General features: G+C 73.4%; 111 protein-coding genes, 1 tRNA gene, 2 rRNA genes and 3 pseudogenes (2 of these 117 only partly in view). 49 read left to right on the top strand and 68 right to left on the bottom strand.

Annotated features, from left to right (window positions below):
- Window positions 1–341, bottom strand: the 5' portion of a protein-coding gene (gene arfB / locus EMA09_RS16675; RefSeq protein ID WP_129841818.1) for an alternative ribosome rescue aminoacyl-tRNA hydrolase ArfB. The gene continues 100 nt to the left of window position 1, outside the view; the window shows 341 of its 441 coding nt (coding positions 1–341); the start codon lies at window positions 339–341; the stop codon falls past the left edge of the window.
- A 150-nt stretch (window positions 342–491) separates the two neighbouring features.
- Here arfB and EMA09_RS16670 point away from each other — a divergent pair, with 150 nt between their 5' ends.
- Window positions 492–1067, top strand: coding sequence for a TerD family protein (locus EMA09_RS16670; RefSeq protein WP_129841817.1), 576 nt, complete (start codon window positions 492–494; stop codon window positions 1065–1067).
- Between the two features lie 95 nt (window positions 1068–1162).
- On the opposite strand, the gene EMA09_RS16665 is transcribed toward EMA09_RS16670, so the two are convergent.
- Entirely contained in the window at window positions 1163–1849 is a 687-nt protein-coding gene (locus EMA09_RS16665) for a pentapeptide repeat-containing protein (RefSeq protein WP_129841816.1), read from the bottom strand.
- A gap of 118 nt (window positions 1850–1967) precedes the next feature.
- Here EMA09_RS16665 and EMA09_RS16660 point away from each other — a divergent pair, with 118 nt between their 5' ends.
- Window positions 1968–2990 carry a zinc-binding dehydrogenase gene (locus EMA09_RS16660; RefSeq protein WP_129841815.1) on the top strand — a complete coding sequence of 341 codons (1023 nt, stop codon included), beginning with the start codon at window positions 1968–1970 and terminating at the stop codon, window positions 2988–2990.
- A gap of 21 nt (window positions 2991–3011) precedes the next feature.
- Here the strand turns inward: EMA09_RS16660 and EMA09_RS16655 are convergent, their stop codons facing one another.
- Window positions 3012–5153, bottom strand: a complete 2142-nt coding sequence (locus EMA09_RS16655; RefSeq protein ID WP_129841814.1) for an alpha-galactosidase — start codon at window positions 5151–5153, stop codon at window positions 3012–3014.
- Window positions 5154–5352: 199 nt separating this feature from the next.
- On the opposite strand from EMA09_RS16655, the gene EMA09_RS16650 reads away from it, so the two are divergent.
- Window positions 5353–5559, top strand: a complete 207-nt coding sequence (locus tag EMA09_RS16650) for a hypothetical protein (protein WP_129841813.1) — start codon at window positions 5353–5355, stop codon at window positions 5557–5559.
- A 73-nt stretch (window positions 5560–5632) separates the two neighbouring features.
- On the opposite strand, the gene EMA09_RS16645 is transcribed toward EMA09_RS16650, so the two are convergent.
- Window positions 5633–5706: transfer RNA gene (locus EMA09_RS16645), tRNA-Thr, on the bottom strand.
- Between the two features lie 254 nt (window positions 5707–5960).
- Here EMA09_RS16645 and ugpC point away from each other — a divergent pair.
- From ugpC to EMA09_RS16630, 3 genes are all read left to right on the top strand, one after another.
- Window positions 5961–7091, top strand: coding sequence for a sn-glycerol-3-phosphate ABC transporter ATP-binding protein UgpC (ugpC, locus tag EMA09_RS16640; RefSeq protein WP_129841812.1), 1131 nt, complete (start codon window positions 5961–5963; stop codon window positions 7089–7091).
- A gap of 201 nt (window positions 7092–7292) precedes the next feature.
- Window positions 7293–7694 carry a hypothetical protein gene (locus EMA09_RS16635; protein WP_129841811.1) on the top strand — a complete coding sequence of 134 codons (402 nt, stop codon included), beginning with the start codon at window positions 7293–7295 and terminating at the stop codon, window positions 7692–7694.
- A 17-nt stretch (window positions 7695–7711) separates the two neighbouring features.
- Window positions 7712–8440 (top strand): nucleotidyltransferase family protein, encoded by a 729-nt coding sequence (locus EMA09_RS16630; protein ID WP_129841810.1) that lies wholly within the window; start codon window positions 7712–7714, stop codon window positions 8438–8440.
- An 86-nt stretch (window positions 8441–8526) separates the two neighbouring features.
- On the opposite strand, the gene EMA09_RS16625 is transcribed toward EMA09_RS16630, so the two are convergent.
- The 7 genes from EMA09_RS16625 to EMA09_RS16595 all read right to left on the bottom strand — a co-directional run bounded on the left by EMA09_RS16625 (window position 8527) and on the right by EMA09_RS16595 (window position 15241).
- Window positions 8527–8970, bottom strand: coding sequence for a hypothetical protein (locus tag EMA09_RS16625; RefSeq protein WP_129841809.1), 444 nt, complete (start codon window positions 8968–8970; stop codon window positions 8527–8529).
- A 176-nt stretch (window positions 8971–9146) separates the two neighbouring features.
- Complete coding sequence (locus EMA09_RS16620; protein WP_240796432.1) at window positions 9147–10697, bottom strand: DoxX family membrane protein; 1551 nt, start codon at window positions 10695–10697, stop codon at window positions 9147–9149.
- Between the two features lie 142 nt (window positions 10698–10839).
- Window positions 10840–11793, bottom strand: coding sequence for a 23S rRNA (guanosine(2251)-2'-O)-methyltransferase RlmB (gene rlmB, locus EMA09_RS16615; RefSeq protein ID WP_129841807.1), 954 nt, complete (start codon window positions 11791–11793; stop codon window positions 10840–10842).
- A gap of 14 nt (window positions 11794–11807) precedes the next feature.
- Window positions 11808–13202, bottom strand: a complete 1395-nt coding sequence (cysS, locus tag EMA09_RS16610; RefSeq protein ID WP_129841806.1) for a cysteine--tRNA ligase — start codon at window positions 13200–13202, stop codon at window positions 11808–11810.
- 48 nt (window positions 13203–13250) lie between these two features.
- Window positions 13251–13754, bottom strand: coding sequence for a 2-C-methyl-D-erythritol 2,4-cyclodiphosphate synthase (gene ispF, locus EMA09_RS16605; RefSeq protein ID WP_129841805.1), 504 nt, complete (start codon window positions 13752–13754; stop codon window positions 13251–13253).
- A complete protein-coding gene (gene ispD / locus EMA09_RS16600) occupies window positions 13744–14511 on the bottom strand; it encodes a 2-C-methyl-D-erythritol 4-phosphate cytidylyltransferase (protein ID WP_129841804.1) in 768 nt (255 codons plus the stop codon). Before ispD ends, ispF begins: the two co-directional genes overlap by 11 nt.
- A 247-nt stretch (window positions 14512–14758) precedes the next feature.
- The gene (locus EMA09_RS16595; protein ID WP_129841803.1) at window positions 14759–15241 is read right to left on the bottom strand and encodes a CarD family transcriptional regulator; all 483 of its coding nucleotides are present in this window, start codon (window positions 15239–15241) and stop codon (window positions 14759–14761) included.
- Window positions 15242–15714: 473 nt separating this feature from the next.
- Here EMA09_RS16595 and EMA09_RS16585 point away from each other — a divergent pair, with 473 nt between their 5' ends.
- Complete coding sequence (locus EMA09_RS16585) at window positions 15715–16521, top strand: DUF461 domain-containing protein (protein WP_129841802.1); 807 nt, start codon at window positions 15715–15717, stop codon at window positions 16519–16521.
- A 68-nt stretch (window positions 16522–16589) separates the two neighbouring features.
- Here the strand turns inward: EMA09_RS16585 and EMA09_RS16580 are convergent.
- Together EMA09_RS16580 and EMA09_RS16575 are read right to left on the bottom strand one after the other, a co-directional pair.
- A pseudogene (locus EMA09_RS16580) lies at window positions 16590–17269 on the bottom strand (response regulator transcription factor).
- Window positions 17266–18585 (bottom strand): ATP-binding protein, encoded by a 1320-nt coding sequence (locus tag EMA09_RS16575; protein ID WP_129841801.1) that lies wholly within the window; start codon window positions 18583–18585, stop codon window positions 17266–17268. The pseudogene EMA09_RS16580 and the gene EMA09_RS16575 overlap by 4 nt, the downstream one beginning before the upstream one ends.
- 181 nt (window positions 18586–18766) lie before the next feature.
- On the opposite strand from EMA09_RS16575, the gene phoU reads away from it, so the two are divergent.
- Both phoU and EMA09_RS28410 read left to right on the top strand, forming a co-directional pair.
- The gene (phoU, locus tag EMA09_RS16570; RefSeq protein WP_129841800.1) at window positions 18767–19441 is read left to right on the top strand and encodes a phosphate signaling complex protein PhoU; all 675 of its coding nucleotides are present in this window, start codon (window positions 18767–18769) and stop codon (window positions 19439–19441) included.
- 124 nt (window positions 19442–19565) lie between these two features.
- A complete protein-coding gene (locus EMA09_RS28410; RefSeq protein ID WP_168220744.1) occupies window positions 19566–19730 on the top strand; it encodes a hypothetical protein in 165 nt (54 codons plus the stop codon).
- Here the strand turns inward: EMA09_RS28410 and EMA09_RS16565 are convergent.
- The 4 genes from EMA09_RS16565 to mshA all read right to left on the bottom strand — a co-directional run bounded on the left by EMA09_RS16565 (window position 19706) and on the right by mshA (window position 23732).
- The gene (locus EMA09_RS16565) at window positions 19706–21052 is read right to left on the bottom strand and encodes a histidine kinase (RefSeq protein WP_129841799.1); all 1347 of its coding nucleotides are present in this window, start codon (window positions 21050–21052) and stop codon (window positions 19706–19708) included. The genes EMA09_RS28410 and EMA09_RS16565 overlap by 25 nt on opposite strands.
- A gap of 82 nt (window positions 21053–21134) precedes the next feature.
- Window positions 21135–21896 (bottom strand): phosphoglyceromutase, encoded by a 762-nt coding sequence (locus EMA09_RS16560; RefSeq protein ID WP_129841798.1) that lies wholly within the window; start codon window positions 21894–21896, stop codon window positions 21135–21137.
- 46 nt (window positions 21897–21942) lie between these two features.
- The gene (locus tag EMA09_RS16555) at window positions 21943–22443 is read right to left on the bottom strand and encodes a YbjN domain-containing protein (protein ID WP_129841797.1); all 501 of its coding nucleotides are present in this window, start codon (window positions 22441–22443) and stop codon (window positions 21943–21945) included.
- Window positions 22444–22484: 41 nt separating this feature from the next.
- The gene (gene mshA, locus EMA09_RS16550; protein ID WP_240796675.1) at window positions 22485–23732 is read right to left on the bottom strand and encodes a D-inositol-3-phosphate glycosyltransferase; all 1248 of its coding nucleotides are present in this window, start codon (window positions 23730–23732) and stop codon (window positions 22485–22487) included.
- Between the two features lie 147 nt (window positions 23733–23879).
- Here mshA and EMA09_RS16545 point away from each other — a divergent pair, with 147 nt between their 5' ends.
- The gene (locus EMA09_RS16545; protein WP_129841795.1) at window positions 23880–24668 is read left to right on the top strand and encodes a class I SAM-dependent methyltransferase; all 789 of its coding nucleotides are present in this window, start codon (window positions 23880–23882) and stop codon (window positions 24666–24668) included.
- Here EMA09_RS16545 and EMA09_RS16540 read toward each other — a convergent pair.
- The 3 genes and pseudogenes from EMA09_RS16540 to mshD all read right to left on the bottom strand — a co-directional run bounded on the left by EMA09_RS16540 (window position 24625) and on the right by mshD (window position 28270).
- On the bottom strand, window positions 24625–25092 hold the full coding sequence (locus EMA09_RS16540) for an NUDIX hydrolase (RefSeq protein WP_206305955.1): 468 nt from the start codon (window positions 25090–25092) through the stop codon (window positions 24625–24627). The genes EMA09_RS16545 and EMA09_RS16540 overlap by 44 nt on opposite strands.
- Window positions 25076–27145: pseudogene (locus EMA09_RS16535) on the bottom strand (RNA degradosome polyphosphate kinase); the annotation flags it as partial. The pseudogene EMA09_RS16535 and the gene EMA09_RS16540, both read right to left, overlap by 17 nt.
- 216 nt (window positions 27146–27361) lie before the next feature.
- The gene (gene mshD / locus EMA09_RS16530; RefSeq protein WP_129841793.1) at window positions 27362–28270 is read right to left on the bottom strand and encodes a mycothiol synthase; all 909 of its coding nucleotides are present in this window, start codon (window positions 28268–28270) and stop codon (window positions 27362–27364) included.
- Window positions 28271–28511: 241 nt separating this feature from the next.
- On the opposite strand from mshD, the gene EMA09_RS16525 reads away from it, so the two are divergent.
- Window positions 28512–30317: a bifunctional metallophosphatase/5'-nucleotidase gene (locus EMA09_RS16525; RefSeq protein ID WP_129841792.1), complete on the top strand. Its 1806-nt coding sequence runs from the start codon at window positions 28512–28514 to the stop codon at window positions 30315–30317.
- A gap of 10 nt (window positions 30318–30327) precedes the next feature.
- Here EMA09_RS16525 and EMA09_RS16520 read toward each other — a convergent pair whose 3' ends face one another.
- The gene (locus tag EMA09_RS16520; protein WP_240796430.1) at window positions 30328–30984 is read right to left on the bottom strand and encodes a 4'-phosphopantetheinyl transferase superfamily protein; all 657 of its coding nucleotides are present in this window, start codon (window positions 30982–30984) and stop codon (window positions 30328–30330) included.
- Window positions 30985–31538: 554 nt separating this feature from the next.
- Here EMA09_RS16520 and soxR point away from each other — a divergent pair.
- Window positions 31539–32072, top strand: a complete 534-nt coding sequence (gene soxR, locus EMA09_RS16515; RefSeq protein WP_129841790.1) for a redox-sensitive transcriptional activator SoxR — start codon at window positions 31539–31541, stop codon at window positions 32070–32072.
- A 13-nt stretch (window positions 32073–32085) separates the two neighbouring features.
- On the opposite strand, the gene EMA09_RS16510 is transcribed toward soxR, so the two are convergent.
- From EMA09_RS16510 to EMA09_RS16490, 5 genes are all read right to left on the bottom strand, one after another.
- Window positions 32086–33516: a HAMP domain-containing sensor histidine kinase gene (locus tag EMA09_RS16510; RefSeq protein WP_346655837.1), complete on the bottom strand. Its 1431-nt coding sequence runs from the start codon at window positions 33514–33516 to the stop codon at window positions 32086–32088.
- A 35-nt stretch (window positions 33517–33551) separates the two neighbouring features.
- Complete coding sequence (locus EMA09_RS16505; protein WP_129841788.1) at window positions 33552–34268, bottom strand: response regulator transcription factor; 717 nt, start codon at window positions 34266–34268, stop codon at window positions 33552–33554.
- A gap of 30 nt (window positions 34269–34298) precedes the next feature.
- Complete coding sequence (locus EMA09_RS16500) at window positions 34299–35414, bottom strand: trypsin-like peptidase domain-containing protein (RefSeq protein WP_129841787.1); 1116 nt, start codon at window positions 35412–35414, stop codon at window positions 34299–34301.
- An 81-nt stretch (window positions 35415–35495) separates the two neighbouring features.
- Window positions 35496–36512, bottom strand: coding sequence for a LacI family DNA-binding transcriptional regulator (locus EMA09_RS16495; RefSeq protein ID WP_129841786.1), 1017 nt, complete (start codon window positions 36510–36512; stop codon window positions 35496–35498).
- Window positions 36513–36572: 60 nt separating this feature from the next.
- The gene (locus EMA09_RS16490; protein WP_129841785.1) at window positions 36573–37331 is read right to left on the bottom strand and encodes a response regulator transcription factor; all 759 of its coding nucleotides are present in this window, start codon (window positions 37329–37331) and stop codon (window positions 36573–36575) included.
- Between the two features lie 266 nt (window positions 37332–37597).
- On the opposite strand from EMA09_RS16490, the gene EMA09_RS16485 reads away from it, so the two are divergent.
- From EMA09_RS16485 to EMA09_RS16465, 6 genes are all read left to right on the top strand, one after another.
- Window positions 37598–37864: a MoaD/ThiS family protein gene (locus EMA09_RS16485; RefSeq protein WP_129841784.1), complete on the top strand. Its 267-nt coding sequence runs from the start codon at window positions 37598–37600 to the stop codon at window positions 37862–37864.
- Window positions 37865–37878: 14 nt separating this feature from the next.
- A complete protein-coding gene (locus tag EMA09_RS16480; protein WP_129841783.1) occupies window positions 37879–38646 on the top strand; it encodes a hypothetical protein in 768 nt (255 codons plus the stop codon).
- 131 nt (window positions 38647–38777) lie between these two features.
- Complete coding sequence (locus tag EMA09_RS16475; RefSeq protein WP_129841782.1) at window positions 38778–39500, top strand: DUF2993 domain-containing protein; 723 nt, start codon at window positions 38778–38780, stop codon at window positions 39498–39500.
- Between the two features lie 95 nt (window positions 39501–39595).
- Window positions 39596–39697, top strand: coding sequence for a putative leader peptide (locus tag EMA09_RS29470; protein WP_346655836.1), 102 nt, complete (start codon window positions 39596–39598; stop codon window positions 39695–39697).
- Window positions 39698–39809: 112 nt separating this feature from the next.
- Complete coding sequence (locus EMA09_RS16470; protein WP_129841781.1) at window positions 39810–40649, top strand: sulfurtransferase; 840 nt, start codon at window positions 39810–39812, stop codon at window positions 40647–40649.
- Window positions 40650–40713: 64 nt separating this feature from the next.
- A complete protein-coding gene (locus EMA09_RS16465; RefSeq protein ID WP_129841780.1) occupies window positions 40714–41001 on the top strand; it encodes a DUF1416 domain-containing protein in 288 nt (95 codons plus the stop codon).
- A gap of 142 nt (window positions 41002–41143) precedes the next feature.
- Here the strand turns inward: EMA09_RS16465 and EMA09_RS16460 are convergent, their stop codons facing one another.
- Entirely contained in the window at window positions 41144–41506 is a 363-nt protein-coding gene (locus tag EMA09_RS16460; protein WP_129841779.1) for a DsrE family protein, read from the bottom strand.
- A gap of 434 nt (window positions 41507–41940) precedes the next feature.
- Between EMA09_RS16460 and EMA09_RS16455 the strand changes: the two genes are divergently transcribed.
- Entirely contained in the window at window positions 41941–42519 is a 579-nt protein-coding gene (locus tag EMA09_RS16455; protein ID WP_129841778.1) for an FABP family protein, read from the top strand.
- A gap of 21 nt (window positions 42520–42540) precedes the next feature.
- Here EMA09_RS16455 and EMA09_RS16450 read toward each other — a convergent pair whose 3' ends face one another.
- Window positions 42541–43296, bottom strand: coding sequence for an SDR family oxidoreductase (locus tag EMA09_RS16450; RefSeq protein WP_129841777.1), 756 nt, complete (start codon window positions 43294–43296; stop codon window positions 42541–42543).
- 259 nt (window positions 43297–43555) lie between these two features.
- On the opposite strand from EMA09_RS16450, the gene EMA09_RS16445 reads away from it, so the two are divergent.
- Together EMA09_RS16445 and EMA09_RS16440 are read left to right on the top strand one after the other, a co-directional pair.
- A complete protein-coding gene (locus EMA09_RS16445) occupies window positions 43556–44008 on the top strand; it encodes a transcriptional repressor (protein WP_129841776.1) in 453 nt (150 codons plus the stop codon).
- 38 nt (window positions 44009–44046) lie between these two features.
- On the top strand, window positions 44047–45021 hold the full coding sequence (locus EMA09_RS16440) for a glycine cleavage T C-terminal barrel domain-containing protein (RefSeq protein ID WP_129841775.1): 975 nt from the start codon (window positions 44047–44049) through the stop codon (window positions 45019–45021).
- A gap of 29 nt (window positions 45022–45050) precedes the next feature.
- Here EMA09_RS16440 and dtd read toward each other — a convergent pair whose 3' ends face one another.
- Window positions 45051–45476 carry a D-aminoacyl-tRNA deacylase gene (dtd, locus tag EMA09_RS16435; protein WP_129841774.1) on the bottom strand — a complete coding sequence of 142 codons (426 nt, stop codon included), beginning with the start codon at window positions 45474–45476 and terminating at the stop codon, window positions 45051–45053.
- A gap of 145 nt (window positions 45477–45621) precedes the next feature.
- Here dtd and EMA09_RS16430 point away from each other — a divergent pair, with 145 nt between their 5' ends.
- From EMA09_RS16430 to EMA09_RS16420, 3 genes are read left to right on the top strand one after another with little or no spacing between them, the layout of a single operon-like run.
- Entirely contained in the window at window positions 45622–46137 is a 516-nt protein-coding gene (locus EMA09_RS16430; RefSeq protein WP_240796429.1) for an ABC transporter substrate-binding protein, read from the top strand.
- 33 nt (window positions 46138–46170) lie between these two features.
- Window positions 46171–47073, top strand: coding sequence for an asparaginase (locus EMA09_RS16425; RefSeq protein WP_129841772.1), 903 nt, complete (start codon window positions 46171–46173; stop codon window positions 47071–47073).
- Between the two features lie 54 nt (window positions 47074–47127).
- Window positions 47128–48375: a GNAT family N-acetyltransferase gene (locus EMA09_RS16420; protein ID WP_129841771.1), complete on the top strand. Its 1248-nt coding sequence runs from the start codon at window positions 47128–47130 to the stop codon at window positions 48373–48375.
- Window positions 48376–48468: 93 nt separating this feature from the next.
- Here the strand turns inward: EMA09_RS16420 and EMA09_RS16415 are convergent, their stop codons facing one another.
- On the bottom strand, window positions 48469–48654 hold the full coding sequence (locus EMA09_RS16415; protein ID WP_129841770.1) for a hypothetical protein: 186 nt from the start codon (window positions 48652–48654) through the stop codon (window positions 48469–48471).
- A gap of 157 nt (window positions 48655–48811) precedes the next feature.
- Between EMA09_RS16415 and EMA09_RS16410 the strand changes: the two genes are divergently transcribed.
- From EMA09_RS16410 to EMA09_RS16375, 8 genes are all read left to right on the top strand, one after another.
- Complete coding sequence (locus tag EMA09_RS16410; protein ID WP_168220743.1) at window positions 48812–49678, top strand: winged helix-turn-helix domain-containing protein; 867 nt, start codon at window positions 48812–48814, stop codon at window positions 49676–49678.
- On the top strand, window positions 49679–50371 hold the full coding sequence (locus EMA09_RS16405; RefSeq protein WP_129841768.1) for an HAD-IA family hydrolase: 693 nt from the start codon (window positions 49679–49681) through the stop codon (window positions 50369–50371).
- 105 nt (window positions 50372–50476) lie between these two features.
- Entirely contained in the window at window positions 50477–51541 is a 1065-nt protein-coding gene (locus EMA09_RS16400; protein ID WP_129841767.1) for an aminoglycoside phosphotransferase family protein, read from the top strand.
- A 120-nt stretch (window positions 51542–51661) separates the two neighbouring features.
- Window positions 51662–53053: a hypothetical protein gene (locus EMA09_RS16395; RefSeq protein ID WP_240796428.1), complete on the top strand. Its 1392-nt coding sequence runs from the start codon at window positions 51662–51664 to the stop codon at window positions 53051–53053.
- Between the two features lie 102 nt (window positions 53054–53155).
- A complete protein-coding gene (locus EMA09_RS16390; protein WP_129841766.1) occupies window positions 53156–53572 on the top strand; it encodes an ankyrin repeat domain-containing protein in 417 nt (138 codons plus the stop codon).
- An 85-nt stretch (window positions 53573–53657) separates the two neighbouring features.
- Window positions 53658–54008: a helix-turn-helix domain-containing protein gene (locus tag EMA09_RS16385; protein ID WP_129841765.1), complete on the top strand. Its 351-nt coding sequence runs from the start codon at window positions 53658–53660 to the stop codon at window positions 54006–54008.
- 252 nt (window positions 54009–54260) lie between these two features.
- A complete protein-coding gene (locus EMA09_RS16380) occupies window positions 54261–54818 on the top strand; it encodes a TetR/AcrR family transcriptional regulator (protein WP_168220742.1) in 558 nt (185 codons plus the stop codon).
- Window positions 54819–54833: 15 nt separating this feature from the next.
- Window positions 54834–56330: an MFS transporter gene (locus EMA09_RS16375; RefSeq protein ID WP_129841763.1), complete on the top strand. Its 1497-nt coding sequence runs from the start codon at window positions 54834–54836 to the stop codon at window positions 56328–56330.
- Window positions 56331–56363: 33 nt separating this feature from the next.
- Here the strand turns inward: EMA09_RS16375 and EMA09_RS16370 are convergent, their stop codons facing one another.
- From EMA09_RS16370 to EMA09_RS16355, 4 genes are all read right to left on the bottom strand, one after another.
- Window positions 56364–56858: a hypothetical protein gene (locus EMA09_RS16370; protein ID WP_129841762.1), complete on the bottom strand. Its 495-nt coding sequence runs from the start codon at window positions 56856–56858 to the stop codon at window positions 56364–56366.
- Window positions 56855–59329: a nitrate reductase gene (locus tag EMA09_RS16365; RefSeq protein WP_129841761.1), complete on the bottom strand. Its 2475-nt coding sequence runs from the start codon at window positions 59327–59329 to the stop codon at window positions 56855–56857. Before EMA09_RS16365 ends, EMA09_RS16370 begins: the two co-directional genes overlap by 4 nt.
- Before the next feature lie 133 nt (window positions 59330–59462).
- On the bottom strand, window positions 59463–60404 hold the full coding sequence (locus tag EMA09_RS16360) for a DUF2092 domain-containing protein (protein WP_129841760.1): 942 nt from the start codon (window positions 60402–60404) through the stop codon (window positions 59463–59465).
- A 172-nt stretch (window positions 60405–60576) separates the two neighbouring features.
- Window positions 60577–61587, bottom strand: a complete 1011-nt coding sequence (locus tag EMA09_RS16355; protein WP_129841759.1) for a polyprenyl synthetase family protein — start codon at window positions 61585–61587, stop codon at window positions 60577–60579.
- A 217-nt stretch (window positions 61588–61804) separates the two neighbouring features.
- On the opposite strand from EMA09_RS16355, the gene EMA09_RS16350 reads away from it, so the two are divergent.
- Window positions 61805–62356 carry a hypothetical protein gene (locus EMA09_RS16350; RefSeq protein ID WP_129841758.1) on the top strand — a complete coding sequence of 184 codons (552 nt, stop codon included), beginning with the start codon at window positions 61805–61807 and terminating at the stop codon, window positions 62354–62356.
- A 97-nt stretch (window positions 62357–62453) separates the two neighbouring features.
- Here the strand turns inward: EMA09_RS16350 and nuoN are convergent, their stop codons facing one another.
- The 14 genes from nuoN to EMA09_RS16285 all read right to left on the bottom strand — a co-directional run bounded on the left by nuoN (window position 62454) and on the right by EMA09_RS16285 (window position 78789).
- A complete protein-coding gene (gene nuoN, locus EMA09_RS16345) occupies window positions 62454–64061 on the bottom strand; it encodes an NADH-quinone oxidoreductase subunit NuoN (protein WP_129841757.1) in 1608 nt (535 codons plus the stop codon).
- 43 nt (window positions 64062–64104) lie between these two features.
- A complete protein-coding gene (locus EMA09_RS16340) occupies window positions 64105–65742 on the bottom strand; it encodes an NADH-quinone oxidoreductase subunit M (protein ID WP_129841756.1) in 1638 nt (545 codons plus the stop codon).
- Between the two features lie 3 nt (window positions 65743–65745).
- Window positions 65746–67641: an NADH-quinone oxidoreductase subunit L gene (gene nuoL, locus EMA09_RS16335; RefSeq protein WP_129841755.1), complete on the bottom strand. Its 1896-nt coding sequence runs from the start codon at window positions 67639–67641 to the stop codon at window positions 65746–65748.
- Window positions 67642–67669: 28 nt separating this feature from the next.
- Entirely contained in the window at window positions 67670–67969 is a 300-nt protein-coding gene (nuoK, locus tag EMA09_RS16330) for an NADH-quinone oxidoreductase subunit NuoK (RefSeq protein WP_129841754.1), read from the bottom strand.
- Window positions 67966–68889, bottom strand: coding sequence for an NADH-quinone oxidoreductase subunit J (locus EMA09_RS16325; protein ID WP_129841753.1), 924 nt, complete (start codon window positions 68887–68889; stop codon window positions 67966–67968). The genes nuoK and EMA09_RS16325 overlap by 4 nt, the downstream gene beginning before the upstream one ends.
- Window positions 68886–69521, bottom strand: coding sequence for an NADH-quinone oxidoreductase subunit NuoI (gene nuoI, locus EMA09_RS16320; RefSeq protein WP_129841752.1), 636 nt, complete (start codon window positions 69519–69521; stop codon window positions 68886–68888). The genes EMA09_RS16325 and nuoI overlap by 4 nt, the downstream gene beginning before the upstream one ends.
- Window positions 69514–70896: an NADH-quinone oxidoreductase subunit NuoH gene (gene nuoH / locus EMA09_RS16315; protein WP_129841751.1), complete on the bottom strand. Its 1383-nt coding sequence runs from the start codon at window positions 70894–70896 to the stop codon at window positions 69514–69516. Before nuoH ends, nuoI begins: the two co-directional genes overlap by 8 nt.
- On the bottom strand, window positions 70896–73487 hold the full coding sequence (locus EMA09_RS16310; protein ID WP_206305954.1) for an NADH-quinone oxidoreductase subunit G: 2592 nt from the start codon (window positions 73485–73487) through the stop codon (window positions 70896–70898). The genes nuoH and EMA09_RS16310 overlap by 1 nt, the downstream gene beginning before the upstream one ends.
- The gene (nuoF, locus tag EMA09_RS28645; RefSeq protein ID WP_206305953.1) at window positions 73484–74857 is read right to left on the bottom strand and encodes an NADH-quinone oxidoreductase subunit NuoF; all 1374 of its coding nucleotides are present in this window, start codon (window positions 74855–74857) and stop codon (window positions 73484–73486) included. The genes EMA09_RS16310 and nuoF overlap by 4 nt, the downstream gene beginning before the upstream one ends.
- Complete coding sequence (gene nuoE, locus EMA09_RS16305; RefSeq protein WP_129841749.1) at window positions 74854–75726, bottom strand: NADH-quinone oxidoreductase subunit NuoE; 873 nt, start codon at window positions 75724–75726, stop codon at window positions 74854–74856. The genes nuoF and nuoE overlap by 4 nt, the downstream gene beginning before the upstream one ends.
- A complete protein-coding gene (locus tag EMA09_RS16300; protein WP_168220741.1) occupies window positions 75723–77057 on the bottom strand; it encodes an NADH-quinone oxidoreductase subunit D in 1335 nt (444 codons plus the stop codon). The genes nuoE and EMA09_RS16300 overlap by 4 nt, the downstream gene beginning before the upstream one ends.
- Window positions 77057–77737 carry an NADH-quinone oxidoreductase subunit C gene (locus EMA09_RS16295; RefSeq protein WP_240796673.1) on the bottom strand — a complete coding sequence of 227 codons (681 nt, stop codon included), beginning with the start codon at window positions 77735–77737 and terminating at the stop codon, window positions 77057–77059. The genes EMA09_RS16300 and EMA09_RS16295 overlap by 1 nt, the downstream gene beginning before the upstream one ends.
- A gap of 121 nt (window positions 77738–77858) precedes the next feature.
- On the bottom strand, window positions 77859–78413 hold the full coding sequence (locus EMA09_RS16290; protein ID WP_129841747.1) for an NADH-quinone oxidoreductase subunit B: 555 nt from the start codon (window positions 78411–78413) through the stop codon (window positions 77859–77861).
- A gap of 16 nt (window positions 78414–78429) precedes the next feature.
- Complete coding sequence (locus EMA09_RS16285) at window positions 78430–78789, bottom strand: NADH-quinone oxidoreductase subunit A (RefSeq protein WP_129841746.1); 360 nt, start codon at window positions 78787–78789, stop codon at window positions 78430–78432.
- Window positions 78790–79170: 381 nt separating this feature from the next.
- Here EMA09_RS16285 and EMA09_RS16280 point away from each other — a divergent pair, with 381 nt between their 5' ends.
- Both EMA09_RS16280 and EMA09_RS16275 read left to right on the top strand, forming a co-directional pair.
- A complete protein-coding gene (locus EMA09_RS16280) occupies window positions 79171–79950 on the top strand; it encodes a TSUP family transporter (RefSeq protein ID WP_129841745.1) in 780 nt (259 codons plus the stop codon).
- A gap of 270 nt (window positions 79951–80220) precedes the next feature.
- The gene (locus EMA09_RS16275; RefSeq protein ID WP_129841744.1) at window positions 80221–81072 is read left to right on the top strand and encodes a C40 family peptidase; all 852 of its coding nucleotides are present in this window, start codon (window positions 80221–80223) and stop codon (window positions 81070–81072) included.
- Between the two features lie 81 nt (window positions 81073–81153).
- On the opposite strand, the gene EMA09_RS16270 is transcribed toward EMA09_RS16275, so the two are convergent.
- Window positions 81154–82449 carry a geranylgeranyl reductase family protein gene (locus tag EMA09_RS16270; protein ID WP_129841743.1) on the bottom strand — a complete coding sequence of 432 codons (1296 nt, stop codon included), beginning with the start codon at window positions 82447–82449 and terminating at the stop codon, window positions 81154–81156.
- Between the two features lie 92 nt (window positions 82450–82541).
- Entirely contained in the window at window positions 82542–83252 is a 711-nt protein-coding gene (locus tag EMA09_RS16265; RefSeq protein WP_129841742.1) for a demethylmenaquinone methyltransferase, read from the bottom strand.
- Between the two features lie 94 nt (window positions 83253–83346).
- Here EMA09_RS16265 and EMA09_RS16260 point away from each other — a divergent pair, with 94 nt between their 5' ends.
- Window positions 83347–83736, top strand: a complete 390-nt coding sequence (locus EMA09_RS16260; RefSeq protein ID WP_129841741.1) for a hypothetical protein — start codon at window positions 83347–83349, stop codon at window positions 83734–83736.
- A gap of 69 nt (window positions 83737–83805) precedes the next feature.
- Here EMA09_RS16260 and EMA09_RS28405 read toward each other — a convergent pair whose 3' ends face one another.
- The gene (locus tag EMA09_RS28405; protein ID WP_168220740.1) at window positions 83806–83991 is read right to left on the bottom strand and encodes a hypothetical protein; all 186 of its coding nucleotides are present in this window, start codon (window positions 83989–83991) and stop codon (window positions 83806–83808) included.
- Between the two features lie 61 nt (window positions 83992–84052).
- On the opposite strand from EMA09_RS28405, the gene EMA09_RS16255 reads away from it, so the two are divergent.
- Window positions 84053–84430, top strand: a complete 378-nt coding sequence (locus tag EMA09_RS16255; RefSeq protein ID WP_168220739.1) for a DUF4180 domain-containing protein — start codon at window positions 84053–84055, stop codon at window positions 84428–84430.
- A gap of 143 nt (window positions 84431–84573) precedes the next feature.
- Here the strand turns inward: EMA09_RS16255 and EMA09_RS16250 are convergent, their stop codons facing one another.
- Window positions 84574–84777, bottom strand: a complete 204-nt coding sequence (locus tag EMA09_RS16250; protein WP_129841739.1) for a cold-shock protein — start codon at window positions 84775–84777, stop codon at window positions 84574–84576.
- 244 nt (window positions 84778–85021) lie between these two features.
- On the opposite strand from EMA09_RS16250, the pseudogene EMA09_RS16245 reads away from it, so the two are divergent.
- Together EMA09_RS16245 and mqnC are read left to right on the top strand one after the other, a co-directional pair.
- Window positions 85022–85866: pseudogene (locus EMA09_RS16245) on the top strand (menaquinone biosynthesis protein).
- Window positions 85867–85964: 98 nt separating this feature from the next.
- Window positions 85965–87155, top strand: coding sequence for a cyclic dehypoxanthinyl futalosine synthase (gene mqnC / locus EMA09_RS16240; RefSeq protein WP_129841738.1), 1191 nt, complete (start codon window positions 85965–85967; stop codon window positions 87153–87155).
- A gap of 17 nt (window positions 87156–87172) precedes the next feature.
- On the opposite strand, the gene EMA09_RS16235 is transcribed toward mqnC, so the two are convergent.
- From EMA09_RS16235 to EMA09_RS16200, 8 genes are all read right to left on the bottom strand, one after another.
- On the bottom strand, window positions 87173–87403 hold the full coding sequence (locus EMA09_RS16235) for a hypothetical protein (RefSeq protein WP_129841737.1): 231 nt from the start codon (window positions 87401–87403) through the stop codon (window positions 87173–87175).
- Window positions 87403–87930, bottom strand: coding sequence for an ATP-binding protein (locus EMA09_RS16230; protein WP_129841736.1), 528 nt, complete (start codon window positions 87928–87930; stop codon window positions 87403–87405). The genes EMA09_RS16235 and EMA09_RS16230 overlap by 1 nt, the downstream gene beginning before the upstream one ends.
- 367 nt (window positions 87931–88297) lie before the next feature.
- Window positions 88298–89665, bottom strand: a complete 1368-nt coding sequence (locus tag EMA09_RS16225; protein WP_129841735.1) for a dicarboxylate/amino acid:cation symporter — start codon at window positions 89663–89665, stop codon at window positions 88298–88300.
- Window positions 89666–89973: 308 nt separating this feature from the next.
- Window positions 89974–90297 carry a DUF4229 domain-containing protein gene (locus EMA09_RS16220; protein ID WP_129841734.1) on the bottom strand — a complete coding sequence of 108 codons (324 nt, stop codon included), beginning with the start codon at window positions 90295–90297 and terminating at the stop codon, window positions 89974–89976.
- 91 nt (window positions 90298–90388) lie between these two features.
- The gene (locus EMA09_RS16215) at window positions 90389–90910 is read right to left on the bottom strand and encodes a GNAT family N-acetyltransferase (RefSeq protein WP_129844077.1); all 522 of its coding nucleotides are present in this window, start codon (window positions 90908–90910) and stop codon (window positions 90389–90391) included.
- Window positions 90911–90972: 62 nt separating this feature from the next.
- Entirely contained in the window at window positions 90973–92139 is a 1167-nt protein-coding gene (mqnE, locus tag EMA09_RS16210) for an aminofutalosine synthase MqnE (RefSeq protein WP_129841733.1), read from the bottom strand.
- A gap of 42 nt (window positions 92140–92181) precedes the next feature.
- The gene (locus tag EMA09_RS16205; RefSeq protein WP_129841732.1) at window positions 92182–92643 is read right to left on the bottom strand and encodes an Lrp/AsnC family transcriptional regulator; all 462 of its coding nucleotides are present in this window, start codon (window positions 92641–92643) and stop codon (window positions 92182–92184) included.
- Window positions 92644–92792: 149 nt separating this feature from the next.
- Complete coding sequence (locus tag EMA09_RS16200; RefSeq protein WP_129841731.1) at window positions 92793–93494, bottom strand: UbiX family flavin prenyltransferase; 702 nt, start codon at window positions 93492–93494, stop codon at window positions 92793–92795.
- A gap of 156 nt (window positions 93495–93650) precedes the next feature.
- On the opposite strand from EMA09_RS16200, the gene EMA09_RS16195 reads away from it, so the two are divergent.
- The 3 genes from EMA09_RS16195 (at window position 93651) to EMA09_RS16185 (ending at window position 95877) form a co-directional block, all read left to right on the top strand.
- Complete coding sequence (locus tag EMA09_RS16195) at window positions 93651–94562, top strand: hypothetical protein (RefSeq protein WP_129841730.1); 912 nt, start codon at window positions 93651–93653, stop codon at window positions 94560–94562.
- Window positions 94563–94567: 5 nt separating this feature from the next.
- A complete protein-coding gene (locus tag EMA09_RS16190) occupies window positions 94568–94900 on the top strand; it encodes a hypothetical protein (protein WP_129841729.1) in 333 nt (110 codons plus the stop codon).
- A gap of 77 nt (window positions 94901–94977) precedes the next feature.
- Window positions 94978–95877, top strand: coding sequence for a DNA-formamidopyrimidine glycosylase family protein (locus EMA09_RS16185; protein ID WP_129841728.1), 900 nt, complete (start codon window positions 94978–94980; stop codon window positions 95875–95877).
- A gap of 33 nt (window positions 95878–95910) precedes the next feature.
- On the opposite strand, the gene EMA09_RS16180 is transcribed toward EMA09_RS16185, so the two are convergent.
- The gene (locus EMA09_RS16180; RefSeq protein ID WP_129841727.1) at window positions 95911–97431 is read right to left on the bottom strand and encodes a TerD family protein; all 1521 of its coding nucleotides are present in this window, start codon (window positions 97429–97431) and stop codon (window positions 95911–95913) included.
- 98 nt (window positions 97432–97529) lie between these two features.
- Between EMA09_RS16180 and EMA09_RS16175 the strand changes: the two genes are divergently transcribed.
- The gene (locus tag EMA09_RS16175; RefSeq protein ID WP_129841726.1) at window positions 97530–98192 is read left to right on the top strand and encodes a hypothetical protein; all 663 of its coding nucleotides are present in this window, start codon (window positions 97530–97532) and stop codon (window positions 98190–98192) included.
- A gap of 96 nt (window positions 98193–98288) precedes the next feature.
- Entirely contained in the window at window positions 98289–99335 is a 1047-nt protein-coding gene (locus EMA09_RS16170; protein WP_129841725.1) for a sigma-70 family RNA polymerase sigma factor, read from the top strand.
- 16 nt (window positions 99336–99351) lie between these two features.
- Here EMA09_RS16170 and EMA09_RS16165 read toward each other — a convergent pair whose 3' ends face one another.
- The 4 genes from EMA09_RS16165 to EMA09_RS16155 all read right to left on the bottom strand — a co-directional run bounded on the left by EMA09_RS16165 (window position 99352) and on the right by EMA09_RS16155 (window position 100827).
- Entirely contained in the window at window positions 99352–99636 is a 285-nt protein-coding gene (locus tag EMA09_RS16165; protein WP_168220738.1) for an STAS domain-containing protein, read from the bottom strand.
- A gap of 87 nt (window positions 99637–99723) precedes the next feature.
- The gene (locus EMA09_RS28400; protein ID WP_168220737.1) at window positions 99724–99879 is read right to left on the bottom strand and encodes a hypothetical protein; all 156 of its coding nucleotides are present in this window, start codon (window positions 99877–99879) and stop codon (window positions 99724–99726) included.
- Entirely contained in the window at window positions 99858–100310 is a 453-nt protein-coding gene (locus tag EMA09_RS16160; RefSeq protein ID WP_129841723.1) for a GNAT family N-acetyltransferase, read from the bottom strand. Before EMA09_RS16160 ends, EMA09_RS28400 begins: the two co-directional genes overlap by 22 nt.
- Window positions 100291–100827, bottom strand: coding sequence for an ATP-binding protein (locus EMA09_RS16155; protein ID WP_129841722.1), 537 nt, complete (start codon window positions 100825–100827; stop codon window positions 100291–100293). Before EMA09_RS16155 ends, EMA09_RS16160 begins: the two co-directional genes overlap by 20 nt.
- Window positions 100828–101134: 307 nt before the next feature.
- Here EMA09_RS16155 and EMA09_RS16150 point away from each other — a divergent pair, with 307 nt between their 5' ends.
- Genes EMA09_RS16150 through EMA09_RS16130 form a run of 5 tightly spaced genes read left to right on the top strand, consistent with a single transcriptional unit; the run spans window position 101135 to window position 107573 of the window.
- Window positions 101135–101983: a hypothetical protein gene (locus EMA09_RS16150; protein ID WP_129841721.1), complete on the top strand. Its 849-nt coding sequence runs from the start codon at window positions 101135–101137 to the stop codon at window positions 101981–101983.
- Window positions 101973–103343: a hypothetical protein gene (locus EMA09_RS16145; RefSeq protein WP_240796427.1), complete on the top strand. Its 1371-nt coding sequence runs from the start codon at window positions 101973–101975 to the stop codon at window positions 103341–103343. The genes EMA09_RS16150 and EMA09_RS16145 overlap by 11 nt, the downstream gene beginning before the upstream one ends.
- Window positions 103340–104902 (top strand): SCO6880 family protein, encoded by a 1563-nt coding sequence (locus EMA09_RS16140; RefSeq protein WP_129841720.1) that lies wholly within the window; start codon window positions 103340–103342, stop codon window positions 104900–104902. Before EMA09_RS16145 ends, EMA09_RS16140 begins: the two co-directional genes overlap by 4 nt.
- A gap of 46 nt (window positions 104903–104948) precedes the next feature.
- Window positions 104949–106361 (top strand): ATP-binding protein, encoded by a 1413-nt coding sequence (locus EMA09_RS16135; protein ID WP_129841719.1) that lies wholly within the window; start codon window positions 104949–104951, stop codon window positions 106359–106361.
- Window positions 106362–106373: 12 nt separating this feature from the next.
- The gene (locus tag EMA09_RS16130) at window positions 106374–107573 is read left to right on the top strand and encodes a type VI secretion protein (RefSeq protein WP_129841718.1); all 1200 of its coding nucleotides are present in this window, start codon (window positions 106374–106376) and stop codon (window positions 107571–107573) included.
- Here the strand turns inward: EMA09_RS16130 and EMA09_RS16125 are convergent.
- From EMA09_RS16125 to EMA09_RS16115, 3 genes are all read right to left on the bottom strand, one after another.
- Complete coding sequence (locus EMA09_RS16125) at window positions 107554–108042, bottom strand: GNAT family N-acetyltransferase (RefSeq protein WP_129841717.1); 489 nt, start codon at window positions 108040–108042, stop codon at window positions 107554–107556. The genes EMA09_RS16130 and EMA09_RS16125 overlap by 20 nt on opposite strands.
- An 86-nt stretch (window positions 108043–108128) precedes the next feature.
- A 5S ribosomal RNA gene (gene rrf, locus EMA09_RS16120) occupies window positions 108129–108245 on the bottom strand.
- Between the two features lie 58 nt (window positions 108246–108303).
- Window positions 108304–110003, bottom strand: a 23S ribosomal RNA gene (locus EMA09_RS16115) (it continues 1398 nt past the right edge of the window).

Raw genomic sequence — 110003 nt, 5'->3', positions numbered from 1 at the left:
TCACGGCGCGGGGGCGCGGGCGGCGCGGACGCCTCGGCCAGCAGCGCCGCCATGCGCCGGGCCGCCGCGTCGCGGTTGAGCCACTGCGAGCGGTGCTCGCTCGCGCGGACGACGAGCACGCCGTCCCGCAGACGGCCCGCGAGGCGTTCGAGGGCGCGCTCCTTCCACACCTGGGGGAGGGCGCGGGTCGCCGCCAGGTCGAACCGCAGCTCGACCTGGCTGTCGCTGGTGTTCACGTGCTGGCCGCCGGGTCCCGAGGAGCGCGAGAACCGCCACCGCAGTTCGGACTCGGGAAGACCGACCGCGCCACGGATGGGGTAGGGACCGGACATGCCCTCCATGGTCCCCCGCTCCCCCGGACGGCGCATCCCTCTTTCGGCGGCGTCCCGGCACGCCGGTGGAACCCTCACACCCACTGCCTGCGTTGTGAGGGGTGAGAGTACCGTCATCGCACTAGCGATCCTGAGCGAACCGGATAAAGGGGATCAACCATGGGTGTCAGCCTGTCCAAGGGCGGCAATGTCTCGCTGACCAAGGCAGCTCCCGGCCTGACGGCCGTCACTGTCGGCCTCGGGTGGGACGTGCGCACCACCACCGGCGTGGACTTCGACCTCGACGCGAGCGCCCTCGGCGTGAACGCGGCGGGCAAGATCGTCTCCGACCAGCACTTCATCTTCTACAACAACCTGCGCACGCCGGACGGCACCATCGAGCACACCGGTGACAACCTGACCGGCCAGGGCGAGGGCGACGACGAGCAGATCAAGGTCAACCTGGCCGGTCTGCCCGCCGACGTCGACAAGGTGGTCTTCCCCGTCTCCATCCACCAGGCGGACACGCGGAACCAGAACTTCGGCCAGGTCCGCAACGCGTTCATCCGCGTCATGAACCAGAGCGACGGCGTCGAGATCGCCCGCTACGACCTCACCGAGGACGCCTCCACCGAGACCGCGATGGTCTTCGGCGAGCTGTACCGGAACGGCGCGGAGTGGAAGTTCCGCGCGGTCGGCCAGGGCTACGCCTCGGGCCTCGCGGGCATCGCCCAGGACTTCGGCGTCAACGTCTGACGCCCCGGGCGGGCAGCGGCTCCCCGGACCCCCGTGCCCCCGTCACCGGCGGCCACGGGGGGTCCGGCGCGTCCCGGCCGGGGCCGCGCGCCGGGTCAGCGTTCCCCCTCGGCCAGCACGCGGATGCCGAGCTGGGCGGCCAGGTGCGGCGCGAGGTCGATGAGCTGCTCCGGGCTGATCACCGCGCCCCGCAGCCGGTCCAGGCCGCGCGCGAGCGTCAGGGACGCGGTGCCGCGCAGGTCCACGTCCCGCAGGGCCTCGGCGCCGAGATCCGCGTCCCGCACCGCGCAGTCGGTGAACGAGACCCGCTCCAGGCGCGCGCCGGCGAAGTCCGGCTCGACCAGGACGCAGTTCTCGAACGCCACGTCGGTCAGCACGGCCTGCCGCAGGTTCAGGAACTCGATCTTCCCGCCGCGCACCAGGACGCGGGTCAGGACGGCCCCGGAGAGCTGCACGCCCCCGAGCCGCGCCTCCCGCACCTCCACGTCCCGCAGCGTGGCCTCCCCCAGGTCGGTGCCGACGCCGCGCACCTCCTCCAGGACGCCGTCCACGAACCGCGCCCGCTTGAGCCGCGCCCGGTCCAGCACGCAGCGGCGCACCGCGCAGTCGAGGAACGCCGCGCCGCGCGCCCGCGCGTCGCTCAGGTCGAGATCGGCGAATTCGAGCCCGTCGTAGTCGCCGTCCTCCTCCAGCCCGGCCCCGTCGAACGGCCGGGGCTCCGGCAGGGAGAACTGCGGCGCCCTGGGCCGCCGCACCGTCGGAGCACCCCGTCCACGCGTCATGGGGTCATCCTGGCGCACGCCACTGACAACCGGCCCGGCTCCCCCTTGATCTCAAGCGCCCTTGAACTCCTAGCGTGGCTCCCCTGCCCCACCGCCACGAGAAGGAGTGAGCCCGCCCATGCGCGCCATCCGCCTGCACGCCTTCGGCCCCGCCGAGAATCTGCGCATCGACGACGTCCCCGACCCCGTGCCGGGACCGGGCGAGGTGCGGATCGCCGTCGAGGCCGCAGGGGTCCACCTCATCGACACGATGCTGCGCCGCGGCCCCGGAGCCGCCGGCACGGCGCCCCTGCCGTTCCCCCGCAGCCTCCCCACCGTCCCCGGCCGCGAGGTCGCCGGCACGGTGGACGCGCTCGGCCCGGACACGGACCCCGCCTGGCTCGGCCGCCGCGTCGCCGCCCACCTCGGCCCCGTCCCCGGCGGCTACGCGGAACGCGCCGTCACCGCCGCGGCGAACCTCCACGCCCTGCCGGACGGGCTCGCGGCCGACCACGCCGTGGCCCTGCTCGGCACCGGCCGCATGACGATGGGCATCCTGCGGTTCGCCGACCTCACGCCGGACGACACGGTCCTCGTCCTGGCCGCCGCCGGCGGCATCGGCACCCTCCTGACGCAGTACGCGAAGCACCGCGGCGCCCGCGTCGTCGGCGCGGCCGGCGGTCCCGCGAAAGCCGGCGCCGTCGCCCGCCTCGGCGCCGATCTCGCCCTCGACTACCTCGCACCCGACTGGACGGACCGGGCACGCGCCGCGCTCGGCGACGCCCGGCCCGTCACCCTGCTGTGCGAGGGCGTCGGCGGCGATACGGCCCGCGCCGCCGTCGGGCTGGTCGCGCGCGGCGGCCGGCACCTGTCCTACGGCGCGGCCGCCGGGAGCGGCCCGCTCGTCCTCACGCCCGCCGAACAGGCCGACGGCGGCATCACGTCCCACGTCGTGGTCGGCCCCCCGCTGCTGGAGCGGATCGGCGGCCCGGGGAACCTCCGCCTCCTGGAGGAGGAGGCCCTGGCCCACGCGGCCGCCGGCACGTTCGTCCCGCTCGTCACCCGCTACCCGCTCGCCGAAGCGGCCCGCGCGCACCGCGACCTGGAGGACCGGGCCACCACCGGCAAGGTCGTCCTCACGACCGGCCCGTCCGGTACCTGACCCGGTCCTCCCGCGCCGCCGTCAGACCCGGACGGCCTCGATCAGCACCAGGCGCTCCGGGTGCTGCACGGGCGCCCGCACGCCGACCGCGTCGAGGACACGCCCCGGCAGCGTCACACCGCCGTCGGCCCACCACCCCGGCACACCGGCCGCCGGGCCGCGCACCTCGTCGCCGGGCGCGAGCGGCGTGACGCGGTAGTCGGCGTCCGGGTCGAGGCCGGGCAGCGCCACCCGCTCGGGCGGCGCCTGCACGGTGGTGGCGACCTGCGCGATCGCGTACACCGCGCGCGACGCGTCCTGCGCGACGACACCGTGCACCCACACCGCCGGGTCCGGGTGGTCACCGCGCACGACCGTGCCGCTGTGCAGCAGCCCGCGCAGCCGCTTGTGCAGCCGGATCCACTCCGCGAGCGCCGCGCGGTCCGCCGCGTCCGCCTTCGTCAGGTCCCACTCGATCCCGAAGTGCCCGAACAGCGCGGTGCCGGCCCGGAAGGCCAGGGTGTGCCTGCGGCCCGTCGTGTGGGCCTCGGGCGAGCCGACGTGCGAGCCGAGCAGTTCGGGGGGCAGCAGCAGCCCGGTGTACCGCTGGATGCGCTGCCGCTCCAGGGCGTCGATGCAGTCGCTGGTCCACACGCGGTCGGTGCGCTCCAGGATGCCGAGGTCGACGCGGCCGCCGCCGGACGAGCACGCCTCGATCTCCAGGCCGGGGTGGCGGGCGCGCAGCGTGTCGAGGAGCCGGTAGACGGCCTCCGTCTGGGCGTGCACGCCGGCCCGCCCGGTGGGCTGGTGCCCGGCCTCGACGAGGTCGCGGTTGTGGTCCCACTTGAGGTAGGTGAGCCGGTACTCCGTCACCAGGGCGTCGAGGCGCTCCAGGAGGTAGTCGAAGCACTCGGTCCTGCCGAGGTCGAGGACGTGCTGGTTGCGCGACTCGGGCGGCAGCCGGTCGCCGGTGGCCAGGACCCAGTCGGGGTGGGCGCGGAACAGGTCCGAGTTCGGGTTGACCATCTCCGGCTCGACCCACAGGCCGAACTCGAGGCCGAGGCCCCGCACGTAGTCGGCCAGCGGGTGCAGCCCGTCCGGCCACACCGTCTCGTCCACGTACCAGTCGCCGAGCCCCGCCTGGTCGTCGCGCCGGCCGCGGAACCAGCCGTCGTCCAGCACGAAGCGCTCGGCGCCCACCTCGGCGGCGGCGTCGGCGAGCTGCTTCAGCCGGTCGAGGTCGTGGTCGAAGTACACGGCCTCCCACACGTTGAGCGTGACGGGCCGCGGCGAGCGCGGGTGCCCGGGGCGCCCGCGCAGGTGGCCGTGGAACCGGCCGGCCAGTTCGTCGAGCCCGGTGCGGCCGTAGGCGCCGTAGACCCAGGGCGTGGTGTACGACTCGTCGCTGCCGAGCGCGATCTCGCCGGGCAGCAGCAGCTCGCCGCCGGCCAGCAGCGAGACGCCGTTGTTCGTGCGCTCGGCGAGGGACCTGCCGTTGCCGCTCCACGCCACGTGCAGGCCCCAGACCTCGCCGTGGCGGAAGCCGAAGTCCCGCTCGCCCGCCGCGTGGACGGTGACCGCGTCGGTGCCGGTGCGGCCCCTGCGGTTCTCGCGCAGGTGCGACCCGATGGTGAACGCGTGCCGCTGCGGGCTGCGTTCCCGCAGGTGGCGGCCGGTCATGTCGAGGAGTTCCACGGCGCGGTCGGGGATCGGGAGGGCGAGGAGCACCCCGTCCACGGTGAACGGCGGCGCGCCGGCGCCGGCCCGGCTGGTGACGGTGGCGCGCTGCCGGACGAGGCCGGACGCGGTCAGCTCGATCTCCAGGCGCAGCCGGAGTTCGGCGATCGGGTCCTCGGCGTCCACGACGGCCCGCCGGTCCTCGGCGCGCAGGGCGGTGACGGTGAAGGCGGTGGAGAAGTCGGCGCCGGCGCGGTGTCCCGTCAGGCCCGGCGTCCCCTGCCAGCCGGCGGAGTGCTCGGGCAGGGTGCTGACCGGGACGACGACGTCGACCGCGTTCCAGACGACCTGCGGGACGCCGGCCCGCACCAGTGCGGCGAGCGCGTCCTGCGACAGCTCGCCGAGATCGGCCCCCCAGTGCGCGACACGGGGCAGCCCGGTCCCGCCGCAGTCCAGCACCAGGCTGGTCCCCGCCGACCGGAAGTGAAGGTAGGTCCCGTCGCGCATCGACAATCCTCTGATCGAACCTGTTGACTCGTGCGCGATATTTTCCGCATCCGCCACCCCGCACCGTCAAGGCGGCCCCCGCCCCCACCACGCGGGGCGGCGTCCGGGATTACACGGCGCCACGCCGGGCCAGCATTCCGTACGGGACGACGGCGGCCCGCCGTCACCCTCTGTCCACGGAACGCGGGAGGACCGCCGCATGGACCAGCCAGGAACCGGCGACTGCCCCGGACCGCACCGGCAGTGCCAGGCGTGCGCCGGGCAGTGCGTCGAGTTCAGGGAGACGCTGTACGTGCCCGCGTCGGGCCGTGGTCAGGGTCTCGCGGCACCGCACCGCTGCCGCCACTGCCGGGGCGGCGGTCACACCTGCCGGGCGCCCGTCCCCTGCACGCCCCGGCACGAGTGAGGCGGCCCGGCGGCCGGTACGAGGACGGCCCCCGCCGGGGATCGCACCGCCCGGCGGGGGCCGTCGTCACGGGAGCCGCCTGTCGGATTCGAACCGACGACCTGCTGTTTACAAGACAGCTGCTCTGGCCGGCTGAGCTAAGGCGGCGACGTGAAGCCGCTCCAGCGTACACGGCGGGCGGCCACCGCGCCGGGGCCTTGTCCGAAAATCACCCCCTGCGCATCACGCTCCGTGTTCACCGGGCCGTTCTCGCTGCTTAACACGTGCGTCTTTTCCCCCGCCTACTGACAGAACGCCGTGTTTCGCGTTAGGTTGCGGGTGCCGTCCATACATATGGACGTCACACCTTCCTACTCGGATCGTCCGGCACGTTCCTGCCGGTAGAAGGAGACAACTGCACCATGGCAACCGTCACGTACGACAAGGCCACCCGCATCTACCCCGGCGGCGACAAGCCCGCCGTGGACCAGCTCGACATCGAGATCGCCGATGGCGAGTTCCTGGTGCTGGTCGGCCCGTCCGGCTGCGGCAAGTCCACCTCCCTGCGCATGCTCGCGGGCCTGGAGGACGTGAACGCCGGCGCCATCCGCATCGGTGACCGCGACGTCACCCACCTGCCGCCGAAGGACCGGGACATCGCCATGGTGTTCCAGAACTACGCGCTCTACCCGCACATGACCGTCGCCCAGAACATGGGCTTCGCCCTCAAGATCGCGGGCGTCAACAAGACGGACATCCGGACCAAGGTCGAGGAAGCCGCGAAGATCCTCGACCTCACCGAGTACCTCGACCGCAAGCCGAAGGCGCTCTCCGGCGGTCAGCGCCAGCGTGTCGCCATGGGCCGCGCCATCGTCCGCGAGCCGCAGGTCTTCCTCATGGACGAGCCGCTGTCGAACCTCGACGCCAAGCTCCGCGTCCAGACCCGTACGCAGATCGCCGGCCTCCAGCGCCGCCTCGGCGTCACCACGGTGTACGTCACGCACGACCAGGTCGAGGCCATGACCATGGGCGACCGCGTCGCGGTGCTGAAGGACGGTGTCCTGCAGCAGATCGACTCCCCGCGGAACATGTACGACAAGCCCGCCAACCTGTTCGTCGCCGGCTTCATCGGCTCCCCCGCCATGAACCTGATCGAGGTCCCGATCACCGACGGCGGCGTCAAGTTCGGCAACAGCGTCGTCCCGGTCGAGCGCACCGCGCTGACCGAGGCCCAGTCCAAGGGCGACACCCACGTCGTCGTCGGCTGCCGCCCCGAGCACTTCGCCGTGGTCACCGCCGGCGGCGAGGCCGCCTCCCTGGAGAAGGCCGACGAGAAGGAGGCCGCCGGCCTCGCCGTCACCGTCAACGTCGTCGAGGAGACCGGCGCCGACGGCTACATCTTCGGCACCGCGAAGATCGGCGGGGAGGACAAGGACCTCGTCATCCGCGTCGACAGCCGTGACGTCCCCGAGCGCGGCGCCACGCTGAACGTCGTCCCGCGGCCGGGCGAGACCCACGTGTTCGCCGCCGGCACCGGCGAGCGCCTGAGCTGACGCGAGCCCGCCGGGCGACCCGTACGACACCGGGGCCGCCGTTCCGCCACCCGCGGAGCGGCGGCCCCGTGCCGTTCCCGCGTCAACCCGGAGGCCGCTTCCTCCCCTTCTTCATCACTCGTCAGAGTGACCGAGTGTCACTGAAACGCTCCGCCTCGCTACCATCGTCGGGCCAGTGTCCCTTCGCGAGGAAGACCACCAGTGAATCAGGCACTCCGACACATCGGCCGCACGCTCGCCATCGCCCTCCCGGTCGTCCTGGTGCTGTCCGGGACCCTGGCCGTCTCCCGCGTCCCGTGGGTCGGCGGCCCCGCCGACGACACCGTCCTCACCGCCTCCACCGGCGAGGAGGAGCTGACCCCCGAGGCCGCCCTCCAGGAGCGTCTGCTCACCACCCTCCGCCAGGAGGACCCGAGCGTGGCCCTCACCGCCCTCCAGGAGGCCGTGGACAGCGACCCGTCGCTCGCCCCCCACTGCGCCGACATCGCGCAGGCCCTCGGCGAGGCGGCCGTCGAGAAGTACGGCAGCACCCGCCGTGCCCAGCAGCACGCCCGCCCGGTCTGTGACACCTCCTACGCCTCGGGCGTGGCCGCCGCCGAGTGACCCCGTAGGCTGCGGGCATGACGCAGGCCCCGCACGACGCCCCGCAGCCGACGCAGGCCGTGATCCTGGCCGGCGGTCAGGGTTCACGGCTCCGCCCCTACACGGACGACCGGCCCAAGCCCATGGTGGAGATCCCCGGCACGGGCGTCCCCATCATCGGGCACCAGCTCTCCTGGCTCGCCCGCGAGGGCGTGACGGACGCGGTGGTCTCCTGCGGCCACCTCGCCGACGTCCTGAGCGACTGGCTCGACCACGCCGACCTGCCCCTGCGCGTCAGCACCGTCGTGGAGTCCGAGCCCCTGGGGCGCGGCGGCGGCCTCAAGCACGCCGCCGCGGCCCTTCCCCGCCCCGGCGAACCCTGGTTCGCGACCAACGGCGACATCTGGACCCGCTTCTCCCTCCGGGAGATGGCCGCGTTCCACGCCGAGCGGGACGCCACGGCCACCCTGGCCCTCGCCCGCCCCCGCATCCCCTGGGGCGCGGTGGACACCGACGAGTTCGGCCATGTCCTCGACTTCATCGAGGCCCCGCCGTCGCCGTACCTCATCAACGCGGGCGTCTACGTGTTCGCCGCCTCGTTCACCCCCCTGCTGCCGGACCGGGGCGACCACGAGCGCACCACGTTCCCCCGTCTCGCCAGGGAACGCCGCCTCGCCGGCTTCCCCCTCCCCCAGGGCGCGTACTGGCGGGCGATCGACACCGCGAAGGACCTCACGGAAGCGGCCCGGGAGCTGGCGGGCGGCTGACACCGCACGCCGCGCCGCGGGGGAGAGTGCAACGCCGGCCGTCCCGGATGCTCGGCACGGCGCTGGCGCGATGATGGTCCCACTCGCTACCGGTTCGCCCAGGCGGCGAGACTGCGCCTCGCGGTCTCCACCGTGTCACCCGGGCTGGTGTTGAAGCAGATGGCGGCCCGAGGAGCATGCCGATGGACAACGTTGATGACACGTTCGAACAACAGGACGTTCTCCGGCACCACCCGAACCCCGGCGCCGATCATCACGCAATCGAAGTCGCCGCTCGACAATGCCTCCTTCAGCACCGCCTCCGCCGTCGCACCGAGGTCGATGACGCACGTCTCCACGGTGAAGCCAAGCGCCGTGAGCCCTGCGTGGTTCGCCGCGCTGGCGGCGCGAACCCGGGCAGCGTCCAGATCCGGCATCGTCCGGAAGTCGACCAGCGTCGGATCGACACCGACGAGCAGAATCCTTCGTTGTGCCGTCGGCAGAACGCCGGCGTTGCTGCGTGAGATGGCAGGTTCCTCGTTCGTCACCATGGCAGCGACTCTAGAAGTTCATGCGGGCTTGAGGTCAAGACACTGAGGCACCGACGGGGCCACTCCCTCACTCGGGCATTCCGTGGAGCGGGTTGCCTGGACGCCCGCGGCGCGCCGGCGGGCCGGTGACTCGTGTCACCGGCCCGCCGGACTCGTCACCTACCCCAGGACCTCACCTAACCGAGCAGCCCGCCGATGGGGCCGAGGCTGCTCTGCTCACCCCCGTCCTCAGCGGGCGCGTCCTGCTCGCCGGCGTCACCGGCGCCGTCGGGCTCCTGGCTGCCGGCGGGCTCCTCCGGCGTGCCGGTGTCCGCGGGCGGCGCGGTCTGCTCCGGCGCGGGAACGGTCTGCTCGACCGGCGGCGCCTGCTGACCCGCGTCCTCGGCGGCCTCCTCCGAGGCACCGGCACCGGCGGTCGGGCCGGTCGAGACGGACGCCTCGGAGCCCTCCGCCTCACCGGTCTCCCCGGCCGCCTCCTCCTCGGTCCCGTCCTCGGCGCCCGCGCCCGCGGACGGACCGCTGGACGCGCCGTCACGCCCGCCGGTCTCCTCCTCGGTGCCCGGCAGCGGCTGCCCCGGCAGGTGGTTGCGCGGCGGGCTGCCCGGCTCGGGCACCTCGGGGAACGCCGCCGACCGCACCGCGCTGCCCAGCATCGAGCCGATGAGCAGCGCGAGACCGATGAGCAGGGTGGCCAGCAGCGTGCCGCGCCGCAGGACCCGGCGCCGCAGGTCGCCGAGGGGGGCGCGCGGACCGAGCGTGCGCCATGCCTCGGTGGCCAGGCGGGAGTCGAGCGAGTAGACGGGGGCGCCGGCGATGATCAGCGGGCTCCAGGCGGCGCACAGGATGATGTCCGGGGTGTCGTACGCCGGCCCGTTGCGCCAGCTCACGGTGACCAGCAGGGCGAGGGACAGCGCCGCCCCGAGGGCGGCGGCGAACCGCTGCCACAGCCCGAAGACCGTGAGGACGCCCACGATGATCTGGAGGAACGCCACCGAAAGACCCGCGCCGATCGGGTGCGCGAGCGCCCACGCGTGCAGCGGCTCGGCGACGGTCCACGGCTGGAGCGAGTCGAGCCAGGTGTAGAGCGAGCCGCGCGCGCCGCCGTCGAAGTAGACGGGGTCGGTGAGCTTGCCCATGCCGGCGTAGATGGCGATGAAACCGAGCAGGACGCGCAGCGGCAGCAGGACGACGCCGAGGCTCATCCGGCTGGTGCGGCGGCCCGGCGCGTACGCGGTGCGGCGGCTGTCGGCGGCGCGGCGCGGCGCGGCCGCGGGAACGGCGTCGAGCGAGGCGGTGTCCGCCGGGTCGCCGCCGGTCGCGCCGGCCGGGGCGGGCACGGCGCCGTCCGACGCGCCGCGCGCCGGCGGCACGGCGGGCAGCGGGCGCGTCAGCTCGGGGGCGATCGGGGCGCGCGGCGCGACGATCGGCCGGACGCGCGGGAGCACCTGCGTGGCCGTCGCGATGTCGGCGCGGTCGGCTCCCGCGCCGCGGACGGCCTGGACCAGCGCGCCGGCGCCCGGGTCCCCGGGGGCGCTGCGGCCCGTCCACACGACGGGACGGCGGCGCCCCGCCGCCGCGACCGGCACCCGGCCGACACGGGCGAACGCGCCGACCGCTCCGCTCACCGGGGACGGGCCGGGGAGCTGCACCCGGAAACTGACATGGTTCACGACGACCTGGGCGGGGTCGCACGGCACCTTGACCATGCTCAGCACCGGTTCGTCCACCGCGGGCCCGCGAGGTGTTCTGGTGTCCACACTCATCTAACTGAGTGACAGGACTTAAGACACTGCCTCGGCCCCGGAAATCCTGTCCGCGACCCGTCAAACACCCGGTGCCGCCGGGAAGTCCCGGGCGGCACCGGGGCGTTCAGCCGCGGCGGCGGGCCGCCTCGTAGAGCACCACACCGGCGGCGACACCCGCGTTCAGCGACTCGGCGCCACCCGGCATCGGGATGCGGACGAGCACGTCGCAGGTCTCCCCGACGAGCCGGGAGAGCCCCTTGCCCTCGCTGCCGATGACGACGACGACCGGTCCGTCGAGCGCCGGCGTCTCCGCGACACCGGCCGCGCCGTCCGCGGCGAGACCGACGACCGTGAGCCCGGCCTTCTGGTAGTTCTGCAGCGTGCGGGTCAGGTTGGTGGCGCGCGCGACGGGCGTACGGGCCGCGGTGCCGGCCGACGTCTTCCACGCGGTGGCCGTCATCCCGGCGGCGCGGCGCTCGGGCACCACGACGCCGTGCCCGCCGAACGCGGCGGCCGACCGCACGATGGCGCCGAGGTTGCGCGGATCGGTGACCCCGTCGAGCGCGACGATGAGCGCGTCCTGCCCCGCGTCGGCGGCGGCGTCGAGCAGGTCGTCCGGGTGGGCGTACTCGTACGGCGGGACCTGGAGCGCGATGCCCTGGTGCGCGAGACCGCCGGTGATGCGGTCCAGCTCGGCCCGCGGGGCCTCCAGCAGGTTGATGCCGCCGCGGTCCATCGCGAGCTTGACGGCCTCGGTCACCCGGTCGTCCGTGTCGAGGAACTGCTGCACGTACAGCGTGGTCGCGGGGACGCCGCCGCGCAGCGCCTCCACCACGGGGTTGCGGCCGACGACCAGCTCGGACGAGGAACGGCCGCCGCCCCTCCCGTTCTTCGGGCGCCGCGCGGCCGCCTTCTCGCGCGCCTGCGCCGCCCGCTGCTTGGGGTGGCCCGTGCGCATCTCGGCGGCCGGCGTCGGCCCCTTGCCCTTCAGGCCCTTCCGGCGCTGCCCGCCGCTCCCGATCTGCGGCCCCTTCTTGTTGCTGGTGCGGCGGTTGGGGCGCGAGCTGTTGCCTGGCATGTCTCTTCGGTGTCCTAACTGAGTTCCCAGCGGGGACCACTGGGGGTGTCCTCGATGACCAGGCCGGCGGACTGGAGTTCATCACGGATGGCGTCGGCGGTCCCGTAGTCCCGCCGCTCGCGGGCGGCCTGCCGCTGCGCGAGCACGAGCCCGACCAGCGTGTCCACGACGCCGGTCAGCTCCGCTCCGCGCCCGGCGGACGGGCCGGCCCACACGGGGTCGAACGGGTCGAGGCCGAGCACGCCGAGCATGGCGCGCACCTGCGCGGCCAGCGACACGACGGACTCCTTGTCGCCCTCGGCCAGCGCGGCGTTGCCCTGCCGCACGGTGGTGTGCACGACGGCCAGGGCCTGCGGGACGCCCAGGTCCTCGTCCATGGCGGCGGCGAAGTCCGCCGGCACGGCGGCGGCGGGCGCGACCGGCCCCGCCTGCTCGACCGCGCGCGTCAGGAAGCCCTCGATCCGGGAGAACGCGGCGTCCGCCTCGGCGAGCGCGGCCTCGCTGTACTCGACGGTGGAACGGTAGTGCGGCGTCCCGAGGTAGTAGCGCAGCACGATCGGCCGCCACCTCGCGGCCATGTCGAGGACGAGGACCGAGTTCCCGAGGGACTTGCTCATCTTCTCGCCGGCCATGGTGACCCAGGCGTTGTGCACCCAGTAGCGGGCGAACGCGTCACCGAAGGCGCGGGACTGGGCGATCTCGTTCTCGTGGTGCGGGAAGACCAGGTCGATGCCGCCGCCGTGCACGTCGAACGTCTCGCCGAGGTAGGCGTGCGCCATGGCCGAGCACTCCAGGTGCCAGCCGGGGCGGCCGGGTCCCCACGGGGTCTCCCAGCTCGGCTCGCCGGGCTTGGCCGCCTTCCACAGCGCGAAGTCGCGCGGGTCGCGCTTGCCCGTCTCCCCCTCGCCCGCGGGCTGCAGGAGCTGGTCGAGGTCCTGGTTGGACAGCGAGAGGTAGCCCGGGAACGAGCGCACGTCGAAGTAGACGTTCCCGTCGGCCGGGTAGGCGTGGCCCCGGTCGATGAGGACGCGCATCATCGCGACCATCTCCGGGACGTGCCCGGTGGCACGGGGCTGGTGCGTGGGCGGGAGGCAGCCGAGGACGGCGTACGCGGCGTCGAAGGCGCGCTCGTTCTCGAAGGCGATGGCCCACCACGGCCGGTCCTGCTCGGCGCTCTTGGCGAGGATCTTGTCGTCGATGTCCGTGACGTTGCGGACGAACGTCACGTCGTAGCCGCGGTGGGCGAACCAGCGGCGCATGATGTCGAAGCTCACGCCCGACCGCACGTGCCCGATGTGCGGTGCCGCCTGGACGGTCGCGCCGCACAGGTAGATCGAGACACAGCCCGGCACGGCCGGGACGAAGTCACGGATCTGCCGGGCGCTGGTGTCATACAGGCGAAGGGTCACGTCTCAAGAGTAGTGGGCGGCCGGGCACGCCCCGCCCGCCCGAGTTCGTCAGGCCCGCGGGGGCAGCAGCAGCGCCGTCGCGATCGCGGCGAGGCCGTCGCCCCGGCCCGTCAGGCCGAGGCCGTCCGTCGTGGTGCCCGAGACGGACACCGGCGCGCCGGCGGCGGCCGACAGCGCCCGCTGGGCCTCGGCCCGCCGGGTGCCGATCTTGGGGCGGACGCCGATCACCTGGATCGCGACATTGCCGATGGTGAAGCCCTCCGCCACGACGATACGGGCGGCCTCGGAGAGCAGCGCCGTCCCCGCGGCGCCGGCCCACTCGGGCCGGTCGGTGCCGAAGTGGGCGCCGAGGTCGCCGAGGCCGGCGGCGGAGAAGAGGGCGTCGCACGCGGCGTGCGCGGCGACGTCGCCGTCCGAGTGGCCCGCGAGGCCGTACGCGGCGTCCGGCCAGTGCAGCCCGGCGCACCACAGCGGGCGCCCCTCCTCGAAGGCGTGCACGTCGGTCCCGACCCCGACGCGGGGCAGCGGCGCTCCGGCCGGCTCAGTGGGCATCGTCGGTCCTCCTGCGGGCGAGCACGGCCTCGGCGAGCACGAGGTCGAGCGGACGGGTGACCTTGAACGCCTCCTCGTGCCCGGGGACGAGGACGACCGGCAGGCCGAGCCGCTCGACGAGCCCGGCGCAGTCGGTGGCGTCGTCCTCGGCGTGCCGTGCGTGGGCGGCGGCCAGGGTGGCGCGGTCGAAGCCCTGCGGGGTCTGCACGGCGCGCAGCAGGGCGCGGTCGGGCGTCGCCACGACGGGCTCGGGAGCGCCGGGGACGGCGGCGGGCGCCGCGACGCGCTTCACGGTGTCGGTGACCGGGAGGGCGGGGACCACGGCGGGGGCGCCGGCCGCCACGGCGGCGACGACGGCGTCCACGGTCGCGGCCGGCACCAGGGGGCGGGCGGCGTCGTGGACGAGGACGACCGCCACGTCGTCGGGGAGCGCGGCGAGGCCGAGGCGCACGGACTCCTGGCGGGTGGCGCCGCCGGGGACCACGGCCAGCTCCGCCCCGGACGCGGGCGGGTGCTCGGCCAGGAGCGCGCGGACCTTCGCGAGCCCCTCCTCGTCACCGGGCGGGGCGACGACGACCACGAGGGAGACGGCGGCGGAGCTCGCCATGGCGTGCACGGCGTGGACGAGCATGGGTACGCCGCCCAGGGGACGCATCGCCTTGGGGATGCCGGGGCCGAGCCGGACCCCGCGCCCCGCGGCCGGAATGACGGCGGCCGTTCGGGGGAACCCGGCGTGCGACGGCGTGATGTGTGCCATGAATCGGTCCACAGGTTTGTTCGCGGGGCGGTCGTGGGTATGGCCTCAGCGTGCCGGGCACGCCCGACCGGAACCCTTCCGTGCTGTCCGGTCGAGCCGGCCCACGCGGCCGGGTCCCGGCACGCGCTCCGCGGAGCGGCGGAGCGGGGGGTTCACATGCCGCAGCGCCCTGTGGCACTGGCATGCCAGTCGGGCGCTGCGACAGTTCGGTGGCACACGGCTCCGGTGCGCGCACCGGGCGGCCGGGTCAGGAAGCGAGCACCTCGTCCAGGAGGGACTCGGCCTTGTCCTCGTTGGTGGCCTCGGCGAGCGCGAGCTCGCTGACCAGGATCTGGCGGGCCTTGGCGAGCATGCGCTTCTCACCCGCGGACAGGCCGCGCTCACGCTCGCGGCGCCACAGGTCGCGGACGACCTCGGCGACCTTGATGACGTCGCCCGAGGCCAGCTTCTCGAGATTCGCCTTGTAACGACGGGACCAGTTGGTCGGCTCCTCGGCGTACGGCGCGCGCAGCACCTCGAAGACCCGGTCCAGACCGTCCTGTCCGACTACATCGCGCACACCGACGAGTTCGGCGTTTTCCGCCGGCACGCGCACTTCCAGGTCACCCTGCGCGACCTTCAACACCAAGTAGATCTTGTCCACGCCCTTGATCGGGCGGGTTTCGATGGCCTCGATCGTCGCGGCCCCGTGATGGGGATAGACCACGGTGTCGCCAACCTTGAACGTCATGTGACAGGTACCCCTTCCGTGGCTCTCCATCCTAACACGGGAGGACCGTCCTCCGTATGACGTTTTCGCAGGTCAGACCCTATCTCGGGGGTTGACAACGGCCCCCGGGGCGTGCTTCGGGGCGACGGCTTCGGCGGGTATGCGCAGGTGGGAGCGGGGGTCCGGCGGTCCGGCTGGTTCGCGCCGCTATGCGCCGGGGCGCCGGAAAGAGTTCCGCCGACCACGGGAAACTGTCCGTTTTGTCCGGAGTTTGTCCAAAAATTGATCGCCATCGGACCGGTTTCGGGGGCCGCTCGCGCGAACGATGCGTGCGTTTGTCCCGTCATCGAAGAATTGATCATGACGCGGACGGCGGAATGCAGCCAATTACCGCACACCACTCCCGGGTGGGCCGGATGCGGATGGTGCGGGAGTGGTCGGTACTCTGAAGCCCCGAGAGATCATCCTGACCGTACCGAGGAGATGCCGCCGCCGTGAGCAGCAGCCTTCGACGCGGCGTGGCCGCCGCCTTCTTCGCGTTCCCGCTCGCCGGGCTGACGGCCTGCGGCGCCGGGCACGACGCCGACACGAGCCAGATCCGCCCCGACCAGGCGAACGCTCACGTGGACACCATCAAGGTCCAGAACGTGAACGTCGTCTACCCCGACGGCGGCGACCGGGCGGCCGTCGTCGCGCGGCTGTTCAACGACGGCGACGAGGACCAGACCCTGCAGGCCGTGCGGCTCCCCGGCGGCGACGGGGAAGCCCGGCTGATCCCGGCGGACGGATCGGGCGGCGTCGTCGTCCCGGCCCACGGCTCCGTCTCCCTCGGCGGCGAGGACCACGCGGCCGCCGTCATCGACGACCCGGAGAGCGCCGACATCTCGCTGGGCGAGGCGCAGGAGCTGGTCTTCGTGCTGAGCGAGACCGGCGACATCGAGCTGCGGGCGCGCGTCGTCCCGGACGACGGCGCCTTCGACTACTACGGGGGCTGGGGTCCCTCGCCGTCGGCCGGCGGCGAGGAGTCGCAGGCGCCGGGCCGTGAGCCCGCCGATGGCGCCGAGGCCGGGGACGAGGCGGGCGAGACCGGGGAGACCGGCGAGCCCAACGAGCAGGACCCGGACCAGGGCTCCGGCTCCGAGGAGGACGAGGCCGGCGGCGACAGCGCGGACGGCACGGAGCAGTCCGGGGACACCGGGCAGACCGACGGGACCGAGACCGACGGGACCGGGACCGACGGCACCGGGCAGACGGACGGCATCGAGCAGGACGGCGGGTCCGAGGACGGCACGCTCGGCTGAGACCGCACATGAGGAGGGCGGGTCCGTGGTCGCGGACCCGCCCTCCTCATGTCATGCCGTCACCGCTGTCACGGCTCGAACTTGTATCCGAGCCCCCGGACGGTGACCAGGTAGCGGGGTGCCCCCGGGTCGGGCTCGATCTTGGCCCGCAGCCGCTTGACGTGCACGTCGAGCGTCTTCGTGTCGCCCACGTAGTCGGCGCCCCAGACGCGGTCGATCAGCTGCATGCGGGTGAGGACGCGGCCCGCGTTGCGCAGGAGCATGGCCAGCAGGTCGAACTCCTTCAGCGGCAGGTCGACCTTGCGCCCGGCGACGGTGACGACGTGCCGGTCCACGTCCATGCGGACGGGTCCGGCCTCCAGGGCGGCCGGGCTCTCCTCCTCCGACTCCCCCTGCGGCGCAGGACGGCGCGGATGCGGGCGACCAGTTCCCGTGAGGAGAACGGTTTGGTGACGTAGTCGTCGGCGCCTATCTCGAGACCGACGACCTTGTCGATCTCGCTGTCCTTGGCGGTCACCATGATCACCGGGACATTGGAGCGGCCGCGCAGCTGGCGGCAGACCTCGGTGCCCGGCAGGCCGGGCAGCATCAGGTCGAGCAGGACGAGATCGGCGCCGTTGCGCTCGAACTCGTCCAGGCCATCGGGTCCGGTCGCCGCCACGGCGACCTCGAAGCCCTCCTTGCGGAGCATGTACGACAGGGCGTCGCTGAAGGATTCCTCATCCTCGACGACGAGAACTCGGGTCACGGGAGGACCTCCCGGGGAGAATCGTTGGTGCGGGTGGGATGCGGCTCCGGTCCCGTCTCCGCGGCGACGACCGTGTCGGCGCTGTCGGGGAACTCCGCCGGTTCGTGGAGGGCGCCGCCCAGCGCGTCCCGCTCACGGCGGGCCGCGTGCCGGCGCTCCTGTGCGCTGCCGGGGTCCGGCAGGCGCAGTGTGAAGGTGGAGCCCTGCCCCTCGGCGCTCCACACCATGACCTCCCCGCCGTGCGAGGCGGCCACGTGCTTGACGATGGCGAGCCCGAGACCGGTGCCGCCGGTGGCGCGGGACCTGGCCGGGTCGACGCGGTAGAAGCGCTCGAAGATGCGCTCGCGGTCCGTCTCGGGGATGCCGATGCCCTGGTCGGTGACGGCGATCTCGATGAGTTCGCCGCGCCGGCCCGGGGCGCGGGAGGCCGCGATGGCGACACGGGTGTGGGGCGGGCTGTAGTTGACCGCGTTCTCGACGAGGTTGCCGAGCGCGGCGGCGAGCTGGCCGCGGTTGCCCCAGACGGTGAGGCCCGCGGTACCGCCCGACGCGATGGTGATGGACTTGGTGCCGGCCTGCTGGCGGCAGCGGTCGATGGCCTCGGTGACCAGCTCCTCGACGGCGACCGGCTCGGCCGAGGCCAGCATGTCGTTGTCCTGGACGCGTGAGAGGTCGATCAGCTCCTGGATGAGGTTGGTGAGGCGGGTGGCCTCGTTCTGCATGCGGCCGGCGAAGCGGACGACGGCCTCGGGGTCGTCGGCGGCGTCGATCACGGCCTCGGACAGCAGGGACAGGGCGCCGGCCGGCGTCTTCAGCTCGTGGCTGACGTTGGCCACGAAGTCGCGGCGGACGGCCTCGATGCGGCGGGCCTCCGTCAGGTCCTCGACCAGGAGCAGGACGAGGCGCGCGCCGAGCGGCGCGGAGCGGGCGGAGACGGCGAGCACGTCGGGGCGGCCCACCCGGCCCTGGCGGGGCAGGTCCAGCTCCACCTGGCGGATCTCGCCGTCGCGGCGGGTGTCGCGGGCCATCTTGAGCATCGGTTCGACGGCCAGCCGCCCGCCGCGGACCAGCCCGAGGGCGTAGGCGGCCGAGCTGGCCTTCACCACGCCGTCGCGCTCGTCCAGCACGACCGCGGACGACCGCAGGACGGACAGGACGGTGTCGACGCCGGGTGGCAGCGTGGGCTCGACCGGCTGGACCGGGCGGGGCGGGCGCGTTCGCTCGCGCTCGCTCAGCCGGAATGCCAGCATGGCGATGACGCCGGTGCACAGACCGGCGATCGCCGCCACTGCGGCGACCGCCGCGTTCACGTCCATGGGCTCAGGGTATGCGCGTGACGGACGTCGGCCACAGGGACGAACGGAGATGCTCGTCCGGAGGCCGACGAGAGTTCACCTTGGTGACAGTGATGGTTCACTTGGCGGGTCGGCGGTGTCCGCTTTCCCGACCGAGGTTGGGACGCGACAGCAGCCCGGTGGTGAGGAAGGACGAACGGTCATGCGTGACGCGTATCACGAGGAGCTCGACGCGGTCAGCGACAGCCTGGTGGAGATGGCCAGGTTCGTCGGCTCGGCCATCGGCCGGGCGACGACCGCGATGCTGGACGCGGACCTGAAGCTGGCGGAGAGCGTGATCGCCGCCGACGATCGGGTGGACGAGATGCACCGCGACCTGGAGAACGCGGCGATAGCCCTCCTGGCGCGCCAGCAGCCGGTCGCGACGGACCTGCGGATCGTGGTGACGAGCCTGCGGATGAGCGCCGACCTGGAGCGCTGCGGCGACCTGGCGCAGCATGTCGCCAAGGTGGCGCGGCTGCGCTTCCCCGATTCGGCGGTGCCGCGCGACCTCTCGGCGACGATCCTCGAGATGGGGCAGCTGGCGCAGCGGCTGATGGCGAAGGCCACCGAGGTGCTGATCACGAAGGACGTCGACCTGGCGATGCAGCTCGAACAGGACGACGACGAGATGGACTCGCTGCACCGCACCCTGTTCAGCCACCTGCTGGACGAGCGCTGGAAGCACGGCATCGAGACCGCTGTGGACGTCACCCTGCTGGGCCGCTACTACGAGCGGTTCGCCGACCACGCGGTGTCGATCGCGCGGCGCATGGTGTTCCTGGTGACGGGTGAGCACGCCGACGAGTTCTCGCCGGAGCCGGAGCCCACGGTCTGAGCCGACGGTGCGCCCGCGCGCCCGTCGCGCGCGGTTGACCGGCGGGGGCGGGGCGCGCGTCCAATGGGGCGGGAGGCCGTCCGAGCCGGGCGGTCGCCGTTCCGCTGTCCGAGGAGAGGGTTCCATGGCTGCTTCACCGGCCTCACCTGCCCCGATCACGAAGGCCGAGCCCGTCACGCCGAAGGACCGCCGTCCGCTGCCGCTGCTGAGCGGCTGCGGCTGCTCGTCCGGCTGCAGCTGCGGCTGCCAGTCGGGCTCGGGCTGTCAGTGCGGGGGCAACTGCGGCTGACCCGTGGCGCCGCCCGTCCGCTCCGGCGCCCCGGTCACCGTCCGCCGGTCGGTGACCGGGGCGCTCGTGGTCCAGGGGAGGGCGGCGACCAGTTCGAACGCGCCGCCGGCCGGGCCGTGGGTGAGGGTGCCGCCGTCGAGGGCGGCGCGCTCCTCCAGCCCGGTGAGCCCGGCCCCGGCGCCGGGGATCGGCGTGGCATCCGCCGGGAAGCCCGCCAGAGGATTGCGCACGGTGACGGTCAGGCCCTGCCCCGGGCCGCCGGTGACCGTGACGGTGACGGGCGCGCCGGGCGCGTGCTTGCGGGCGTTCGTCAGACCCTCCTGGACGACGCGGTACGCCGTGCGCTGCACGGAGCCGCGCGGGGACGAGGCGTCCGTCGCGCCGTGGGAGCGGGTCAGGGTGACGCGCTGGCCGGCGCGCACGGCGTCCGTGACCAGGTCCTCCAGGCCGGCCATGCCGGCGCGGCCCCCGGCCGGCCCGCCGGACGCGTGGCCGCGCAGCACGGTGAGGACCTCGCGCAGCTCCTCCAGGGCCTGGTGGGCGGTGTCCCTGATGAGTTCGGCGCTGTCGTGGATCTCGGCGTCGGTCAGCGGCGGCGCGGTGTGCCCGTCTGTGCGGGGGCCGGTGCGGTGGGCGAGGGCACCCGCGTGGACGGACAGCAGGGAGATGCGGTGGGCGAGGACGTCGTGCATCTCGCGGGCGATGGCCTCGCGCTCGGCGTGCCGGGCGTCCGCCAGGCGGCGAGCGTGCTCGGCGCGCTCCCTGCGGGCGTCGTCGCGGTACCGGACGACGAGCTGCCGGCGGGCGCGGAGCGCCGCGCCCCAGGCATAGAAGAACAGGTAGTACGTGACCAGGAACGCGGCGGCCGCCCAGGGCGAGGTGTGCGATCCCGGGTCCTTGAAGACGAAGACGTACGGCAGGGACAGCGCGACGTGCGCGGCGAGGACGCCCCACGCGGTACGGCGGGGGACGCGCAGGCCGAGGCCGAGGATCGTGACGGTGAGGGCGCCGAAGACGGTGACCGAGACGGCGCCCACGGGTATCAGCGCGACCGCGAGAGCGAGGGGATGACGGCGGCGCCACCAGACGGCGGCGCACGCGAGGGCACCGAGGACGGGGTCGGCGACGAGGAGCCAGTGCGGCAGGTTCTCGCGCTCGGGCAGCCCGGCGGCCAGGACGGCCCACACGGCGGCGGACCAGACGAACAGGACGGTGTCGACGCACCAGTCGCGCGGGGTGCGGGGACCCGCGCCGTCGCCGTCGGCGAGCAGCGCTCCCGGCAGCAGCCAGGAACGCTGCCACGGGGCACGGGTCTCGTCCATGCCTTCGAGCGTAAGCGCCCACCCCGCGGACCGGCCCGGCCCGCCGCCGGCACCGGCCGGCGGCCGGCGGACCGGGGTGGGTCTACTTCTTCTTGCCCTGGTTCTTCACGGCCTCGATGGAGGCGCGGGCGGCCTCGGGGTCGAGGTAGGTGCCGCCGGGGGTGACCGGGCGGTAGTCGGCGTCCAGTTCGTACAGCAGCGGGATGCCGGTCGGGATGTTCAGGCCGACGATGTCGTCGTCCGAGACGCCGTCGAGGTGCTTCACGAGGGCGCGCAGGCTGTTGCCGTGGGCGGTGACCAGGACGGTGCGGCCGGTGTTCAGGTCGGGCACGATGCCGTCGTACCAGTACGGCAGCATGCGGACGACGACGTCCTTCAGGCACTCGGTGCGCGGGCGCAGCTCGCTCGGGATGGCCGCGTAGCGCGGGTCGTCGCTCTGGGACCACTCGGCGCCGTCCGCCAGCACCGGCGGCGGGGTGTCGTAGGAGCGGCGCCACTTCATGAACTGCTCCTCGCCGAACTCGGCGAGCGTCGCCGCCTTGTCCTTGCCCTGGAGCGCGCCGTAGTGGCGCTCGTTGAGGCGCCAGGAGCGGCGGACCGGGATCCACGCGCGGTCGGCCGCGTCGAGGGCGAGGGTGGCGGTGCGGATGGCGCGCTTCAGCACGGAGGTGTGCAGCACGTCGGGGAGGAGCCCGGCCTCCCTCAGCAGCTCACCGCCGCGGACCGCCTCCTTCTCGCCCTTGTCGTTGAGGTTGACATCCACCCAGCCGGTGAACAGGTTCTTGGCGTTCCACTCGCTCTCGCCGTGGCGGAGGAGGATCAGCTTGTACGGTGCGTCGGCCATGAGGCGAGCGTAAACGGCGCAGGTGGCGGGGCGAGGAGTGACCCCCTCAGCCGGACGGGCGGGTGAGGTGCGCGAACGCGTCCAGGTTGCGGGTGGACTCGCCGCGTGCGGTGCGCCAGGCGTACTCCTTCCTGATCGCGGTCGCGAAGCCGAGTTCGAGGAGCGTGTTGAACGAGTCGTCGGCCGCGGCGAGGACGCTGCCGAGGAGGCGGTCGATCTCGCCCGGACCGGTGGCGGCCAGGGGGAGGCGGCCCGCGAGGTAGATGTCCCCGAGGTGGTCGATCGCGAACGCGACGCCGAACAGGCGCGTGTTGCGCTGCAGGAGCCAGCGGTGGACGGCCTCGTGGTTCTCGTCCGGGCGGCGGATGACGAAGGCGTTGACGGACAGGGCGTGCCGGCCGACGACGAGGGAGCACGTGGTGGACAGCTTGCGGGTGCCGGGGAGGGAGACGACGTAGTGGCCGGGCCCCGGACTCTCCCAGTCGGCGCCGCTCGCGCGGAGCGCGTCCTCGACGGCGCGGCGGGGATCGGTGGACGGTGTCGGCATGGCCCCGATCGTAGGCCGGGCGGTGCCTGCCGCGGCGGCCGTCAGCCGGTGGCCCGGTGGCGGAAGCGGTGGGCCTCGCGCGCCGTCCGGTAGACGGTGAGGGTGTCGGCGGCCGACCGGTCCCAGCCGAAGCCGCGGGCGTGCCGTGCCGCCGCCGCGCCCAGGCGGTCGGCGAGGGTCGCGTCGTCGGCGAACCGGCGGAGCGCGCGGGCGTAGTCGGCGGGGTCGTGGCCGGGGATCAGGAAGCCGGTCGCACCGTCCTTGACGACGACCGGCAGGCCGCCGACCGCCGCGGCGACGACCGGGGTGCCGCACGCCTGCGCCTCCGCCGCAGCCAGGCCGAACGACTCGCTGTACGAGGGCATCACGAGGACGCTCGCCGCCCGATACCAGTCGGCGAGCACCGGCTGCGCCACGGGCGGCCGGAACCGCACCACGTCCGACAGGCCGAGGCGCGCGGCGAGCTTCTGGAGGCGTTCGGGACGGGCCAGGCCCGTGCCCGACGGGCCGCCGACGACCGGTACGACGAGCCGGCCGCGCAGCGCGGGGTCGTCGTCGATGAGCTGCCGGACGGCGTACAGCAGGATGTCGGGCGCCTTCAGCGGCTGGATGCGGCCCGCGAACAGCGGCACGACGGCGTCCGCCGGCAGGCCGAGGCGCGCGCGGGCGGCGCGGCGGCCGTCGGCGGGGTGGAAGCGGCCGAGGTTCACGCCGGGGTGGACGACGGTGGTGCGCAGGGGGTCGGCGTCGTAGTGGCGGACGAGGTCGGCGGCCTCCTCCGCGGTGTTGGCGATGAGCCGGTCGGCGGCGCGGACGAGCTGGGTCTCGCCGATGACGCGGGCGGCGGGCTCGGGGGTGTCGCCGGTGGCGAGGGCGGCGTTCTTCACCTTCGCCATGGTGTGCATCTGGTGGACGAGGGGGACGCCCCAGCGTTCCGCCGCGAGCCAGCCGACCTGGCCGGACAGCCAGTAGTGCGAGTGGACGAGGTCGAACCAGCCGGGCGTGCGGTCCGCCCAGATCCGCATCAGACCGTGGGTGAACGCGCAGAGCTGGGCCGGCAGCTCCTCCTTCGTCAGCCCCTCGTACGGGCCGGCGTCGACATGCCGTACGAGGACGCCGGGCGCCAGCTCGACGGCGGGGGGCAGGCCGCCGGAGGTGGCGCGGGTGAAGATCTCGACCTCGGTGCCGAGCCGGGCGAGCTGCCGTGACAGCTCGACGATGTAGACGTTCATGCCGCCCGCGTCGCCCGTCCCCGGCTGGTGCAGCGGTGACGTGTGCACGCTCAGCATGGCGACGCGGCGGACCTGGGGCACGGTTCTTCCCTTCCTCGGCGGGTGCGACCTGTCAGCCGGGGCACCGCCCTCCATTGTGCCCACCCGGTGTGGCCCGGTACTCCCGACCGGGTGCCCGCGGACCGCGTTCGTTACGCTCGCGCCATGCCGGAGGGGAACGCGACCAGGGGGACGACCCACCCCAACCGGCTGCGCCGCATGGACCGCTGGATCGCCGCCGTCCACGGCCCCGCCCTCCGCCGGGCCGCCGCCGCGCCGCTCGCCGTGGACCTGGGGTACGGGGCCGCGCCGTGGACGGCCGTCGAACTCCTCGGCCGGCTCCGCCGCGTCCGCCCCGACGCGCGGGTGACCGGCGTCGAGATCGACCCGGAGCGCGTGGCGGCGGCGCGGGCGTACGCACGGGAGGGGCTCACGTTCCTGCGCGGCGGGTTCGAGCTGCCGCTGCCCGGCGGTGAGCGGCCCGCCCTGGTCCGCGCGGCGAACGTGCTGCGCCAGTACGCGGAGGACGACGTGCCGGCGGCGTGGGAGCGGCTGTGCGGGCGGCTCGCGCCGGACGGGCTGCTGGTCGAGGGCACGTGCGACGAGCTGGGGCGGCGGCACGTGTGGGTGGCGCTCGGCCCGCGGGGGCCGCTGACGGTGACGTTCGCGGCGCGCCTCGCGGGCCTCGGCACACCGTCCGACCTGGCGGAACGCCTCCCGAAGGCGCTGATCCACCGCAATGTGCCGGGCGAGGCGGTGCACGCGTTCCTGCGGGACATGGACCGGGCGTGGGCGGCCGCCGCGCCGTACGCCGCGTTCGGTGCGCGTCAGCGCTGGCTGCGGACGGTGCGGGCGGTCGCGGGCGACTGGCCGGTGGCGGACGGACCCGGCCGGTGGCGGCAGGGCGAGATCACGGTCGCGTGGGCGGCTGTCGCCCCGCGCGGCGCAGCGTGACGACCGCCTCGTCCAGCAGCTCCCGGTCGGACGCGGCGCTCAGCCGCGCCCGGGCGTCGGGCGGGCGGAGCCACAGCAGGACGTCCACCTCGTCGTTGGGCGCGAACCGGCCGCGCACCGCCTCGGCCACCCAGTAGCGGACCTCCTTGGGGCGGCCGTCCACCAGGTAGGTGACGGTGGGCAGGGGGACGCCGAGGGCGCACGCCATGCCGGTCTCCTCGCGCACCTCGCGCACCGCGGCGTCCTCGGGGCTCTCGCCCGGGTCGAGCTTGCCCTTGGGGTGGGACCAGTCGTCGTAGCGGGGCCGGTGGATGACGGCCAGCTCGACGCCCGTCCGCCCGGCCGCCGGGCGCCACAGAACGCAGCCGGCGGCACGGATCGGCTCCCCGCTCCCGGCGGGGCGCGCCTCAGTCGCCGGAGGCACGGCGCATCCGGCGGCGGACGTCTATCAGGGCCTCCTGCACGTTGGTCAGCGGCCGGCCGGCGGCGTCCTCGGCGTGCCGGGTCCAGCCGCCGTCGGCGTCGAGGTGCCAGGACTCGGAGCCGTCCGACATGCCGGTGGCCAGCAGCCGCCCGAGGGTGGCGCGGTGGCCCGGGTCGGTGACGCGGACGAGGACCTCGATGCGGCGGTCGAGGTTGCGGTGCATGAGGTCGGCGCTGCCGATCCAGACCTCGTTCTCCCCGCCGGCGGTGAACGCGTACACGCGGGAGTGTTCGAGGAAGCGGCCGAGGACGCTGCGGACGCGGATCTGCTCGGAGAGGCCGGGCACGCCGGGCCGCAGCGCGCAGATGCCGCGCACCCACACGTCCACCGGTACGCCGGCCTGCGAGGCGCGGTACAGGGCGTCGATGATGGCCTCGTCCACGAGGGAGTTGACCTTGATGCGGATGGCCGCCGGGTGGCCCGCCCTGTGGTGGTCGATCTCGCGGCGGATGCGGGAGATCAGGCCGTCGCGCAGGGAGCGGGGGGCGACGAGGAGCCGGCGGTAGTTGTCGCGGCGGGAGTAGCCGGAGAGGCGGTTGAACAGGTCGGAGAGGTCGGCGCCCACCTCGGGGTCGCCCGTCAGCAGCCCGAGGTCCTCGTAGGTGCGGGCGGTCTTCGGGTGGTAGTTGCCGGTGCCGACGTGCGCGTAGCGCCGCAGCTCGTCGCCCTCCTGCCGGACGACGAGGGACAGCTTGCAGTGCGTCTTCAGGCCGACGAGGCCGTACACGACGTGGCAGCCGGCCTCCTCCAGCTTGCGTGCCCACTTGATGTTGGCGTGTTCGTCGAAGCGCGCCTTGATCTCGACGAGGACCAGCACCTGCTTGCCGGACTCCGCCGCGTCGATGAGGGCGTCGACGATCGGGGAGTCGCCGGACGTGCGGTACAGCGTCTGCTTGATCGCGAGGACGTCGGGGTCGGCGGCGGCCTGTTCGAGGAATGCCTGCACGGACGTCGAGAACGAGTCGTACGGGTGGTGCAGGAGGACGTCGCGCTCGCGGAGGGCGGCGAAGATGTCCGGCGCGGACGCCGACTCGACCTCGGCGAGGTCCCGGTGGGTGCGTGCGACGAACTTCGGATACTTGAGGTCGGGCCGGTCCTGGGCGGCGATGGCCCGCAGCCCGGTGAGGTCGAGCGGTCCCGGCACCGCGAAGACCTCCTCGCGGCCGATCTTCAGTTCGCGGATCAGGACGTCGAGGACCTCGGGGTCGATCGACTCCTCCACCTCCAGGCGCACCGGCGGGCCGAAGCGGCGGCGCAGCAGCTCCTTCTCCAGGGCCTGCAGGAGGTTCTCGGCGTCGTCCTCCTCGACCTCAAGGTCCTCGTTGCGCGTGACGCGGAAGACATGGTGGGCGAGGACCTCCATGCCGGGGAACAGCTCCTCCAGGTGCGCGGCGATCACGTCCTCGACGGGGACGTGGCGCTGCGGCGACGCCTCCATGAACCGCGTCAGCAGCGGCGGGACCTTGACGCGGGCGAAGTGCTTGTGGCCGGTCGCCGGGTTGCGGACCATGACGGCGAGGTTGAGCGAGAGCCCGGATATGTACGGGAAGGGGTGCGCCGGGTCGAGGGCCAGCGGGGTGAGCACCGGGAAGATCATCCGGCGGAAGAAGGAGAACAGCCGGGTCTGCTCACCCTCCGTCAGGTCCGGCCAGCGCAGGATGTGGATGCCCTCGGCGGCCAGCTCGGGGCCGACGACGTCCCGGAAGGCGGTGGCGTGCCGCGTCATCTGCTCGCGGGCCATCGACCAGATGCTGCCGAGCACCTCGCGCGGCGGCTGCCCGGTGAGGGAGCGGGTCGCGACGCCCGTGGCGATGCGCCGCTTGAGGCCCGCGACGCGGACCATGAAGAACTCGTCGAGGTTGCTCGCGAAGATGGACAGGAAGTTGGCGCGTTCCAGGAGGGGTGTACGGGGGTCCTCGGCCAGTTCGAGAACGCGCTCGTTGAACGCGAGCCAGCTCCGCTCCCGGTCGAGGAAGCGGTCGGCGGGCAGGTCGCCGCCGCCGGCGGGCGCCGAGCGCGCGGCGGGCGGCGCCGGCTTGGGCGGGGCGGGGGTGTCCGTCCGGACCTGGGCTCCTCGGGTCATGTCCCCCATTCTCGCGCCGTCCGGGCCAACGGGGCACGTCGGCGAGGTGAACAGAATGAACCGCGCCCCGCGGCCGCGCCGCGCGCCGGACGCCCGCGCCCCGCGCGCCCGGCCGGCGCGCGGGGGTCAGTGTTCGGTGCGGTACATCAGGTCGGTCTCGAACGTCCGGAAACCGAGGGTCTCGTAGACGCGGACGGCGGCCGCGTTGTCGGCGTCGACGTAGAGCATGGCGGTGGGCAGCGACCGGTCGGCCGCGAGGTGGCGGAGCCCGGCCATGGTGAGCGCGCGCCCGAGGCCCTTGCCCTGGGCGTCGGGCGCCACCCCGACGACGTACACCTCGCCGAGGCGTTCGGCCTCGTGGACCTTGGTCCAGTGGAAGCCGATGATGCGGTGCTCGTCGTCCTCGGGGACGGCGAGGAAGAAGCCCTCCGGGTCGAACCACGGCTCGGCCGTCCGCGCCTCCAGGTCGGTGCGCGTGAGGGAGCCCTGCTCGGGGTGGTGCGCGAACGCCGCCGCGTTGACGGCGAGCCAGGCGTCCTCGTCCTCGCCGGGCCGGAACGTCCGCAGCCGTACGCCCGGGGGCATCGACGCGTCGGCCGAGCCGAGGCCGCCGAGGGGGCGGCGGAGCTGCCGCAGTTCGCGGAACGGCGTGAGGCGCAGCGACTGGGCGAGGTGGCGGGCCGCGGCGTGGCCGCCGTGCGCCCACAGGCGGAGCCGGTTGCCGGACTCGGCGAGCAGCGCGGAGCCGAGGGCGCGGCCGTGGCGCCGGCCCCGGTGCCCGGGGTGGATGACGAGTTCGCCGGTGGGGGGTTCGACGACGTCGCGGCCGTCGAGCTGGGCGTAGCCCACGAGGGTGCCGTCGTCGTCGCGCAGCAGGAGGTGGCGTACGCCGGGGCGGGCGTCGCCGCGCAGGAGGAGGCGGCCCTGTTCGGAGACGGCGGACTGCCCGTCCCGCTCCGCCGCCGCGTCGATCAGCGCAAGGGTCTCGTCGCGTTCGCCGTCCGTCAGCCGGTCCCGTACCACGAGGTCGCTCATGGCTCCCGACTCTAAAGCCTGTCCGGCGGGGTCCGCCGCCCCGGCGCGGGCCCGCCGCGTCGGGGCGGGGACCGGGAGGACGCCGGGTCCGTCCGGTGGGCGCCGTGTGTTCCGGGGTTCCCGCACCCGTCATGGCGCGGTCACGCGCGCGCCCTGTGCCGCCGGGCGCACGGCCACTAGGGTGCGGCCGTCGGCACGTCAGACGCTCGATTCCCCCGATCCGGGAGGGACGCACCCCCACATGCAGCAGTCACGACACACACGACACCGACGACGCGCCCTCGGCCTGACCGCGGGCGCGTCCCTGCTCGCCGTCCTCGGGTCGCTCGCCGCCGCGCCGCCCGGCGCGCACGGCGAGGGCGGTCACGGGAACGGCGGCGGGCGGACCGTCGACCTCCAGCTCCTCGCCCTCAACGACCTGCACGGCGCCCTGGAACCGCCCACGGGGTCGAACGGCCAGGTGGTCCGGGAGAACGCGGACGGCACCACGCAGACCGTCACCGCCGGCGGCGCCGCGTACCTGGCGAGCGCCCTGCGCGACGCGCGGCGCGGCGAGTCCAGGTCCCTGACGGTGGCGGCCGGCGACCTGATCGGCGCCTCGCCGCTGCTGTCCGGGCTCTTCCACGACGAGCCGACGGTCGAGGCGCTGAACGCGCTCGACCTGGACGTCACGAGCGTCGGGAACCACGAGTTCGACGAGGGCTGGACGGAGCTGACGCGCCTCCAGGACGGCGGCTGCCACCCGGTCGACGGCTGCTACACGGAGGGCCGCACGTTCGACGGCGCGGACTTCCCGTACCTCGCGGCCAACGTCGTGGACGGGGACACGGGCGAGCCGATCCTCGCGCCGTACTCGATCCAGCGGGTGAACGGGGTCGCCGTCGGCTTCATCGGCGTGACGCTGGAGGGCACCGCCGACATCGTGACGCAGGCCGGCATCGAGGGCCTGGAGTTCCGCGACGAGGTGGAGACGATCGACCGCTACGCGGCGGAGCTGGAGCGGCGTGGCGTGCACGCGATCGTCGCGCTGGTCCACGAGGGCGGCTACCCCGCCGCCGAGGCGTACAACCACGACTGCGACGGCGCGGACGGCGGCCTCTCCGGCCCGGTCACGGACATCGCCGGGCGGGCCGACCCGGCGGTCGACGTGCTGATCACCGGCCACACGCACCAGCCGTACGTGTGCACGATCCCGGACCCCGCCGGGACCGACCGGCTGGTGACCTCGGCGGCGTCGAACGGACGGCTGTTCACCGAGCTGACGATGGACTACGACCGGCGCACCCGGGACATCGTGCGGGCCTCGGTGGCCGGCAGCAACCGCGTCGTGGACCGGGAGCGGACGCCCGCGTCCGACCTGACCGCGCTGATCGAGGAGTGGAACGCGCTGGCCGCGCCGGTCGCGGACGCGCCGATCGGCTGGATCTCCGAGGACATCGCGGGCCGCGGCTCGGGGCTCCCCGAGTTCCCGCTCGGCGACCTGATCGCGGACGCCCAGCTCGCGCACGCCCGGGGGATCGATCCGGACACGGACCTGGCGCTGATGAACCCGGGCGGCGTCCGGGCCGATCTCGTGCACGCGGCGTCGGGTGCCGAGGGCGACGGCGTCGTGACGTACGGGGAGGGCTTCGCGGTGCAGCCGTTCGCGAACACCGTGAACCTCATCGACCTCACCGGCGACCAGCTCCTGCGGGTGCTGCGCGAGCAGGTGAGCGGCGGGAACGAGGCGGTGCCGAAGATCCTCCAGCCGTCCGACGGCCTCGCCTACACGCTGGACCCGACGGCGTCGGGCGCGGACCGGATCGTGGCCGGTTCGGTGCGGGTGGCGGGCGAGCCGCTGGATCCGGGCGCGACGTACCGGGTCGCGGTCAACTCGTTCCTCGCGGGCGGCGGCGACGGCTTCGCGACGCTCGCCGAGGGCACGGACCCGGTGGTCGGGGAGGACGACATGACGGCGCTCGCCGACTATCTGACGGCGCACTCGTCGCCCGGAGCGCCGCTGGCAGCGCCGGCGGCGGACCGGATCACGGTCGTCGGACAGCCGTGACAGGGACGGATCAGGCCGGCAGGACGACGGCGGTGAGCAGCAGCCCGCCGCCGGCCGTCCACCGGCCGGGGAACGTCCGCAGCGGCGCGTCCTCGGGCAGCAGCCGCGCCGTGAACGTCCCGGTGTCCGGGTCGATCGTGATGCCGGCCTCGCCGAAGTCGAGCCAGCGGCGGGTGAGGGGGAACCACGCCTTGTAGACGCTCTCCTTGGCCGAGAAGAGCAGGCGGTCCCACGCGACGCCGGGCCGCCGGGCGGCCAGCTCGGTGAGCATCGCGCGCTCCTCGGGGAGGGAGATCAGCGGCAGGATGCCCGGGTCGGGGAGGGGGTCGGCCGGTTCGGCGTCGATGCCGATCCCCGCGAGGTCGGCGGCGCGGGCGACGGCGGCGCCGCGGTAGCCGGCGCAGTGGGTCATGCTGCCGACGAAGCCGGGGGGCCAGCCGGGCGCGCCGCGTTCGCCGGGGAGCAGGGGGACGCGTGGTGCGCCGAGCCGTGCGAGGGCCGTACGGGCGCAGGCGCGCACCGTGGCGTACTCCGCGCGCCGTTTCGGGACAGCGCGTGCGACGGCCGCCGCCTCGGCGGGGAACAGGTCCGGCTCGCCCGGCGGGTCGCCGAACGTCTCGGCCGTCTCGGCCGGCGCCCCGACCAGGCGCGCGAGCGGCCCGCTCACGCGGCCACCGCCGGCGGACCGGGCAGCGGCCGTGCCCGCCGGGCGGTCCGGGCGACCGGGGTCACACGCTCCCGCCCGGCCGCACACCCGCCACCCGAGGGTCCGGGACCGGACGGAGCGGCGAGCGGTGACACCCGTGGCGACGTCCGGCATCCGGCACCGGCGCGGCCCGGCCCGGACCGAGGTGCCGGCGCCGCGCTCCGTCCGCCGGGCACCGGTCCGCGCGGGCGGGCGCACCGCACCCCGTACGTCACCGGTGGCGCCGCCTCCCCGGCGGCCGGTCGTCGGCCCATCCGCTGCTCCCCCTCCACGACTGCCGCCGCCCACGCCAGGGTCTGTCCGGCGGATCCTGCCTGTCCCGCGACGCCGGCCACGGCACCTCGCCGCGTTGCCGCATCGCGCGGACACGACGGGCATGAGCTGCGATCCGGCGCCTCGCGACACACCGCATCCGACGCCGCGAGCCCGCGCCGGGACCCGCCGGACAGACCCTAGCGCCAGGACAGGTCCCGGCGCCCCGGGGCGGCCGCCGGGTTCGCGGCTAGGCTGGCCGTATGACGAGCGTGATCGCGAAGGAGCTGACGATCGGGCAGCTCGCGCAGCGCAGCGGTGTCGCCCCGTCCGCCCTGCGGTTCTACGAGGAGCAGGGGCTGATCAGCAGCCGCCGCACCTCGGGCAACCAGCGCCGGTACCCGCGCGACATGCTGCGCCGCGTGGCGTTCATCCGCGTCTCGCAGAACGTGGGGATGCCGCTGGGCGTGATCCGGGAGGCGCTGGAGCGGCTGCCCGAGGGCCGCACCCCGACCCGCGACGACTGGGCGCGCGTCTCGGCGGGCTGGCGGGCCGACCTGGACGCCCGCATCCGGCGGATGGTCCGGCTGCGGGACGGCCTGACCGACTGCATCGGCTGCGGCTGCCTGTCGCTGGAGAGCTGCATGCTCGCCAACCCGTACGACGTGCTCGCCGAGTCGGGCGGCTGCGGCCCGATCCGGCTCCAGGAGGACGGGACGTGCGCGCCCTGCGACGGCGACCACGCGGAGAAGTGCGCGGACCCCGGCGCCACCGTCCGCGAGACCGTCCGGCCCTGACCCGTCCGCCGGCTCAGCCCGCCGGGGGGCCGGGCAGTGCCGGGGGCTGTCCCGTCTCCGGTGGTGGCACGGCCGCGCCGGGGAGCGCCAGGACGGCCTCCGTGCCCCCGCCGTCGGCCGGCCGCAGGGTGATGTCGCCGCCGCACTCGCGCACGGTCCTCGCCACGATCGACAGGCCGAGCCCGGAACCGGGCAGGCTCCGCGCCCCCGGCGACCGCCAGAAGCGTTCGAACACGTGCGGCAGGTCGTCGGCGGCGATGCCCGGACCGTGGTCCCGGATGCGCAGGACTCCCCCCGCGAGAGTGATCTCGACCGAGCGGTCCCGCTCGTCCTCCGTCGTGGCACCGAATTTGACCGCGTTGTCGAGGAGGTTGACCACCGCGCGTTCGAGTCCGGCCGGTTCCGCACGGACGTACCAGGGGTCGAGCGCCGCCGTCAGCGTCATGCCGTGCGCCCGCAGCCGTGCCCGCGCGACGGCGCGCTGCGCGACATCGTGCAGGCCGACGACCTCCAGCCGGCCGCTGCCCGCCGCCCGCTCGGGCCGGGACAGCTCCTGCAGGTCGCCGATCAGCACACCCAGCTCGCCGAGCTGCGCCGTCACCGACGCGAGGAGCTGCCGCCGGTCGGCCTCCGGGAGCGGTCGGCCCGTCTCCTCGCTCCGCGCGAGCAGCTCGATGTTGGTGCGCAGCGACGTCAGCGGGGTCCGCAGCTCGTGGCCCGCGTCGGCGATCAGCCGCTGCTGGAGCGCGCGGGACGACGCCAGGGCCGCCGTCATCGCGTTGAACGAGCGCGACAGCCGCGCGATCTCGTCGTCGCCCTCGACGGGGATGCGGACGTTCAGGTCCTCGGTGCGCGCGATGTGCTCGACGGCGCCGGTCAGCCGGTCCACCGGGCGCAGCCCGGCACGGGCGAGCGCGACGCCCACCCCGGTCGCGCCGACCACCCCGGCGCCCGCCACGAGCGTGAGGATGAGGGCGAGGGACCGCAGCGGCCCGTTCACGTCGTCCAGCGGGCGGGCGACCATCACCGCGGCCGGCGGGCTCGCCCCCTGCACCGGGTAGGTGAGGACGCGGTACGTCCGGCCGTCCTCGCCCTCCGCGTCGTGCAGCGCCTGCGGCTGCCGCCGCTGCGCCACCGCCACGTCGTCCCCCGACACCTCGACGGTCGTCTCGCCGTTCAGGATGCAGCTCTCGCCGGACGCCATGACGATCTGCAGCACGCTCCCGAAGGACGGCAGCCGGCGGTCCTCCGGGACGTCCGGCGCCTCCGACCAGCACTGCCCCTGCAGCCCGGGGATCGGCGCGTCGCGGTTCTCCATGAGGGTGTCGTCGAGCGACGCGCGCAACTGGTCCCGCACGATGAACCACGCCGCCGCCGCGCAGACCGCGACCGCCACCGCGACCGCGACCGACGTCAGCAGCGCGAGCCGCGACCGCAGCGGCATCTGCCGGAACCGCCACCGCGTCCGCGCGCCGCCCCTCATGTGCGCAGGACGTAGCCGACGCCCCGGACGGTGTGCAGGATGCGCGGCTCGTGGCCGGCCTCGGTCTTGCGGCGCAGGTACATGATGTAGACGTCGAGGGAGTTGGACGACGGTTCGTAGTCGAAGCCCCACACGGCGTGCAGGATCTGCTCGCGCGTGAGGACCTGGCGCGGGTGCGTGAGGAACAGTTCGAGCAGGGTGAACTCCGTCCGCGTCAGTTCCATGCGCCGCTCGCCCCGCACGACCTCGCGCGTCGCCGGGTCCATCCGCAGGTCGGCGAAGGTGAGCTGCTGCGGCGCTCCGGCGTCCGCGCCCGCCTCCGCGCCGCCGGGCACGGCGTACGCGCTGCGCCGCAGCAGGGCGCGGAGGCGGGCCAGCAGCTCGTCCAGCTCGAACGGCTTCACCAGGTAATCGTCGGCGCCCGCGTCCAGGCCGCTCACCCGGTCGCCGACGGTGTCGCGCGCGGTCAGCATGAGGATCGGCACCCGGTCGTGCGCGGAACGCAGCCGGCGGGCCGTGGTCAGCCCGTCCATCCGGGGCATCAGCACGTCGAGGACGATCGCCTCGGGATCGAACAGGTCGCGCTTCGCGAGCGCGTCCATCCCGTCGACGGCCGTCTCGACGGCGTACCCCTCGAAGGCGAGGCTGCGCCGCAGGGCCTCCCGTACGGCGGGCTCGTCATCCACGATCAGCACGCGGGCACCGTCACTCATGCACCAAGTCTCGCACCGGGCACTGCCGCGTCACGAGCCCGAGCCGGCGGAGAAGCCCAGGTCGGACAGGACGTCGATGACCGTGTTGGACGGGATCGCGAAGCCGAGGCCGGCGCTGCCCGAGTCCTCCGACGTCGAGTACATGGCGGAGTTGATGCCGACGACCTCGCCCGCCGCGTTGACGAGCGCGCCGCCCGAGTTGCCCGGGTTCAGCGAGGCGTCGGTCTGGATCGCGCGGTAGGTCGTGGTGGACGAGCCGACGTCGCCGTTGTACTGGCCGCCGCCGAACTCGAACGGCCACTCCTGGCCGCCGCTCTGGCCGCCCTGGCCCCCGAACCCGCCGCTGCCGCTGCTGCTGCTGCCGCTGTCCTCCTTGGCCACGGTCACCTCGCGGTCGAGCGCCGAGACGATACCGCTGGTCACCGTGCCGGTCAGGCCCTCGGGCGAGCCGATCGCCACGACCTCGTCGCCCACCGCCACGCTGTCGGAGTCGCCCAGCGTCGCGGCCTGGAGACCGCTCACGTCCTCGGCCTGGATGAGCGCCAGATCGCTGTCCGGGTCCGTGCCGGTCACCGTGGCGCTCGCCGTCGAACCGTCGCTGAACGTGATCTCGATCCCGGAGCCGCCCGCGTCGGCGATCACATGGTTGTTGGTGACGATCTGCCCGTCCGAGGACAGGATGACGCCGGACCCGGTGGCGCTGCCCGTCGAGATCTCCACGACGCTCGGGCTCACGGCCGCGGCGACGGAGGCGATCGTGCCGTCCACCTGCTCGGACACCGAGGTGCCCGTGACCGACCCGGACGCCGAGGTGCCGCCGTCCGAACCGTCGAGCAGCGTCGCCGTGCCGCCGCCGACCGCCGCCGCGACGATCGCCACCGCCGCCAGCAGCGCCGCCGGCCTGCCCGCCCGCCCGCGCCGCTTCCCGCGGTGCTCGGGCGCCTCCCCGATCGGGGCGTACTCCGGCACCGGGGGCACGGGCGGCGGCGGGGGGACCGGCGGGTACGCGCCGTACGCGCCGTACGTCTCCTGGTGGCCGTACTGCTGGTACGGCTCCTGGTACGGCTCGGACGTGTACCGCTCCGAGCGGTCGGTGTCCTGCCGGGGGTGCAGGGGAATCGGCTTGTACACGTGTTCGTCGCTCATGCCACCGACTCTGCGGCCGCAACATGAGAGGAATCTGAGCCGTGCCTCAGAATCCCCTGCGGATCCGCCGGCGCCCCGCCGTCACGGGCAGCCGCACGACCTGCGCAGCCGCAGCGCCACCGGGAACTGCCGCAGCCGCTCCCCCACCGGCTCGTCCTGGTCGCCGATGGCCAGGTCGAGCGCCGCGCGCGCCATCGCCTCGCGGTCGGACCCGACCGTGGTGAGCGGCGGATCGGTGAGCGCCGCCTCCTTCACGTCGTCGAACCCGGCGACGGCCAGCTCGCCCGGCACGTCGATCCGCAGCTCGCGCGCCGCCCGCAGGACGCCGATCGCCTGGTCGTCCGTGGCGCAGAAGATCGCCGGCGGCCGGTCGGGGCCGGCCAGCAGGTCGAGGGCGACGCGGTAGGAGTCGTACCGGTTGTACGGGGACAGGACGAGCCGGCCCTCCGTGTGGACGCCGGCCTCCGCCATCGCGCGGCGCCACCCCGTCACGTGGTCGGTGACCGGGTCGCCCGACTCGGGCGTGGAGTCGAGGCCGCCCATGCAGGCGACGTACCGGCAGCCGTGGTCGACCAGCAGGTGCCGCACGAGCTGCTGCGCGCCGCCGATGTCGTCCAGGACGACGGCCACGTCGTCGATGGCGTCGGGCCGGCGGTGCAGCAGCACCACGCGGGCGTCCCACGCGTCGATCTCGACGGCGGCGCCCTCGCTCGGCCCCGAGCTGATCAGCACGAGGCCCGACACCCGCATCCCGAGGAACGCCCGCAGGTAGTGGACCTCGCGCTCCTCGCGGTAGTCGGAGTTCCCGACGAGGACCATCTTCCCGCGCTCGGCCGCGGCCTGCTCGACCGCGTGCGCCATCTCCGCGAAGAACGGCTGCCGCGCGTCCGGGACGATGAGACCGATGAGGTCGGTGCGCTGCGAGGCCATCGCCTGCGCGACCCGGTCGGGGCGGTACCCCAGCTCCTTGATCGCGGCGAGCACCCGCTCGCGCGTGGCCGCCGCCACAGGGCGCGGCCCGTTGTTGATGACATAGCTGACGACGGCGGTCGACGTCCCCGCCAGCCTCGCCACATCGTCCCGTGTCACCTTGGCCACAGGCGGAGTCTACGCGCGCAGCAGGCGGCCCGGTACCGGGTTCCGCCCACTGGACGCCGGTCAACTCCGCCGGGCCGCTGCCTCCTTGACGAGCTGCTCCGCCTCGCGCGTGACGGCGCGCGCGTGGCTGTCCTCGGCCGGCTTCTCCTTCTCGGGAACGACGAAGCGGTAGCCGACGTTGCGCACGGTGCCGATCAGCGCCTCGTGCTCGGGGCCGAGCTTCGCCCGCAGCCGCCGTACGTGCACGTCGACCGTGCGGGTGCCGCCGAAGTAGTCGTAGCCCCAGACCTCCTGGAGGAGCTGCGCGCGCGTGAAGACACGGCCCGGGTGCTGCGCCAGGTACTTCAGCAGCTCGAACTCCTTGAACGTCAGGTCGAGGACCCGGCCCTTCAGCTTCGCGCTGTACGTCGCCTCGTCCACGGACAGGTCGCCGTTGCGGATCTCCATCGGGCTGTCGTCAGCCGAGAGCTGCCGGCGCCCCGTCGCGAGCCGCAGCCGCGCCTCGACCTCCGCGGGTCCCGCCGTGTCCAGCACCACGTCGTCCACGCCCCAGTCGGCGGTGACGGCGGCGAGGCCGCCCTCGGTGACGATGAGCAGCAGCGGGCAGCCGGGTCCCGTGGAGCGCAGGAGCTGGCACAGGGAACGCACCTGCGGCAGGTCCTTGCGGCCGTCGATCAGGATCACGTCGGAGCTGGGGGCGTCCACGAGGGCGGGCCCCTCGGCGGGGGCGACCCGGACGTTGTGCAGGAGCAGCTCGAGTGCGGGCAGGACGTGGGAGGAGGGCTGGAGGGCGTTGGTCAGGAGAAGCAGCGAGCTCATGTCGGGGGCGTTCCTTCCTCAGTCCTTGCGAGGGACGATCGAGCGGCTCTGCCCGTAAAGCACGAAAGGACCCTCGACGGCATCGATGCCCGGGTCCTGCTTGCCGAGCAGCATAACCGAAACATTTCGCCGGGCGCACGGGCGCATGTCACTCCCCGTTCGCGCAGCGGGTGCCACGGCGCCCCCGCGCGGGGGGCCATCATGGTGCGGCGGCCCGATACGGCGGCAGGCAGCAGACGGAAGACCGAGAAGGAAGCGGAGGCCCGATGGCCAGCGGCACGATCCGGTACTGGGCGGCGGCGAAGGCCGCGGCCGGTACGGCCGAGGAGGGGTACGAGGCCACGACGCTCGCCGGCGCCCTGGACGCGGCCCGGCGGCGGCACGCCGACCGGCCCGAGTTCGAGCGGGTGCTGCTGCGCTGCTCCTTCCTGGTGGACGGCGAGCAGGTCGGCCGCGGAACGCACGACAGCGTGCGGCTGCCGGACGGCGCGACCGTCGAGGTCCTCCCGCCGTTCGCCGGCGGTGCGCGGTGACGGCGCAGGCGGGGGTGGCTCCCCCGGCACCGCCGCGCCGGCACCGGGCGCGGTCCCCGATCATCGCGCCGGGCGCGGCCCCCGCGGCGCTGACGGCGGTCCTCGCGGCCGCGCTGGCGGCGACGGCGCCGCTCGGGCAGGCCGCGGCGCTGCCCGCCGTCGTCCTGCTCCAGGCGGTGACGGCCGCCGGCTGGTTCCGGCTGAACGGCATGTGGCCGGCGCGCCAGGGGATCGCGCTGGCGTTCGCCGGCGGTCTCGCGGCGGACGCGGCGCTGCTGCTCGCCCCCGACGACCGGCTGCCGGAGGCGCTGACGGGGGTGCTCGGCGCCTGGTTCGCGCTGATCCTGATCCTGCAGCTGCGGCACCGCGGGTCGGCGGACGAGCGGCTCGACTCGCTGACGGCGACCGCCGCGTCCACCGTGCTGACGGTCGTGGCGGGCGGGCACCTGGCGGCGGCCGGGCTCTCGGGCGGCGCCGTGGCCGCGACGGCCGCGGGCGTGGCGGCGGCGACGCTGCTGCGGGCCGTGCCGGTGCCGGTCCTGTCGTTCGTGGCGGCGCTCGCCGCGGCGGCCGGCGCGGGCGTGGCGGCCGACCGCGTGTCGGACCTCGGGCAGGAGGCGGTCGCGTTCGCGGCCGCGGGCGGCGTCGCGGCGCTGATCGGGCTGCGTGTGGCGAGTTACGACTTCCCGTCCCGCTTCGTGCACTTCACGGCCGGGGTGGCGCTGCCGCTCACGGCCGCGGCGCCCGCGGTGTACCCGCTGGTCAGGTGGTTGCTGGAGTGACCGAGCCGTGCCGGGCGGCCCGGCGGCGCGTGTAACGTCCGTGCTGCAAGCGCGCCCGGCGGACCGTCCGGTCCGTCGCAGCCGCTACGCTCACCATCGTTCGCACCACAGACCATCCCGGGGGCCGGCCCATGCGCGCACTGCGAATAAGTCTGATCATCGTCGGTGTGCTGGTGGTCCTGGGCATCGTGGCCGACCGCGTGGCCGTCTCGTACGCGGAGGGCGAGGTCGGCTCCCAGGTGCGCGACACGTACGGGCTGACGGAGGACCCGAGCGTGAAGATCCAGGGGTTCCCGTTCCTCACCCAGGCGCTGAGCCGTGAGCTGCCGCACGTGGACCTCGGCATGGACTCCTACGAGGCGACCGTCGACGGCAATGTGCTGACGGTGACCGACCTGGAGGTCGAGCTGCGGGACATCGAGGTGGAGAGCGACTTCAGCGGCGCCGTCGCCGACCGCGCCACCGGCCACGGGGTCGTCAGCTACGAGGAGCTGACGCGCGTCTACGGCGAGACGCTCGGCGCCGAGTCGAACGGCTTCGGGGTCGAGGTCGCCTACGGCGGCGAGGAGGGCAAGGTCACCCTCGTCGTGACGACCACCGTGCTGGGCCAGAAGCTGGACATCGGCGACATCCCCGGTGAGATCACCGTGGCCGACGGCCAGGTCACCCTCGACGTGGACGAGAACGACATCCCGGAGGTCGCCGGGGTGGACACGCGTGCCCTGGCCGAGGAGCAGCTCGGCACCCCCCGCTCCGTCGACGACCTGCCCCAGGGCCTTGAGCTGACCGGCCTGGTGCCCACCGAGGAGGGCCTCGTCGCGGAGATCTCGGGCAGCCATCTGACCCTCGGCTGACGGGCCCCACCGTCCGTCCCACATGGCGGACGAGCACATCTCAGCATCCGGAAGCACCGTGACAGGGGCGGGACCCCCTCCGATACGATCGCCGCATGACGCGACAGGCTGCGGGCACCCCGGCCGGGGGACTGACGAAGCGACGGGCGGTGGATCTGTGCCGCGTCGCCGCCATGCTCTGTCGCCGCGACGGCTAGATCCGGCCACGCCACCGTCCCCCACGCCCTGCCGTACCGCGGCCCCGCTCCCGGCGCCGCGCGTGCGCACGGCCACGCCATGTCCCCCGCCAGAGCGCCGAAGGAGAAAACCATGAGCCGCAGTGACGTCCTCGTTGACGCCGACTGGGTCCAGGAGCACATCGACGACCCGAAGGTCGTCCTCGTCGAGGTCGACGAGGACACCTCCGCGTACGACAAGAACCACATCCGCGGCGCGGTCCGCATCGACTGGAAGACGGAGCTGCAGGACGCCGTCCGCCGCGACTTCGTCGACCAGGCCGGCTTCGAGAAACTGCTGTCCGCCAAGGGCATCGCGAACGACGACACCGTCGTCCTGTACGGCGGCAACAACAACTGGTTCGCCGCGTACGCCTACTGGTACTTCAAGCTGTACGGCCACGCGGACGTCCGGCTGCTCGACGGCGGCCGCAAGAAGTGGGAGCTCGACGCCCGCGAGCTGGTCGAGGAGGTGCCCGAGCGCGCCGCCACCGAGTACCGCGCGCAGCCGCAGGACACCTCGATCCGCGCGTTCCGCGACGAGGTCGTCGCCGCCATCGGCACCAAGAACCTGGTCGACGTCCGCTCCCCCGACGAGTTCACCGGCAAGCTGCTCGCCCCCGCGCACCTGCCGCAGGAGCAGTCCCAGGTCGCCGGCCACATCCCGTCGGCGCGGAACATCCCGTGGTCCAAGGCGGCCAACGACGACGGCACCTTCCGTTCCGACGAGGAGCTGAAGGAGCTGTACGAGGCCGAGGGCGTGGACCTGTCGAAGGACACGATCGCCTACTGCCGCATCGGCGAGCGCTCCTCGCACACCTGGTTCGTCCTGCGCGAGCTGCTCGGCGCGCCGAACGTCAAGAACTACGACGGCTCGTGGACCGAGTACGGCTCCCTGGTGGGCGTGCCGGTCGAGACCGGTCCGGCGAAGTAGTGACGCGGCCGCCCGCGGCCGCCCCCAGCCCACGCGACCGACGCGACAGGAGAAGAAGCGCGCCATGTGCGGAGCGAAGCCAGGCGGCCCCGACGCCGCCTCCATCAAGCCCGGTGAGACCACCATCCAGGGGTCCGTCACGCGGGACGGCGAGCCGGTGAACGGCTATGTCCGGCTGCTGGACAGCACCGGCGAGTTCACGGCCGAGGTGCCGACGTCGGCGACCGGCCAGTTCCGGTTCTTCGCCGCCGAGGGGACCTGGACGCTGCGCGCGCTGGTGCCCGGCGCGACGGTGGACCGGAAGGTCGTCGCCCAGCGCGGCGGCCTCACGGAGGTCACCATCGCCGTGTGAGGCGGCGCGTCACCACGTGCGCGAAGGCCGTGCCCGGTCCGGGCGCGGCCTTCGTCGTATCCCCCGATGCGATCCCGTCGGTCCCGGTGGCGGGCCGGCCCGGTGATCGGCTCGATGACTGATCGGCAGTGATCGGCAGTGGTCAGTAGACGAGCGCCCGTACGCCATCGGGCATGATCTCGCTCACGAAGACCTGTGCCCCGGCGATGCGTACGCCGTCCATCACATCCTCCTCCTCGATGCCCCTGCGGGCGGCGCACTGGGTGCACACCGTGATCCGGCCGCCCGCCATGACGCCGGCGATCAGGTCGGGCAGCGGCGCCGCGTGCGGCAGGGTGAACTCCGCCGCACGGCCGGGCAGCGCGAACCACGCGGACTCCCCCGTGAGCCAGAGCGAGACCTCCACTCCGGACGCGGCGGCGACCGCCGCCACGGTGAAGCCCTGCGAGCACCGCTCGGGGGCGTCGGCCCCCGCCGTCAGTTTGATCACCAGTTTCTCGGCCATGGCGGCACCGTAACCCCGGCTACACCGCTATCGCGTCGTGCCGCAGATGGCGCAGACCCAGTCGCCGGCCGGCCCCTGGTGCATCATTCCGCCACAGTTCGGACAATTCATGATCACATCCTTTCCACGCGCTTAGACGCGCGTCGAGCCAAACGCGTTCAGCCGCAGTGATCACGGAACGGTCAAGGCCGCGCCCGTCGCCGCGTAGGCCCCGGGCGGCCCACCCTCAGTGAGCTTCCCCGAAAGCCGGGGACTAGACTCACCGCGAGACCGTAAATTGTCGTGGCGTACCGCAGGCGTACGTCGCCACGCGTCGCAAGGAGCTCCCGTGCTGGAGGCATTCTTCATCACCCTCATGTGCCTGGTCATCGTCGGCACCGCCGCGTTCACCGGCCTCGTCGTGATGAAGCTCTACCAGGGCCAGCGCTGATCCGATGATCGAGATCCCGTCCGACCTGCACCCCGGCCTGGTCCCGCTCGCGTTCCTGCTCGGCACCTGGCAGGGCGCCGGCGTCGCCGCGCTGAACGCCGAGCGCACCGGTCCCGGCGAGGAGTCCTGCAACTTCGGGCAGGAGGTCACCTTCGCGCACGACGGCCGCCCCTTCCTCGAGTACGCCTCGCGGACCTGGCAGCTCGACGACGAGGGCAACCGCACCGAGCCCCTGGAGTCCGAGCACGGCTACTGGCGCGTGACCGACCGGCAGGTCGAGGTCGTCATGGTCCGCGACCAGGGTGTCGTCGAGATCTGGTACGGCGAACTGGCCGAGGGCAAGCCGCAGATCGACCTCGTGACGGACGCCGTCGCCCGGACGGCCGCGGCGCCCCCGTACAGCGGCGGCAAGCGCCTCTACGGCTATGTGAACGGCGACCTCCTGTGGGTCGGCGAGAAGTCCACGCCGGACACCCCGCTGCGCCCGTACATGTCGGCACAGCTCAAGAAGACGGTGAACCCGCGGGAGTGGGTCGCGGACCTGAAGGACCTGCCGGACGACGGCATCGCGTTCTTCCGCTGACCGGCACCCCCGCGGGCACGCTCACAGCGCCCGGGAGGCGCCCCCGTCCACGGCGACCAGCGAGCCGGTCACGTAGCTCGCCGCCGGTGACAGCAGGAACGCCGCCGTCCGCCCGAACTCGTCGGGCTCCCCGTAGCGGCCCAGCGGGATGCCGGCGACCGCGCGCTCGCGCGCGCCGGGGCCGCCCGCCTCGTCCAGTTGCACCATCCGGTCGGTGGCGATGCGGCCCGGCAGCAGCCCGACGACCCGGACCCCGCGCGGCCCGAACTCGTCCGCCATGTCCTTGGCGACCATCGCGAGCCCGGGGCGCAGCCCGTTGGAGATCCCGAGCCCGGTGATGGGCGAGCGCGCCGATCCGGACAGCACGAGCCCGATCGCGCCGCCCTCCGTCAGCCGGGCCGCGACCGTCCTGGCGGTCCGCACGGCGCCGAGGAACACGCTCTCGAACGCCGCGCGCCACTGCTCGTCGCTCGCCCCGGCCGCCGTCGCCGGGGGCGGGCCGCCGACCGAGACGAGCGCCCCGTCGAGGCGGCCGAACGTCTCCAGGGCGAGGTCCACGAGCCGTCCCGGCGCCGCCGGGTCGGCGAGGTCGGCGACCGTGCCCACGGCGCGGCCGGAGCCCCCGAGCGCCGCCACGGCCTCCTGCACGCGTTCCGCGTCGCGCGCGGAGGTGACGACCCGGGCGCCCTCGGCGACCAGCGCCGCGGCCGTCGCGCGGCCGAGGCCCCTGCTGCCGCCGGTGACGACGTAGACCTGTCCGGACAGACCGAGATCCATACCGCTGCGCTCCTGTTCCTGTCGCACGTCCTGCTGCCGGTGGCGGGCGCGCCGGCCCGCCACCGGCAGCATCTCCCGGCCGGGCCGCCCGGGACAACGCGCAAACGTTCGTGGCGTCCTTACGGCGGTTTGACACGCTCCGGAGCAGGATGGGCACCGCCTCCTCGCACGGACCCCGCTCCATCCCCTCGGACGGGGTCCGTGCCCTCCCGCCGTCCGGCGGCGCCGGCACCCCCGGCGTCCTCCTACACTGGGTTTTGTGGTGACCACCGACTGGCAGACCGATCTGCGCGCCCGCGGGTACCGGCTGACGCCGCAGCGCCAGCTCGTGCTGGAGGCCGTCGACACCCTGGAGCACTCCACCCCCGAGGACATCCTGACCGAGGTCCGCAAGTCGGCGGCCGGCGTCAACATCTCCACCGTCTACCGCACGCTGGAGCTGCTGGAGGAGCTGGGGCTCGTCTCCCACGCCCACCTGGGCCACGGCGCGCCCACGTACCACCTGGCCGAGCGGCACGACCACCTGCACCTGATGTGCCGCGACTGCGGCGAGGTGCTGGAGGCCGACCTCGACGTGGCCGGCCCGTTCGCGGAGCGGCTGCGGGAGCGCTTCGGGTTCGAGACGGACCTGCGGCACTTCGCGATCTTCGGGCGGTGCGCGAAGTGCACAGCCGCTCCCGGTGACGGGGACGGCGGCGGGGCCGCGGAGTGACGGGCGGGCGCCGCCGGGGCGCGGCGTAGGCTGGCCGCATGCCGTCGTACACGAGTCCGCTGCTGTCCCTGCCCGGAGCCGTGGCCGCCGAGAGCCCGGACACCGGGGTCGCCGCCCACTACGGCGACCTGTTCAAGGAGCAGCGCGCCCTCGACCGCGGCGAGGGATTCGTCGACCTGTCGCACCGCGCGGTCGTCACCGTCTCGGGGCCCGACCGGCTGAGCTGGCTGCACCTGCTGCTGACCCAGCACGTCGCCGACCTGGCGCCGGGCCACGCGACCGAGGCGCTGATCCTCTCCCCGAAGGGCCACATCGAGCACGCGCTGTACCTCGTGGACGACGGGGAGACGGTGTGGGCGCACACCGAGCCCGGCGCGGCGGACGCGCTGCTCGCCTACCTGCGGTCCATGGTCTTCTTCTACCGCGTGGAACTCGCCGACCGGACGGACGCGTTCGCCGTGGTCCACCTGCCGGCGGGGTCGATCGCGACCGTGCCGGACGGCGCCGTGGTGCGCGAGACGGCATGGGGACGCGACGTGTTCCTGCCGCGCGCCGCACTCGGTGACTTCGCCGCGGCGAACGGGCCGGCCGCCGGCGTCCTCGCGTACGAGGCGCTGCGCGTCGCGGGCCACCGGCCGCGCCTCGGCCGGGAGACGGACCACCGGACCATCCCGCACGAACTGGGCTGGCTCGACAGCGCCGTGCACCTGGACAAGGGCTGCTACCGGGGGCAGGAGACCGTCGCCCGGGTCCAGAACCTGGGCCGTCCGCCGCGACGGCTCGTCTTCCTCCACCTGGACGGCAGCGAGGTGAGCCTCCCGGAGCACGGCGACCCGGTGCGGCTGGCGTCGGACGGCCCCGAGGGGCGGGCCCTGGGCACCGTCACGTCGTCGGCGCGCCACCACGAGCTGGGGCCGATCGCGCTGGCCGTGATCAAGCGGAACGTGCCCGCCGACGCGGTGCTGCTCGCCGGGACGACGCCGGCGGCGCAGGAGACGATCGTCGAGCCCTGAGCCGCCGTACCGGTGGCCGCCGCGCCCGGTCAGATCTCCAGGAGCACGGTGAACGGGCCGTCGTTCGTCAGGGTCAGGCGCATGTCGGCGCCGAACCGCCCGGTGGCCACCTCGGCGCCCAGTGCGCGGAGTTCGCCGCACACGGCGTCCACGAGCGGCTCGGCCGTCCCGCCCGGCGCCGCGGCCTGCCAGGTCGGGCGGCGGCCCTTCCGGGCGTCACCGTAGAGGGTGAACTGCGAGACGACGAGCAGGGGCGCCCCGGTGTCCGAACACGACCGCTCGTCCGCGAGGACGCGGAGGGTCCACAGCTTGCGGGCGAGGCGCGCCGCGGTCTCCGGCGTGTCGTCGTGCGTGGCGCCCACCAGCACACAGAGACCTTGGCCCACGATCTCACCGACCGTCTCGCCCGCCACCTCGACCCGCGCGCCGTCCACACGCTGCACCACCGCTCGCATGCGCCCCATGATGCCGGACGGCCGGTACGCGTCGGTGTGCCAGCCGGATGGGTGCCACGACGCTGCACGCGGTGGGTACGGAGTGACACGATGCGTATCACGGAGGTACGCACCGCACCGCATGGGGACGAGGGGACACAACCGAATGATCACACCAGGCCCGGATCTCTGCCCGCCCGTGGAGCAGCCGGATCTGCGGACGCTGCGCCTGTCCGAACTGCGGGACGTGCGGCGTTCGGCCCAGCGGGAGGAGGCGGATCTGAGCTTCGTGCGGCGTCTGCTCCAGGGGCGCATCGACATCCTGGAGGCGGAGCGGCGGCGGCGGATCGCGCAGGACCGCGAGGTGCTCGACCAGTTGCCGAGGATCCTGGCCGACGGACCGGCGCGGCAGCGGTCGTCCGCGCGGCACGTGACGCTGCGGCCGCCCGCGGACGGCGTGTACCTGCGGCTCGCGGAGGAGATCCTCGGTCCCGTGCAGTGGTCGGATCTCGGCGCGCTGGACGACGAGGAGCTGCGGGCGGCGCTGGAGCGGCTCGCGGGGTACGAGGCGCAGGTGTCGCGGCGGCGGCAGTCGCTGCACCGTACGGCGGACGGCTGCGGCGCGGAGATCGCCCGCAGGTACCGTGAGGGGGAGGCGCAGGTCGAGGATCTGCTGACCTGACCCCGTTCCTCCGAGACCACCGAGGGTGCGCGCATGTCCGGTTCCGCCGCTGTTCTGGCCGAGGTCGTGAGGTCCGGTTTCGTGGAGGGGCGGCACCGGGGGGCGCTGGTGGTGCTGGGGGCCGACGGCTCGGTGGTCCGCGTGGTGGGCGACCCGGAGCTGCCCGTCTTCCCCCGGTCGAGCAACAAGCCGATGCAGGCGGCGGGCGTGCTGCGGGCGGGGCTCCCGCTGTCGGGGGAACGGCTCGCGCTCGCGGCGGCGAGCCACGCGGGCGAGGACTTCCACCGTGAGCTGGCGGCGCGCATGCTCGCCGAGCACGGGCTCACGGAGGCGGCCCTGCGCTGCCCGCCCGAGGGCGGCAGCCGGCTGGCCATGAACTGCTCGGGCAAGCACGCGGCCATGCTCGCCGCCTGCGCGGTGAACGGCTGGCCCACCGAGTCGTACACCGACCCGGGCCACCCCCTCCAGGTGCTGATCCGCGAGACCGCCGAGGCGGCCACGGGCGAGCCGGTCGCGCACACCGGGGTGGACGGCTGCGGGGCGCCGCTGTTCGCGTTCTCGCTGACGGGGCTGGCGCGGGCGTTCCGTGCGTTCGTCCTGGCCGCGCCGGACACGCCGGAGCGGCGCGTGGCGGACGCGATGCGCGCGCACCCGGAGTACGTCGGCGGCACCGCGCGGGCCGACTCGCTGCTGATGCGGGCGGTGCCCGGGGTGCTGTCGAAGGCGGGCGCCGAGGGCGTGCAGGCGGTGGCGCTGCCGGACGGGCGGGCGCTGGCCTTCAAGGTGGAGGACGGCGCGGCGCGGGCGCGGGGCCCGGTGCTGGCGTCCGTGCTGCGGTCGCTCGACGTGCCGGTCCCCGGGCCGGCGGCCGGGGCGCTCGTCTCCGCGGTGGAGGGCGGGGGCCGCGTGGTGGGCGAGGTGCGGGCCGTCGTCTGAGGCGCCGGGGAATTCCGTGGCCCGGCCGCGGGGGTGCGTCGTAGGCTGCCCGGCATGCCGCTGCTCAGCCGTTCCGTCGCCGACGATCCCGCCGCCATCGACGCCTGGCTGCGCGCCAAGCACACCGGGTTCCTCGTGTCCGCGCCGCTGTCGGACGAGGAGCTGGCCGAGCGGCGCGAGCGGACGGACTTCTCGCGGGGGCGCGGCGTCTTCGACGGCGACCGCTGCGTCGCGACGTTCCGCAGCTTCGACCAGGAGCTGACGGTGCCGGGGGGCGGCGTCGTCCGGTCGAACGCGGTGTCCGGCGTGACGGTGACCGGCACGCACCGCAGGCGCGGCCTGCTGACCGGCATGATGACCGAGGACCTCGCGGCGGCCCGGGAGCGGGGCGACACCGTGGCGACGCTGATCGCGGCGGAGTGGCGCATCTACGGGCGGTTCGGCTTCGGCCCCGCGGCCGGCTTCACCCAGTGGCGGGTGGACGTGCCCCTCGCCGGTCTCGGGGGCCGCCGCGCGGACACCGGCGCCGGGGGGAGCGTCGCCCTGGTGGACGGCGCCGCGGTGCGGGAGCTGGGGCCGGGTGTGTACGAGCGGCTGCGGCCGCAGCGGCCCGGTACGGTCACGCGGCCACCGCTGTACTGGGAGCGCCTGACGGGCGCCGTCCGTTTCCAGCCCGGCCCGTGGGTGGAGCCGTTCCACGCCGTCCACCGGGACGCGGACGGCGTCGCGCAGGGGCTCGTCACCTTCCGCGTCGACGACGTGTGGACGGACGACATGCCCGCGAACGTCGCGCGCGTCGAGCAGCTCGTCGCCGCCACGCCGGAGGCCGAGCGCGCCCTGTGGGGTTTCCTGCTGGGCCTCGACTGGGTGCGGACCGTGAAGTCGGGCGAGGCGCCGCACGACTCCCTCCTGCCCCTGCTGCTGCCGAACGCGCGCGCCGCGGTCATCGACCGGCGGAGCGACCTGCTGTGGCTGCGACCGCTGGACACGGCCGGGATGCTTGCGGCCAGGACGTACGGTGCCGAGGGCGAGCTGGTGCTTGACGTGCGCGATCCGCTCGGCCTGGCCGGCGGGCGGTTCCTGCTGTCGGCCTCCCCGGAGGGCGTGACGGCGGCGCCGACGGACCGGGACGCCGATCTGACGCTGGACACGGGCGCCCTCGCGCGTTTGTACCTGGGGGACGAGTCGGCGGTGCGGCTCGCGGCCGCCGGGCTGATCGAGGCGGGACGCGCGGAGGCGCCGGCCCGTGCGGATCAGCTCTTCCGCACGGACCGGCGCCCGTGGTGCCCCGACGACTTCTGACGCGTCCCGACCCGTCCCTGGCGTCCTCGGACCCCTTTCGGCGGTCCGGCGCGCGCCGCTGTCATATGGCTGTCACTCTCGGCCCGTCCCCGGTCACAGGCTGGTGAGGACCAGCGTCGCCAGCACGGATGTGCCGACGCAGGTGCAGGTGAAGTTCCGCCTGCCGAGACCGGTCCGCAGAATCAGCAGACCGATCAGCCCCGCGAACCCGAGGTGCCCCTCGATCGCCCTCTCCAGCGCGATGCCGAGGGCGGCCACGACGATCGTCGACACGAGCATTGCGTCCCTCCTTACATCACGACAACATGAAAGAAGTCCTTCGAAGTTGGTGAAGTTGTCCACCAACTACATGCTTGTTTTCCCCAGTTGGCGCGCGCTTGGAAACGTCTCGGTATCAACCTTCCTGATCTGTCCGAAAGTTGTAGGGTGTTGTGCCGTGAGCCAGCGGATCGCACCGGACGACGAGGCCGGCCGGGCCGCCGGTGGGCCCCCCTCTCCCGGCCACGTGGCGGGGGTGCTGCGCGAACGGATACGGGTGGGCAAGCTGCCGGAGCACACCCGGCTGCCCACCCAGCGGGCCCTCGTCGAGGAGTTCGGCACCAACCGGACCACCATCCGCCAGGCCCTCGCGATCCTGGAACGCGAGGGCTGGCTCAGCGCCCGCGGGCGCGGCGCGCCGGCCGTCGTCCGGGTCCCCGGGCAGGCCGGGCCGCGCCCGGCCGGGGTCGAGGTGGTGGACAGGATCGGCGTCGCCTTCCGCGCCGAGGACGTCTCGATCGACGCGTTCTGCCTGACCGCCGAGACGCTGAACGCCGCGCTCGCCGCGCCCCTGATGGCCATCTCGACCGGCCGCCTCGCGCCCCGCTCCATCTCCATCCGCGCCCTGCTGTCGGACCCGGACGGCCCCCTCGCGTACCCGAGGCTGGTCGCCGACCCGGCCGACCCGCGGCCCCTCGCGCGGCTGCGGCAGATCACCAGGACGTTCTCCGCGTCCCTGCGGCACCAGCTCACCTCGCTCGCCGAGATGGGGCTCGTGCCGAAGGTGAACGTCGAGATCCGGAGCGTCCCGATCACCCCCGTGCAGAAGGTCTACCTGCTGAACGGTGCCGAAGTGCTCACGGCCTACTACGAAGTGGTGCCGCGCGTGGTCGAGTACGAACAGGAACAGCTGGAGATCTATGACGTCCTCGGCCTGAGCTCCAAGATCTTCCGCTCCTCCTCCGACCCCGCGTTCGTCGAGGAGTCACAACGCTGGTTCGAGTCCCTCTGGTCAACGCTGGCAGAACCGCTCACACTCGGTTAGATGAGGGAACTCATCAGTAACGCCCGCTGTGTTCTCTTCGACTTCGACGGCCCGGTCTGCCGCCTCTTCGCCGTCCGCAGCGCCGAGTCGATCGCGCACCGGCTGCGCGCGCTCGCCGTGGAACTGTCCGCGGCCGGCCTCCTGACCGACGACCTGCTCGTCTCCCCCGACCCCCACGCGGTGCTGCGCGGCATCGCCCGCCGCCGGCCCGGCGGACCACTGGTGCGGCGGCTGGAGGCGGCGCTGACGGCCGAGGAGGTCTCCGCCGCCGACAGCGCGCACCCGACGCCGTACGCCGCGGCGCTCATCGCCGCCCTCGCGACGCGCGGCCGTCAGGTCGCCATCGCCACCAACAACTCGCCGCGCGCCGCCGAACACTACCTGCGCCGGCACGGACTGACGGGCTACCTCGGCGGCCGCGTGCACGGGCGCACGGACGACATGACGCGTCTGAAGCCGCACCCCGACTCGCTCCTGCGCGCCCTCGCCTCGACGGGCACGCGCCCCGGCCTCGCGCTGATGATCGGCGACAGCACGGCGGACCTCGGCGCGGCCCGCGCGGCGGGGGTCCCGTTCCTCGGCTACGCCCCGACACGGCCGCCCGCCGAGGCGTTCAGGGCCGCCGGCGCCGACCACGTCGTGGCCTCCCTGGAGGAGGTACTGGCGGCGCTGGTCGCTTCTCCGTTCGGATGAGTACCACTCTTTTGAGCCATCGGCATACGCCTCCGCCGGGCGTACCGTGCAGCTACCCGCGCACACCGGTGCGGCGGGCAGCGCGACCGCCGGGGGACGTACGCCATGAGCCAGCCGCCGACGCCGTCAACCGTCCTCCGCGGGCACCACCGCGTCTGGCAGGTCCTGCCGGCGGCCGGCGCGCTCGGCCGGCTCAAGGCGGGCCGGCCACGCCCCGGGGTGCACCGCTTCGACCCGCGCTGCTTCGGCAGCGAGGAGGACGTGCTGGTGGAGCTGGCGCTGCGCGGCATGGAGCGCATCGCGCCCGTCTACCGGCTGGGCACGGCCGACGGCGACCTGCGGGTCCACGGCTTCATCGAGGGCGAGCCGCTGTCCGTCTCCCGGCCGCCCGGCTCGCCCCTCGGCGGCGGGGAGCTGACGCAGCTCGCCGGCCTGTTCGGGCGGCTCGCCGCCATGCCGCCCGAGGCGATGGAACTGGTCCACCGCTGCCCCGCCGTGCTGCGCCCGCGCGGCAGCGCCGAGTTCCTGCGCGGCCTGATCCGGTTCACGCGGCGCCGCGTCTACGCCGTGCACCGGCCGGAGATCGGCGGCCTGTTCGCCGCGCTGCGGGTGTCCCCCGGGGTGCTGGCGGGGGACGGGCCGCTGGCGCGGGCGGCGGCACGGCTGACGGACCGGCCGTTCTGCCTCCTGCACGGCGACCTGCACCGGGACAACCTCATCGTCGCCGAGACGGACGGCAGGCTGTGGACGATCGACTGGGAACTGGCCCTCGTCGGCGACCCGCTGTACGACCTCGCCACCCACCTGCACCTGATGCGCTACCCGCCGGGCCAGGAGCGGGAGATGACGGAGCGCTGGGCGCGCGCCGTCGAGGAGGTGCTGCCGGGCGCGGCGGCCGGTCTGGCGCGTGACCTGCCGCGCTACCTGGCGTACAAGCGCGTGCAGTCGGTGTTCACGGACGTGGTGCGGCAGGCGTTCGCGGTACGCGCGGCGCCGGCCGGCGAGCTGGAGGCGCGGCTCGCGGTCGCCGCCCGTGTGGTCGGCGACGCGCTGCGGAAGGCGGCCCGCCCCCTCGGTACGGGCACGGTGCCGCCGCCGGGGGCCGTGGAGGCGGCGTACGCGGCCTGGCACGCCTCCCTCGGCGCACCGGCCGGACGCGCCGACGCTTAGGGCCTGTCCGGCGGATCCCGGCCGTCCCGCGACAGGACCCGCCGGACAGACCCCAGGGCCTGTCCGGCGAGCGGGGCGCGGGTCCTTCGGTCCGGCGCATCCGCGTGATATGCGGGGTTTGTGGACATTGAACAGGTTTCGCCGGACAGGGACGGCCGGCCCCGGGCGGCCCGGTGGCCGGACCGGCTGCGGGCGCGGTGGGGGGCGCGCGGCGCGCTCGCCGCGGTGAGCGTCGCGTTCGGCGCCGTCGCGCTGCTGCTCGTGCCGCCGACGCTGGCGCTCGGCTGGGACGAGATCGTGTACGTCAGCCGGTGGGACGCCTTCGGTCCGGCCGCGCCGTTCAGCGCGCCGCGCTCGCGCGGGACACCGCTGCTGGCCGCGCCGGTCGCGGCCGTCACCGACTCGGTGGTGGTGCTGCGCTGCTGGCTGACGGCCCTGGCGTCGCTCGCGCTGTACGCGGGCTTCCGGCCCTGGGTGGGGCAGGTGGCGAGCGGTCCCGCGGTACCGGTGGCGGCTGCTGCGTACGGCAGCCTGTGGTTCACCCTCTTCTACGCCTCCTCCGCGATGCCCAACCACTACGTCGCGATGGCCGCCGTGGCCGCCGTGGGGTGCGTCCGCAGGGAGCTGCACCTCTGGCTCGCGGCGGCCGTGGCGGTGGCCGGGCTGATGCGCGCCAGCGACGCCCTGTGGCTGGCGGCGCCGCTGCTGCTCGCGTCGTGGCGGCGGCCGAGGACGGTCGCCGCCGTGCTCGCCGGACTCGCCGCGGGCGTCGGCCCCTGGGTGGTGGAGGCGGAGCGGCGGTTCGGCGGCGTGGCCGAACGGCTCGCCGAGGCGAGCGACATCCAGGGCGGCACGGGGCTGACGTTCTCCCTGTTCGCCCACGCGACCGCGCTGGACGGTCCGCTGCTGTGCCGCCCGTGCGACGGCGATTCCCTCGCGTGGCCGATGCTGGGCTGGTGGCTCCTGCTGCCCCCGCTCGTGGCGCTCGGCCTCTACGCCGCGCGGCGGCAGGTGGGCCTGCTGGTCGTCACGGCCGGGTTCATGGCGTTCACCTACATCTTCCTCATCGACTACGCGGCGCCCCGCTTCCTGCTGCCGGTCTACGCGCTGCTGGCCCTGCCCGCCGTACTGGGGCTGGAACGCTACACATCACGGCTGTCGGCACCGGGCGCCGCGGCGCTTCTCGCACTCCTCGCCACGGGGCAGCTCGCGCTCCAACTGACCGTGCTGCGCGCGCACGCGGACATCCAGGCGGAAGCGCGCGCCGACTGGGAGCGCGTGGCCGGCGTCCTGCGGGACGAGGGTGTGGAACCGCCCTGCGTCCTGGGCGGGTCGCAGGCCATCCCCGTGGCACACACCCTGGGCTGCGCGACCACCGGCACGTCGCCCTCGGCGCCCGACGCGGTGGTGCTGCGCGAGGAGGACCCGCCGTCCCGTGCGCGCGACTGGCAGCTGACGGACGTCCCCGGCACGTACAACCCGGGCTGGCGCGTCGCCGTCCCACGGCCCTGAACGCCCGGGATGGGGACGCCCGGGTGTGGCGGAGTACGTAGGCTGGTCATATGGCAGCGCGGTACCGCTCCCGACTGCCGTTCGACCGAGGAGGACGTCCCCATGACCGGCCCGGTACCGGAGAGCAACGAACCCGCGCACGACCCCGAAGTGCTGCAGCTCGCCACGAAGATCTTCGATCTCGCCCGGGACGGCGACACCGACACCGTCGCGGCCTACGTGGACGCGGGGGTGCCCGCGAACCTCAGCAACGACAAGGGCGACACGCTCCTGATGCTCGCCGCCTACCACGGCCACGCGGAGACGGTCCGGGCGCTGCTCGCGCGCGGCGCCGACGCAGGCCGGGGCAACGACCGGGGGCAGACGCCGATCGCGGGCGCGGTGTTCAAGGGCGCGGCGGACGTGGTGCGGGTGCTCCTCGACGCGGGTGCCGACCCGGCGGCGGGCCAGCCGTCCGCCGTGGACACGGCGCGGATGTTCGGGCGGACGGAGCTGCTGGAGCTGTTCGGGGAACGCTGAGCGGGCGCCCGCGGCGGGCCGCCGGGGATTGTCAGTGGCCAGACCTAGGCTCGGTCCCGGACGGTGGGTGCGGGAGGTGCCGGAGATGGTGAGGACGCGACGTCCCGGTGCGGCGTACGGCTGCGCGCTCGACGCGGCGCTCGGTGTGGTCGGCGCCCGCGGGAAGGTGCTCGTCCTGTGGGCGCTGGACGAGTGCCCGCGCGATCCGGCCGGGCTGCGCCGGGCGCTGCCCGATGTGGCGGACGACGTCCTGGCGGCGCATCTGCGCGAGCTGGAGGAGGACGGGGTGGTGCGCCGCGACGCCACGGGCGGCGGGGAGACGCGCTACGCGCTCACGCCGGCCGGGGCGGCGCTGAGCGAGGCGCTGGTGCCGCTCGGCGCCTGGGGCAGGGAGCACGTCGTCGGCCTGTCCGCGTACCCCCCGCCCACGGCCTGACCACACCGTTTGGCGAACCGCGCGGGGGCGGTTACGCTCGACATGGAACGAAACCGTTCCGTTCCATCCACCGACGCTCCGCCCACCGCCCGGCCACCGTCTCCACCGGCCGTCCGAGGGGTACCCGCGCCCACAGATGGTACGAGACAGTTCCGTTCCATCCGTTCCAGCCGTTCCCTTCGAATCCTGTCCGCCCCGACACCCGAGGAGCCCGTCATCGTCCCCGCCGACCACCCCCTCCGCAGACCCCGCATGACGGACGAACGCGAGAGCGAAGTGCTCGCCGCCGTCGTCGACCTGCTCCACGAGGTGGGGTACGAGGGACTGACCATGGACGCCGTGGCCGCCGCCGCGCACTGCGGCAAGGCCACGCTCTACCGCCAGTGGCACAGCAAGCAGCAGCTCGTCGCCACCGCGCTGCGGGCCGGCCGCCCCGAGGGCATCGCCGTGCCCGACACCGGCAGCCTCAGGGACGACTTCCACACACTCCTGCTCCACATGTCGGGCAAGGCGACCCGCGAGACGAAGCTCATCAGCGGCCTCGCCCGCGCGACCCTCGACGACCCCGAACTCGGCCGCGTCCTGCGCGAGACGCTGATCGAGGACGTCCAGGCGGATTTGGAGACGATGGTCGCCCGGGCCGTGGCCCGCGGCGAGCTGGCCGGCCGGCCGGCCGCCACCGCCTGGCTGCCGCAGCTCGTGTTCTCGACCATGCTGAGCCGCCCGCTGTTCCAGGGGTCCTACGCCGACGCCGAGTACCTCGTCCGGTTCCTCGACGAAGCCCTCATGCCCGCCCTCCTGCACAGCTGACCGGAGACACACACCATGACCCAGACCGTCCTCACCAAGGAGACCGGGCCGCCCGAGGCCCCGGCGGAACGCCCGTCCCACCGCTGGTGGATCCTCGCCGTCATCGGCGTGGCCCAGCTCATGGTCGTCCTCGACGCGACCATCGTGAACATCGCCCTGCCGTCCGCCATGCAGGACCTCGACTTCTCGACGAGCGGCCGGCAGTGGATCGTCACCGCGTACGCCCTCGCCTTCGGCAGCCTCCTGCTGCTCGGCGGCCGCATAGCCGACCTGTTCGGCCGGAAGATCACCTTCCTGGTCGGCACCGTGGGCTTCGCCGTCGCCTCGGCGATCGGCGGCGCCGCGCCGAACTTCGAGGTGCTGGTCAGCGCCCGCGCCCTGCAGGGCGTCTTCGGCGCGCTCCTCGCCCCGGCCGCCCTGTCCCTGCTGAGCACGACCTTCACCGACACGCGGGAGCGGGCCAGGGCGTTCAGCGTCTACGGCGCGATCGCCGGCGCGGGCGGCGCCATCGGCCTGCTCCTCGGCGGCTTCCTCACCGAGCACCTGAACTGGCGCTGGACCCTCTACGTCAACCTCGTCTTCGCCGTCGTGGCGTTCATCGGCGGCTCCGCCCTGCTGGCCCGGACGCAGCGCGACCGCTCCATCCGCCTCGACGTCCCGGGGACCGTCCTCGTGTCGGCCGGCCTCTTCGGCGTGGTCTACGGCTTCGCGAACGTCGAGTCCCACGACTGGGGGCACCCCGCCTCGTGGGGCTTCCTGGTCGCCGGTGTCGTGCTGCTCGCCGTGTTCACGTGGTGGCAGACCCGTGCCGACCAGCCGCTGCTCCCGCTGCGCATCCTGCTGGACCGCAACCGGGCCGCGTCCTTCATCGCCGTCCTGATCAGCGGCGCGGGCATGTTCGGCGTCTTCCTCTTCCTGACGTTCTACCTCCAGTCCTCGCTCCACTACACGCCGGTGGAGACGGGCCTCGCGTTCCTGCCGATGATCGCGGCCCTGACGGTGGCCGCGACCAGCTCGGCGACCGCGCTGCTGCCGCGGGTCGGTCCGAAGCCGATCGTCCCGCTCGGCATGCTCGTGGCGGCGGCCGGCATGGCCTGGCTGACCAGCCTCGAACTGGACAGCAGCTACGCGGCGAACGTCCTGCCGCCGCTGATCGTCACCGGGCTCGGCATCGGCCTGATGATGGCCGCGGCCATGAACCTCGCCATCTCCGGCGTGACCACCGAGGACGCGGGCGTCGCCTCCGCCACCGTCAACACCATGCAGCAGATCGGCGGTTCCATCGGCACCGCCGTCCTCAGCAGCCTCGCCGCCGGTGCCGCGACGAGCTACATCGAGGGCAAGGACCCGACGGACCCGCTGGTCCAGGCGCAGGCCGGCCTGGAGAGCTACGCCACCGCGTACTGGTGGTCGGCCGCCTTCTTCGCCGTCGGCGCCGTCGTCTGCTTCTTCCTCTACCGGCGCGGCGTGCCCGAGCAGGCCGCCGGGGACGCGCCCGCCGTCCACATGTGACGGTGCCCCGCCGCCCTCCTCACCGGTCCCGTGTCACAGCGGGCCGGTGAGGATCTGCGGGGACAGGACCTTGATGTGGGTGTTGGCCCACCGCACCTGGCGCAGCGTCTCCGGATGGCAGGACGACGCCATCTCCAGCAGGCGGGCGTCCTTCGCCGCCTGTGCGGCCTGGGCCAGCATCTCCCAGTACAGCGAGACGCCGGACGCCGCGAGGTACAGCTCGCGCAGGTCGTGCAGGAGCAGCAGGCCCGGCTCGGGCCGGTGGCCCAGGGCCTCCGCCGCCCGCTCCCGCACGGCCGACAGCAGCGCCCCGGGGCCGCGCCCGCCGTGCTCCTGCAGGTCGAGCCCGTACGCGCCGCCCGTGTCGGCGAGCCGGGCGGCGTGCTCGCGCGACCAGCGCGCCAGGTCCTTCGCCACGTGGTGGACCTCGTGTTCGGTGGCGTGCCGCTCGGCGGCGCCCAGGAGGTCCTTCTCCAGAGAGCGTTCCGCGTGGTGGAGCGCCCGCAGGGTCAGCGTGATCCCGTTCACCGGCCCTCCTCCCCGGTCGTGTGCGTGACCCGTGCGTCCGGGCCGCCCACGGTCGGCGGTACGCCCTCGGGCGCGGCGGGTTCTGACCCCGCGGTCGTGGGCGCGGGGGCGGGCGTACCGTCCGAGCGCTCCACGAGGCGGACGCGGGCCACCGACGTCTTGAACAGCGGCTGCTTGGACACCGGGTCCCAGTCGGTGACCGTCGTCTCGTTCGCCGCACGCCCAGGACCGCCGTCCGCGTCCGGCGCGCGCCCCGGATCGTCCCAGTAGCCGTAGTGGAACGGCAGGAAGACCACGCCGTCGCGCATCGGCGTCACCCGCAGCCGCGCGCGGACCGCGCCGCGCGGGGAGACGACGTCCACCAGGTCGCCCTCCCCCAGGCCGTGGGCGCGGGCCTCGTCCGGCGACAGTTCGGCCCACACGTCGGGCGCCGCCGCGGCGAGCTGCGGCGCGCGGCCGGTCTTGGTGCGGGTGTGGAAGTGGTAGAGGGTGCGGCCCGTGGTGAGCCACAGCGGGTGGTCGGGCGTCACGTCCTCGTGCGGCGGCACGTACGCGGCGGCCTTGATGACGGCCTTGCCCTCCGGGTTCAGGGAGCGGTACTCGACGGGCTCGACGGCGGCGCCCGTCACGAGGTCCTTGCCGTAGCTCTCGCAGACGTCCGGGTGCGCCCACGGGACGCCGTCCGTGTACAGGCGCGCGGTGCCGCCCGGCGCGTCGTCCGGCGTGCAGGGCCACTGGACGCCGCTGCCGCCGCGCAGCAGCCCGTAGGAGAGGCCCGTGTAGTCGCACGGCCGTCCCGCGCTGCACCGCTTCCACGCCTCGAACGCCGACTCCGGGTCGTGCCACGTGACGAGCGGCCCGCCGTCCTTGTCGCGGAAGTCCATGCGGGCCGCGAAGTCGAGGAAGATGTCGAGGTCGGCGCGGGCCTCGCCGGGCGGCCGCACGGCCTGCTCGGACAGGTGGACGGTGCGGTCGGCGTTGGTGAACGTCCCGGTCTTCTCGCCCCAGGTGGCGGCCGGCAGCACGACGTCGGCGAGCTGCGCGGTCTCCGTGAGGAACAGGTCCTGCACCACCGTGAACAGCCTCTCCTGGCCGAGGACGGCGCGGATGCGGGACAGTTCCGGCAGGGACACGGCCGGGTTGGTGCCGCTGATCCACAGCATGCGCAGGGAGCCCTGCTCGGCGTACCGGAACATCTGGAGCGCGTGCGTGGGCGGCGCGTAGTGGGGGATGGTCTCCGGCGTCACGTTCCACACGCGGGCGAGGTCGGCGACGTGGGCGTCGTTCTGCCAGTTGCGGAAGCCGGGCAGGTCGCCGTTGGCACCGCACTCGCGGGTGTTCTGCGCGGTGGGCTGCCCGTTCATCTGGAGGAGCCCCGCGCCCGGGCGGCCCAGCATGCCGCGCAGCAGGTGCAGGTTGTTGACCTGGACGGCGGCCGCGGTCGCCTGGTGCGACTGGTACACGCCCTGGAGGACGGTCGACAGGAGCCGTTCCGCGCCGCCGAGCAGCTCGGCGGCCTCCTCGACCGCCGCCGCCGGGACGTCGCAGATCCCGGCCGCCCAGGCGGGTGTGCACGGCTCGACGCGGCGGGCCAGCTCGTCGAAGCCCACGGTGTGCGCCGCCACGAACGCGCGGTCCACGCGGTCGGTGCGGATGATCTCGTGGAGCAGCGCGTTCAGCAGCGCCACGTTCGTCCCGGGCCGGGGCGCGAGGTGCACGGCGGCGTGGCGGGCGACGACGGTGCGGCGCGGGTCGACGCACAGCAGCCGGGGCGGCCGCGGCCCCGCGAGCCGGTCCAGGACCCGCATCCACAGGACGGGCTGCGTCTCCGGCATGTTGTGCCCGAACAGGGCGATGACGTCCGCGTGGTCCACGTCCTCGTAGCTGCCGGGCTGGCCGTCGCAGCCGAACGTCTCCTTCAGCGCCTCGGCGGCCGTGGACGTGCACAGGCGGGTGTTGCCGTCGAGGTGGTTCGTGCCGATGCCGGCCCTGGCCATGACGGCGAGCGTGTAGTACTCCTCCAGGAAGAGCTGGCCCGAGGTGTAGAAGCCGATCGACCCGGGACCCCGCTCGTCCAGCAGCCCCCGGGCGCGGGAGACGATCCGGTCCATCGCCGTGTCCCAGTCGCACTCGGTGAGCCGGCCGGTGGCGTCCCGCACGAGGGGGCGCACCAGGCGGTCGCGCGAGCCGTTCGCCTGCCAGCCGTAGAGGTCCTTCGGGCCGAGCCGGCCCCGGTTCACCCGGTCGGCGGCGCGGCCGCGGACGCCGACGATCCGGCCGTCCCGCACGGCGATGTCCATCGCGTCGCCGTCCGAGTGGAGGATCGAGGCGGTCTGCACCCAGCGCTCCACCGCGTCGGGGGCCACGCCGTCGGCCAGGTGCGTGTCGGTGCGGGCCGGCCACGGGGTGCCGGGTCCGTAGGGGGTACGCACGCCCCAGGGCGCCGCGATCCGGTCCGTCGAGTCCTCCACCGCCACACTCCTCCGCGCGCGCCACCGGGCCACCGGCCCGGGTACCCGGGCGTGCGCGGGGCGAACCGGCACGTCCCGGGTGCACCCGGACGGCGCAGCGTCCGTCCGGGCGCGCGGAGGAGCGCGGGGCGGGTCAGCCGGTGACGCTCTCCGGCAGTTCGTCCGGCAGGACGAAGGGCAGCCCCTCGGGGAACAGCTTCTCGGTGAGGAACCCGTCCGCGTCCGCCAGGCCGTCCGTGAGGAGACCGTCGAGCGCCGCCGGGTCGTCGCCCAGCTCGATCACCCGGGCGTCCTCGGGCGGGGTGAACTCGAAGGCGCTGCCCGCCGGCGCGCTGTACTCGATCCGCGAGAACGCCACGTCGAACGACTGCCCGTCGGATCCCTCCACCGTCACGGCGAGCGGCACACCCGTCTCCGCGTCCACCGCGACCCGTGCCGCCGTGGGGCCGCCCTCGGTCCCGTGCGGCTCGACCAGCAGGTTGTAGGCGTCCCGGCCGGCCACCCTGGCCGTGCCGTCCACCGTGACGTCGGCGTGCTGCCGGGCGTCGGCGAGGAGTTGCTCCGCCGCCTCGGCCGGTGTCAGCTCACGGAACAGGTCGCCGCCCTCCGTACGGTCCTCCGCCGCCTCCTCGGGGACCTCGCCGTGCAGCACGAGGTCGCCGGCCGTGTCGTGGACCCACAGATCGGGGCCGTCGTGGATGACGACCAGCTCGTCCCCGCCGTCCTCCAGGGCGACGCGCTGCCGCTCCGGACCGTCGACGGCGACCTGCAGGGTGCTCTCCCCCGACGCCAGCGCCGCGAGCCGCCCGGCGGGGCCGTCGAGCGAGCCGAGGGCGCGCTCCAGCATGCCGCCGGCGTCCGGCAGGACACCGCCGGCGTCGATCCGCACCGTGCCCGTCAGGCGGGCCGTGTCCGACTCGGCGACACGGACGACCAGTTCCTCCGCCGTCACCTCCGGCAGGTCGGGTCCGCCCTCGTCCGCGAGCGCGGGCCACACCCCGACCCCCACCGCGGCGGCTCCCGCCGCCAGTGCCGCCGGCACGACCACCCGGCCGATGCCCTTGCGTGCAGCCATCTCTCGCCCCTCCACTGCGCCTTCCGATCCGGACACGCTCCAGTGCACCAGACCCGGCACGCGGGCGCATCCACCGTGAGGGGCACCGCGTGTACTCCCGACGGTGGAGGCCCGTCCCCCCGGGGTCCGGGTCCCGTGAGGGGGCATCGCCGGTCCCCGGACGGACGGGCCGTCAGGACGTGCGGTCCGCCACGGCGTCGCACAGCTCGGCGAGCGCCGCCTTCGCCGCCGTGTCGGGCAGCGGCTCCAGCGTCTGCCGCGCCTGCTCGGCGAACGACAGCGCGTCCTGCCGCGCCCGCTCAAGCGCCGGGTGCGCCCGCAGCCCGGCCAGGGCATCGGCGAGCCGGCCGTCGTCCGTCAGATCGCCGGCGAGCAGGTCGCACAGCGCCCGGTCCGCCGGTGACCCGCCGCGCGCCGCCATCTCCCGCAGCCGCAGCACCGGCAGGGTGACGACGCCCTCGCGCAGGTCCGTGCCGGGCGTCTTGCCGGACTCGGCGCCGTCGCTGCTGATGTCCAGGACGTCGTCGGCGAGCTGGAAGGCGATCCCGATCCGTTCCCCGTACTGCGCGAGGGTGTTGACAACGCCCTCGCCCGCGCCGGCCATCATGGCGCCGAGCCGGCCCGCCACGGCGATCAGCGACCCGGTCTTGCCCGCGATGACACCGAGGTGGTGCGCGATCGGGTCCTCGCCCTCCTGCGGCCCTGCCGTCTCCTGGATCTGTCCGGTCACCAGCCGTTCGAACGCCTCGGCCTGGATGCGGACGGCCTGGGTGCCCAGTTCGGCCACTATCGACGACGCGCGGGAGAAGAGGAAGTCACCGGTGAGGACGGCCACCGAGTTGTTCCACCGGGCGTTGGCGCTCGGCACGCCGCGGCGCACCTCGGCCTCGTCCATGATGTCGTCGTGGTAGAGCGTCGCGAGGTGTGTCAGCTCCACGACGACGGCGGACGGGACGACACCGGGCGCGTACGGGTCGCCGAACTGGGCCGCCAGCAGGAGCAGCAGCGGCCGGAACCGCTTGCCGCCGGCCCTGACCAGATGCTGCGCCGCTTCCGTTATGAAGACGACATCGCTCTTGGTGGCTTCGACGAGCCCGGCCTCGACGGCCGTCAGACCCGCCCGGACATCGGCTTCCAGGGCCGGGTCCCGCACGCTCACCCCGAAGGGCCCCACGACGGTCACGAGCGCTCTCCCCTGTCTTCCGGTGCGTTGTCCCCCGCAGCGTAGCCGGTCGGGAGTGGATCACCGCCGGGGACGTACCCGAGCGGGGCGAGCCGTCGTGGAGTCCCCGTACGTACCAGTCCCGCACGAATTTGCCATGGCCCCGTAACATGGCCTCGCCGCGGCGGGAAGCGGGGCTAGTCTGCCCGGAAGCGGCGATCGACAATGAGGGGAAGCCATGCACAGGACCATACGGTTCGCACTGCCCGTGGCCGCGGCGGCGTCGGCGCTGCTGCTGTCCGGATGCGCGAACGAGGACGCACCGTTCGGCATCGAGGCGGGAGACGCCTTCGACACCGACATTCCCGATGACACCGAGATCCCCGACATGCCGGAGTTCGACGAGGACGACCTCGGCGGGGACACCGGGGACCTCGGCAGCGACACAGGCGGCGACACCGGCGGCACGGGGGACCTCGGCGGGGACACGACGGCCACGTCGTTCGACGGCGACTGGTACGTCGACCTCACCGACACGGACAACTCCCACAACCTCTACATCGGCGGGACCACCGTCATGTTCATCGAGGACATGGGCTCGGAGGGCGACTACTGCAACCAGGGCACGATCGACTCCGCCGGGAACATCACGCTGGGCGGCTGCACGGTGTACGGCTCCGTGGAGTGGACCGACATGAGCGCCACGGCCACGCTGAACGGCGACGGGACGATGAGTGTCACCTGGGCGTCCGGCCTGCAGGAGACCTACCAGAACCAGTACGCGTACTGACGCGGCGCCGCGTCACGCGGTACGCCAGGAGGCACGACAGCGGCCCGGCCCCCCGTACGGGGAGCCGGGCCGCCGCCGTGTCGCGGGCCGCCCCCGGCTACCGGACGAACACGCCCGCCTGGCCCGCCAGATCGAGGAAGTACTGCGGCGCGACACCGAGCACCACCGTCACGGCCGCCGCGAGCCCGACGACCGTCATCGTGAGCGGGCTCGGGATCACCACCGAGGGCCCCTCGGCCTTCGGCTCGCTGAAGAACATCAGCACGATGACCCGGATGTAGAAGAACGCCGCGACCGCCGAGGCGAGCACGCCGACCACCACCAGGCCCATCGCGCCCGCGTCGGCCGCCGCCCGGAACACCGCGAACTTCCCCGCGAACCCGCTCGTCAGCGGAATGCCCGCGAACGCCAGCAGGAACAGCGCGAACACCGCGGCCAGCAGCGGCGAACGCCGCCCGAGCCCCGCCCACTTCGACAGGTGCGTCGCCTCGCCGCCCGCGTCCCGCACCAGCGTGACGACGGCGAACGCGCCGAGCGTCACGAACGAGTACGACGCCAGGTAGAACAGCACCGACGACACCCCGTCCTCGCTCACCGCGACGACACCCGCCAGGATGAAGCCGGCGTGCGCGATCGACGAGTACGCCAGCAGCCGCTTCACGTCGGTCTGCGTGATGGCGATGACCGCACCGGCCACCATGGAGGCGATCGCCACGCCCCACATCACCGGCTGCCAGTCCCAGCGCAGCCCCGGCAGCACCACGTACAGCAGCCGCAGCATCGCGCCGAACGCCGCGACCTTCGTGGCCGCCGCCATGAAGCCGGTCACCGGTGTCGGGGCGCCCTGGTAGACGTCCGGGGTCCACATGTGGAACGGCACCGCACCCACCTTGAACAGCAGCCCCACCAGCACCATCGAGCCGCCGATGAGGAGCAGCGCGTCGTTCCCCATGGTCGAGGCGAGCCCCGGGTCGACGCCCGACACGTCGCCGCTCACCACGTCGCCGATGCGCGTGTACGACAGCGAGCCCGCGTACCCGTACAGCAGGGCGATGCCGAACAGCAGGAACGCCGAGGCGAAAGCGCCCAGCAGGAAGTACTTGACGGCGGCCTCCTGCGACAGGAGGCGCCTGCGCCGCGCCAGCGCGCACAGCAGGTAGAGCGGCAGCGACAGCAGCTCCAGGGCGATGAACAGGACCAGCAGGTCGTTGGCCGCGGTGAAGAGCAGCATCCCGCCCACCGCGAACAGCAGCAGCGGGAAGATCTCCGTCGTCGTGTGCCCGGCGCGCACGGCCTCCTGCTCCGCGCGGCCCCCGGGTACGGCGGCGGCCTGGGCGGCGAAGGAGTCGGCGCGCGCGCCGTGGCCTGCGGGTTCGAGACGCCGCTCGGCGAACAGGAAGACCGCGACGAGTCCCACGAGGAGGATGACGCCCTGGAGGAACAGCGCCGGTCCGTCCACCGCGAGGGACCCCATGCCCTCGACACGCGCCTCGCTGGTGCCGTGCCCGCCGGCGGCGAGCGTCACGACGGCGGCGAAGGCGCTGGCCAGCGCAACCGCCGACAGCACGACCTCGGCCCCCCAGCGGCTGCGCCGGGGCAGGAACGCCTCGACCAGCACACCGAGCACCGCCGCCGCGAACACGATCAGGCTCGGCGACAGCGAACCCCAGGCGATGTCGGGTGCCTGCAGCTCACCCGGATTCATGCGGCACTCTCCTCGGTCCGGCGGTTTCGGTGGTCAGTGCGGTTCATCCGGCGGCCTCCCCGGCGTGCTCGTCCTGCTGGGCCGTCACGTCCTGCTGCGGCGGCGGGTCGGTGCGGTCGACGTCCGACAGCGTGTGCTCGACGGCCGGGTTCACCAGGTCGGTGAGGGGCCGCGGGTAGACCCCGAGGAGGACGACCAGCGCGATCAGCGGGCCGACGACGGCCAGCTCGCGCACCCGGAGGTCGGGCAGCCGTTCAAGGCCCTGCCGCACCGGCCCGGTCATGGTGCGCTGGTAGAGCAGCAGGACGTACAGCGCGGCCAGGACGATGCCGGCGCACGCGACGATCCCGACCGCCTGCCACCTGCTGAACGTGCCGACCAGCACCAGGAACTCGCTGACGAACGGCCCGGTGCCCGGCAGCGACAGCGTCGCGAGGCCGCCGACGAGGAACGTGCCGGCGAGCACGGGCGCCGTCTTCTGCACCCCGCCGTAGTCCGCGATGAGCCGCGAGCCGCGCCGCGCGATGAGGAAGCCAGCCACCAGCATCAGCGCGGCCGTCGCCACCCCGTGGTTGATCATGTACAGCGCCGCGCCGCCCTGGCCCTGGCTCGTCATCGCGAAGACGCCGAGCACGATGAACCCGAAGTGGCTGACCGACGCGTAGGCGATGAGCCGCTTGATGTCCCGCTGCCCGATGGCGAGCAGCGCGCCGTAGACGATGCTGACGAGCGCCAGCGCGACGACGACCGGCGTCGCCCAGTCGCTCGCCTCGGGGAACAGGCCGAGGCAGAACCGCAGCATCGCGAACGTGCCGACCTTGTCGACCACGGCCGTGATCAGCACGGCGACCGGCGCGGTGGACTCGCCCATGGCGTTCGGCAGCCAGGTGTGCAGCGGCCACAGCGGCGCCTTCACGGCGAACGCGGCGAAGAAGCCGAGGAACAGCCAGCGTTCCGTGTCGGTGGCGAGGTCGAGCTCGCCCGAGCCGCGCGCGTCCAGGAGGGCCTGGAGGGAGAACGTGCCGGTGCCGAGCTGGTCCGCCGTCGCCACGTACAGGCCGATGACGGCCGCGAGCATCACGAGGCCGCCGGCCAGGTTGTACAGGAGGAACTTGACGGCCGCGTACGACCGCTGGCGCGCCTGCCCCTCCTCGCCCTGCTCGCCGGCCCGGTCCCCGAAGCCGCCGATGAGGAAGTACATCGGGATGAGCATGGCTTCGAAGAAGATGTAGAAGAGGAAGACGTCGGTCGCGGCGAACGACAGGATCACCATCGCCTCGACCATGAGGATGAGGGCGAAGAAGCCCTGGGTGGGCCGCCACCTGCGGGTCGCGGGCGCCTCGCCCTCGACCGGGTCGGCGTCGTTCCAGCCCGCGCCGATGAGGAACGGCACCAGCACCGCCGTCAGCGCGATCATCGCGACACCGATGCCGTCGACGCCCAGCTCGTACCGGACGCCGAAGTCCTCGATCCACGCGCGCGACTCGGTGAGCTGGAACCGGTCGGCGCCCGCACCGGTGTCGAACCGCAGCACGACCGCCGCCGCGAGGGCGAGGGTGATGAGCGAGAAGCCGAACGCCAGCCACTTCGCGGCGCTCCGCCGCGCGGCGGGCACCGCGGCCGTCAGCACGGCCCCGATGGCCGGCGCGGCGGCCGTGGCCGTCAGCAGGGGAAATGACATGACTCAGACCGCCCTCATCAGCAGGGTGGCGGCGACCAGCAGGGCCACACCGCCGAACATGGAGACCGCGTAGGAGCGGGCGAACCCGTTCTGCACGCGCCGCAGACGTCCCGACAGCCCGCCGAACGAGGCGGCCGTCCCGTTGACCAGGCCGTCGACCAGCTTGTGGTCCACGTAGACGAGGCCCCGGGTGAGGTAGCTGCCGGTCTGGACGAACGCCGCGTGGTTGAAGTCGTCCTGGAGCAGGTCGCGCCGTGCCGCGCGGGTGAGGAGGTTCCCGGTGGGCGCGACGGCCGGCACCGGGCGGCGCCCGTACTGGAACCACGCGCCGGCGACACCGAGCAGCATCACGGCGGTCGCCGCGATCGACACCTCGCCGTGGCTGACCGGCGAGTCGCCGTGCGCGAGGCCGGTGACGGGCTCCAGCCAGTGGACGAACGACTCGCCCGCGTCGAAGAGGAAGCCCGCGGCGACCGACCCGGCCGCCAGCACGATCATCGGCACGGTCATGCTGAGCGGCGACTCGTGCGGGTGCGGCTCGTGCCCGTTCGCGTCGGGCTGCCAGCGCTTCTCGCCGAAGAACGTCATCAGCATGATCCGCGTCATGTAGTAGGCGGTGAGCGCGGCGCCGAGCAGCATGACGCCGCCGAGGATCCAGCCCTCGGTGCCGCCCTTCGCGAACCCGGCGTAGATGATCTCGTCCTTCGAGAAGAAGCCGGAGAGATAGGGGAAGCCGATGATCGCGAGATAGGCGAGGCCGAACGTGGCGAAGGTGACCGGCATGTGCTTGCGCAGACCGCCGTACCGCCGCATGTCCACCTCGTCGTTCATGCCGTGCATGATCGAGCCGGCGCCGAGGAAGAGGCCCGCCTTGAAGAAGCCGTGCGTCACCAGGTGCATGATCGCGAAGACGTAGCCGAGCGGGCCGAGGCCGGCGGCCAGCATCATGTAGCCGATCTGCGACATCGTGGACCCGGCGAGTGCCTTCTTGATGTCGTCCTTCGCGCACCCGACGACCGCGCCGAACAGCAGCGTCACCGCGCCGACGACGACCACGACCGTCTGGGCGTCCGGCGCCGCGTCGAACACGGCGGCGGACCGCGTCACCAGGTAGACGCCGGCCGTGACCATGGTGGCGGCGTGGATGAGCGCGGAGACGGGCGTCGGGCCCTCCATCGCGTCACCGAGCCACGACTGGAGCGGCACCTGCGCGGACTTGCCGCAGGCGGCGAGCAGGAGCATCAGGCCGATGCCGGTGAGGGTGGCCTCGCTGGTGCCCGTCGCGCCCGGCAGGACCTCGGCGAACGCGAAGCTGCCGAACGTCGTGAACATCAGCAGGATCGCGATGGACAGGCCGACGTCGCCGACCCGGTTGACCACGAACGCCTTCTTCGCCGCCGTCGCCGCGCTCGGTCTGTGCTGCCAGAAGCCGATGAGGAGGAAGCTGGCGAGACCGACGCCCTCCCAGCCGACGTACAGCAGCAGGTAGTTGTCGGCGAGGACGAGGATCAGCATGGCGGCGAGGAACAGGTTCAGGTAGCCGAAGAAGCGGCGGCGCCGCTCGTCGTGCTCCATGTAGCCCACCGAGTAGAGGTGGATCAGCGTCCCCACGCCCGTGATCAGCAGGACGAACGTCATGGACAGCTGGTCGAGCTGGAAGCCGACGTCCGCGCGGAAGTCCGCGACCGGCACCCAGCTGAACAGGTGCTGGCGCAGCGTCCGTTCCTCGCCCTCCCGGCCCAGCAGGTCGAAGAAGAGCGCCGCTGCCAGCACGAGCGAGACGGCCGCCATGGCGAGCCCGAACCAGTGGCCCGCACGGTCCAGGCGCCTGCCGCCGAGCAGCAGCACGGCGGCGCCGAGCAGCGGCGCCCCGACGAGCAGTCCGATCAATGACTCCACGAGATGGCTCCCACGTTTTCCGTTGGCCCTACAGCTTCATCAGGCTGGCGTCGTCGACCGAGGCCGAATGCCGGGAGCGGTAGACCATGACGATGATCGCCAGCCCCACGACGACTTCCGCCGCGGCGACGACCATCACGAAGAACGCCATGATCTGGCCGTCGAGATTGCCGTGCATGCGGGAGAAGGTGACCAGCGCGAGGTTGGCGGCGTTGAGCATCATCTCGATGCACATGAAGACGACGATGGCGTTGCGCCGCAGCAGCACTCCGCACGCGCCCAGCGTGAACAGGAGCGCGGACAGGTAGAGGTAGTTCTCCGGGTTCACTTGCGGGCCTCCTCGGCGTCCGTGCTCTCCGCACCGCGCGCGCCCGGGGTGCCGTCCGCACCGTCCAGCGCGGGACCCGTGCCCGTGCCGGCACTCCGGCCGGGGGCGGTCGGGGCCGGACGGCCCTGGTAGCGGGCGGTGCGGCGCTCCAGGGCGGCGAGGTCGGCGAGCGCCTCGCCGTGCACCTCGCGGATCTGGCCGCGGCCGCGGAGGGTGGCGTTGACGGTGAGTTCGGACGGCGTGCCGTCCGGCAGCAGACCGGGGATGTCCACGGCGTTGTGCCGGGCGTAGACACCGGGCGCGGGCAGCGGCGGCACCTGGGTGCCGCGGCGCACGCGCTCCTCGGCCTGCTCGCGCTGCGTCTTGTTGCGCTCGACGCGCTCGCGGTGCGTCAGGAGCGTCGCGCCGACGGCGGCCACGGTCAGCAGCAGGCCCGTCACCTCGAACGCGACGGCGTACCGCGTGAACAGGAGCGAGGCGAGGCCCTGCACGTTCCCGCCAGCGTTGGCCTCGGCCAGGCCGGTGAACGAGCCCGACGCCGCCTGCCCGATGCCGGCGATCAGCAGCAGCCCGAGGCCGAGCCCGCAGCCGGCGGCGAGCCACCGCTGGCCCGTCAGGGTCTCCCGCAGGGAGTCCGTCGCGCTGACACCCACCAGCATCAGGACGAACAGGAACAGCATCATGACCGCGCCGGTGTAGACGACGATCTGGACGACGCCGAGGAAGTAGGCGCCGTTCGCGAGGTAGAAGAGCGCGAGGATCACCATCGTGCCCGCGAGGCACAGCGCCGAGTGCACGGCGCGGCGCAGCAGCAGGGTGCCGAGGCCGCCGAGCACGGCCAGCGGCCCGAGGATCCAGAACTGGACGGCCTCGCCCGTGGAGGTGGACGTCTCGGCGGCCAGTGCCGTGAGGCCGGTCATGCGCGGACCCCCGGTCCCTGCGCCGGGTCGGTCAGCCTGCTCGCCGCCGTCACCGGGTCCTCGTCGGCCTCGTCCGCGGGCGCCTCGCCCTTGGAGACGGCCCGCTGCCGCTGCGTGCCGGGCGCGGCGCCCGTGACCTCGCCCCGGTAGTACGACTGCTCGTCGGTGCCCGGGTACATGGCGTGCGGCGCCTCGACCATGCCGTCGCGCAGGCCGGCGAGCAGCTCGTCCTTCGTGTAGATGAGGGACGCGCGGGTGCGGTCGGCCAGCTCGTACTCGTTCGTCATGGTGAGGGCGCGCGTCGGGCACGCCTCCACGCACAGGCCGCACAGGATGCAGCGCAGGTAGTTGATCTGGTAGACGCGGCCGTAGCGCTCGCCCGGGGAGTAGCGCTCCTCCTCGGTGTTGTCGGCGCCCTCGACGTAGATCGCGTCGGCGGGACAGGCCCAGGCGCACAGCTCGCAGCCGATGCACTTCTCCAGGCCGTCCGGGTGGCGGTTGAGCTGGTGACGGCCGTGGAACCGCGGGGCCGTCGGCTTCTTGACCTCCGGGTACTGCTCCGTGAGGCGCTTCTTGAACATGGCCTTGAAGGTCACGCCGAAGCCGCCCACCGGATTGCGGAACTCAGGCATCGCCGGCCTCCTTCTCTGGGTTGCCGGTGCTGGGGGACGACGGAGCCTGCGACTCCGCGGGCGAGGGGGCACCGCCCACGGTCGCCGGCGCGCGCGAGGGGCGGCGCGGGACCGGGGGCAGGGTCTGTCCTGGCAGCGGCGGCACGGGGAACCCGCCCGCCATCGGGTCGAACGGCGCGGCGGCGGCGTCCGCGCCCCGCCGCTCCTCGTCCTCCTGGTCCGCGCGGTCGCGGAAGACGTCCACGACGAACGACAGCAGCAGCAGGACGAGGACGCCGCCGCCGACCCACAGGAGGATGTCGCGGAACGCGTAGTCCTCGTTCTGCATGGCGCGGACGGTGGCGACGAGCATCAGCCACACCAGCGCGATGGGGATGAGGACCTTCCAGCCCAGGACCATGAACTGGTCGTAGCGGACGCGCGGCAGCGAGGCGCGCACCCACATGAAGAAGAAGATGACGGCCGCCGTCTTCACGAGGAACCACAGCAGCGGCCACCAGCCGGAGTTGGCGCCCTCCCAGAAGCTGAGCGGCACGGGCGCGCGCCAGCCGCCGAGGAAGAACGTCGTCATGAGCATGGACACGGTGACCGTGTGCACGTACTCCGACATCATGAAGAACGCGAACTTGATCGACGAGTACTCCGTCAGGTACCCGCCGACCAGGTCGCCCTCGGACTCCGGCATGTCGAACGGCGGGCGGTGCGCCTCGCCGACCATCGCCACCATGTACATGAGGAACGAGACGGGCAGCAGGATCACGAACCAGCGGTCCTCCTGCGCGTCCACGATGGCCGAGGTGGACATCGACCCGGAGTAGAGGAAGACGGCGGCGAAGCTCAGCCCCATCGCCACCTCGTAGCTGATGATCTGGGCCGTGGCGCGGACGCCGCCGAGCAGCGGGTACGTCGAGCCCGACGACCAGCCGGCGAGCACCGTGCCGTACACGGCGATCGCGGAGGTGGCCAGGACGTACAGCAGGGCGACGGGGAGGTCGGTGAGCTGGAGGACGGTCTCCGTGCCGAAGATGCTCACCGGGTCGTCCGCGGGGCCGAAGGGGATCACCGCGATCGCCATGAACGCCGGGATGGCGGCCAGCAGCGGCGCGAGGATGTACACCACCTTGTCGGCGCCCTTGACGGTGATGTCCTCCTTCAGCATCAGCTTCACGCCGTCGGCGAGCGACTGGAGCATGCCCCAGGGGCCGTGGCGGTTGGGGCCGATGCGCAGCTGCATCCAGCCGAGGACCTTGCGCTCCATGACGATGCTGACCAGCACCAGCAGCATCAGGATCGCGAAGCAGCCCACCGCCTTGACGACGATCAGCCAGAACGGGTCCTGCCCGAACATGGACAGGTCGGGTTCGAGTGCGAGCATCACGCGGACACCTCCTGGGCGGCCGGCGCCCCGGCCGCCGCGTCACGGTCCTGGTCGGCGCCGGGGTCCGTGCCGTCGTCCGTGTCCTTCTCCACGGGGGCCGGGGCCAGGCTCACCGGGCGGCCGGGGACGGTGCCGAGATCCGCGAGGAGGCCGGAGCCGGTCGAGTCGAGCGGCAGCCACACGACGCGCTCCGGCATCTCGGGGGTGACGCGCAGCGGCAGCGTCACCGTGCCGGCGGGTCCGGTGACGGCCAGCGGATCGCCGTCGGCGACCCCCGCCTCGCGGGCCGTCGCTGGCGCGAGCCGCGCGACGGCCGCGTGCCGGGTCGCGGCGAGCGCGGTGTCGCCGTACTGGAGCCGCCCCTGGTCGAGCAGCAGCCGGTGCCCGGCCAGCACGGCCTCGCCCGCCGCCGGGCGCGGCAGGTCGGCCGGGGTGGCGGTCGGGCCGAGCGGCAGGTCGCCGGTCCACGGGGGCAGGCCGTCCAGCTCGGCGCGGGCCGCCGTCACGTCCGGCAGGCCGAGCGGCGCGCTCGCCGAGCCCTCGGTGGCGGCCAGTTCGTCCGCCAGCATGTGCAGCGCACGGCCGTCCGTCTGCACGAAGCGGCGCGTCATCTGGTCCGGCTTGATGGCCGCGGCGAACGACCGGGCGCGGCCCTCCCAGTTGAGGAACGTCCCGTCCTTCTCCACCACGGCGGCCACCGGCAGGACGACATGGGCGCGCTCCGTCACCTCGGACGGCCGCTGCTCCAGGCTGACGAGGAACCCGCCGGCGGCCACCGCGTCCAGGGCGGCCCGCGCGAGCGCCGGGTCCGGCAGGTCCGTGACCTCGACACCGCCGACGACCAGGGCGCCGATCGCGCCGCCCGCCGCCGCCTCGACGATGGCCGCGGTGTCGCGCCCGGTGCCGTCCGGCAGGGCGGGCAGGCCCCACACCCCGGCGATCTCCTGCCGGGCGCGCGGCGAGGTCGCGGGCCGTCCGCCGGGCAGCAGCCCCGGCAGGGCACCGGCCTCGACGGCGCCGCGCTCCCCCGCGCGCCGGGGGATCCACACGAGCCGCGCGCCGGTCGCCGCGGCCAGGGCCACGGCGGTGGTGCAGCCGCCGGTGACCTGGGCGAGCCGTTCGCCCACCACGATCACCGCGCCCTCGGCGCGCAGCGCGTCGGCGGCGGCGCGGCCGTGCCCGTCCAGGCTGTCGGAGCCGGCGGCCAGCGCCTCCAGCCAGTCCGGCTCGGTGCCGGGCGCGGCCGGCAGCAGGGTGCCGCCAGCCTTGGCGAGGCCGGGCGTGATGTGGGTGGCGACGGAGAAGACCCGCGTGCCGTGCTTGCGGTGGCCCTTGCGCAGCCGCAGGAAGACGCCGGGGGCCTCCTCCTCCGACTCGAAGCCGGCCAGCAGGACGGCGGGCGCCCGCTCCAGGTCGGTGTGGGTGACCCCGGTGCCGTCCAGGTCGACGCCGCGCCCCGCGACCTGGGCGGCGAGGAACGCCGCCTCCTCCGCGCTGTGCGGCCTGGCCCGGAAGTCGATGTCGTTGGTGCCGAGCGCGACCCGTGCGAACTTGGCGTAGGCGTAGGCGTCCTCGACGGTGACCCGGCCGCCGGTGAGGACGGCGGCGCCGCGCTCCCGCGCCCCGGCCAGCCCCTCGGCGGCCACCCGCAGCGCCTCGGGCCAGCTCGCCTCGCGCAGCCGGCCGGTGTCCGCGTCGCGGACCAGGGGCGTCGTGAGCCGGTCGGCGGTCTGGGCGTAGCGGAACGCGAAGCGGCCCTTGTCGCAGATCCACTCCTCGTTGACCTCGGGGTCGGCGGCGGCCATGCGGCGCATGACCTTGCCCCGCCGGTGGTCCGTCCTGGTCGCGCAGCCGCCGGCGCAGTGCTCGCACACGGACGGCGAGGAGACGAGGTCGAAGGGGCGGGCGCGGAACCGGTACGCGGCCGAGGTGAGCGCCCCCACGGGACAGATCTGGATGGTGTTGCCGGAGAAGTAGGACTCGAACGGGTCGCCCCGGCCCGTCCCGACCTGCTGGAGGGCGCCGCGCTCGACGAGTTCGATCATCGGGTCGCCGGCGATCTGCTTCGAGAAGCGGGTGCAGCGGGCGCACAGCACGCAGCGCTCCCGGTCGAGGAGGATCTGCGCCGAGATCGGCACGGGCTTCTCGAACGTCCGCTTCACGCCGTCGAACCGGGAGTCGGCGTCGCCCGTGGACATGGCCTGGTTCTGCAGGGGGCACTCGCCGCCCTTGTCGCACACCGGGCAGTCCAGCGGGTGGTTGATCAGCAGCAGCTCCATCACGCCGCGCTGCGCCTTGCCGGCGACGGCCGACGTGAGCTGCGTGCGGACGACCATGCCCTCGGTGCAGGTGATGGTGCACGAGGCCATCGGCTTGCGCTGGCCCTCGACCTCCACGATGCACTGGCGGCAGGCGCCGGCCGGGTCGAGCAGCGGGTGGTCGCAGAAGCGGGGGATCTCGATGCCGAGTTCCTCGGCGGCGCGGATGACCAGCGTGCCCTTGGGCACGGAGACCTCGATGCCGTCGATGGTGAGCGTCACCAGGTCCTCGGCCGTGGCCGCCGCCGTTCCGTCGGTGGTGACCGTCACGCGTTCACCTCCAGGTGAGCCGATGCCGTCGTGCCGTCGTCCGCCCAGGCGGTGGACTTGGCGGGGTCGAAGGGGCAGCCGCGGCCGGTGATGTGCCGCTCGTACTCCTCGCGGAAGTACTTCAGCGAGGAGAAGATGGGGCTCGCGGCGCCGTCGCCGAGGGCGCAGAATGACTTGCCGTTGATGTTGTCGGCGATGTCGGCGATCTTGTCGATGTCGCTGAGCAGGCCCTTGCCGGCCTCGATGTCGCGCAGCAGTTGGACGAGCCAGTAGGTGCCCTCGCGGCAGGGGGTGCACTTGCCGCAGGACTCGTGCGCGTAGAACTCGGTCCAGCGCGTCACGGCCCGGACCACGCAGGTCGTCTCGTCGAACACCTGGAGGGCCTTGGTGCCGAGCATGGAGCCGGCCGCGCCGACCCCCTCGTAGTCGAGGGGCACGTCCAGGTGCTCCTCGGTGAACATGGGGGTGGACGAGCCGCCCGGCGTCCAGAACTTGAGGCGGTGGCCCGGCCGGATGCCGCCGCCGAGGTCGAGGAGCTGGCGCAGCGTCACGCCGAGGGGCGCCTCGTACTGGCCGGGGCGGGCGACGTGGCCGGACAGGGAGTAGAGCGTGAAGCCGGGCGACTTCTCGCTGCCCATCGTGCGGAACCACTCCTTGCCCCGGTCGATGATCGCGGGAACCGACGCGATGGACTCGACGTTGTTCACGACGGTGGGGCAGGCGTAGAGGCCGGCGACGGCCGGGAAGGGCGGGCGCAGCCTGGGCTGGCCGCGGCGGCCCTCCAGGGAGTCGAGGAGCGCGGTCTCCTCGCCGCAGATGTACGCGCCCGCGCCGGCGTGGACGGTGATGTCGAGGTCGCCGCCCTCGCCCAGCGCCCCCTTGCCGACGAAGCCGGCGGCGTACGCCTCGGCGACGGCGTTCTGCAGCCGCCGCAGCACGGGGACGACCTCGCCGCGGAGGTAGATGAAGGCGTGGTGGGAGCGGATCGCGTGGCAGGCGATGACGATGCCCTCGATGAGGGAGTGCGGGTTGGCGTAGAGGAGGGGGATGTCCTTGCAGGTGCCGGGCTCGGACTCGTCGGCGTTGACGACGAGGTAGTGGGGCTTGCCGTCGCCCTGCGGGATGAACTGCCATTTCATCCCGGTGGGGAAGCCGGCGCCGCCCCGGCCGCGGAGGCCGGCGTCCTTCACGTGGGCGATCACGTCGTCGGGGGCCATGGCGAGGGCCTTGCCGAGGGCGCGGTAGCCGCCGTGGTCGCGGTAGACCTCGATGGACCAGGACTTGTCCTTGTCCCAGAAGGACGACAGGACGGGGGTCAGGATCCTCGCCGGGTCGCCGGCCTGCGCGGCCGCCGCGGGGGTCGGGGTCATCGCTCGTCCTCCTCGTCCGTGCGGCGGCGGCCGGCCACCGGTCCGGCCGGGTGGCCGGGGTCCGAGGCCGCGCTCGGCTGCGGTGCGTCGTGGGAGCTGGGGTGCGTCGCGGGCGGCCGTCCGCCGGGGGCCGAGTCGGCGTCCGGGCCTGCCGGGCGCCGGGCGCCGGCGGCGGTACGGGCCGCGGGCTCGTCGCCCTTGGCGAGCCGCAGCCCGGCCAGCGAGGCGGGTCCCGCGCTGCCGCCTGCGGCGACGGCGCCGGGCCGCGGGTCGGGGAAGCCGGCGAGCACGCGGGCCGTCGCGCGGAAGCCGCACAGGGGGGCGCCGCGCGTGGGGACGACCTCCTCGCCGGCCCGCAGCCGGTCCACCAGCTCCCGGGCCGACTCGACGGTCTGGTTGTCGAAGAACTCCCAGTCGACCATCACGACGGGCGCGAAGTCGCAGGCCGCGTTGCACTCGATGTGTTCGAGGGTGACCCGGCCGTCCTCGGTGGTCTCGCCGTTGCCGATGCCGAGGTGGCGCTGGAGGTCGGCGAAGATCGCGTCGCCCCCGAGCACGGCGCACAGGGTGTTGGTGCAGACCCCGACCTGGTGCTCGCCGGACGGCTTGCGCCGGTACATGGAGTAGAAGGTCGCGACCGCCGTGACCTCGGCGGTGGTGAGGCCGAGGACGTCCGCGCAGAACTGCATGCCGGTGCGCGTGACGTACCCCTCCTCCGACTGCACGAGGTGCAGCAGCGGCAGCAGCGCCGAACGGCTGTCGGGGTAACGGCCGATCACCTCGGCGGCATCCGCCTCCAGACGGGAGCGGACGTCCTCCGGGTAGGGCGGGGCCGGCGGCTGCGGCAGGCCCAGGCTGACCTCGGTCATCGGTCGACGCCTCCCATCACGGGGTCGATGGACGCCACGGCGACGATCACGTCGGCGACCATGCCGCCCTCGCACATCGCGGCCATGGACTGGAGATTGGTGAAGGACGGGTCGCGGAAGTGGACCCGGAACGGGCGGGTCCCGCCGTCGCTGACGATGTGCGCGCCCAGTTCGCCCTTGGGGGACTCCACCGCCGTGTAGACCTGGCCCGGCGGGACGCGGAACCCCTCGGTGACGAGCTTGAAGTGGTGGATCAGGGCCTCCATCGAGGTGCCCATGATCTTCTTGATGTGGTCCAGCGAGTTGCCGAGGCCGTCGGGGCCGAGCGCGAGCTGCGCGGGCCACGCGATCTTCTTGTCGGCGACCATCACGGGGCCGGGGGCGGCGAGGCGCTCGATGCACTGCTCGATGATCCGCAGCGACTGCCGCATCTCCTCCAGCCGCAGGACGAAGCGGCCGAACGAGTCGCAGGTGTCGGTGGTGGGGACCTCGAAGTCGTACGTCTCGTAGCCGCAGTACGGGTCGGACTTCCGCAGGTCGTGCGGGAGTCCGGCGGACCGCAGGATCGGGCCGGTGGCGCCGAGGGCGAGGCAGCCGGCGAGGTCGAGGTGGCCCACGTCCTGGAGGCGGGCGCGGAACACCGGGTTCCCCGTGCAGAGCTGGTCGTACTCGGGGAGGTTCTTGCGCATCGTCCTGACGAACTCGCGCAGCGCGTCGATCGCGCCGGGCGGCAGGTCCTGCGCGAGGCCGCCGGGCCGGACGAACGCGTGGTTCATGCGCAGGCCGGTGATCAGCTCGAAGATGTCGAGGCACAGCTCCCGGTCGCGGAAGCCGTAGATCATGACGGTGGTCGCGCCCAGTTCCATGCCGCCGGTGGCAATGGCGACGAAGTGGGAGGACAGGCGGTTCAGCTCCATCAGCAGGACGCGGATGACGCCGGCGCGCTCGGGGACCTCGTCGGTGATGCCGAGGAGCTTCTCGACGCCGAGGCAGTACACCGTCTCGTTGAAGAACGGCGTGAGGTAGTCCATGCGGGTCACGAACGTCGTGCCCTGCGTCCAGGTGCGGTACTCGAGGTTCTTCTCGATGCCGGTGTGGAGGTAGCCGATGCCGGCGCGGGCCTCGGTGACCGTCTCGCCGTCGATCTCCAGGATGAGCCGCAGCACGCCGTGGGTCGACGGGTGCTGGGGACCCATGTTGACGACGATGCGTTCGTCGTCGGCCTGCTCGGCGGCGCGGGTGACCTCGTCCCAGTCGCCGCCGGTGACGGTGTAGACGGTGCCCTCGGTCGTCTCGCGGGCGCCCGCCGGGCGGGTGGCGTGAGTGGTCATCAGCTGTACGACCTCCGCTGGTCGGGAGCCGGGATCTGGGCGCCCTTGTACTCGACGGGGATGCCGCCGAGCGGGTAGTCCTTGCGCTGCGGGAAGCCCTGCCAGTCGTCGGGCATCATGATCCGCGTGAGGGCGGGGTGGCCGTCGAAGACGATGCCGAAGAAGTCGTACGCCTCGCGCTCGTGCCAGTCGTTGGTCGGGTAGACCGCGACGACCGAGGGGATGTGCGGGTCGGCGTCGGGGACGCTGACCTCGATCCGGATGATCCGCCCGTGCGTGAGCGAGCGCAGGTGGTAGACGGCGTGGAGTTCGCGGCCCGTGTCGTGCGGGTTGTGCACACCGCTGACGCCGGTGCACAGCTCGAAGCGGAGGGCGGGGTCGTCCCGCAGGGTGCGGGCGACCACGGGGAGGTGCTCGCGCGCGATGTGGAACGTCAGCTCGCCCCGGTCCACGACCGTCTTCTCGACGACGGCGGCGGGGTCGAGGCCCTGTTCCTCCAGGGCGCCCTCCAGTTCGTCGGCGACCTCGTCGAAGTAGCCGCCGTACGGGCGGGCCGATGCGCCCGGCATCCGTACGGTGCGGACCAGCCCGCCGTATCCGGTGGTGTCCACACCGTTGTCGGCGCCGAACATGCCGCGCCGCCGGGCGATGGCCTCGCCGCTGCCGCCGGCCCGCTCCAGCGCGGCGTCGGTGGCGCCCGCGGCCCGCGGGCGGCCGCCGGAGCCGGCCGGGTCTGGTGTCTTGTCGCTCACGCTCATCGGCTCGTCCCGTCCCCGGTCACCATGGCGCTCGGTGCGCCGGTCACCGCAGGAGTCCCTTCATCTCGATGGTCGGCAGGGCCTTGAGGGCCGCCTCCTCCGCCTCGCGGGCGGCCCGCTCGCGATTGATGCCGAGCTTCTCCTCGCGGATCTTGGCGTGGAGCTTGAGGATCGCGTCCATGAGCATCTCGGGACGCGGGGGGCAGCCGGGGAGGTAGATGTCCACGGGGACGACGTGGTCGACGCCCTGGACGATGGCGTAGTTGTTGAACATGCCGCCCGACGAGGCGCACACCCCCATGGAGATGACCCACTTGGGGTTCGGCATCTGGTCGTAGACCTGCCGCAGCACCGGCGCCATCTTCTGGCTGACGCGGCCGGCCACGATCATGAGGTCGGCCTGCCGGGGCGAGCCGCGGAAGACCTCCATGCCGAAGCGCGCCAGGTCGTAGCGGCCCGCGCCGGTCGTCATCATCTCGATGGCGCAGCAGGCCAGGCCGAACGTGGCGGGGAAGACCGACGACTTGCGGGCGAGGCCCGCCAGGTTCTCGACCGTGTCGAGGATGAAACCACCGGGGATTTTGTCTTCGAGACCCATCAGCAGCGCCCTTCGCTCAGTCCCATTCGAGGCCGCCACGGCGCCAGTCGTACGCGTAGGCGGCACCGATCAGACCGACGAACACCAGCATTTCCACAAGCCCGAACATCCCCAGCGAGTCGAAGTGCACGGCCCAGGGATAGAGGAAGACGATCTCGATGTCGAAGATGATGAAGAGCATCGCCGTCAGGTAGTACTTGACGGGGAACCGCCCGCCGCCCTCGGGCTGGGGGGTCGGTTCGACACCGCACTCGTACGCCGCGAGTTTCGCCCTGTTGTACCGCTTGGGGCCGATGACCGCGGCGGCCACCACGGAGAAGACGGCGAAGGCGGCTGCCAGGGCCCCCAGTACGAGGATGGGAACGTACGCGTTCACCGCACCCCGCTCCTTCCAGTCGTCGGCGACTGTTGCGCGACGATCACCGTTGAAGATCATCGCTATGTGAGTCAGTTCACAAGGCTGCAGGCATCTTAAGCCCGCACCCCTGTGATCTTCGACACGGGGTCACCCATGAACTTCTGTGATCTCTTTCACCCGACCAAGACGCACAAGCCCGCGCAGGTCCCGACACGGCACACAAGGTGCCGGATCGGCTACGAAGTGGTGAATCAAGGGCGCATTCAGGCCACTGACGGACCGATCCTCCTATCATCTGCCCTGCCCGGCGAGCAAATTCGCATCAGGGACGCCGACGTGATAGAGGCCGCGCGGTGACGGCGGGCGGGCCGCGGCCGGCGCCCCGTAGGCTGTCGGCACGTGTCAGACATAACGCTCACGACGGCCGTCATCCTGTGCGCCGTCGCCTTCCTCGCCGGCTGGGTGGACGCCGTCGTCGGGGGCGGCGGCCTCATCCAGCTCCCGGCCCTGCTCATCGGCCTGCCCGCGCACCTGCCGCCCACCTACGCCCTCGGCACCAACAAGGTCGTCTCCGTGTGCGGCACGACGGTCGCCGCGCTCACCTACGCCCGCAAAGCGCCCCTCGACCTCCGCCTCGCCCTGCGCCTCGCGTCCCTCGCGCTCGTCTCGGCGGCCGGCGGCGCGCTGTTTGCATCCGCGGTGGACAAACAGGTCCTCCAGCCGCTGATCATGGTCGTGCTGCTCGCGGTGGCCGGATTCGTCGTGCTGCGCCCCCAGTTCGGCACCGCGCCCGCGGGCACCCCGTCACGGCGCCGGAGTGTTCTCGCGACACTCGTGACGGGCATCGGCATCGGTTTCTACGACGGTCTGATCGGTCCGGGCACCGGCACGTTCCTCGTGATCGCCCTCGTGGGCCTCGCCCGCATGAGCATGCTGACCGCCTCCGCCACCGCCAAGGTCGTGAACGTCGGCACAAACGTGGGGGGCCTGCTCGTCTTCGCCGCCAACGGCTCCGTGCTGTGGGGCCTGTTCCCCTTCATGGCCGCGCTCAACATGGCCGGCGGCTGGACGGGCGCCAGGACGGCCGTGCGCCGCGGCAGCGGTTTCGTCCGGATCGTCCTGCTGGTCGTCGTGACCGCGCTCGTGGCCCGGCTCGCGTACGACCAGTGGTGGGCCTAGCCGCCGGGAAGGGCGTGAGGTGTGCCACGGGCGCGGTGGTTGACAGGAGCCGGACATTGTCCCGGGCGCCCGCGCCGTGGTAGGCCCGCCGCACCGGTCGGACAATCCGGACAACGCGCAGGACATCGCGGTCACAACACCGCGAAGATCACCATCCGCCCGAAACGACACTTCGGACAAAAAGGCCATCAACTCGTCGCGTACACGCCGACTGTGGCGCATGCCACGTGAATTGAGATCGAACGCCCGGTACTGGTAGCCAAGGTGACCATGTCCCCGATTCGTTATCGAGGCCGGCACCGCAAACCCCGTCGGCCGCGCACCAACAGCCTGCTCCGCGGCGGCGTCCTCACCGGCGTCGTGGGCACCGTCGCTGTCACCGGCGCCACGGCCCCCGCCTCCGCAGCCGAGCAGCCCGCCGAGTCCACCGCGGAACTGCCCGTCCTGCGGGGCGCCCTGTCCGACAGCACCACCGTCGCCGCCGAGGCCACGCGCCTGTGGGCCGGCGAGACCGCGCTGCGCGAGGCACGGACCGCCGCGCAGGAGCGCGCCGTCGAGGAGGCCGAGGACGCCGCGGCGCGGCTGCGCGCCGAGCGTGCCGAGGAGGAGGAGGAGGCCCGCCGGGCGGCCGCGCAGGCCGCCCAGGAGGCCGCCGACGCCCGTGCCGAGGAAGAGGCCGCCGGGTCCACGGCCGGCGAGGACAGCGGCTCCTCCGCCGGCGAGGCCGCCGCGCAGGACGCCACCACCCTGTCGGCGCCCGCCCCGAGCGGCGACGCCTCCGCCGTCGTCGCGTTCGTCCAGTCGCACGTCGGCGACGGCTACGCCATGGGCGGCACCGGCCCGTCCACCTGGGACTGCTCCGGCCTCGTCCAGGCCGCCTACGCGTCGGTGGGCGTCTCGCTCCCCCGCGTCTCCGGCGCCCAGTCCACGGCCGGCACCCAGGTCTCCCTCGACGCCCTCCAGCCGGGCGACATCCTCTACTGGGGCGGCGCGGGCAGCGCCTACCACGTCGCGATCTACGTCGGCGGCGGCTCGTTCATCGGCGCGCAGAACGCGAGCACCGGCGTCGTGCAGCACGACATGAGCTACGACCCGCCCACCGGCGCGGTGCGGGTGCTCTGACACGCGCGAGAGGCCGGCCCCGGGACAACCCCCGGGACCGGCCCCTCGTCGTCGCTCCCCGCAGCGCGCGGGGCACCGGCGTCAGGCCCGCGGCGTCACCTTCGTCAGACCGTTGATGACGCGGTCCATCGCGTCCCCGCCCGCCGGATCGGTCAGGTTCGCCAGCAGCTTGAGGCAGAACCGCATGAGCACCGGGTGGCTGAGCCCGCGCTCGGCGGCCAGCTTCATGACCTTCGGGTTGCTGATGAGCTTCACGAACGCGCGGCCGAGCGTGTAGTAGCCGCCGTAGGTCTCCTTCAGGACCTTCGGGTAGCCGAGCAGCGCCACCTCGCGCTGGGCCGGGGTCTGGCGGGCCAGCGCCTGGCTGACGACCTCGGCCGCGATCCGGCCCGACTCCATGGCGTACGCGATGCCCTCGCCGTTGAACGGGTTCACGAGCCCGCCCGCGTCACCCACGAGCAGCAACCCCCGCGCGTAGTGCGGCTTGCGGTTGAACGCCATCGGGAGCGCGGCGCCCCGGATGGGCCCCGTCATGTTGTCCGGCGTGAAGCCCCACTCGTCCGGCAGCGAGGCGCACCAGGTGCGCAGGACCTCGCGCCAGTCCAGCTCCTTGAAGTCGGGCGAGCTGTTGAGCACCCCGAGCCCCACGTTGGACGTGCCGTCGCCCATGCCGAAGATCCAGCCGTAGCCCGGCAGCAGCCGCTCCTGCCCGCCGCGCCGGTCCCACAGCTCGAACCAGGACTCCAGGTAGTCGTCGTCGTGGCGCGGCGAGGTGAAGTACGTCCGCACCGCGACGCCCATCGGCCGCTTCTCGTCCCGGTGCAGCCCCATCGCGAGGGACAGGCGCGAGGAGTTGCCGTCGGCGGCGACGACGACCTGCGCGCGGAACGACGCCGGCCGCTTGTCCTCGCCGAGCTTCGCCGTGACGCCCGTGATCCGGCCGGTGCGGTCGTCCCGCAGGGGACCCGACACGTTGCACCGCTGGATCAGGCGCGCGCCGGCCTTCTCCGCGGCCTCGGCGAGCTGCTGGTCGAAGTCGTCGCGCTTGCGGACGAGTCCGTAGTCCGGGTAGGAGGCCAGCTCGGGCCAGTCGAGCTGCATCCGCCGGCCGCCGCCGATGACGCGCAACCCCTTGTTGCGCAGCCAGCCGGCCTCCTCGGAGATGTCGATGCCCATCGCCACGAGCTGCTTGACGGCCCGTGGGGTGAGGCCGTCGCCGCACACCTTCTCGCGCGGGAAGGCGGTCTTCTCCAGCAGCAGCACGTCCAGGCCCGCCTGGGCCAGGTGGAACGCGGTCGCCGAGCCGGCCGGCCCGGCGCCGACGACGATCACGTCGGCGGAGTACTCGGTCAGGGGCGTCTCGGCGGTCTCGGCCACGTCGGGGCTCTCCGATCGGTCGGCGGAAGGGAAATGGGGGAAGGAAGGGCGGGGGGAGCGAGCAGAGGGAGGAGCGCGGAAGTGCGGCGAGTCTATGCGGGGCGGTCGCCGCGGTCCCGTACGGCCCGGTGCAGGGCGACGATGCCGCCGGACAGGTTCCGCCAGGCGATCCTCGACCAGCCGGCGTCCCGCAGGACGGCGGCGAGCCCCCGCTGGTCGGGCCAGGCGCGGATGGACTCCGCGAGGTAGACGTACGCGTCGGGGTTGCTCGAGACGGCGGTCGCGACGGGCGGCAGCGCGCGCATGAGGTACTCGTTGTAGACGGTGCGGAACGGCGCCCACGTCGGGTGGCTGAACTCGCAGACCACGAGCCGCCCGCCGGGCCGCGTCACCCGCAGCATCTCGCGCAGGGCGTCCTCGGTGGCGGACAGGTTCCGCAGGCCGAAGGAGATGCTCACCGCGTCGAACACGCCGTCACGGAACGGCAGGCGCTGCGCGTCCCCGGCGGTGAACGGCAGCCACGGCACGCGCCGCTTGCCCTCGGCGAGCATGCCGCGGCTGAAGTCGCACGGCACGGTGAACGCCCCGGCCAGCGCGAACGGCATCGTGGAGGTGCCGGTGCCCGCGGCCAGGTCGAGGATCCGCTCCCCCGGGCGCGCCGCGACGGCGTCGGCGACCGCGCGGCGCCAGCGGCGGTTCTGACCGAGGGCCAGAACGTCGTTGGTCCGGTCGTAGCGGGCCGCGACGGCGTCGAACATCGCGGCGACTTCGGTGGGCTGCTTGTCCAGCGTCGCTCGAATCACGCGTCCATTCTCGCGGATGCGGTCGTCCTCCGTTCGGGCGACTTGCCCCGCGACGGGATGAACCGGCCGCCCCCGCGCGGCTACCGTGCCGGGCATGACCCATCTCACCCGTGTCCTGCGCGCGGTGTCGCTGACGGCGACGGCCGGTGGCGCGGTCCTCGGCGCGGCGGGCGGCGCGTACGCCGACAGCCCGCCCGCCGGCGCGCTCACGTCCGTGGCCGGTGCCCTCGACACCACCGGCGCCGTCCTCGGCAGCTCGACGGAGGCGGCCCTGCGGCCGGCGCTCGCCCTGCCGCTCGACCCCCTGTCCGGCGCGACGAGCGACCCCCTGTCGAACACGGTCGGCACCCAGGTCGCCGACCTGCCGCCGGTCTCGACGGGGGTCGTCACCCAGCCGCTGACCGAGGGCGCCGGAGCCGGCGAGCTGCCGGGGGAGATCGTCGGCGGGCTGCTCGGCGGCCTTCCCGTCACGCCGGCGCTCTGACGGGGGCGGGCCCGGCGCCGGCCGGTCGGCCCGCCGTCGTCCGGCCGCCCGGGCGCGTCCTGGCGGCCGTCACTCGTCGCGTTCCTCCTCGCGCTCGGCCACGTCCTCCTCGTACGCGTCGACCTCGCTGAGCGACATGGCCTGAACGATCTCCTCGACCAGCGCGCGGGCCTCGTCCTCGTCGATGCCGTCGGCGAGGTCGAGGACCCGCCGTGTCCACATGTCGATGCTGTCCCTGTCGGCGTATGCGTCCATGGGGCCATTGGACCCCGGCACCACCGGCGACGGCGGGTCCGTCGTGGTGCATGCTCGGAGGATGACCCATTCGGCGGAAACGCTCCTGGAGATCCACGGCATACCCGTCCTCGACGCCGGCGGCGGACGGCAGCTCACCGACGCGGAGGCCGCGGCCGAGGTCGTCGGCGCGGCGCTCGGGCTCGGCGCCGAGCTGGTGATCGTCCCGGTGCGCCGCCTGCCCCCGGCGTTCTTCGACCTGCGCACGGGCCTCGCCGACATCGTCACGCAGACCTTCATCGACTACCGGCTGCGCCTCGCCTACGAGGGCGCCGTCGACGCGCATGTGGCGCGGGATCCGGCGTTCGCCGAGGCCGTCCGCCGGGGGAACGCGGGGCGCCACGTGTGGTTCGTCCCCCATCGCGCCGAACTCACCGAACGCCTCCTGCGCCACGGCTGACCGCCGGCCCCCGGGGCACAAGGGGAAATGCCGCCGGCGGTGTTCCGGCGGGCGTCCCGATGTCCCGCCGTATCCCGGAACACGCGAAAGCCCCCGCCGACGGCGAGGGGCTTCCTGGCGTGGTCATCGCCGAGGTGGTGGCCTCAGACGATGGTGACGTTCTCCGCCTGCGGACCCTTGGGACCCTGGGTGACGTCGAACGTCACCGTCTGGCTCTCCTCGAGGGACCGGAAGCCGGAGGCGTTGATGGCGGAGTAGTGGACAAAGACGTCGGGGCCGCCGCCGTCCTGGGCGATGAAGCCAAAGCCCTTCTCGGCGTTGAACCACTTGACGGTTCCGGTAGCCATATAAGCCCTCCCTGGGCCTAAAAGGGTCGCCCTGCTCCAGAACCCGCAAGGAAGCCTGAAAACGACGAAAGCCCGCGGCTACATGCTCCGCAGGCTCGTACTGCAAGGGAAACCAAACTGTAACTCGATACGAGCCTAGCACGGGGTGTGCACAGTCGGAAGGGGATAGATCACCCGCTGAGTGGATGGTCCCCGGATGTCCCGGCCGACCGGCTCGCACGATCAGAGGCGTACCCTGCCGAAGGTGACTACACACCCCAGTGCTCGCCCCCGTGTCGGCCACATCCAGTTCCTCAACTGCCTCCCCCTCTACTGGGGGCTCGCGAGGACCGGCGCGCTCCTCGACCTCACCCTCACCAAGGACACCCCGGAGCGGCTCGGCGAGATGCTCGTCGACGACCGGCTCGACATCGGTCCCGTCACGCTCATGGAGTACCTGCGGCACGCGGACGAGCTGGTCGCCCTCCCCGACATCGCGGTGGGCTGCGACGGCCCGGTCATGTCCTGCGTCATCGTCTCGAAGGTGCCCCTGCGGGACCTCGACGGCGCGCGGGTCGCCCTCGGCTCGACGTCCCGCACCTCCGTGCGCCTCGCGCAGCTCCTCCTCGCCGAGCGGTACGGCGTCTCGCCCGACTACTACACCTGCCCCCGGACCTCGGGCTGATGATGCGGGAGGCCGAGGCCGGCGTCCTCATCGGCGACGCCGCGCTGCGCGCCTCCCTGCACGACGCGCCGCGGCTCGGGCTCCAGGTGCACGACCTGGGCTCGATGTGGCACGCGTGGACGGGGATGCCGTTCGTCTTCGCGATCTGGGGCGTCCGGCGGGACTACCTGGCGCGCGAGCCGGAGACCGTGCGGGAGGTCCACCGGGCGTTCCTCGCCTCGCGCGACCTGTCGATGGAGGAGGTCGGCAAGGTCGCCGAGCAGGCGGCGCACTGGGAGGACTTCGACGCGGAGGTGCTGGAGCGCTACTTCAGGACGCTGAAGTTCTCCCTGGGGGAGCGGCAGCTCGCCGCCATCGACGAGTTCGCGCACCGGACGGGCTTCGCCGACGGCGCGGGCCGCGTACACCTCCTCGGCCGGGACTGACGGCCCGCCCGGCGGCACGGGCCGCCTCCGCGCCCCCGCGGGCGCGCGGCGTACGCTGGACCGGTCGCCGCATCGTCACGCCGGGAAGGACCCCGCCCATGGGCCAGAGCGCCGAGCTCACGACCGTCCTCGACCGTGCCGCCGACGGGGGCCGGATCAGCGCCGAGGAGGCCCTGGAGCTGTACCGCTCCGCCCCGCTGCACGCCCTCGGCCGCGCCGCCGACGCCGCGCGCCGCAAGCGCTACGCCGGCACCGAGCACATCGCCACGTACATCATCGAACGCAACATCAACTACACCAACGCGTGCGTCACGGCGTGCAAGTTCTGTGCCTTCTACGCCCCGCCGAAGAGCGAGAAGGTGTGGACGCGCGACCTCGACGAGATCCTGCGGCGGTGCGCCGAGACCGTCGAACTCGGCGGCACCCAGATCATGTTCCAGGGCGGTCACCACCCCGACTTCGGTGTGGAGTACTACGAGCGGCACTTCAGCGCCATCAAGGAGGCGTTCCCGCAGCTCGTGATCCACTCGCTCGGCGCTTCCGAGGTGGAGCACATGGCGCGGATCTCGGGGGTGAGCGCCGAGGAGGCGATCCGCCGGCTGCACGCCGCCGGGCTCGACTCGTTCGCCGGCGCCGGCGCCGAACTGCTCCCCGCCCGGCCGCGCACGGCCATCGCGCCGCTCAAGGAGTCGGGCGAGCGGTGGCTCGAGATCATGGAGACGGCGCACCGCCTCGGGGTCGAGTCCACGACGACGATGCTCATGGGCACCGGCGAGACCAACGCGGAACGCATCGAGCACCTGCGGATGATCCGTGACGTGCAGGACCGTACGGGCGGGTTCCGCGCGTTCATCCCCTACACCTACCAGCCGGAGAACAACCACCTCCGCGGCAGGACGCAGGCCACCCTCTTCGAGTACCTGCGGATCATCGCGGTGGCCCGCCTGTTCCTCGACAACGTGGCGCACATCCAGGGCTCCTGGCTCACGACGGGCAAGGAGGTCGGCCAACTGTCGCTGCACTACGGCGCGGACGACCTGGGCTCGGTCATGCTGGAGGAGAACGTCGTCTCGTCCGCCGGCGCCCGTCACCGGTCGAACCGCCTGGAGCTGCTGCACCTCATCCGCGCCGCCGGCCGTGTCCCGGCCCAGCGGTCCACGACGTACGAGCACCTCGTCGTGCACGACGACCCGGCGCGGGACCCGGCGGACGACCGGGTGGTCTCGCACCTCTCCTCGACCGCGATCGAGGGCGGCACGGCCCACCCGGAACTGACGCTGCTGACCTGACGCCCCCGCGCCGGTCGCTACAGCGCCCGCTGCGCGGGCGGCCTCCCGACGCGGACGAACGACATGACCGTCACGCGGTAGCCGGTGTGGCCGGTGCTGCCGCAGTGCCGCACGCACCACACGTCGGGCACGTCCCGGCTCGTGTCGGCGGGCGACTCCTCCAGGCACGTCGTGCACTCCGCCGCCCAGATCGGGGCGCCGCCGTTCGGGTCGGGGGCCAGGACCCAGTCGGCGGAGCGTGTCACCATCACGGGGCACCCGCCCGCCCGGCGCCCGGGGCGCCCTGGGCGAGGTCGAACCGGCAGAAGACGCTCTTGCCGCCGGACGCCCGGGGCGCCCACCAGGTCGCGTCGGCCAGGCTCTGGACGATGAACAGGCCGCGGCCCCCCTCCAGGAGCGGGTCGGAGTCCAGCGGGTCGAGCGGGTCGATCGGGTCACCGGACGGCAGGGTCGGGGGGGTCGGGTTCTCGTCCGCCACCTCGAGGAACAGCCGGCGCGGCCAGTACCGGAAGGTGACGGTGATCCGCCCGGCGCCGGCCCCCGCGGCGTACCGTACGGCGTTCCCGACGAGTTCGGACACGCACAGCTCGACGTCGTCGGCGAGGCGCGGGAGTTCCCAGTCGTGCAGGGTGTCGCGGGCCGCGTGGCGGGCCAGCGGCGGGGTGTCGGTCGAGTCGGCGGTCAGGGTGAGCGAGCGGAACCGGTAGGCGCTGGAGAACGCCACCGGCAGCAGGGACGCGGCCGCGTCCTCCGTCTCCGGCCATGGCGACGGCATGGTGGACCCCCTCCATGAGCCAAGCCAAGTCCTCATGCTCCAAGTCAAGAGGGCGGACGGCCCGGCTGGCGACGGTCGCAAGGGGGTTCACATGCACACACGGGGGTTCACCGCGGTGCGCGGGGCGATCCCGCCGTGAGCCCCCTCGCAACGGCACCCGCAGACCACCGCACACACGCGCGAACCACCCCATAGCGCCACCACGCCGGCGGACCATCGCACCGGAGGCTCTCGCTCTGTGCGACACCGCCATCTCACGGGGGCGCACAGGGGGCGCACGCACCACGCCCACACCACCTCCCGGTGGGCGGAACGCACACCGCCCCCCGCCGCGGTGTGCGGCGGGGGCGGTGCGGGGCGGTGCGGGTCAGGCCACCAGTTCCCCGCGCGGGGACTTCGGGGCGGCAGGCTCACCGGCCGCCTCGTCCTCCGTGTCGAACTCGAAGCTGCGGGCACGGTCGTACGCGTCCCGGTCGAGGATCTTCTCGCGTGCCGCGACGATCACCGGGACGGCCGCCTGGCCGGCCACGTTGGTGGCGGTCCGCATCATGTCCAGGATCGGGTCGATCGCCAGCAGCAGGCCCACGCCCTCCAGCGGCAGGCCGAGCGTCGAGAGCGTCAGCGTCGTCATGATCGTGGCGCCGGTCAGGCCGGCGGTGGCCGCCGAGCCCACGACGGAGACGAAGACGATCAGGAGGTAGTCCTGCGCGCTCAGGGAGATGCCGAAGATCTCCGCGACGAAGATCGCCGACAGGGCCGGGTAGATCGCGGCGCAGCCGTCCATCTTGGTCGTCGCGCCGAACGGGACGGCGAACGAGTTGTACTCGCGCGGGACGCCGAGCCGCTCGGTGACCTTCTGCGTCACCGGGAGCGTGCCGATGGACGAGCGGGAGACGAACGCGAGCTGGATCGCAGGCCACGCCGCGCGGAAGAACTGCAGCGGACCGACGCCCGCGGCGAAGCGGAGCAGCAGCGGGTAGACGCCGAACAGCACCAGCGCGCAGCCGATGTACACGTCCACCGTGAAGGTCGCGTAGTCGCCGATCAGGTCCCAGCCGTACTCGTTGATCGCGCGGCCGATCAGGCCGACCGTGCCGAGGGGCGCGAGGCGGATGACCCACCACAGGGCCTTCTGCAGCAGCGCGAGCAGGGTCTCGCCCAGGGAGATCAGGGACTCGGCGCGCTCGCCGAGCTTCAACGCCGCGACACCGACGACCGCGCCGAGGAACACGATCTGCAGCACTTCGAGGTTGGCGAACGGGGTGACGACGTCGGTCGGGACGATGCCGGTCAGGAAGTCGAGCCAGGAGCCCTTGCTCTCCGGCATCGAGCCGTCCGCCGGGGTCAGGCCCGTGCCGTGCCCGGGGTCGGTGAGCACGCCGATCAGGAGGCCGATGGCCACGGCGATGAGCGACGTGACGAGGAACCACAGGAGCGTGCGGCCGGCGAGGCGCGCGGCGTTCGACACGTTGCGCAGGCTCGTGATCGACACCGCGATCGCGAGGAAGACGAGCGGGCCGACCGCGAGACGCAGGAGCTGGACGAACGTGCCGCCGATCTCCTCCAGGGTCCGGCCGAGCCAGTCGGACCCGGTACTGCGGGCGATCCAGCCCAGGACGACACCGAGGACGAGGCCGGCCAGGATCTGGACCCAGAACGGCGGCAGGGATATACGGGGACGATGTCTCGGCGCGGCGGTCGCGTCCGGGGCGGAGGACGGGGAGGACACAGGCATACTCCGGTCAGGAAGGTGTCTGGGAGTGGAGTTCCCGGGCACGCCGGATACGGGCGTGCGAAGGGGGCGAAGAAGGTCGCTGGGCGGGGGATCGGCCGCTAGGGGTGGACGGTCGTCAGCGACAGGCCGCGGTGAGACAGCGGCAGAGATCGATGTGCAGGCGCGCCACGAGCAGAACGCCCGGGACAGAGGTGTGCGCGGCTGCGGAATTCATAAAAAGTACGGTAACACTCGAACGTGAGCACGTCACGGGCCGCCCACCTGTCGGCGGGCGGCCCGGGTGCTGCGGGGCGGGGCGGCGGCCCCGGTCAGTCGCCGTCCTCCATGGAACGGTTCGCGTTCAGGCGCGTCATGGCGCGCTCCACGTGGGGCGCGACCTGCTGCGACATCGCGTCGCGCTGACCGCGCAGCACGATGAAGCTGATCGGCGCCGAGACGACCAGCGCGACCAGGACCAGCCACAGCGGGTTCGCCGCGCCGAGGGACTCGGGGACGACACCCGCGCTCGCCAGGATCGCGACCACGACGAAGCAGGCGGCGAAGACGGCCAGCCGCAGGAGCGAGTAACGCAGCGCGGCGTGCCGCGGACGGGCGGTGGCGGCGGGGGTGGTGGTGTCGGGGGTGCTGCTCACGGTCGGATTCCTCCTTCGCGTGCCGTCCCGGTACGCGTCGCCGGTCTGTCCCTCCAGTCAAGCACGGTGCCGCGCGGCCGCGGCGGGTGGGTCAGCCGAGCGGCAGCCACAGCGTGATGTCGTCGCGGAAGTCGCCCTCGCCGACACGGATCGCGGCGGGCTGGCGGCCGATCTCGCGGTAGCCGCAGGCGGCGTAGAAGCGGTCGAGGCCGGTGCCGCCGCGGCAGGTGAGGCGTATGCCGGTGAACGCCGGGTCCACGCGCCGCGCGGCGGACGCGGCGGCGGCCAGCAGTTCGCGGCCGGTGCCGCCGCCCTGGTGGGCCGGGTGGACCATGACCGTCTCCAGGTTCACCCAGTGGAGCTTCAGCGGGTGAGTGTTGCGGCGGAGGAAGGCGGTGGCGACGGGCCGGCCGGCGTCGGTGTGCCCGAGGAGCAGCCGCGTGGTGCCGTCGGCCATGCCGATGAGGTGGCGGCGCAGGGCGGGTTCGACGTCCTGCGCGGTGACGGGCGGGACGAAGCCGACGGCGCCGCCGGCGTTCGTCACGTCCGTCCACAGGTCGGCGAGGTCGCGGCGCAGCGCCGGGGTGACGGCCGGGTCGAGGAGGAACCGCAGCCGGTACCGCCGCGCGGCGCCGGCCGCGGGGGTCGTCTCCGCGGGAGTGGGGCGCACGGCGGTCACACCCGCATGGGCTGCGGCGACTCGCGCCGCGCCGGGTCGGGTCCCTCGTACTCCCTGACGATCTCGTAGCGCGTGTTGCGCTCGACGGGGCGGAACCCGGCGTCGCGGATGAGGTCGAGGAGGTCGTCGCGGGTGAGCTTGTTGGGCGTGCCGTAGTTGTCCGCGTCGTGGGTGATCTTGTACTCGACGACCGAGCCGTCCATGTCGTCGGCGCCGTGCTGGAGGGCGAGCTGCGCGGTCTGCAGGCCGTGCATGACCCAGAAGACCTTGACGTGCGGGACGTTGTCGAAGAGCAGGCGGGACACCGCGAACGTCCGCAGGGCCTCGGCGCCGGTCGCCATGGTCGTGCGGGCCTGGAGGCGGTTGCGGACCTTGCCGTCCTTCATGTCGACGAAGTCGTGCTGGTAGCGCAGCGGGATGAAGACCTGGAAACCGCCGGTCTCGTCCTGGAGCTCCCGCAGCCGCAGGACGTGGTCGACGCGGTGGCGCGGCTCCTCGATGTGGCCGTAGAGCATGGTGCAGGGCGTCTTCAGGCCCTTCTCGTGGGCCAGGCGGTGGATGCGCGACCAGTCCTCCCAGTGGGTGCGGTGGTCGACGATGTGCTGCCGCACCTCCCAGTCGAAGATCTCCGCACCGCCGCCGGTGAGCGATTCGAGCCCGGCGTCGATCAGTTCGTCGAGGATCTCGGACGCCGAGAGACCGGAGATGGTCTCGAAGTGGTGGATCTCGGTCGCGGTGAAGGCCTTCAGGGACACGGTGTCCGGCAGGGCCTCCTTCAGCGCGCGCAGGGACCGCGGGTAGTAGCGCCACGGCAGCGTGGGGTGGAGGCCGTTGACGATGTGCAGCTCGGTGAGGCGGTCGCCCTCCATCGCCTTCGCGAGGCGCACCGCCTCCTCGATGCGCATGGTGTACGCGTCCTTCTCGCCCGGCTTGCGCTGGAACGAGCAGTAGGCGCACGAGGCCGTGCACACATTGGTCATGTTCAGGTGGCGGTTGACGTTGAAGTGGACGACATCGCCGTTCAGCCGCGTCCGCACCTCGTGGGCGAGGCCGCCGAGCCAGGCCAGGTCGTCGGACTCGTACAGCGCGATCCCGTCCTCGCGGGACAGCCGCTCACCCGCGCGGACCTTCTCCTCCAGCTCCCGCTTGAGCCCAGCGTCCATGCGTCGCGTCTCCTTCTCGCCGAGGTCGCTCCGCCGACGAGCCTACGCCCGCTCGGCGCCGGGAAGCTCGCCGACCCGGTTCTCCCACTTCGTGGACAGCACGACGGTCGTCCGGGTGCGCGACACGCCCTTGGTGCCCGACAGGCGGCGGACCGTGCGTTCGAGGCCGTCCACGTCGCCCGCGCGCACCTTGAGCATGAACGAGTCGTCCCCGGCGATGAACCAGCAGTCCTCGATCTCGCCGAACTCCCGCAGCCGGTCCGCCACGTCCTCGTGGTCCACCGAGTCCGTGAGCTGGATGCCGATCAGCGCGGTCACCCCGAGGCCGAGCGACCGCGCATCCACGGTGGCCCGGTAACCGGTGAGGACGCCGGCGGCCTCCAGGCGGTTGATGCGGTCGGTGACGCTCGGCCCGGACAGGCCGACGAGCCGGCCCAGCTCGGCGTACGAGGCGCGGCCGTTCTCCCGGAGGGCCTGGATCAGCTGTCTGTCCACCGCGTCCATCGCGCAGAGCCTTCCTCACTCCCCGGTGCCCCAGGGTTCCAGTCGTCCGGTCGCTTGCACAGAAGAATCTAAGGCATCGGCACGCGGCGGCCTGCGACTGGGAGGCCGGCCACCGTCCCCGGCCCCGGGACGCGGCGCCCGGACGGGGCTCAGGCGCGCCCGCCGCCCAGGGCGCCGCCCCACCTGCGGTACAGCCCGTGCGGCACCCCCACCGCGTCCAGTGCCCGGCCCGCCACGAAGTCCACCAGGTCCTGGATGTGCGCGGCCCCCGCGTAGAACGCCGGTGACGCGGGCAGCACGACCGCGCCGGCCGCGTCCAGGTCGGCGAGCTGCCGCAGCGTCGGCCCGTTCAGCGGGGTCTCGCGCACCGCCACGACGAGCGGGCGCCGTTCCTTCAGCGTCACCGCCGCCGCCCGCTGCAGCAGGTCCTTCGACAGCCCGAGCGACACCCCGGCGACCGCGGCGACGGACGCCGGGACGATCAGCATCCCGCGCGCCGGGTAGGACCCGGACGACGGCCCGGCCGCCAGGTCACCGGCCGGCCAGTACCGCACGTCGGCGAGCCCGTCCTCGGTCACCGGGAACGTCTCCGGCTTGCCGTCGGCACCCCGCGCCAGCCACGCCCTGAGGTCGGCGCGCCAGTGCGCGTCGCGGAACGGGGCGCCCGTCTCGTCCAGCAGGGTCAGCCGGGCCGCCCGGCTCACCACCAGGTCCACCGCCTCCCCGGCGTCGAGCAGCGCCCGCAGCGCGGCGGCCGCGTACGGGGTGCCCGACGCGCCGGACACCCCCACGATCCAGGGGCGGCGCGTCCGGTCGGGGCCGCCCGCGGGCGGCGAGTGCCTGGCGTCCATGCGCCGAGGCTAGCCCGTCACACGATCCACCGGGGTCTTCACCCGACCGTGACGGGCGGCGCACCGGGGGAGGTCCGGCGTCGGCCCGGCGGAGGAGCCGTGGAGACTGAAATAGCACCGGAGTGTGATGTGACCGCGGTGTTCAGTCACTACTGTGTGCCCCGCACAGCGCCCCCACGGACCTGGAGTGCCGCCATCAGTACCCGCCGACCGCACCACCGAACGTCACTCCGCATCCGGCTGACCGCCCTCGGCGGCGCGGCGCTCCTGACGGCCGCGACCGCGGCGTGCCAGGCGGCGGCGGGCGCCGGCACCGACGGCGCGGGGGCGACGCGCGAGGACGTCGCCGACGCGGTCGAGGAGCTGCTGTCCTGGGAGTCCCTGACCATCGGCGCCGGCATCGACGCGACCCCCGGGCAGGTGGCCGACTACCTCGCCCGGTCCGCCGGCGGCGACGGCGCCCCGGCGCAGGACGGTGACGACGCGGCCCGGCTGCTGTCCGCCCTGGAGCTGACCGTGGCCGTCGGCGACCCGGAGCGCGAGCGGAGCATGAACGACACCGGCCCCGGCGATCCCCTCGACGGCGCCGTCACGGTCAACTTCGGCGGACGCGACGTCACCGGCGTCAAGTCCATCGGGGAGAGCACCTACATCCGCGTCGGCGCCGAGGCGCTGGTGGCCGACGTGTACGGCGGCGACGAGGCGGCGGTCGCCCGCGCGCACCGGCTGGAGGAGGACGCGGACCGGCTGCCCGACGCCGTCTCGGCCGCGGCCGGCGCCCTCGCCGGCAACTGGACCGAGGTCGACCCCTACCAGTTCGACGCCTACGCCGAGGCCCTGCAGGACGCGGGGGCCTGGACGCCGGCACGGCCGCGCTCGTCGGCGCCACCCTCACCGACACCGCCGCGCTGCTCGACCCCGGGGCACAGCTCGAACTGGCCGGCGGGATCGCCGACGCCGCGGCGGGCGAGGGACGGCTCACCCACCGGGGCACCGCCGACGGCGCCGAGCAGATCGACCTCACGCTGCCGGCCACCGCCGCCTGGGACGCCCTCGAACCGCTGCTGACCGTCGTGAACGACCAGGCCGAGCGGTTCGGCCTGCCGCGTCTCGTGGACCGGCCGGCCGACGGGGACGGCACCGTCACGGCCCGCCTGGAGATCAGGGGGGGCGTGCTGACCGACGCCACCGTCGACCTCGGTCAGTTCGGCGGCGCCGACGCCGGCACGCTGCCCCTCGACCTGTCCCTCGCGGGCGGCTCCGCGCTGTCGCTGAAGGCCCCCGAGTCGGACGGGCCGCTCGACCCGCGCGAGCTGACCGTCGCCCTGATGTACCTGAGCGCCGAGGCGGCGGAGCGGAACGAGGACCCGGACCGGGCCGACGTGCCGGGTCCCGTCCAGCCCTGACCGGGACGCGGCCGGCCGCCGCGTCCCCCATGTCCGGCACCGACCGGTTTGTCAGTGGCCCGTTCTACGCTGGACGCATGCCGGAACTCCCCGAGGTGGAGGCTCTGCGCGTGTTCCTCGACGGCCGTGCGACCGGCCGGCGGGTGGCCCGCGCCCTGCCCGTCGCCTTCCATGTCCTGAAGACCTACGACCCGCCGCTCACCGCCGCCGAGGGACGCGCCGTCACCGCGGTCGCGCGGCACGGCACGTTCCTCGACCTCGCGCTCGGCCCGGGCCCCGGGTCCGGCGCGGCGTCCGACGGACCGCTGCACCTCGTCGTCCACCTCGCGCGGACCGGCCGGCTGCGCTGGCACGACCGGCTGCCGGCCGCCCCGCCGCGCCCCGGGAAGGGGCCGCTCGCCCTGCGCGTCGCCCTCGACGGCCCGGACGGCCCCGGCTTCGACCTCACCGAGGCCGGCACGCAGAAGCGCCTCGCCGTGCACTGCGTCCGCGACCCGGCCGAGGTCCCCGGCGTGGCGCGCCTCGGCCCCGACCCGCTCGACCCCTCGTTCACCGCCGCGTCGCTCGCGGCCCTGCTGGCCGGGCGGAACCGGCGGATCAAGGGCGTCCTGCGGGACCAGGGCGTCCTCGCCGGCGTGGGCAACGCGTACTCCGACGAGATCCTGCACGCCGCCCGGATGTCCCCGTTCCGGCAGGCGGACCGGCTCACCGGGGAGGAGACCGCCCGGCTCCACGCCGCGCTCACCACCACCCTGCGCGACGCCGTCGACCGCTCCCTCGGCGTCGCCGCCGGCCGGCCGAAGGGCGAGAAGAAGTCCGGTCTGCGCGTCCACGGCCGCACCGGCGAGCCGTGCCCCGAGTGCGGCGGCACGATACGCGAGGTCGCCTACCGCGACTCGTCGCTCCAGTACTGCCCCGCCTGCCAGACGGGCGGCCGGCTCCTCGCGGACCGCCGCATGTCCCGCCTCCTCAAGTGAGACGGGCTCGCGGCGGTGACGGCCGCCGGTCCGTCAGGCGTCGCCGTCCACGGAGACCCCGTAGTGCTGCGCGATGCCGGCCAGCCCGTCCGTGAAGGCCCGGCTGACCGCGGAGAACCACCAGCCGTCCTCCTCGCGGACCAGCTCGCCCAGCGTGACGCCCGTCGCTCCCGTCGGCCCCGAGGGGAAGCCGTAGCACAGCAGTTCGGTGTCGGTCCGGTCGCCGAGCAGCCGGGTGTGCAGCAGGCTGACGCGCGACAGGTCGCCCGTACCGCCCTGCGACTCGTCCACGGACAGGGCGAACACGACGCGCTCCGCCCGCCCCGGCAGCTTCCGCAGCCCGACCGTGAAGACGGCCTCCGGGTCGTCACCGCCCAGCTCGACGCCCACGCCCTCCGGGCCGGGATTGTTGTAGAAGACGAAGTGGTCGTCGGACAGCACGGCGCCCGCCCCGTCCACGACGAACGCGCTGCCGTCCACGTCCACCCCCGCGCCGTCCGGCGTCCGCCAGTCGAGGCAGACGCGGAACGTGTCGACGCCCGGCAGCACTTCGGCCAGCCGCATCCGCTGCCCGGTCGCCAGCGGCAGCCGGCCGCCCTCCGGACGCGGGCAGTTGGCCAGCAGGACCGACCGCGGATCGATCCGCGTCGGCTCGTACGCGACGGGCTCGGCCAGCGCCGGCACGGCGACCGCGCCGTGCGCCGCCGCTCCCCGGGTCAGGTCCCGCAGCCGCTCCGCGACCTTGGCGGCGCTCGCCGGCCGGTCGGCGGGCCGCTTCGCCAGCATGGCGAGGATCAGGTCGTCCCAGCCGGCCGGCAGTTCCGGGCGCAGCGTCGTGGGCGGCGCCGGCAGCTCCTCCATCTGCTGCCGCAGCAACTGGTACAGGGACGGACCGAGGAACGGCGGCCGGCCGGTGGCCAGCGCGTACAGCACGCACCCGGCGGCGTACAGGTCGCTGCGCGCGTCGACCGTGCGGCCCTCGACCTGCTCGGGCGACATGTACGAGGGCGTACCGACCACCACACCGGTGGACGTGAGGCGCGCGTGGTCCGTGGACTCGGCGAGGACGGCCGCGATCCCGAAGTCGAGCACCCGCGCCAGCCCGTCCGGGCCGACCATCACATTGGCCGGTTTCAGGTCGCGGTGGACGACCCCCGAGTCGTGCGCGACGGCCAGGGCGCGGCAGATGTGCTCGCCCCAGCGCGCCACATCGGCGAGCGGCGGCAGCTCCGCCCGGAGGACCTGTTCCAGCGAACGGCCCCGCAGCCGTTCCATCACCAGGTAGAGGAACGGTTCGCCGTCCTCCTCCGAGCGCGACTCGCCGGTGTCGTGCACGGTGACGATGAACGGACTCGACAGCCCCGCCAGGAGCTTCGCCTCCCGCTCGAACCGCTCCTTGGCCCGGGGATCGCGCCCGACCGCGGCGGCACCGACCACCTTCACGGCGACGGGCCGCTCCAGCCGTACGTCGAACGCCTCCCAGACCGTGCCCATGGCACCGGCGCCGAGCCGTTCCCCGATCCGGTAGCGGCCGTCGAGAAGCCGGTCCCGCATACCCACGCACCCCCGATCTCCGCCCGGCGGACGGCCTGTGCATCCGCCACCGGTACCGCTACTTTAAGCGCCTCGACATACCGGCGGAGGGGACCCCGATGAGCTCTGGGGGCGCAAGCGTTCCATGGCAGGACAGACCCGGACCAGCCGTTCCGCCACCGGCGCGCGGGCCGTTCGCCGGGCCGCCGCCCCCGCCCCCGCCGCCGGAGCCAGGCCGGCCGCGCCGCCACCCGTGGGGCCCCGCCGCGCTGCTCGCGGCCCTCGTCCTGACCGCGGCGGCGGTGCTGTTCCTCGTGGTACGGCTCACCGGGTCGTCCGGCGAGGACCGCGCGATGGACGAGCCCCTGCGCTTCGTCGCCGTCACCGGCACGACGGAGGGCGCCTGCGCAGCCCCGGACGACCCGGCCACCATCACCGCGGACGACCCGGCCGAGTGCCTCACCCTCGACCGTGACCGGAGCATGACCGTCGCACGCCTGGAGGACGCCCGCGCCGACTACGCCACCGACAGCGGCAGCGGCTGGGTCGTCGACCTCGTCCTGCTGCCCGAGGACGCGCGGACGTTCGGCGACCTGACCGCCACCATCGCGAACAGCCGCCTCACCGACGACGCCGCGCCGGCACGGCTGGCCATCATCCAGGGCGGCGAGCTCCTCGCCTCCCCCGCCGTGCTGGACCGCATCGACGGCGGCGAGGTCGTCATCAGCGGCTCCTTCACCCGTGACGAGGCCGAGGACCTGGCCGGGGAACTGAGCCCCTGAGCGGCAACCGGCGATTGTCGTACCCCCTGGCTAGGGTGACGACAACCGCCGAACGACCACCCCCGGCCAGGGGGCAGGCCACCGTCAGGGGATGCCATGAGCCAGTCCGCCACGACCCCGCCCGCGGCACCGGGCACCACCGGGCCGCTCACCGACGCCCAGCTCGAACAGCACCGCAGAGAACTCACCGCGCACTGCTACCGCATGCTCGGCTCCGCCTTCGAGGCGGAGGACGCCGTCCAGGAGACCATGGTCCGCGCCTGGCGCGGCCTGGACCGCTTCGAGGGCCGCTCGTCGCTGCGCTCCTGGCTCTACCGCATCGCGACCAACGTCTGCCTCACCATGCTCAGCGGCAGCAGCCGCCGCGCCCGTCCCATGGACCTCTCCTCCCCCACCCCGATCGCCTCGGCCACGCTCGGCCCGCCGCTGCCGGAATCCGTCTGGATCGAGCCCATGCCGGACAGCCTCGTCCTGCCCGCCGCCGATCCGGCCGAGCGGGCCGAGACCCGTGAGTCCGTGCGCCTGGCCCTCATCGCGGCCCTCCAGCACCTCGCGCCGCGCCAGCGCGCCGTCCTGCTGCTGCGGGAGGTCCTGGGCTGGCGGGCGGCCGAGGTCGCCGAACTCCTCGGTACGACCGTCGCCTCCGTCAACAGCGCCCTCCAGCGGGCGCGCGCCACCCTCGCCGGCACCGGCCTGACGGAGACCGGTCAGGACGGCGCGGACGACGGCGGCGCCCTGACCGCGGAGCAGAAGGGCCTGCTCGCCCGCTACCTCGACGCGTTCGAGCGCTACGACCTCGACAGCCTGACGGCGCTGCTCCGCGAGGACGCCACCCTCTCCATGCCGCCGTACGACCTGTGGTTCCGCGGCCCGGAGGACATCCGCGGCTGGATGGCGGGCCCCGGCATCGCGTGCGCCGGGTCGCGCCTCATACCCACCCGCGCGAACGGCCTCCCCGCCTTCGGCCACTACCGCGCCGATCCGGCGGGCGGGCACACCGCGTGGGCGCTGCAGGTGATCGAGGTGTCCGGCGACCGCATCACCGGCATCAACAGCTTCCTCGACACCGCGCGGCTCTTCCCGCTCTTCGACCTGCCCCACCACCTCCCGCCGGGGCGGACCGACGGGGCGGGGGCCGAGTGAGGCGGCGCCACGCGGGTCAGGCGGCGTCGAGCACGTCGCCGAGTCCCAGCACCACGAGGAGGTCCCGCAGGTCACCCGCCACATGACGGAACGTGAGCCGGCAGCCGAGCCGGCCGGCCGTCAGCCGCATCCTGGCCACCGCCTCCACGGCGGCGGGCGAGGGCGCCGCCGTCAGCGCCGCCAGATCCACCGTCACCGCGTCCGCGCCCACCCGGCGCACGGCCGCGGCCAGCCGTCCGCACAACCCCGGCACGTCCCCCCGCACCAGGGGACCCCGCACCACGAACTCCACAGCTCTCACCGGCGGCCTCCTCATCTGCCGGGAAGACCCGCCGCCCACCGCGGACTCATCGCCCCGCGTGCGGGAGGCTCCCGTCAGGGGCCTGCGTCAGCCGGAGCGGCCGGTGATCCGGTGCCCCCGGGGCGCGGTGACCGTCCCGACGAGCACACTCCCGGGACCCGGACGCATGGCGAGCCGGACGGTGCCGCCGGGGCCGAGCCCACCGGCCGGCACGCCCCGGTTCACACCAGCGGCTTGATCCACCGCTCCCACTCCTCCTGCGGCCGGTAGCCCCGGGCCGACCAGGCGTGGTGCGCGAGGGCGTTGTCGCGCAGCACCATCGCGTCGGCCCGCCGCCCGCCCAGCTCCGCGAACCGGCGCTCCGCAGCGTCCAGGAGCGCCGTGGCCACACCGCGCCTGCGCCACGCGGGGGCGACGGCGAGCCGGTACAGATGGCACCGCCACCCGTCGAAACCGGCGATCACCGTGCCCACGACGCTCTCCTCCGCCGTCCCGGCGAGCAGCAGCGCGCCGGCGTCGCGCTCCACGAGCCGGCCGACGCCGGCCGGATCGTCGCTGATGCTCACGCCCTCGGCCGCGTGCCGCCAGAACGCCAGGACCGCCTCGATGTCCGCCGGGACGGCCGCCCGGACCCGTACCGCACTCCCGTCCGCCTCATGCTTCCCGTTCGTCACCCGGCCATCCGAACACGCTGCCCGGCCCGTCGCCACCCGATTCCACGCCGGCGGGCACCGGCTCCTCCCCGTCACCGGCCAGCGTGAACCAGACCACCTTCCCGCGCCCGGGCAGGTGCCGGCACACACCCCAGTCGCTGGCGAACAGCGCCATCAGCAGCAGCCCGCGTCCGTGCTCCGCCTCGTCGTCAGGCTGGGGCCGCACCGCCGGCGGCCCGCCCGGCGCGCCGTCCCGCACCAGGACCCGGACGCCGCCGGCGGGCGACCACTCCGCGTAGAGGGCCACCGGGTCGGCCGAGTGGCCGTCCCGCGACGCCGTGACCGCGTTGGTGACCACCTCGGACGTCAGCAGCGCGGCCGTCTCGACCAGTTCGGACCCCGGCCGCACCACCGGCGCCAGCGCCGTGCGCACCGCGTCCCTGGCGCCCCGCACCCACCGCGGCTCGGGCGGGAAGGTGAGCGAGAAATCGGCCCCCTGCCGCACCGCCGCGAACTCCGGCACAGCGATCGAACACATGCTGACCTGACCTTCCCATGACACCTGACCGGCCAGACCGGACTGTTTCGGACACCCGGTGCCCGACCACGCCCCGCGCTCGCGGACACCGACAGATACCTGTGCAGCGCACCGCGATCTAACCGTGTCGAGGAGTGATAAATCCCTCCCGCCCCACCGGCATGAACCGCACCACCCGGCACCCCGTCCACCGTCCCGTCACGGCCCACTCCGGCCAACTCCCCCCGCGCGGAGGCAGAACGTCGGTGAAGAGCGCTAACGTCGGGTGAGGAGGTAATAGACTCGCCGCTGTTGAGAGGGCGCGATTATGAGCTATGGCGACGACTACGACGACACGCGCGCCCGAGGCGTCCCCGCGCAGACCCGTACGCGCCTTCCCGACCAGCCGGATCCGGGCCCGCGCCGTTCCGGCCCCTCGACCGGCCGCAGCATCGGCGCGATCGTGTGCGTCGTCGTCCTCCTGCTCGCGGCCATCGTCTTCGCCAACCAGAACCGCCAGGACGACGGCGGGGAAGCGTCGGACGACGGCGGCTCGTCCGCCACGGCGGACGGCGGTGAGGACCGCGCCGAGTCGACGGCCCCTTCCGGACAGCAGCCCGTGGACGGCTCGTTCAACGGCATCCCCACCGGCTACGCGCAGGACGCCCAGGGCGCCCAGAGCGCGGCGGCCAACTACGCCGTCGCCCTCGGCGGCACGGAGATGTTCGACCCGGACCGCCGCCGCACCATCGTGGAGACCATCAGTTCCGCCACCACGCGCGACGAACTCATGGCCGGCCTCGACTCCGACTACAGCCAGGATCTCAACGAGCGCATCGGGCTGAACGCGGACGGCACCGCCCCCGCCGGCATCACCTTCGTCAACCGCACCCTCCCCGTCGGCTCCACCACCACCGCGACCACCGACACCACCGCCTCCGTGTCGGTCTGGTGCATGGGCCTCTTCGGACTCGCCGGAACGGATTCGCAAACGCCCGTCCGCACCAGTTGGTTCACGCTCCACTTCGAACTCGTCTGGGAAGACGGAGACTGGAAGGTGCTGAGCACCGAGCAGACCGAGGGACCGGCCCCGGTCAACGGCGACGACGTCGTGTCCGGGGCGGAGGAGATCGCCGAAGCGGTCGAGACGTACGGAGGGTTCACCTATGCGCGCTAGCACACGCCTCCGCGTGCTCCTGCCGCTGCGCCGCGCCGCCGCCCTGGCCCCCGCGGCCGCCGGCGGCCTCATCGGCATGTCCGCCCTCGTCCTCGCGACCGCGTCCACCGCGCGCGCCGACGAGACCGACGAACCGGACCCGGACGACCCGAGCGGCGACACCACGGCGCCGACGGACACGGTGACTCCCGACTGCTCCCTCATCCCCGGCGGAGCACAGGACTTCTGCGACGACGACCCCGCCAACGGCGGCGGTTCCGGACTGGACAGCCCGCTCGACGACTCGCTCGACCCCCTGTCCTCCCTCGCCCGCGGCTGCGCCGACGCCGCCGCCTGGATCGTCAACGAGCTGTCGGAGCTGGTCGACTCCACCACCAACGTCGACTTCACGAACACCTCGTTCCTCCGCCAGTACGCCGTCGTCTTCGCCGCCTCCACCGTCCTCACGCTGATCCTCTGGCTCCTCGCCGTCGTGAAGCGAGCGATCCGCGGTGTCCCCCTCACCACCTCGTTCTCCGAGGCCATCGGCTACCTCTGGCTGACCGTCATGGCCTCCGCGTTCACCCCGCTGATCCTCTACTCCGTCGTCTCCGCGACGGACGGCATGACCGAGGGCATCGTCGCCGGCACGGGGGACAACTCGGACGCGTTCTTCGGCGACTTCGCCGACGCCCTCCAGGCCGGCGAGGACATCGGCGGCGGCCCGATCATGCTGATCGTCGTCTCCCTGATCTCGATCCTCGCCGCCGGCGTCCTCGCCCTCGAACTCGTCATCCGCGCCGCCATGCTGTACGTCGGCGCGCTCCTCGGCACCGCCGTCTACGCCGGTCTCGTCGACAAGAACCTCTGGGGCCACGTCCGCCGATGGGCCGGCATCATGATCGCCGTCATCCTCATCAAACCGGTCATCGTGATCGTCCTCGGCCTCGCCGCCGCACTCACCACCGGCGAGGACGACGGCCCCACCGCCGTCTCCTCGATCGTCTCCGGCCTCGCCATCATCCTGCTGGCCATCTTCGCCTCCGCGATGATCTACCGATTCGTCCCGGGCTTCGGCGACGAGATCGTGAGCCAGCGCGCCATGCGCCAGGACACCTCGAGCCGTGCCGCCGGCGCCGCGCTCTCCACACCCGCCACCATGCTCCGCCAGGGCATGTCCACCCACGGCACCCGCGACGGCGCGGCCGGCGGCGCGGCGGCCGCGTCCGGCGCCGGCGGCGGCGCGAGCCGCCCCGCGAACCCGCTGGCCGGCGGCGTCGCCGCCCACGGCAGCCGTACGGGCCAGAGCACCCCACCGTCCGGCGGCAGCGGCGGACCGGGGCCTGCAGCGGGCACGGGAAACCGAGGAGGTAGTGGATGACCGCCCCACCGCACACCCTCACCAGGCGCCGCACCTACCTCATCGGCCGGGCGCGCCCCCAGTCCATCGTCGGCCGCAACCGCGAGACCGGCGAGATCGCGCTCATCGTCGCCGGCGCGTTCCTCGGCATGGTGAGCGGCCTCGTCATCCCGGTGCTCCCCGTCCGCATCGCGGGCCTGGCCGGCTTCCCGATCCTGGCCCTGGCCGCCGTCTACATGCCCTACCGGGGCCGCACGTTCTACAGGTGGTTCGAGATCAACCGCTATTTCCGCCGCACGCAGCGCAAGGGTGCGACCTACCGCTCCGCCGCCCCCGAGGCCGGTGTCCGGCTGGACGGGGCGGAGGTCGAGATCGGCACACCGCCCGGCGTCGGCCCCATCCAGTGGCTGGCCGCCGCGTTCGGCCCGGACGAGCTGGCCGTCCTCCTCCACACCGAACGCCGCACCATCACCGCCGCCATCGAGATCGAGGGCCCCGGCGTCGGCCTGCGCGACAGCGAGGACCAGGAGGCGCTGGTCGAACGTTTCGGCACCCTCCTGAAGCACGTCGCCAACGGCGACGGCCACGTCTCCCGCCTCCAGATGCTGGCCCGCACCCTCCCCGCCGACCCCGACGCCCACGCCAACGACGTCCGGGAGCGCGGCGACGCCACCGCCCCCCACTGGATCCAGGACTCGTACGAGCAGCTCCAGTCGATGGTGTCCACGTCGAGCGAGCAGCACCGCGCCTACCTCGTCGCCTGCATGCACCACTCCCGCGAGCTGGCGAACGAGGCGCACAGCATCGCCAGGGCGGCCCGCTCCGGCCGGGGCAGGGGCCGCGGCCGCGGCATGTCGCAGGACGAGGCGCTCGCCGTCATCATGGCCCGCGAGCTGACCGACATCTGCGCCCGGCTCGCCGAGGCCGACATCCGCGTGCGGCAGCCGCTGGGCGAGGCGCGGCTCGCGTCCCTCGTCCACTCCATGTACGACCCGGACCACCCGATCGACCACATCCAGGCCATGTCCCGGCGCAACGCCTGGCCCGCCGAGCTCGACGCCCGCGAGCCGACGTTCCTCCAGGCGAAGACCCGCGAGTCGGAGACCCGCGAGCCGTGGTGCCACGCGACGGCCTGGGTCAAGGAGTGGCCGATGACCCCGGTCGGCGTGAATTTCCTCGCGCCGCTCCTCGTCCACACCCCCGACGTGATCCGCACGGTCGCCGTCTGCATGGACCTGGAGCCCACCGAGATCGCCATCGAGCGGATGCTCACCGAGAAGACGAACGACGCCGCCGAGGCGTCGCGCGCCGCCAAGATGAACCGCACCGTCGACCCCCGCGACATCGCCGCCCACGGCCGCATCGACCAGCGGGGCGACGACCTCGCCTCCGGCGCGGCGGGCGTCAACCTCGTCGGCTACCTCACCGTCTCCTCGCCCGACCCGGAGGCCCTCGCCCGCGACAAGCGCACGATCCGCGCCTCCGCCGGCAAGTCGTACCTGAAGCTGGAGTGGTGCGACCGCGAGCACCACCGCGCGTTCGTCAACACCCTGCCGTTCGCGACGGGGATCAGACGATGACCACGCCCGGCGCCCGCCGCCCGGGGACGCAGAAGGAGGTACGGACATGCCCGCGCGCGATCCGCTGAGCCTCATCACGGAGGCGTTCACCGGCCTGCTCTTCGGCCGCACCGAGACCACCCGGCTCCCCGTCCGTACCTCCACCGGCCAGGCCCAGGCCGTCTACCTCCCGACCGCGGCCCCCGGCCTCGGCGACTCGGGCGTCATCATCGGCCGCGAGGTGTACAGCGGCAAGGGCTACATCTACGACCCGTTCCAGCTCTACGGCCAGCAGCTCCCCGCCCCGCACTGGCTGGTCCTCGGCGAGTCGGGCAACGGCAAGTCCGCCCTGGAGAAGACGTACGTCCTGCGCCAGCTCAGGTTCCGCGACCGCCAGGTCGTCGTCCTGGACGCCCAGGGCGAGGACGGCGTCGGCGAATGGAACCTGATCGCCCAGGAACTCGGCATCACACCGATCCGCCTCGATCCGATGGCCACCCTCGACGGCAACGTCCGCCTCAATCCGCTCGACCCCGCCATCACCACCACGGGCCAGCTCGCGCTGCTGCGGACCATCATCGAGGTGGCCCTCGGCCGTTTGCTGGACGAGCGTTCCGGCTTCGCCCTGAAGGTCGCCCACGCCTACGTCAACCAGACGACGACCGACCGGCAGCCGATCCTCACGGACATCGTGGAGCGCCTCCGGCATCCGCTGCCCGAGGCCGCCGACGCCATGAACGTCGATCTGGAGGACGTCCGCGCCTGGGGCCTGGACGTGGCGCTGGTCCTCGACCGCCTGGTCGACGGCGACCTGCGCGGCATGTTCGACGGCCCGACGACCGTCGGCATCGACCTGGACGCGCCGCTCATCGTCTTCGACCTGTCCCACATCGACCGCAACTCCATCGCCATGCCGATCCTCATGGCGATCGTCGGTGTCTGGCTGGAGCACACCTGGATCAGGCCGGACCGCAGGAAGCGCATCTTCCTGGTGGAGGAGGCCTGGCACATCATCAACTCGCCCTCGGTGGCGCAGTTGTTCCAGCGGCTGCTGAAGTTCGGCCGCCGTCTGGGTCTGTCGTTCGTCGCCGTCGTCCACCACCTGTCGGACGTCATCGACGGCGCGGCGGCGAAGGAGGCCGCCGCAATCCTCAAGATGGCGTCGACCCGCACGATCTACGCCCAGAAGTCCGACGAGGCCCGCGCCACCGGGCAGGTCCTCGGCCTGCCGCGCTGGGCCGTGGAGATCATCCCGACCCTCACGCCCGGCATGGCCGTCTGGGACGTCAACGGCAACGTGCAGGTCGTCAAGCACCTCGTCACCGAGGCCGAACGGCCCCTCGTCTTCACCGACCGCGCCATGACCGAGTCGTCGGCCCCCCGCGCGGAGGACCCGTTCGACCAGGACGCCGACGACCCGTTCGAGGCCGAGACGGAGGCGCGCGTCATGTCGTTCGAGAAGCACCAGGGCGTCGGCTAGCCGGGGAGAGCAGTGACCGAAGCACCGCGCGCCGCACGCGGCGGCGTCCCGGACGCCCTCCTCATCGGCGGGCTCGCCCTGATGCTGGCGCTGACCGCGCTCATCTGGACCGCGACGGGCCTCGCCGGCCTCGTCACGGGCGGGGCGTGGCCGTCCGGCGTGACGTTCTTCTCCACGGCGGGCGCCGTCCGTTCGTTCCTCACCGCGCCGGGGGACGTCCCCGCGGCCTGGCCGGAAGCCGCGCCCGAGGACCTGCCCGGCGCTGCCGCCGTCTGGGGTGCCTTCCTGGTGCAGGTCATCCTCGTGTTCTGCACGGCTCTTGCCCTGTACGTACGGATCGCCCGCTGGCGTGCCCGCCGCGGCGCGCCCCGTCCACAGCCTGTGGACCGGTCACGACCTGCCGACCGTGCACAGCCCGTGGAGCAGTCGTGGGAAGCGGAACAGGTCCCCGCCGCGGTGCCGGAGCCTGAGCCCCTCGCCGCGCCGGCGGTGCCTGTGCCCGTCCCGGTGCCCGCCCGCGAGGACCACGCGACCGCCGTCCTCACGGCACCCCCGGGGCTCGTCGTCGTCGACCCGGACGGCTCCCTGTGGACGCGGACGGGGCGCCGCCGCACGAAATCCGGTCCCGTGCACGTCTACGACCCGGGGCACGCCACCGACTCGACGGTGCGGCTGCGCTGGTCCCCGCTGCGCGGCTGCGAGGACATGCCGGTGGCCCGCCGCCGGGCCACGGCACTGCTCGACCCCGTGCGCCCGGTGGAGCCCGTCTTCACCCTGGACGCCTCCACCGCGGAGACGCTCCTCCGGTGCTATCTCCACGCGGCGGCACTCGCCGGGCAGCCGCTGCAGCAGGTCCACCGCTGGGCGCTCGGCCGCTCGGCCGGCGAGCCCGCGAAGATCCTGCGGACACATCCCCGGGCGGCGGGTGGCGCCGTCATGGAGCTGGAGAGCGCACTGACCGGCCACCCGGTCCGCAGGGACGCCGCGCTGGACCTCGTCGCACGTGCCCTGACCGGCCTGGAGCAGGTGCACATCCGCCAGGCGTGCAGCCCGGGACGCGTCGATGTCCTCGCGCTGGACAACCTGGCGGGCGAGGGCGGCACCCTCTACATCGCGGGTGCCCATCGCGAGACGGCGCCGCTGCGGCACGCGCTGGTGGCCGAGCTGTCCGTCGCCTGGCCTGGCCTGACGGTCATCGGCGGGCCGGTCTGAGCGCCAGCTCGTACGTGCGGTAGCCCGGCGCGCCGGGTTCGCGCTGCACCTCGCTGATGGCGGTGAACCCGAGGGAACGGTAGAACCGGGCCGCCCTCGTGTTGTCCTCGTGGACGCGCAGCCGGATCTCCCGGCCGGCCGCCCCCTCGACGACGGTCTCCATCAGCGAGTGGGCGAGGCCGGTTCCCCGGTGGGCGGGCAGCACGTAGACGCCGACGACGGTGACACGCCCGTAGCGGCGGTAATGCCCCAGCATTCCGCCCCATTCACCGGCTTCGGTCTCGCCGATGAGCGTCACCGTCTCGTCGTCGGCGGCGCGCCGCTCCCATTCGCTCCTGGGGAGCCGGATCGCTTCCTCGTACGCCTCGTAGAACGCCAGCGGCGCCACGGGGTCGCGGAGAGCCGCGAGCCGAAGCGCGCGGAACTCCCACCAGTCCTCCCGCGCTGTGCGCCGCACCGTGTAGGTCATGCGGCCGATCGTCGCACCCGGGACTCCACCACGCAAACAAAGCAGGGTCCGTTGACGAATCAACGGACCCTGCTTTTTCAATAATTGTCCGGCGGTGACCTACTCTCCCACACGGTCCCCCATGCAGTACCATCGGCGCTGGAGAGCTTAGCTTCCGGGTTCGGAATGTAACCGGGCGTTTCCTCTCCGCCATGACCACCGGAACACCTATGGGTGCACCAGCCAGGCCGGCTTCGAACTTCACAGTGGACGCGAGCATCTATGGACAAGCCCTCGGCCTATTAGTACCGGTCAACTCCACCCCTCACAGGGCTTCCATCTCCGGCCTATCAACCCGCTCGTCAAACGGGGGCCTTACCCCATCAAAGTGGGTGGGAGTCCTCATCTCGAAGCAGGCTTCCCGCTTAGATGCTTTCAGCGGTTATCCCTCCCGAACGTAGCCAACCAGCCATGCCCTTGGCAGGACAACTGGCACACCAGAGGTTCGTCCGTCCCGGTCCTCTCGTACTAGGGACAGCCCTTCTCAAGACTCCAACGCGCACAGCGGATAGGGACCGAACTGTCTCACGACGTTCTAAACCCAGCTCGCGTACCGCTTTAATGGGCGAACAGCCCAACCCTTGGGACCAACTCCAGCCCCAGGATGCGACGAGCCGACATCGAGGTGCCAAACCATCCCGTCGATACGGACTCTTGGGGAAGATCAGCCTGTTATCCCCGGGGTACCTTTTATCCGATGAGCGACGGCGCTCCCACAAGCCACCGCCGGATCACTAGTCCCTGCTTTCGCACCTGCTCGACCCGCCAGTCTCACAGTCAAGCTCCCTTGTGCACTTACACTCACCACCTGATAACCAACCAGGCTGAGGGAACCTTTGGGCGCCTCCGTTACTCTTTAGGAGGCAACCGCCCCAGTTAAACTACCCACCAGACACTGTCCCCGATCCGGATCACGGACCCAGGTTAGACATCCAGCACGACCAGAGTGGTATTTCAACAACGACTCCACCCAAGCTGGCGCTCAAGCTTCACAGTCTCCCACCTATCCTACACAAGCCGAACCGAACACCAATATCAAGCTATAGTAAAGGTCCCGGGGTCTTTCCGTCCTGCTGCGCGAAACGAGCATCTTTACTCGTAATGCAATTTCACCGGGCCTATGGTTGAGACAGTCGAGAAGTCGTTACGCCATTCGTGCAGGTCGGAACTTACCCGACAAGGAATTTCGCTACCTTAGGATGGTTATAGTTACCACCGCCGTTTACTGGCGCTTAAGTTCCCAGCCTCGCCCCCGAAAGAGCTAACCGGTCCCCTTAACGTTCCAGCACCGGGCAGGCGTCAGTCCGTATACATCGCCTTACAGCTTCGCACGGACCTGTGTTTTTAGTAAACAGTCGCTTCTCGCTGGTCTCTGCGGCCACCCCCAGCTCCAACCGAAAAGGTCTTCACCAGAAGCGGCCCCCCTTCTCCCGAAGTTACGGGGGCAATTTGCCGAGTTCCTTAACCATAGTTCACCCGAACGCCTCGGTATACTCTACCTGACCACCTGAGTCGGTTTCGGGTACGGGCCACCATGAAACATCGCTAGAGGCTTTTCTCGACAGCATAGGATCATCCACTTCACCACAATCGGCTCCGCATCAGGCCTCACCCTCAATGTCGCACGGATTTACCTGCACGACGGGCCACACCCTTACCCCGGGACAACCACCGCCCGGGATGGACTACCTTCCTGCGTCACCCCATCACTCACCTACTACCCCCTCGGACCACCGGCTCCACCACCACACCACCCGAAGGCAACATGGGGCTTCACGGGCTTAGCATCAGGAGATTCAGCGCTGGCGCTTCACAGCGGGTACCGGAATATCAACCGGTTATCCATCGACTACGCCTGTCGGCCTCGCCTTAGGCCCCGACTTACCCTGGGCAGATCAACTTGACCCAGGAACCCTTAGTCA

The sequence above is a fragment of the Streptomyces sp. RFCAC02 genome (assembly GCF_004193175.1).
In the GTDB taxonomy this organism is placed as follows: Bacteria; Actinomycetota; Actinomycetes; order Streptomycetales; family Streptomycetaceae; genus Streptomyces.
Note: the sequence above shows the minus strand (reverse complement) of the source record. Positions and strands in the feature narration are given on the sequence as shown.

Coding starts and splice junctions, on each gene's coding strand:
- EMA09_RS16670 (WP_129841817.1), top strand. CDS start 492: ATGGGTGTCAGCCTGTCCAAGGGCGGCAATGTCTCGCTGACCAAGGCA.
- EMA09_RS16665 (WP_129841816.1), bottom strand. CDS start 1,849: ATGACGCGTGGACGGGGTGCTCCGACGGTGCGGCGGCCCAGGGCGCCG.
- EMA09_RS16660 (WP_129841815.1), top strand. CDS start 1,968: ATGCGCGCCATCCGCCTGCACGCCTTCGGCCCCGCCGAGAATCTGCGC.
- EMA09_RS16655 (WP_129841814.1), bottom strand. CDS start 5,153: ATGCGCGACGGGACCTACCTTCACTTCCGGTCGGCGGGGACCAGCCTG.
- EMA09_RS16650 (WP_129841813.1), top strand. CDS start 5,353: ATGGACCAGCCAGGAACCGGCGACTGCCCCGGACCGCACCGGCAGTGC.
- ugpC (WP_129841812.1), top strand. CDS start 5,961: ATGGCAACCGTCACGTACGACAAGGCCACCCGCATCTACCCCGGCGGC.
- EMA09_RS16630 (WP_129841810.1), top strand. CDS start 7,712: ATGACGCAGGCCCCGCACGACGCCCCGCAGCCGACGCAGGCCGTGATC.
- EMA09_RS16625 (WP_129841809.1), bottom strand. CDS start 8,970: ATGGTGACGAACGAGGAACCTGCCATCTCACGCAGCAACGCCGGCGTT.
- rlmB (WP_129841807.1), bottom strand. CDS start 11,793: ATGCCAGGCAACAGCTCGCGCCCCAACCGCCGCACCAGCAACAAGAAG.
- ispF (WP_129841805.1), bottom strand. CDS start 13,754: ATGCCCACTGAGCCGGCCGGAGCGCCGCTGCCCCGCGTCGGGGTCGGG.
- ispD (WP_129841804.1), bottom strand. CDS start 14,511: ATGGCACACATCACGCCGTCGCACGCCGGGTTCCCCCGAACGGCCGCC.
- EMA09_RS16595 (WP_129841803.1), bottom strand. CDS start 15,241: ATGACGTTCAAGGTTGGCGACACCGTGGTCTATCCCCATCACGGGGCC.
- EMA09_RS16575 (WP_129841801.1), bottom strand. CDS start 18,585: ATGGACGTGAACGCGGCGGTCGCCGCAGTGGCGGCGATCGCCGGTCTG.
- phoU (WP_129841800.1), top strand. CDS start 18,767: ATGCGTGACGCGTATCACGAGGAGCTCGACGCGGTCAGCGACAGCCTG.
- EMA09_RS28410 (WP_168220744.1), top strand. CDS start 19,566: ATGGCTGCTTCACCGGCCTCACCTGCCCCGATCACGAAGGCCGAGCCC.
- EMA09_RS16565 (WP_129841799.1), bottom strand. CDS start 21,052: ATGGACGAGACCCGTGCCCCGTGGCAGCGTTCCTGGCTGCTGCCGGGA.
- EMA09_RS16560 (WP_129841798.1), bottom strand. CDS start 21,896: ATGGCCGACGCACCGTACAAGCTGATCCTCCTCCGCCACGGCGAGAGC.
- EMA09_RS16555 (WP_129841797.1), bottom strand. CDS start 22,443: ATGCCGACACCGTCCACCGATCCCCGCCGCGCCGTCGAGGACGCGCTC.
- mshA (WP_240796675.1), bottom strand. CDS start 23,732: ATGCTGAGCGTGCACACGTCACCGCTGCACCAGCCGGGGACGGGCGAC.
- EMA09_RS16545 (WP_129841795.1), top strand. CDS start 23,880: ATGCCGGAGGGGAACGCGACCAGGGGGACGACCCACCCCAACCGGCTG.
- mshD (WP_129841793.1), bottom strand. CDS start 28,270: ATGAGCGACCTCGTGGTACGGGACCGGCTGACGGACGGCGAACGCGAC.
- EMA09_RS16525 (WP_129841792.1), top strand. CDS start 28,512: ATGCAGCAGTCACGACACACACGACACCGACGACGCGCCCTCGGCCTG.
- soxR (WP_129841790.1), top strand. CDS start 31,539: ATGACGAGCGTGATCGCGAAGGAGCTGACGATCGGGCAGCTCGCGCAG.
- EMA09_RS16510 (WP_346655837.1), bottom strand. CDS start 33,516: ATGCCGCTGCGGTCGCGGCTCGCGCTGCTGACGTCGGTCGCGGTCGCG.
- EMA09_RS16505 (WP_129841788.1), bottom strand. CDS start 34,268: ATGAGTGACGGTGCCCGCGTGCTGATCGTGGATGACGAGCCCGCCGTA.
- EMA09_RS16500 (WP_129841787.1), bottom strand. CDS start 35,414: ATGAGCGACGAACACGTGTACAAGCCGATTCCCCTGCACCCCCGGCAG.
- EMA09_RS16490 (WP_129841785.1), bottom strand. CDS start 37,331: ATGAGCTCGCTGCTTCTCCTGACCAACGCCCTCCAGCCCTCCTCCCAC.
- EMA09_RS16485 (WP_129841784.1), top strand. CDS start 37,598: ATGGCCAGCGGCACGATCCGGTACTGGGCGGCGGCGAAGGCCGCGGCC.
- EMA09_RS16475 (WP_129841782.1), top strand. CDS start 38,778: ATGCGCGCACTGCGAATAAGTCTGATCATCGTCGGTGTGCTGGTGGTC.
- EMA09_RS29470 (WP_346655836.1), top strand. CDS start 39,596: ATGACGCGACAGGCTGCGGGCACCCCGGCCGGGGGACTGACGAAGCGA.
- EMA09_RS16470 (WP_129841781.1), top strand. CDS start 39,810: ATGAGCCGCAGTGACGTCCTCGTTGACGCCGACTGGGTCCAGGAGCAC.
- EMA09_RS16465 (WP_129841780.1), top strand. CDS start 40,714: ATGTGCGGAGCGAAGCCAGGCGGCCCCGACGCCGCCTCCATCAAGCCC.
- EMA09_RS16460 (WP_129841779.1), bottom strand. CDS start 41,506: ATGGCCGAGAAACTGGTGATCAAACTGACGGCGGGGGCCGACGCCCCC.
- EMA09_RS16455 (WP_129841778.1), top strand. CDS start 41,941: ATGATCGAGATCCCGTCCGACCTGCACCCCGGCCTGGTCCCGCTCGCG.
- EMA09_RS16450 (WP_129841777.1), bottom strand. CDS start 43,296: ATGGATCTCGGTCTGTCCGGACAGGTCTACGTCGTCACCGGCGGCAGC.
- EMA09_RS16440 (WP_129841775.1), top strand. CDS start 44,047: ATGCCGTCGTACACGAGTCCGCTGCTGTCCCTGCCCGGAGCCGTGGCC.
- dtd (WP_129841774.1), bottom strand. CDS start 45,476: ATGCGAGCGGTGGTGCAGCGTGTGGACGGCGCGCGGGTCGAGGTGGCG.
- EMA09_RS16430 (WP_240796429.1), top strand. CDS start 45,622: ATGATCACACCAGGCCCGGATCTCTGCCCGCCCGTGGAGCAGCCGGAT.
- EMA09_RS16425 (WP_129841772.1), top strand. CDS start 46,171: ATGTCCGGTTCCGCCGCTGTTCTGGCCGAGGTCGTGAGGTCCGGTTTC.
- EMA09_RS16420 (WP_129841771.1), top strand. CDS start 47,128: ATGCCGCTGCTCAGCCGTTCCGTCGCCGACGATCCCGCCGCCATCGAC.
- EMA09_RS16415 (WP_129841770.1), bottom strand. CDS start 48,654: ATGCTCGTGTCGACGATCGTCGTGGCCGCCCTCGGCATCGCGCTGGAG.
- EMA09_RS16405 (WP_129841768.1), top strand. CDS start 49,679: ATGAGGGAACTCATCAGTAACGCCCGCTGTGTTCTCTTCGACTTCGAC.
- EMA09_RS16400 (WP_129841767.1), top strand. CDS start 50,477: ATGAGCCAGCCGCCGACGCCGTCAACCGTCCTCCGCGGGCACCACCGC.
- EMA09_RS16390 (WP_129841766.1), top strand. CDS start 53,156: ATGACCGGCCCGGTACCGGAGAGCAACGAACCCGCGCACGACCCCGAA.
- EMA09_RS16385 (WP_129841765.1), top strand. CDS start 53,658: ATGGTGAGGACGCGACGTCCCGGTGCGGCGTACGGCTGCGCGCTCGAC.
- EMA09_RS16380 (WP_168220742.1), top strand. CDS start 54,261: ATGACGGACGAACGCGAGAGCGAAGTGCTCGCCGCCGTCGTCGACCTG.
- EMA09_RS16375 (WP_129841763.1), top strand. CDS start 54,834: ATGACCCAGACCGTCCTCACCAAGGAGACCGGGCCGCCCGAGGCCCCG.
- EMA09_RS16360 (WP_129841760.1), bottom strand. CDS start 60,404: ATGGCTGCACGCAAGGGCATCGGCCGGGTGGTCGTGCCGGCGGCACTG.
- EMA09_RS16350 (WP_129841758.1), top strand. CDS start 61,805: ATGCACAGGACCATACGGTTCGCACTGCCCGTGGCCGCGGCGGCGTCG.
- nuoN (WP_129841757.1), bottom strand. CDS start 64,061: ATGAATCCGGGTGAGCTGCAGGCACCCGACATCGCCTGGGGTTCGCTG.
- EMA09_RS16340 (WP_129841756.1), bottom strand. CDS start 65,742: ATGTCATTTCCCCTGCTGACGGCCACGGCCGCCGCGCCGGCCATCGGG.
- EMA09_RS16325 (WP_129841753.1), bottom strand. CDS start 68,889: ATGACCGGCCTCACGGCACTGGCCGCCGAGACGTCCACCTCCACGGGC.
- nuoI (WP_129841752.1), bottom strand. CDS start 69,521: ATGCCTGAGTTCCGCAATCCGGTGGGCGGCTTCGGCGTGACCTTCAAG.
- nuoH (WP_129841751.1), bottom strand. CDS start 70,896: ATGCTCGCACTCGAACCCGACCTGTCCATGTTCGGGCAGGACCCGTTC.
- nuoF (WP_206305953.1), bottom strand. CDS start 74,857: ATGACCCCGACCCCCGCGGCGGCCGCGCAGGCCGGCGACCCGGCGAGG.
- nuoE (WP_129841749.1), bottom strand. CDS start 75,726: ATGACCGAGGTCAGCCTGGGCCTGCCGCAGCCGCCGGCCCCGCCCTAC.
- EMA09_RS16300 (WP_168220741.1), bottom strand. CDS start 77,057: ATGACCACTCACGCCACCCGCCCGGCGGGCGCCCGCGAGACGACCGAG.
- EMA09_RS16290 (WP_129841747.1), bottom strand. CDS start 78,413: ATGGGTCTCGAAGACAAAATCCCCGGTGGTTTCATCCTCGACACGGTC.
- EMA09_RS16275 (WP_129841744.1), top strand. CDS start 80,221: ATGTCCCCGATTCGTTATCGAGGCCGGCACCGCAAACCCCGTCGGCCG.
- EMA09_RS16260 (WP_129841741.1), top strand. CDS start 83,347: ATGACCCATCTCACCCGTGTCCTGCGCGCGGTGTCGCTGACGGCGACG.
- EMA09_RS28405 (WP_168220740.1), bottom strand. CDS start 83,991: ATGGACGCATACGCCGACAGGGACAGCATCGACATGTGGACACGGCGG.
- EMA09_RS16255 (WP_168220739.1), top strand. CDS start 84,053: ATGACCCATTCGGCGGAAACGCTCCTGGAGATCCACGGCATACCCGTC.
- EMA09_RS16250 (WP_129841739.1), bottom strand. CDS start 84,777: ATGGCTACCGGAACCGTCAAGTGGTTCAACGCCGAGAAGGGCTTTGGC.
- mqnC (WP_129841738.1), top strand. CDS start 85,965: ATGGGCCAGAGCGCCGAGCTCACGACCGTCCTCGACCGTGCCGCCGAC.
- EMA09_RS16235 (WP_129841737.1), bottom strand. CDS start 87,403: ATGGTGACACGCTCCGCCGACTGGGTCCTGGCCCCCGACCCGAACGGC.
- EMA09_RS16230 (WP_129841736.1), bottom strand. CDS start 87,930: ATGCCGTCGCCATGGCCGGAGACGGAGGACGCGGCCGCGTCCCTGCTG.
- EMA09_RS16225 (WP_129841735.1), bottom strand. CDS start 89,665: ATGCCTGTGTCCTCCCCGTCCTCCGCCCCGGACGCGACCGCCGCGCCG.
- mqnE (WP_129841733.1), bottom strand. CDS start 92,139: ATGGACGCTGGGCTCAAGCGGGAGCTGGAGGAGAAGGTCCGCGCGGGT.
- EMA09_RS16205 (WP_129841732.1), bottom strand. CDS start 92,643: ATGGACGCGGTGGACAGACAGCTGATCCAGGCCCTCCGGGAGAACGGC.
- EMA09_RS16200 (WP_129841731.1), bottom strand. CDS start 93,494: ATGGACGCCAGGCACTCGCCGCCCGCGGGCGGCCCCGACCGGACGCGC.
- EMA09_RS16185 (WP_129841728.1), top strand. CDS start 94,978: ATGCCGGAACTCCCCGAGGTGGAGGCTCTGCGCGTGTTCCTCGACGGC.
- EMA09_RS16180 (WP_129841727.1), bottom strand. CDS start 97,431: ATGCGGGACCGGCTTCTCGACGGCCGCTACCGGATCGGGGAACGGCTC.
- EMA09_RS16175 (WP_129841726.1), top strand. CDS start 97,530: ATGAGCTCTGGGGGCGCAAGCGTTCCATGGCAGGACAGACCCGGACCA.
- EMA09_RS16170 (WP_129841725.1), top strand. CDS start 98,289: ATGAGCCAGTCCGCCACGACCCCGCCCGCGGCACCGGGCACCACCGGG.
- EMA09_RS16155 (WP_129841722.1), bottom strand. CDS start 100,827: ATGTGTTCGATCGCTGTGCCGGAGTTCGCGGCGGTGCGGCAGGGGGCC.
- EMA09_RS16150 (WP_129841721.1), top strand. CDS start 101,135: ATGAGCTATGGCGACGACTACGACGACACGCGCGCCCGAGGCGTCCCC.
- EMA09_RS16145 (WP_240796427.1), top strand. CDS start 101,973: ATGCGCGCTAGCACACGCCTCCGCGTGCTCCTGCCGCTGCGCCGCGCC.
- EMA09_RS16140 (WP_129841720.1), top strand. CDS start 103,340: ATGACCGCCCCACCGCACACCCTCACCAGGCGCCGCACCTACCTCATC.
- EMA09_RS16135 (WP_129841719.1), top strand. CDS start 104,949: ATGCCCGCGCGCGATCCGCTGAGCCTCATCACGGAGGCGTTCACCGGC.
- EMA09_RS16125 (WP_129841717.1), bottom strand. CDS start 108,042: ATGACCTACACGGTGCGGCGCACAGCGCGGGAGGACTGGTGGGAGTTC.